The sequence below is a fragment of the Sulfitobacter sp. M39 genome, from assembly GCF_021735935.1.
GTDB lineage: Bacteria > Pseudomonadota > Alphaproteobacteria > Rhodobacterales > Rhodobacteraceae > Sulfitobacter.
In genome coordinates, this window is sequence record NZ_WMDZ01000001.1 from 1 (window position 1) to 114,171 (window position 114,171).

Here is a 114,171-nt window from a genome sequence, read left to right on the forward strand (position 1 = left end):
CGATCTCGCTTGATCAATCCGCTGTGGTCGTGGTGCTGATGGGGATGATCACCGGCTGCATGGGCGGCTTGATGCGCGATGTTGTCGTGGGGGAGGTGCCGCTTGTTCTGCAACAGGGTGAACTTTATGTGACCGCCGCTTTCGCCGGTGCCGCAACCGCCGTCATCATCCGTAGCATTCTGGGCGATGATGCGCTGGCGCTGTTTGCCGGTGCCTGTATGACGTGGATTTTGCGTGCCGGATCGCTGTATTTCGGGTGGCACCTACCCGTGTACAAAAGCCGCCCGCCGCGGGTGTAACGTTACTTTCTACGCCAGTGAAACGGCACGATGATCAGCGCCCCGATAGAGGACGCGATGGCGTTCATGCCGGCCGAATTAAACCCGAAGCCGAACATCAACCGCACGAAATAAAACAGGAAAGCGCCGCCCACGCAGATGATGATCGAGGCAAGATAGCCGTTGCGGGTAAAGCCTGACTTTTCGGCGAAAAAGCCGACAAGCCCCGCGATCACAACCGTGCCAATAAGCGTCGGAAGCATGATTTACCCTTTGCTTAGAACTGTGCCCGCAGCAATCTGCGCACCACGCTGGAACATCTGCGCATCTTGCGCCGCTTTCCCCGCACGTTGCAAGCGGATCAGCTGAACCGCACCCTCCCCGCAACCGACGCGCAGAGTGTCATCCAGAACCTCGCCCGCTGCACCCTCGCCCTCGGCAAGCTTCGATGCCAGCACCTTCACCCGCGTGCCGTCCAGATCGAACCATGCACCAGGAAACGGCGACAGCCCCCTGATTTGCCGGTCCACCTCTGTTGCGGGGCGCGACCAATCGATGCGCGCCTCGGCCTTGTCAATTTTACTGGCATAGGTCACGCCTTCTTCGGGCTGCGGTTCCGGTTGCAGGTCAGGCAGTTGCCGAAGTGCGTCGACAATCAACTCTGCGCCCATGGCGCTTAGTCGGTCATGCAGTTCGATCGTCGTCTCGGTGGTGCGGATCGGCGTCGCGGCGCGCAACAGCACGGGCCCCGTGTCCAGCCCCGCCTCCATCTGCATGATGCACACACCCGTTTCAACGTCGCCCGCCATAATCGCCCGATGGATCGGCGCGGCACCCCGCCATCGGGACAACAAACTAGCGTGGATATTCAGGCACCCGGATTTCGGCGCATCCAGAACGGCTTGGGGCAAAATCAGACCATAGGCCACAACAACGGCCACATCCGCGCCGAGCGCTGCAAACTCCGCCTGCGCCTCGGCGGTTTTCAACGAAACGGGGTGACGTACCAGCAACCCCAAAGCCTCTGCCCGTTGCTGAACCGGGCTGGGGCGGTCCTTTTTGCCTCGCCCTGCAGGGCGCGGCGGCTGGCAATAGACGGCGGCGATTTCGTGGCCGGCCAAGACCAACGCATCCAACACTGGCACTGAAAAATCAGGTGTTCCCATAAAGATAACACGCATCGAACACTTCCCTTCAAACCGTAGAGGCAATCAGCCCTTGTACTTGCGCGCCTTGCGCAGCAGCATATCACGGCGCGTTTTACTCAGATTGTCGACAAACATTTTTCCAGCAAGATGGTCGATCTGATGCTGCACGCTGGTCGCCTCCAACCCGACGAAATCGCGCGTCACTGTCGCGCCCTGCTCGTCAAGATACTGCACTTTCACACCGCGTGGACGCCGGATCTTGGCCGATATTCCGGGCAAATTCGGGCTCGCCTCTTCGTATTCATTCATGATCGCCGAAGCGTCAACGACGACAGGGTTTGCCAATCGAATCCGCTTGTCGCGCGCTTGCGAGGCATCGACAACGGCGACCTGCAGCGACACCCCGATCTGTGGTGCGGCCAGCCCGACCCCCGGCATCGCGTCCATCGTGTCGATCATGTCGTCCCAGAGTGCACGAATTTCATCATTGATTTCTGCCACTTGGCCGGCGGGCGTCCGCAAACAGGCATGCGGCCACGGAATAATGCGACGAACGGTCATTGGCTTTGCTCCTGCGCGACACGGTCATAAATGACGATGCCATCAAGGTGGTCATATTCATGCTGCAAGATCACGGCCTCTGCGCCGGTGAACTTTCGTTCGTGGGCGCCATCAGCATCCGTCCACCGCAAGGTTACCTCTGTTGCGCGGGCGATATCCATTGGCACGCCGGGGATCGACAAACATCCCTCTTCGCCAATCGCGCGGGTGTCAGACAGGCTGACGATCTGCGGATTGATACAGGCGACAGGCGTCGGAGTGCCTTCCTTCCAGCCCGCATCGAAAACGAAAATACGCTCCGTCCGGCCAACCTGCGGGGCCGCCAACCCGCGACCGGGCGCGGCATACATCGTCTCGAACATATCAGCGATCAGCTGGTCGATTTCGGGCGTGCGCGTGGCGACAGGCGCGCACACAGCTGTCAGCCGCGCGTCAGGCCAGGTTACGATGTCCAACACGCTCATCCGCGCGCCAGCTCGCGTTTCAGCTTGGTCATTTTGCGCGTGATCATCTGGCGTTTCATCGGTTTTAGATAATCAATAAAAAGCTTTCCATCCAAATGGTCGATCTCGTGCTGCACGCAGGTCGCCCACAGTTTGGTAAACGTCTCGGTCTGCTCGTTCCCGTCGATATCGATCCAGCGCACGTCCACTTCTGCGGGGCGTGTCACATCGGCAAACTGCTCGGGGATCGACAAACACCCTTCTTCATAGGTGCTCAGCGCGTCCGAGGCGGCGATAACTTCGGGGTTGAACATCACCAGCGGTCGCGGCGTCTCCCCCTCTTCCTTTACGCAATCCATGACGATCAAGCGGTTCATCATCCCGATCTGGGGGGCCGCAAGACCGATCCCCGGCGCGTCATACATCGTGGCGAGCATATCATTAGCCAAGCCGCGCAACTCGTCCGTCATATCGGTCACGGGGGCGCATGGCTTTTTCAGCCGCGGGTCAGGGTGTAGTAAAATATTGCGTATCATTTGGTTGATTTAGGCCAACACCTGCGCCGCTGCAACCTCGGGGCTTGCGGTCCGGTCGATTAGGTTTAGCGTGTCGGCCAAATCTGACAGGAGAACCCCATGAGCTTTGACGAAATCATCGACCGGCGTGGCACCCATTGCGCGAAATGGGACAAGATGGAGCCGATCTACGGCGTCCCCGCGGATACGGGCATTGCCATGTGGGTTGCGGATATGGATTTCCGCCCGCCTCAGGTGGTTCAAACCGCGCTGCAAGATATGTTGGACCATGGCGTCTATGGCTACTTCGGCGATGACAGCAAATATCTGGGTGCCATCCAATGGTGGATGGCGCATCGACACGGTTGGAAAGTCGCGCCCGAGTGGATTTTCACCACGCACGGCCTGGTTAACGGAACCGCGATGTGTGTCGACGCCTTCACCAAGCCCGGGGACGGCGTTGTCCTGTTCACACCGGTTTACCACGCCTTTGCACGGGTGATCTCTGCTGCAGGGCGGCAGGTGGTCGAATGTGAAATGGCGATAGAGGGCGGCCAGTATACGCTCGATTTCGATGCCTATGACGCGCAAATGACTGGCAACGAGACGATGCTGGTGTTCTGTTCCCCCCATAACCCGGGCGGGCGTGTCTGGTCAAAGTCAGAGCTGGAACAGGTCGCAGCCTTTGCCAAACGCCATGATCTGGTGCTGGTCTCGGACGAGATCCACCATGATTTGGTAATGCCTGGTCATACACACACCCCCATGGCGTTAATTGATGGGGTCGCCGACCGGTTGGTCATGATGACGGCAACCACTAAAACCTTTAACATCGCCGGCAGCCATTCTGGCAATGTAATCATTCCCGACCCCAAACTACGCGCAATCTTTGGTCAACGCATGGCCGCCATGGGGCTGTCACCGAACTCTTTCGGATTATTTATGGCGACCGCGGCCTATTCCCCAGAAGGTGCGGCTTGGGTCGATGATCTGGTCGCCTATCTTGATGGCAATAGAAAGATCTTCGACACTGCGATCGATGATATTCCCGGTTTGAAATCCATGCCGCTACAGTCCACCTACCTTGCTTGGGTTGACTGTAGCGGGACCGGTATGGACAGATCCGAATTCACTCAACGGGTTGAGAAATCTGCAGGAATCGCTGCAAACCATGGCCCCACCTTTGGCAAGGGCGGCGAAAGCTTTCTGCGCTTTAACATCGCCACCCCGCGCGCCCGAGTAGAGGAAGCCTGCACCCGTTTGCGCAAAGCGTTCAAAGACCTGCAGTAACTTCAGTGAGGCGCGTCAACGGTGATCAATCCCGCCGGCGCGTCCGCTGCGCGTTCAAAATCAAGAGCTGGCGTCTTCGCCACGCGGGTTGCTCTCTTGAAGTCAAACAGCATCTCGCCGCCCTCTTGCTCCACAGCTACGACAAGGCACTGGAACAAATGTACGGCACCGTCAAACAAGTCTACCCGGCCACGCAATTGCGGTGCCGATGAAGCATCTAGCGAAAACCCCGCATCCCAATATCGCAAGACTTTATACCGCTCCCCATCGGCGTGAACACGCAACCGCGACGATTTTCGCAGGCTATCTATCCGCGCTTCATCCAGTCCTGCCTGGATATCTTTAGGCAACATCGCTTCCACAGCATCCTCCCTGCTATCACTCCCGTCATCAAGCGTGACGTATGACGAATTAAAATCAAGAGATTCCTTCGGTTCTATACACGGTGCATCTTTGCAGCCCTCCTGTGCACGTAGTGCTATGGCCATCAGGCCCCGTGACATTACCTTGACCACAAAGAAGTAAAGGAGCGGTTTATGGGTTTGCTGGTAGACGGAAAATGGCGCGACGAATGGTACGATACGAAGGCCACGGGCGGGAAATTCGAACGTTCTGCAGCCAAATTCCGCAACTGGATTACAGCGGATGGCAGTGCGGGACCGTCAGGAAAACCAGGGTTTTCCGCGCGCTCTGACAGGTATCATCTATATGTTAGCTATGCATGCCCCTGGGCGCACCGCGCGTTAATTTTTCGCGCCCTGAAAGGGCTTACAGATCACATAGGCATTTCCGTTGTGCACCCGGATATGCTGGGGGACGGCTGGACATTCGACACGGACTACGCCGGCACCACCGGTGACAGGCTCTTTGGCAAAGACTTCCTACGTGACATTTATATCAAAGCCGACCCAAATTTCTCAGGCCGTGTTACGGTGCCTGTGCTCTGGGACAAAGAGCAAGACACCATTGTATCAAACGAATCGTCAGAAATCATACGCATGTTCAACAGCGCCTTTGATGACGTGACGGGTAATTCAGATGATTACTGGCCAGCGGCACTACGCTCAGAAATCGAAAAGGTTAACGATCGCGTTTACGAAACGGTCAACAACGGTGTCTACAAAGCAGGTTTCGCAACGACACAGGAAGCTTATGACAATGCCGTACATCCTCTGTTCGAGAGCCTGACCTGGCTTGAGGCTATCCTAGAGCGTAACCGGTACCTTGTTGGAGACACGCTTACAGAAGCGGATTGGCGTCTGTTTACAACCTTAGTGCGTTTCGATCTCGTCTATCACACCCATTTCAAATGCAATCACAAACGCCTAACCGATTACCCGAACCTATGGGGCTATACGCGCGAGCTGTTCCAGCAGTCAGGCGTCGCGGACACAGTGAACTTTGATCACATCGTAAGACATTATCACTACAGTCAGACCACGGTAAATCCACATCAAATTATACCGATCAATCCCGAAATTGATTTCACCGCGCCGCACGATCGCGGATGATCTTCGCGGAAACCTTTATGGGTCTCAAGCCACAAGCGTTTCTGCTTTTTTAAGGTCGACAGAAACCAACTGGCTGACGCCCTGCTCCGCCATAGTGACGCCGAACAAGCGGTCCATGCGCGCCATCGTGACAGCGTGGTGCGTGATAATCAGAAAACGCGTATTGGTCTGCCGGCACATCTCATCTAGCAGGTCGCAAAAGCGCGTGACATTTGCATCATCAAGAGGCGCGTCAACCTCATCAAGAACACAGATCGGCGCGGGGTTCGCGAGGAATACCGCGAAGATCAGCGCCATTGCTGTCAGTGTTTGCTCCCCCCCCGACAGCAGGCTGAGCGTGCTGAGCTTTTTACCTGGTGGTTGGCACATAATCTCTAGCCCAGCTTCCAACGGGTCGTCTGATTCGACCATCACCAGATTGGCCTCTCCACCGTTAAAAAGGTGTTTAAACAGCATGGAGAAGTTGTCGTTGACCTGCTCAAATGCGGTTCGCAGCCGTTCTCGCCCCTCTTTATTCAGACTTGCAATACCACTGCGCAACGTCCGGATCGCTTCGGTCAAATCAACTTTCTCACCGACGAGCGTGTCATGCTCTGCCTGGACTTCCTTGGCATCATCCTCGGCGCGCAAGTTAACAGCCCCCAAGGCTTCTCGTTGACCTTTCGATTTCGTCAACTGGGCCTCAAGAACCTCGATAGCGGGTAAGTTTTCCGCACCCAATTCCAGCGACGCCAATAGCGCGTCCGGCGTCATGTCACGCTCTTCCAAAATACGCTCCGCGGCAAAGCTCACAGCCTCCTTCGCAGCATCCGTACGTGCTTGCGTTCCGGCCCGCGATTCGCGTGCATCAGATGCAGACCGCTCTGCATCGCGCTCAGCCAAGCTTGTATCGCGCAATCCGGTTTCGGCGGACGAAAGCCGGCGGCTCGCTGCCGTTTTACGCGCCTCAGCATCGGCGATGGCAACAGTCAATTCCTCACGCTTCGCCGCGATTTCTGCCGGTGCTGAGCTGGCTGCTTCAAGCTCTTGTACAGACGCATCTCTTCGCTCGATAAGCTCAGCGCTTCGCTTGCCAGCCGTGTCCAAACGGTTCCGCCAACCCTCCAATTCTTTGGCAACCTCTTGTGCCCGTTTCAGCCGCGCGACACCCTCACGACGCAGTTCATCCAGCAATGAACGGCGTGACATCATCGCAATACGTGCACCCTCAACCGTCTGCCGCAGCGTCTCTACATCCGCCCGTGCGCTCGACACATCCTCCAAAGCACCAAGCGCATTCGCTGCTTCAGTGACCAACCGCCGTCCGTTGATCGCCTCGTCTTCGTGGCGCTCGACCGCCAGTCCTAAGCTTTCCAACCGGCTTTCGGCCAGGTTACGATCCGCCTCGGCTCGACTTAAGGCACGGCCTGCTTCAGCAACCGCACGATCCGCATCACGACGCACCGCTCGAGCGTTTTTATCGGCTTCGGCCTGAACGAGCAGTAGCTTTTGAAGCGTTTCATGTGCATCCCGCGCGCCGTCAGCACGTTGACTCGCTTGCTCTAGCCCCTGTTTGAGTACCTCGAGCCGGTTAATTTGTTGTAAACGGAGGGCCGCAGCCGACGGCGCATCCTCTGCCCAAGCGCGAAAACCGTCCCAACGCCACAGATCTCCCTCCAACGACACAAGACGCTGGCCCGGTAAAAGAGATGATTGCAGCCGCGTGCCGTCATCCGCATCCACTAGACCGATCTGACTCATGCGACGGTCGAGAACATCTGGTACGGACACATGCGCAGTCAGGGACGTAATCCCTTGCGGCAGGGCTTGGGTCGATGAATAGGCTGGCAAATGTGCCCAGCCGGACGGGCCGTCACCCTCTACGCCTGGTGCTCGCAAATCATCAGCCAAGGCCGCACCAAGCGCCTTTTCGAAGCCGTGTTCGACCTGCAGACGGTCTAATATCTGGCCGCCCTCGGCCGTGTCGCGTTCAACTAGCTTTGCCAATGCGCCCGCTTCAGCTCGGATCGCGTTCAGCTCACCCTCAGCTTCAGAACGCTCGGCACGCGCATCGGCCTCAAGGCTTTGCGTTTTGGCCCGGTCTTCTTCGGCCCTCAGCAAAGCGTCTTCGGCATTGGCTGACGCTACTCGCGCGCTCGCTTCAGCCTCTTGCGCGGTGCGGACATCATCATTAGCTTTTTCAAGTGCAGCTCCGCTTTGCTCTACAGCGGTGCGCGCTTTAGCAGCTTCGGCTTCCGACTTTGCCAGTGTTTTCCGATGGTCGCCTAACAACCGTTCGGCGGAGCTGTGGCGCGCCACCAATCGGGCGACGTCTTCGGTTAGCTTGGCAAGCCCCGCTTCCTGCGTTTCTAATACGCCAGCCGCATCTTGTGCGGCATTGCTCGCCGCTTCGACCGCCACGTCATGGCCATCTCCCGCCTTTGCCAATTCACTGGCTTCCCAATCAAGCCGCTCAATGGTTTCCTCGGCGTCGCGATTTAACTCCCCTTCTCGATCGAGATCTCGGGTGAGCTGCGCAATGCGCTTAGTCAACGCATCGATCGCGGCGCGGGCGGAATTTTCTTGATCGCTCAGGGTGTCGCGCTGAACGCCAAGGCGCTGGACGATCGCCGCTGCGATCGCTTCTTCTTCGCGCAGCGGCGGTAGAGCGTCCTCGGCCTTTTGACGTGCTACCGTCGCAAGGCGAACGTTTTTCTCGGTCTCAGCTGCGATCGCCATTTGCGCCCGTAATGCTTCCGCTGCGGTTTGCCGCGCATCTTCCGCGGTACGCCACCGACGATACAGCAACACACCTTCGGTCCGGCGAATCGCAGCGCCGATATCGCGATACCGTGCCGCCTGACGCGCTTGACGGCTCAGTTGCGAAAGCTGCGCGGCAAGCTGTTCAACGACATCATCCACACGCGCAAGGTTTGCCTCGGTGCCATTTAGCTTCAGCTCGGCCTCGTGCCTACGCGCATATAGGCCGGAAATTCCTGCAGCCTCTTCCAAAATCCGACGTCGGCTTTTGGGTTTGGCGTTGATAAGTTCCGAAATCTGGCCTTGCCGTACCAGCGCTGGCGAATGCGCACCCGTTGAAGCATCGGCAAACAGCATTTGCACATCACGCGCGCGCACATCCTTTCCGGCCGCTTTATAGGCGCTACCGACATCACGGGTGATCCGCCGGATGATTTCGATGCTATCACCGTCGTTAAACCCAGCCGGCGCGAGACGTTCGGAGTTATCGATATGCAACGCGACTTCGGCGAAGTTCTTGGCCGGACGAGAGGACGCACCGGCGAATATCACATCTTCCATACCGCCGCCGCGCATAGCAGTCGGACGGTTTTCGCCCATCACCCAACGAAGCGCTTCAAGCAGGTTGGACTTGCCGCAACCATTCGGGCCAACAACGCCGGTTAGACCATCCGAGATGATCAGATCAGTGGGATCTACAAAGCTTTTAAAGCCTGTCAGCCTGAGTTTGGAAAACCGCAATGTTCGTGCCCGCCCGATTCTTATGGACAGCCAGAATTGCGGATCATTGGGTTTAGAGTCAACGCGACCCCGCTAGGTAGAGCGGGAAGCAGCCGCCTTATCCACAAGATATTGTTACTCTATGTCTGTCGTCGCATTTCCCTTTCGCTAAGGTTGTTTGACGGTTCTACCCCTCATCCGCAGTCCAGCTTTCCGACGGCCAGCGCTTGATCCCCGGCGACATGCGTGACCTCGCAGCCGCTGACTTGCGCCATCGCCCGCGCCGCACGGTCGCGGATTGGGCCGAAACGGGGCGCGTATTCCATGTTGGTGCGTATCGCTTCCGCCTGATTGCCGTTAACGCGCACGTCAAAGTCAGAACCGTCCACCGGAATGGCAGTTGCAGGTAAGCCGCTGAAATTCGTGCTCGGCATGTTGCAGCCCGTGACAAACACCATCACCAAGGCGCACAGAAAGACGGTAAGGAATCGCGTATCTATCATCATGAGCCCATCTAAGGCGCGGCACCCTAAGGGAGTGTTAATGCGGTCCAACATTTAGCAGGAAACAATGGCGTTGCCGCCCCGCCCCTCCGGTCATATAATTTGACCAATCCAAGGAAACGCCGATGCCCTTTCAGCCTATCGCCTCCGAAAAATTGTCAGCCGCTGTCGTAAAGCAGGTAGAACAATTAATCCTGCGTGGAATTCTGCGGCCCGGCGAACGGTTACCCGCAGAGCGGGAGCTGGCAGAGCGGCTTGCCGTTTCGCGCCCCTCGCTTCGGGATGCTATTGCCCAGCTTCAGGCCAGCGGATTGCTGACCGCAAAGCCCGGCGCGGGGGTCTATGTCGCCGATGTGCTCGGCAGCGCGTTCTCCCCTGCCCTGACAGAGCTTTTTGCACGTCATGACGAAGCCGTGTTTGACTATCTTTCGTTCCGCCGCGACATGGAAGGGCTGGCAGCCAAACGGGCCGCGCGGCTTGGTTCTGACACTGACCTTGGGGTCATTCAGGCGGTTTTCGACAAGATGGAAGCCGCACATCAGAAGCGTAACGCGGATGACGAAGCGCAACTGGACGCGCAGTTTCATATGGCGATCACAGAAGCGAGCCATAACGTCGTCATGCTGCATATGATGCGGTCGATGTATGATCTGCTGCGTGGCGGCGTGTTCTACAATCGTGAAGTCATGTTCAAACAGCGTACAACGCGCACCGCCCTGCTGGATCAGCACCGCGCCATCAATGACGCGTTACAGGCACGCGATCCCGCCGCGGCACAGGCCGCCGTAGAGGCGCATCTGACCTATGTCGAGAACGCCCTGCGCGACCATCAAAAGGCCGAGCGCAATGAAGATGTCGCGCGCCAACGTCTTCAACACGAGACAAACACCTAGCCCAACGTAAAAAGGCCCCGGTCAATACCGAGGCCTTTTAAAGTCAGTTCGTTAAAACTCAGTGTAGCTTCGCGTCAACTTCTGCAATTGCACTGTCGATCAATGCATTGCCTTCCGCGGCTGTCATCTTTTTGGCGATAACATCCTTGGCAGCGGCAATGGCCACAACGACAGCTTGATCGCGGACTTCTTTAACGGCAGCAGCCTGAGCGGAGTCGATCTGCTCTTCGGCGGCGGCCATACGGCGCGCGATGGATTTCTCCAGGTCGGCACGTGCCTGATCCGCGGCTTCGTTCGCTTCGGCCTTTGCCGATGTCACGATACGGTCCGCTTGCTCTTTCACTTCCTGCTGCTTGCGTTCGTAGCTGGCAAGAAGCGTCTGCGCTTCTTCACGCAGCGCCCGGGCTTCGTCCAGTTCGGACTTGATGCCTTCGGCGCGGTTGTCGAGCATGCTGCCCATCATCTTTGGCACTTTGAAATAGATCAAAACACCGACGAAAAGCAGGAAAGCCAGCAGGACGATAAAGTCCGTATTGCGCAGCGAAAAGAACACGTCACCAGCTGCAAAAGCAGGGGAGGCAACCAGACCGGCGATGAGGGCTGAGAAGGTCAAACGCATGGCTTATCCTTTCATCCGGGCATCGACGGCCGCGGAAATTGTTTTCGCGTCAGCAGAGCCACCGACGGCGGCGATGATGGCCTCGGCTGTGTCTTTGGCGACAGCTTCAACGTTCTCCATCGCGGAGGCGCGGATTTCGCTGATCGCTTTCTCGGACTCGGCAGATTTGGCGGCGATCTCAGCGTCTGCCTTGCCAATCGCTTTGTCCAGATCGGCCTGAATGTCAGCTTTCGCGGCGGCGATGATCTGCTGTGCTTCTGCACGAGCGTCGATCAAGGCTTTGTCGTAAGCGGCCTCTGCTTCCGTCGCTTTGACCTTCAGGTCTTCGGCGGCGGCGATGTCATTGGTGATGGTGCCCTGGCGCTCCGCCAGAACAGCGCCGATGCGTGGCAGGGCAACGCGCGACAGAATAAAGTAAATTGCGACCAGAGCGACGATAAGCCAGAAAATCTGGTTGCCGAACCAATCAATGCAAAGCTGTGGCATACCAATGGCGCTGCCAAATTCGTTGACGCATGCGCCAGCGATTTCCCTAGTAATCGGTTCCGTCGCCATAGCGGGCTCCTGTCAAAGCGTGGAAGTCTTTCGGGCAGCGCGCCATAGCGCACTGCCCGAAGCGTAAGGACGTAGGTGTCTTAAGCTTAGACAGCGAACATCAGCAGCAGAGCGACGAGGAACGAGAAGATCCCCAGGGCTTCTGCAAAGGCGATGCCGATGAACAGAGTTGCTGTTTGACCAGCAGCAGCAGATGGGTTGCGCAGTGCGCCAGCCAGGTAGTTGCCTGCAACGTTGCCCACACCGATGGCTGCGCCACCCATGCCGAATGCTGTCAGACCTGCGCCAATGAATTGGCCCATTTGTGCGAGTTCGCCTTCCATGTCATTTCTCCTTACAATGGAATTTTGGTGATTGGTCAGGCGGGAATATCCCGCCTTGGTGTTAGTGGTGCGGGTGCAATGCGTCTTTCAGATAAACGCATGTGAGGATCGCGAAAACATATGCCTGGATGAAGGAAACCAACACCTCGAGGCCATACATTGCCGTGATCGCAAGAACCGAGAAGGGGGCGATGGCAGCAAGTGCCGCGAAGCCCGCGAAAACCTTGATCACGGCGTGACCCGCCATCATGTTACCCGCAAGACGGATAGAGTGGCTGACCGGACGTACAAAGTACGAGATCAGCTCGATCAGGGCCAGAACCGGACGCAGAGCCAAGGGCGCGCTGCTGACCCAAAACAGGCTCAGGAACGATGCGCCGTTCTTGACGAAACCCAGAATGGTCACACCGAAGAACACGGCAAAGGCCATCACGGCGGTGACCGAGATATGCGATGTCGGGGTAAACGCCATCGGCAGCAGGCCCAGGAAGTTCGAGAAGACGATAAACATGAACAGGGTCATGATGTAGGGGAAGTATTTCACCCCTTCTTTACCGCAGATATCCTCGACCATCTTGTAGATGAAGCCATAGGCCAGTTCAGCGACCGACTGCATGCGCGACGGGATAACCGACCGTTTCGAGGTGCCCAGAACCAGCAGCGCAAAGATCGCCAGAACGGCTACAGCCATCCAGACTGTTGCGTTGGTGATCGTGTACCAGGATACAGCGCCGTCGCCAAAGAATGGCTTGACGATGAACTGATCCATCGGGTGAAAAGCCAAACCGCCTGTTTCTTCGCCGTGTGCTTCTGCCGCCATGTCAGGGCCCTTTTTCTTCATCGGCCACATCGGCCATCTTCTTTTCCTGGATTTCCTGCGCGGAGCGGAGCATCGTCTTCACCCCTGCCGCAAGGCCCAGCATTACAAACAGCACCATGAATAACGGGAGCGTTCCAAAGAACCAATCCAACGAGTATCCGATGCCAAAACCGATCCCTAAACCGGCGCAAAGTTCGATCACCATCCGCCAGGCCAGCGATGCCTGAGAATAATGTTCATCCGCCCGGGGTTTTGGAGCCTGCGCCCGTTTGGCTGCTTCGATCTTTGCCTCAAGCTGCTTTAGCCGCTGCTGTTGGTCCGGATCGGTCACGCCAAAATCCCTGTTGGATGTGTTGCGCAGTAGCTACTTTCACACCGCTTCAGAGTCAACTCTGTTAGCCGACCGCTCAAGCCACTGTAATCAAACAGTTTTGCAGTTACCTATCGTTCATAATTTGGAGCAAACGGCCCCCACCCCTTGCAAATTCGCGCGACACTCATATTCAACCTTTTGGTTAAGCGTGGTTTCCGCTACCTCATAAGAACCCGCACACCAAGGACATCCAGACAACCGTGCCCCAACCGCCCGCCACACAGCTCGACGCGATTTTTGCAGCACTCGCCGATCCGACGCGACGCGCTATTCTGGCGATGCTGCTTGAGGATGATATGGCCGTCACAGATGTCGCCGACCCGTTTGGCATTTCGCTCGCGGCGATATCTAAACATCTGTCGGTGCTGGAACGTGCAGGTCTGATCGTGCAGGAAAAGCGCGGGCGGCTCAAATGGTGCAAGCTTGAGCCAGCCGCACTCAAGGCCCCGTCCGTGTGGATGCAGGGCTTCGGTCAATATGACCCGATCAATCTTGATGATTTTGAAAGGTTTCTGGCCGCCGAAATACGCGAAACGTCAAGGGATGCGGCGCAGAATGATCCGGGGACGTCGGAAGACTAGATAAATATTGGCCCTCCTGCGACGAGGTTTTACACAGAAGGGCCAAACTTGATGTTATTAAATGACGCCGAACGCAAAGCGCAGGATCGCCAGAACAACAACAATCAAACCGATCAGATAAATAATGCTACGCATTAGAATAGTCCCTTTATAAACTTTATGTGATCTTAACGCTGGATATGTCGGATCGGTTCCCGCCCTTTTGATCAAACCGCTTTGGTATCGTCCCGCAACAGCAGATACAGCGCCACAATCGTCAGACCCACGCCCCCGAAAACAAGCGGGCCCGGTGCACCATTGCCCAATGCGACTTCCCACAGAATAACCCAGCTGGGCGTCAGATAGGTATAGGCCATCACCTTGGCCGACGGCAGCCGCAGGGACGCAAACTGCAGCAACACAAAGGTCGCGGCAGAGGCGGCGATGGCAACATAGAGGATGGTGATCCAGACAATTGCGGGCAGCGCGATCCAATCCGTCCCCAGCACATCGCGCCAGCCATAGATAAACAGCAACGCACCACCGGCAATCAGCGTGCCCAAGGTGAACACCACCGTCGGCTCTCCGCGGTTCAGCTTGCGCACCATCGGCGTATACAGCGCATGGCTCACGCAGCCGACGAAATACACGGCTTCGCCATACCCGAGCTCGAACCGCCGCAGCGCGGCCAGATCAGCGCGAAAAATCACCCAAAGCGCGCCGACCGCACCAATGGCCAGCGCCAGCGCCATCCGCCCGGTCGTCACCTGCCGTAGCAAGAGCCACCCAAACCCCGCAGCGATCACGGGCGTCAACGTAAACACCGCCGCCGCGCTGACGGGACGCGCGGTCTTCAACCCCTCGAACATCAGCACGAAGTAGACAGCGAAAAGCCCCCCAAGCACCAGATAACGCCAAGGCGCGCGCGTAGCCCCCTTTGGCACACCCGTCGTCGCTGCGACCGCCACGGCAATCACCATGCCCGCGATCACGAATCGCGCCGCATTCAACGCCGTGGGCGAGATCAGATTGGCCGACAGCGACCCAAGCGAAAACGACCCCGCCACCAGCGCCGAAAACGCCAGCATCGCCAGATGCCCCTGCAGATCAGATCGCTTCACAGCCCTGTCTTTACGGCTTTTTTCAGGTACGACAGCAAGGCCTGCACCTTTGGTGTGCGGTGCAGATCAACATGGGTGACCAGCCACAGCATCGAATCCCATTCCGGCAGATGCGGATGCACCTCGACCAGATCGGGGTTGGCGCGCCCCTCGATCAGATCGACAAACCCGATCCCCGCCGCCTCCAGCACCGCAACGCGGAGCGCTTCTGAATGCAGCCCGCGGAAGGAGATCGCATGCGCGGGCACCACCTCGCGCATCCATTTGAAGAAGGGCGCACGCATCTGCGCGTCGTCATGGCCGACAAACCGGTGGTTGCCATAATCCTCGACCCCCGACGGCATACCGAAGGCCGCGATATAGTCCTTATGCGCGAACAGCCCCATCTGGAATTGATAGAAAGGCTGCACTACATTATCCGGCTGCTCGGGCACCTGTCCTGCGCGGATCGCGATATGCGCCTCGCCATATTCCAGCCGAAACAACCGCTCCCCGGTCAGAAAGCGCAGGGTTACATCCGGATTTTCCCGCTGGAACGCGACCAACAAAGGGGTCATCCAGCTCGAAAGCTCCATCAGGGAGGTCACGACGAGCTCGCCCGACACCGCTTCGCCGCGCCCCTTGATGCGACTGGCAAGCTGGCTGAACTGGTCGTCCGTGGCAGAGGCCACACGCAGCAGATCCTCGCCCGCCTCCGTCGTCTTGTAGCCGCGCGCGTGCCGTTGGAACAGCTTCACCGACAACCGTCGTTCCAGTGCATCCACATGGCGGATCACCGTCGCATGATGGACACCCAGAACCTCGGCTGCGCCACTGACGGTGCCCATGCGCGCCACCTGATAGGCCGTCTTGATTTCTTCCCAATTGTCCATTCTCGGCCCCTCGTCTGCCCGGCTGTGCATTATTGAACACATCACCTGCAGTTTCACCAGTTGCGTTCGCAGGAGCAAGGATCATGTAGAGCGAAGAAAGTTAACACGAAAGGATATCCTCCCATGTCTATCTTGCGTATCGATTCCTCTGCAAACACCACCAGCTCTGTGACCCGCGGCCTCACCGACCGTATCATCGCGCAACTGGGCGACAGTGATGTAACCGTCCGCGATCTGGCTCTCGAGCCCCTGCCCCAGATCACCGAAACATGGGCCATCGCCCGCGCCATCCCCGAGACAGACCGCTCTCCCGAGCAAAGCGAAGCGCTGATTGAATCAGATAAGCTTGTCGCCGAACTGATGGCCGCCGACACCATCGTCATCGGCGCGCCCATTTATAACTTCAGCGTGCCCGCGTCGCTGAAGGCGTGGATCGATCTGGTCGCCCGTGTCGGCGTTACCTTCCGCTATACCGAAAACGGCCCCGAAGGTCTGGTCAAAGGCAAGCGCGTGATCGTGGCGATGGCCTCCGGTGGCGTGCCCGCCGGGTCCGAGGCGGATTTCAACACCGGCTACCTCAAGGCCGTTCTGGGCTTCATGGGCATGACCGACGTGACCATCGTGGCCGCCGACGCGCTGGCAACAGATGCCGAAGGCACCATCGCCCGCGCGAACGAAGCTGTGGATGCGCTCAAGGCAGCATAATCCTCGGGCGGTGCGGCGGGTTGACTCAGACCCGCCGCTCGCCTAAACGATCCGCAATCTCCGGAAGCACCATGTCTTCCGGTCTCTGGCGCGGCCAGAGATCGCCCCCCACCAGCGTGTTACGCCCGTGGGGGCATTTGCGTATTCAACGCGGGCATCCTATCTGAGGGGCACCGCAACCGATCGAAGGGGGCCATGGCCCATGTTTGAGAATCTTTCCGAACGCCTCTCCGGCGTCTTTGACCGCCTCACCAAACAGGGTGCCCTCTCGGAAGAGGATGTGAAAACCGCCCTGCGCGAAGTCCGCGTCGCCCTGCTCGAGGCGGACGTTTCCCTGCCCGTCGCACGTGATTTCGTCAAAGCGGTTCAAGACAAGGCCACCGGTCAGGCCGTCACCAAATCGATCACCCCGGGCCAGCAGGTCGTCAAGATTGTCCACGACGCGCTGATCGACACGCTAAAAGGCGAAGGCGAACCCGGCGCGCTGAAAATCGACAGCCCCCCCGCCCCGATCCTGATGGTCGGTCTGCAAGGCTCCGGTAAAACCACGACCACGGCCAAGCTCGCCAAACGTCTGAAAGACCGCGATGGCAAGCGCGTGCTGATGGCCTCGCTTGATGTGAACCGACCTGCGGCGATGGAACAGCTGGCGATTCTCGGCGTTCAGATCGGCGTCGATACACTGCCCATCGTCAAAGGCGAAAACCCGGTCCAGATCGCCAAACGCGCAAAGACGCAGGCATCGATGGGCGGCTACGACGTCTATATGCTCGACACCGCGGGCCGCCTGTCGATCGACGAAGAACTGATGAGCCAAGTCGAAGCGGTGCGCGATGTCGCCAACCCGCGTGAAACCCTGCTGGTCGTCGATGGTCTCACCGGCCAGGACGCCGTGCAAACCGCAGAAAACTTTAACGACCGCATTGGCATCTCCGGCGTCGTGCTGACCCGTATGGACGGCGACGGCCGCGGCGGTGCTGCGCTGTCGATGCGCGCCGTCACCGGCAAACCCATCAAATTCGTCGGCCTGGGCGAAAAGATGGACGCGCTGGAAACCTTCGAACCCGAACGCATCGCGGGCCGTATCCTTGGCATGGGCGATATCGTCGCCCTGGTCGAGAAAGCGCAAGAAACCATCGAGGCTGAACAAGCCGAAAAGATGATGAAGCGCATGGCCAAAGGTCAGTTCAACATGAACGACCTGAAAATGCAGCTTGAACAGATGCTCAAGATGGGCGGCATGCAAGGCATGATGGGCATGATGCCCGGCATGGGCAAAATGGCGAAACAGGTCGAAGACGCGGGCTTTGATGACAAGATCCTCAAACGCCAGATCGCCCTGATCCAATCCATGACCAAGAAAGAGCGCGCCAACCCCGCGCTGCTGCAAGCCAGCCGCAAAAAGCGCATCGCCAAAGGCGCGGGCATGGAAGTGTCCGAACTCAACAAGCTCATGAAAATGCACCGCCAGATGGGCGATATGATGAAAAAGATGGGCAAAATGGGCAAGGGCGGCATGCTCAAGCAAGCAATGAAAGGCATGATGGGCAAAGGCGGCATGCCCGGTGGCATGGACCCGTCCCAGATGGATCCCAAAGCGCTGGAAGCCGCGGCCAAACAGATGGGCGGCAAACTGCCTGGTGGTCTGGGCGGAATAGGCGGCGGTGCCGGCCTGCCCGGCGGCCTCTCCGGTTTCGGGAAAAAGAAATGATCCGCGCTTCATTTTGCCAGATAAACTCCCGCCGGAGGCACCTGCTCGGGCAACGCGCCCTACCCTTCGCCGTGAAAGGAGCCGCCGCATGACCGATTCCGTCACCCGCGCCGCCGAGGTTCTGAAAGAACACCGCGCCTCCATCGACCGTCTGGACGCGATCCTGGTCTATACCCTGGGCGAGCGGTTCAAACACACGCAGGCTGTGGGGAAACTCAAAGCCGAACACGACCTTCCCCCCTCTGATCCGGACCGCGAAGCGAACCAGATCAAGCGGCTCGAAGATTTGGCGAAAGAGGCTGACCTCGATCCCGAATTCGCCAAGAAGTTTCTGAACTTCATCATCGCTGAAGTCATTCAGCACCACAAACAACACCAATCATAGGTCCGGGCGCGTCCCTGACCTCAGTCTCAACTAAAGGAAATTACCTATGTCCATGAAAATTCGTCTCGCCCGTGGCGGTTCCAAAAAGCGCCCCTTCTACCGCATCGTTGCAGCGGACAGCCGCATGCCACGTGACGGCCGCTTCATTGAAAAGCTGGGCACCTACAACCCGCTGCTGGCGAAAGACAGCGAAGAGCGCGTGAAAATGGACGTCGAGCGCGTTCAATACTGGATCAGCCAGGGCGCGCAGCCAACCGACCGTGTTGCACGCATGCTGGAAGCCGCTGGCGTGAAAGAGAAAACCGAGCGGAACAACCCCAAGAAGGGTACCCCCGGCAAGAAAGCGCAAGAGCGCGTTGAAGAGAAAGCAGCCAAGGCCGCCGCTGCTGCCGAAGCCGCTGCTGCACCTGCAGAAGACGCCGCCGAAGAATAATCGGCACATCCCCCGGCGCGGTTCCTGCCGCGCCGGGGATTTCAGGTATATCCGACAGCCCGCATCTTTGCGCGTGCAGCCTGTCCGATGTACGTGGTACACGAAATGACACGTCCCGCCGCAGCGGCCCGCTCTCATCGGTCCTTTGCGCCCCGCCCCTGGACCAGATTGGAAGCTGACAATGTTTCGTCTTTTGCGCCTTCTTCTCATCCTCGGCATCGGTGCCGCCATCGGCATCTGGTTCGAACGCACCCTGATGAAATCGGAATGCCGCGCGGGCGAGGGTCAGTGGACCGGTACAATTTGCTTAAACTCGGAGCTTTTGCAGTGAGCGATAAAATTTCGGTGGGCGCGATCTCAGGCGCATATGGTGTCCGTGGGGAACTGCGGATCAAAAGCTACTGCGCGGTGCCCGAAGATATCGAAAGCTACAGCCCGCTCTCGAGCGAGGATGGCACGCGCAGTTTCAACCTCGCGCTGGTGCGTCCGGTCAAGAACGGCTTTGTCGCGCGCATCACCGATGTCACCTCCAAGGAAGAAGCCGACGCCTTGCGCGGCACCGTGCTGTTTGCGCAGCGCGACCAGCTGCCGTCGCTGCCCGACGATGAATTCTACCACACCGACCTTATCGGGCTAGAGGTCTATGACACCGGCGGCACGCTGATCGGCAAGGTCAAGACCGTGCAGAACCACGGCGCTGACGATCTTTTGGAAACGCAGCTTGCGGGCAGCGCGCAAACCGTGTTCCTGCCCTTTACCAAAGCGGCGGTGCCCACGGTCGATCTTGCCACGGGCCGGATCATCGCCGACCCGCCCGAGGGCATCCTGCCCGATGCAAAAGACGTCTAAGCCCGTACGAAAGGCCCGCATGACACAGGCCGCGATCACATGAGCACCCCTTCACGCTCCTACGGGCGGCAATCTGTCCGTCCGACGTTCAAGCCGCGCGAGCTGATGCAGGACACGCCCGATTACGCCGGCGTCTGGCGGGCCGAGATTGTGACCCTCTTCCCCGAATTATTCCCCGGTGTGCTGGGGGCCAGCCTGACGGGCCGCGCCCTGCAAGAAGGCACGTGGCAGCTGCGCACCCATGATCTGCGCGGCTACGGCGTAGGCAAGCACCGCAACGTAGATGACACCCCCGCGGGCGGCGGCGCAGGTATGGTCATGCGCGCCGATGTCGTCGGCCCCGCGATCGAAGATGCGATGGCCGGTGCCGCCGGACGCTGGCCGATCCTCTATATGTCTCCGCGCGGACGGCGGTTTGATCAGGCGATGGCGCAGGATCTGGCGACCTGCTCCGGCGTGACCATCCTGTGTGGCCGTTTCGAAGGCGTCGACGAGCGGGTGATCGACCATTACGGCATCACCGAAGTCTCCCTTGGTGATTTTGTCATGACCGGCGGAGAGTTGGCCGCGCAAGCCATGATCGACGCCACCGTGCGGCTCTTGCCCGGTGTCTTGGGCAACGCCGACAGCGTAGTCGAGGAAAGCCATTCCTCTGGCCTGCTGGAACATCCGCAATACACCCGCCCCGCCGAATGGAAAGACCGCCCCATTCCGCCGGTTCTCATGTCCGGCAACCATGGCGAAATTGCCAAATGGCGGCAGGCCCAGTCAGAAACCCTGACAGAACAACGACGCCCCGACATGTGGGCGAAATATACGTCCAAGAAGTGACCCCCACGGAAGGCAGACCATGACAGACCTGACCCGCACCCTTGATCACGCCCGCATTGATGAGCTGCCGACCCCCTATTTCGGCAAGGTGCGTGACTGCTACGACCTGCCCGACGACCGGCGCATCCTGATTTCCTCTGACCGTATTTCAGCCTTTGACCGTATCCTCACCTCCATCCCGTTCAAGGGTCAGGTATTGACCCAGACCGCGCGGTTCTGGTTCGACAACACCTCCGACATCTGCCCCAATCACGTGCTCGACTACCCCGACCCCAACGTGGTGATCGGCAAGCATCTGACCATCCTGCCCGTAGAAATCGTCGTGCGCGGCTATCTCGCCGGCTCCACAGGGACATCGGTGCTGACGCTATACAAGAAAGGTGAACGGGAGATGTACGGCCACCGCTTCCCCGATGGCCTGCGCGACAATCAGGCGCTGCCCGCGCCGATCATCACCCCCACCTCCAAGGAATTCGACGGCGGCCACGATGCCCCGCTTACCGCCCAAGAGATCGTGGACCAAGGGCTGCTGACCCAGGCGCAATGGGACCAGATCAGCGACATCGCCCTGAAGCTCTTTGCCCGCGGTCAGGAAATGGCGGCGAAAAACGGGCTGATCCTCGTGGACACAAAATATGAATTCGGCACCGATGCGCAGGGCAATATCCTGCTGGCCGATGAAATCCACACTCCCGACAGCTCGCGGTTCTGGCTCGCCGAAGGCTATGACGCCGCGCTGGAAAACGGCACACGCCCGCCGTCCTTCGACAAGGATGTGATCCGGTCTTGGGTCGATGCCCGCTGCGACCCCTATCACGATGACATCCCCGAAATTCCCGCTGACCTGATCGCCGCCACCTCGCAAGTCTATATCGAGGCGTACGAGGCGATTACCGGCCAACGTTTCGTCCCCGATCTGGAGGGCGACACCGTGCTGGACCGCGTGCGGCACAATCTGCGCCCCTATTTCACCGGCTGAAAACATGCGCGAGTACGGGTGATACGCTCTTGATCTGAAGGGGCATCCCGCCTATACGACGCGCAAGTCTGGAATCGCGCACGTGCGGCTCCAGTCTTTTCTGCATCCGCAGATGACAAGCAAAGTTGACCCTACCTTCGATGGGACGCCACGGCGGGCCCGCCAGACAGACCGAAGCTATTGGATCGCACAAAACTTCGTGGACTAACCACGAGCATTCATAGGAGACGATCAGATGAACCTGATTGCACAGATCGAGGCGGAACAAATCGCCGAACTGGGGAAAGAAATCCCTGACTTCCGCGCCGGTGACACCATCCGCGTGGGCTTTAAAGTTACCGAAGGTACACGTACCCGTGTTCAGAACTACGAAGGCGTCTGCATTGCACGCAACAACGGCCACGGCATTGCCGGCTCGTTCACCGTGCGCAAGATTTCCTTTGGTGAAGGCGTAGAGCGCGTATTCCCGCTGCACTCCACCAACATCGAAAGCATCACCGTTGTCCGTCGTGGCCGTGTGCGTCGTGCAAAACTGTACTACCTGCGCTCGCGTCGTGGTAAGTCGGCACGTATCGTTGAAAACGTACACTACAAGCCAAAATCTGGCGCGAACGCGTAAGGAGAGCTGTCATGAAAGCCGATACACACCCCGAATACCACACGATCAACGTCAAAATGACAGACGGCACCGTTGTGGAAATGAAATCGACCTACGGCAAAGAAGGCGACCAACTGGCGCTGGATATCGACCCCTCCGTGCACCCTGCATGGAACGGCGGCACATCCCGCTTGATGGATACCGGTGGCCGCGTGTCCAAGTTCAAAAACAAATACGCAGGTCTGGGCTTCTAAACCCTTTCCATTGCGGAATTCAGAAATGGCGTGCCCTCGCGGGTGCGCCATTTTTCGTTTCGTGACTGTGGCTTAGCCCGAGGTGCGACATCGCGTCCTTGCCCAAGGGTCAGGTCACATTTTACGGAACAAAGCGGCGGCTGTTTAGGTTTTAGAAAGCAATGACGGCCCATAGTCTTCGCAGCCCTCCACGAAAGGTTCGCTGATGCCCGCTTTCCCGCACTCCACCCCACCCCGACCGCCTCGCGGTGCCAACAGCAGCAAGGCCCCGCTCCCGCAGGCTGATCCCGCCCCCCTCCCGGCGGAGGATTTGACCGCCGCCCGCGATCTGGTCGCCCGTGGCAGCTATGCGCAGGCGCTGGTGCTTGCTGGCGCGCTGGAACGTCTGCACGGGCCCCATGATGCGCTGACCCAGATCGCCGCTGATTGCCGCGCCCATCTGGATGTGACCCAGGATACTGCCGTCGCGATCGACACCGGCGGCATGGGCGCGCACACCCCGCCGCTGCGCCGATCGGGCTAGCAGGCACTGCCCCTGCGCGGCGCGTTCCAGCGGGTGAATTTCGCAACAATAACCACAATCTAGAGCCACAAACGCTTTCAAAAGCGCCATCGCTGCCATATGGTTTTTCCCAATGTGACCCCGATAAAAACGGGGAGTGAAAGGGACAAAAGGCAATGGCGCATATCATCGTCGTCGGGAATGAAAAAGGCGGGGCGGGGAAATCCACCGTTTCGATGCATGTGGCGACAGCCCTTGCACGGATGGGGCATAAGACCAGCGTGCTGGATCTGGACCTGCGCCAGCGCACCTTCGGGCGCTATGTCGACAACCGTAAATCCTTCCTCGCCAGTGCCGAGCTCGACCTCCCTTCGCCCGAGATGCACGAATTGCCCGAGATCGAGGCAAGCAGCCTGCAGCCCGGCGAAAATATCTACGACCATCGCCTCAGCGCCGCCGTGGCAGAGCTTGAACCGACGTCCGATTTTATCCTGATCGACTGCCCGGGCTCCCACACCCGTCTCAGCCAGGTGGCCCATTCGCTGGCCGACACGCTGATCACGCCGCTGAACGACAGCTTTATCGATTTCGATCTGCTGGCGCGCACCGACGCTATGGGTGACAAGATCACCGGCCCCTCCGTCTATTCCGAAATGGTCTGGAACGCGCGGCAGTTGCGGGCACAGGCGGGCCTTGCCCCGATTGACTGGATCGTTGTGCGCAACCGCATGGGCGCGCAGCGCATGGTGAACAAGGACAAGATGGAACGCGCCATCGCCAACCTAAGCAAGCGCATCGGGTTCCGCATTGCCCCCGGCTTTAACGAACGCGTCATTTTCCGCGAACTTTTCCCCCGTGGCCTGACCCTGCTCGACCTCAAGGACATCGGCGTCAAGCAGCTGAACATCTCGAATGTCGCGGCACGGCAAGAGCTGCGCGACCTGATGAAAGCGCTAGACCTACCCGGCGTCGACATCAACTTTTGAACCCGCGCGCGGGGGCATGTGCCCCCAGTCGCCCTCCCCTTCGCCCTCTGGCTCCCCGACAGCCCGCTGTCAGCCCGCGCTGCCCTGTCCCGCCGCCAGCTTGACCAGCAACCGCTTCAGCGTCTCCCGCTCCGCCGCCGATAAATCCGCCGTTAGACGCGCGTCATAGGCCTTTGCCACTTCGTAAAGATGCTCATAGGCCGCGCGCCCCTGTGTCGTCAGGGACAGCATCTCGGTCCGGCGGTCGTGATCCCCGCGCAGCCGCGTCACAAAGCGTCGCTCTGTCAGTTTTTGCACCGCACGGCTGATCTTGGTCTTATGCATATTCGCCCGCTGCCCGATATCGCTGGCCGTCATCTCGCCATAAAGCCCCAGATGAAACAGCACCCGCCACTCGGTCCGCAGCATCCCGTAGCGATCTTTATAGGTGCGCTGAAACGCCAGACTGCTTACCTCAGCCGCCTGATTTAGAAGGTAGGGCAGGAAATGGGTCAATTCGAAATTCTGGTCTGGCATCAGGGCAATCGCTTGTTAGTTACACAAAGGACTATTACCAACGAAGCAGATTTTGCAAGGTAGCTTTCACGCGCCCGCAGCGACACGCAAGGAACACCGATGACATTGCTCACCTCTTGGGTTGAAAGCGCGAACAGCGCCGACACCGACTTCCCGCTCAACAATCTTCCGTACGGAGTGTTTTCCACCGATACGCTCGAACCGCGCTGTGGCGTGGCGATCGGGGATATGGTGCTCGACATGGCCGCGGTAGAGGCCGAAGATCTGATCCTGCTCCACTTCGATCCTGTCTTCGATGTGCCCTATTGGAATGACGTCATGGATCTGGGCCCCGACGCATGGGCCACCCTGCGCGACCGCCTGACCGACCTGCTGGCAACCGGCAGCCCCGACCAGGCCAAGGTCGCCCCGCATCTTGTCCCAATGGCTGACATCCGCCTGCACATGCCGATTGTCGTCTCGGAATACACCGATTTCTACGCGGGCCGGCACCATGCGACCAACGTCGGCACGATGTTTCGGGGCGCGGAAAACGCGCTGCCCCCGAACTGGCTGCATATGCCCATCGGCTACAACGGTCGCGCCTCGACCGTTGTTGTCTCCGGCACCGACATCCGTCGGCCCAACGGGCAGATCAAACCGGCGGACGCCGAGACCCCGCATTTCGGCCCCAGCCAACGCCTTGATATCGAGCTCGAGATGGGGGCCATCGTCGGCACCTCCACCGATATGGGCGACACCCCCAGCGTGGCCGAAGCGGACGAGATGATCTTTGGCTATGTGCTGCTGAATGATTGGTCCGCACGCGACATTCAGGCGTGGGAGTATCAACCGCTCGGCCCGTTTCAGGCCAAGGCCTTCGCCACCAGCATCTCTCCGTGGATCGTGACGAAAGCGGCGCTTGAACCCTTCCGCGCCTCCACGCCCGAGCGCGAGCTTGATCTGCTGCCCTATCTGGCAGAGCCGAAACCGATGCTCTACGACATCGACCTCTCCGTGATCATCCAGCCCGACGGCGGCGAACAGCAGGTGATCGCGCGCACCAATTACAACACGATGTATTATTCCGCCCCGCAACAACTGGCGCATCACGCGTCGTCTGGCTGTGCGATGAACGCGGGCGATCTGCTCGGCTCCGGCACCATCTCCGGCCCCGACAAAGATGCCCGCGGCAGCCTGCTCGAACTCAGCTGGGGCGGCGCGGAACCGATCGCGCTGAACGATGGCACCACCCGCAGCTTTGTGCAGGACGGGGATACGATGATCCTGACCGGCCACGCCGCAGGCGACGGGTATCGCATCGGCTTCGGGGCCTGTGCCGGTACGATCCTCCCCGCGAAACCCACGCCATAACCGCGCTTCATTTTGCCAAATAAACTCCCGCCGGAGGCGCCCAACAGCGCGCCCCGGGTCGCGCGTCTGATCCTGAACCGGATCGGGCGCGCAGTGCGTTTTGCGCAAACCCCAGTGACCGCCGCTGCTGTGGGTTGACGCACCGCCGCGCAATGCTTGAAACTCTGTGATACATGCTAGTTACATTCCTAGCCAATAAACGCAGCAAAGCTGCATCACCGCAAAGCATCCAGCGCCTGTGCTTGTGCTTCGTATCCGCCGCCCGAACCATAGGGGCAGCACCCGACCAGAGAGGAAGATCATGACGTTCTTAACCCGTACCGGCACCCCCTTACCCGCTGCCATCCACGCCTCTGCCGAAGCTGCCAAACGCGATCCGGTCAACCGACGCGAGTTTCTGGCCCTCGCCAGCGCCTTTGGAGCCACGGCGACAACCGCTTATGCGATGATCGGCATGGCAGCGCCCGCACATGCGGCCGCGCACAAATCCGGCGGCACCGTACGGATGCAGATGGAGGTCCGCGCGCTGAAAGACCCGCGCACCTACGACTGGTCGCAGATCGCCAACATCACCCGTGGCTGGCTTGAATATCTCGCGATTTGGGAGAATGACGGCACCTTCACCCCCGCATTGCTCGAAAGCTGGGAGATCAACGAAGACGCCACCGAATATGTGCTGAATGTGCGCAAAGGGGTCACGTGGAACGATGGCACGCCCTTCACTGCCAACGATGTGGCGCGCAACATCACAGGCTGGTGCGATAAATCGGTCGAGGGCAACTCGATGGCCGGGCGCTTTGCCACGCTGATCGACGAAGACTCCGGTCAGGCGATCGAAGGCGCGATCACCGTGGTGGATGACCATACGGTCAAGCTGTCGCTGCCCCGCCCCGACATCACCCTGATCCCCGGCATGGCCGATTACCCCGCTGCCATCGTCCCCGAAGGGTTTGATCCGGAAACCATGCTCGACAACCCTGTCGGCACCGGTGCCTACCTGCCTGAATCCGTCGAAGTCGGGATCAAGGCCGTGTTGGTCAAGAACCCCGATCACATATGGTGGGGCACCGAAGTCTACGGCGGGCCCTATATCGACCGGCTGGAATACATCGACTACGGCACTGACCCTTCGGCCTTTGTCGCCGCCGCCGAAGCAGAAGAGATCGACGCCACCTATTCCATAGAGGGTGAATTCATCGACGTGTTCAGTACGCTGGACGGCTGGAACCAGAACGAAATCGCCACGGGTGCGACCATCGTGATCCGCCCCAACCAACTGGCCGAGGTGGATGGCAAGACACCCTACGCCGATGCGCGTGTCCGCCGGGCGCTGGCCATGGCGGTCGATAACGCCGTGCTGCTTGAACTGGGCTATGCCGGTCGCGGGCTGGTCGCCGAAAACCACCACGTCGGCCCGATGCACCCCGAATATGCCGAGCTTCCCCCGCGCGAGGCGGACCCCGAAGGTGCCCGCGCCCTGATGGAAGAAGCCGGCATGGCCGACTACGAGCACGAGCTGTTTTCCATCGACGATGCATGGCGCAAGGACACTACAGATGCGGTCGCCGCCCAGTTGCGCGACGCTGGCATCAAGGTGAAACGCACGATCCTGCCGGGGTCGACCTTCTGGAACGACTGGACGAAATACCCCTTCTCCTCGACCAATTGGAACGCGCGTCCGCTGGGTGTGCAGATCTGGGCGCTGGCCTATCGCTCGGGCGAGGCATGGAACGAATTTGGCTGGTCCAACCCCGAATTCGACGCGCTTCTGACCGAGGCCCTCTCGGTCGCCGATGTCGAAAAACGTCGCGCCCTAATGGCCAAAGGCGAAGAGCTGATCCAGAACGAAGGCGTCACGATCCAGCCTTACTGGCGCTCGCTTTATAACCACACCCGCGAAGGGCTGGTCGGGGCCGGACACCACATCGGCTTTGAATACCACCCTGCGCGCATGGCCTGGACGTCGTAAACACCAGTTTGCCATTCCCAAAACAAAAGGTCCGCGTCAGACGCGGCCCTTTTTTCATCTCACAGCGCCTTGCCCCGTCAGGGCAGCAGGAACAGCGTGATCGCGGGGAACATCACCAGAATGATCACCCGCACAATGTCGGAACCGACAAAATACATCACGGCCTTATAGGTCTCTGTCATCGGGGTTTCACGGTCCATCGAGTTGATGATGAACAGGTTCATCCCCACCGGCGGCGTGATCAGACCGACCTCGACCACGATCAGCACAAGGATGCCGAACCAGATCGCCAGATGCTCTGTGCTCATCCCGAAATCCATCGCCGAGATGACAGGGAAGAAGATCGGCACCGTCAGCAGGATCATCGACAGGCTGTCCATCAGGCAGCCGAAAATGAGGTAGAAGACAAGGATCACGACCAGCACGAACCACGGGCTATAGCCCTGCCCCACGACCCAGTCAGCCATGAATTGCGGCACGCCGGACAGGGCCAGAAAGCCGTTATAGAACCCGGCCCCCAGCACGATGAAAAAGATCATCCCCGTGGTTTTGGCCGTGCCCATCAGACTGTCCCGCAAGACCGCCCAGTTCAGACTACCCGCCAGCAAAGCCGCCAGACCAGTGCCCGCGGCACCCACAGCCGCGCCTTCGGTCGGGGTGAACCAGCCCAGATAGATGCCGCCCACGACGACGAAAAAGATCACCAGCACCGGCCATGTATTCGCCAGCGCCTTGAACCGTTCCCCCATAGGCACCGCAGGGCGCACGCCCGCAGATTTGGGGTTCAGACGCACGTAGATCGAGATCGTGATGACATAGCCGATGGCCGCCAGCACACCGGGCAGGAAGGCCGCCAGAAACAGCTTGGCGATATTCTGCTCTGTCAGGATCGCATAGATCACCAGAATGACCGACGGCGGGATCAGGATGCCCAATGTACCCCCTGCGGCCAGTGTCGCGGTGGAAAACCCGCCGGAATAGCCATAGCGCCGCAGCTCGGGCAGCGCGACCTTCGACATGGTTGCCGCTGTCGCCAGCGAGCTGCCGCAAATCGCGCCGAACCCCGCGCAGGCCCCCACGGCCGCCATCGCCACACCACCGCGACGATGCCCCAGAAAGCTCTCTGCCGCTTTGAACAGGGCTTGGCTCATCCCCGATAGGGTCGCGAATTGGCCCATCAGCAGGAACATGGGAATGATGCTCAGCGAATAGCTGGAAAACGTCGTGTAGGTCTCGGACTTGAGCTTTGACAGCAGCGGCGTGGGGTTGCCCCCCATCGCCAGATACCAGCCGCCAAACCCGCACAGCAGCATCGCCAGCCCGATGGGGGCGCGCAAAAAGATCATCAACAGCAGCACAGGAAAGGACCAGAAGCCCAGTTCTAGGTTGGTCATCTTAGTGCGCCCCTTGTTCGCTGGGAAGAATATCGGTGCCGCGGATCGCCTCTATCACGCGGATCACGGCGCAATAGGCCGCCACAACGCAGGCAATCACGCCGGACGAAAAGCTGGCGGCATAGGCCCACCACACAGGGAACTGCAGGAACAACGTCGTCTCGCCGTTGCCCAGATAGCGTTGCATCCCCTCGTAGAGACGCCAGATGATCAGCACGATCACCGCGGCCAGAACGACCTCCCAAAAGGCGATAATCCAGCGGTTCGCAGCGCGCGGCAAAAACGAGGTAAACACATCAACGGACGCATGCGCGCCGTAATACTGGCAAATCGGCAGGAACGAGAAGATGGCGAAAGCGACCCCCGCCTCCAGCAATTCGTAATTGCCGTTGATCTCGCCGATGCCCATGTCAATCAGCCCCTGCGACAGGCCGGCCAGCTTCTCCTGAAAGAAGGGGCTATGCAGCATCTTGTTGACCGTGCGCCCGATGATAGAGGCCGTGGTCATCAGCACCAGCGCCATCAGCACCAGCCCTCCGATCACGGCGGTAAAGCGGGCAAGAAAATATATCAGCCGACGCATGGTTCTCTCAATCTTGTCTAGGTATTTTGGGGTGTATCAAGCAATCAGGCCCGCGGCGCAGGGATGCACCGCGGGCCTGCTATCGTCGTCAGGGATTATTTGCCGTAGGCATCCATCAATTCGCGCGCTTCGTCGATCAGCGCCTGACCGTCGATGCCCTTGCTGTCCATATCGGCAATCCAGCTGTCATAGATCGGCTGCGACGCATCGCGCCAGACTTGGGTCTCTTCTTCGTTCAGCTCGACGATGTTGTTGCCCAGATCAACCGCGACTTGACGCGCAGGGCCATCGGCATCGGCCTGCGTGCCCCCCGCAAAGACCGAAAATTCCAGACCGGAGTTTTCATCCAGAACCTTTTTCAGCTCATCCGACAGCCCGTCATAGCGGTCCTTGTTCATCGCCAGCACGAAGGTCAGCGTATAAAGTGCAGCACCGTCAAATTCGGTGTGGTTCTTCACCAGTTCCGGCACTTTCAACGATGGCGTCACTTCCCACGGGATCGTTGTGCCGTCGATCACCCCCTTGGACAGACCTTCGGGAATCGCCGGAACCGGCATGCCCACTGGCGTCGCGCCGGTAATCTCGAGCAGCTGGTTCACCAGACGCGACCCGCCGCGAATCTTCAGGCCCTGCATATCGTCAGGCGACCGCACTTCGGTGTCGGTGTGTAGCATGCCGGGGCCGTGCACCCATGTGCCCAGAATATGTACGTCCTTGAACTCGGTGTCTTTCATGTGCTTTTCGAACATCTGCCAATAGGCAGAGCTCGCCGCGCGGGCGTCGGTGACCATAAAGGGCAGCTCGAACACTTCGGTCGTGGGATAGCGGCCGGGGGTATAGCCCACCACGGTCCAGACGATATCGGCCACACCGTCAATCGCTTGGTCCATCAGCTCCGGTGGCTTCCCGCCAAGCTGCATGGAGGGGTAGCGTTCAATCTTGATCTTGTTGTCGCTGGCGGCTTCGACCTTATCGGCCCAGACATCCAGAATAAGTTTGGGCACATTGGCCTGTGGCGGCAGGAACTGGTGCATGCGCAGGGTGACCTCTTGCGCCATCGCGCCGGTCGCGCTCATGCCAACGGCAAGGGCCGCACCCGCGATCCCCATCAGGGTTCTTCTCATCATCATTCTAATCTCCCGTGTTCAGTCAAAACGGACCGCTCTGTTGCCGAGCAGTTCCGAGCCTTTAGCTAAGCAACACTCTGACACCAGCGACACGGGTTTATCAATCGCTGATGCAAGCCAGCAAAAAACACACAGCAGGCGCAAACGAACGCGCAAGGCCACAGGATGCGCCTAAAACTTAAAACTGTAAGGGGGGGGGAGATGGTGGCGTTACCTGGATTTGAACCAGGGACCTAACGATTATGAGTCGTTCGCTCTAACCAACTGAGCTATAACGCCATCGGCGCTCCGAGTATGACAGGCTTCGGCCCCCGTCAAGAGCCAAAGCCAATCTTATTTGATTATTCGCCTTCGCGCACCGTGTCGATCATGCGCTGCACGTTGTCAGGGTCGGCATCCGGCGTGATCCCGTGACCAAGGTTAAAGATATGCGGCCCCTTGGAAAAGGCTTTGACGATCTGGCGCGTATCGTCCACCAACGCCTGCCCGCCGGTGACCATATGGGTCGATGCAAGGTTGCCCTGCACGCAACCATCCACCTGCACATGTTTGGCCGCCCAATCCGCCGAGACGGAGTTATCCAGCGCTACACAATCCACCCCCGTCGCCTTGGCGAAGCCGATGTATTTATCGCCGGCCTCGCGCGGGAAACCGATGATCGGAATACCGGGATGGCGCTTCTTCAGCTCTTGCGTGATCTCGCGTGCAGGGGCCAGCGCGTATTTCTCGAAAGCATCGCCCGGCAGCGATCCTGCCCAGCTGTCAAAGATCTTCATCACCTCGGCACCTGCGTCAATTTGCGCAGACATATATTCGATGGTCGCCTTGGTAATCAGGTCCAACAGCTTCTCGAACAGGGCGTTATCCTGGGTGCGCAGCAAATGCGCAGGCCCCTGATCCTTGGTCCCCTGCCCCGCGACCATATAGGTCGCCACAGTCCAAGGCGCGCCGGCAAAGCCGATCAACGTCGTCTCGCGCGGCAGTTCACCGGCAAGGTTGCGCACCGTCTGATAGATCGGGTTCAACGTCTCGTGGATATCGCTCACGGGCCGCAGCTGGTCAAAATCCGCCTGCGTGGTGATCGTGGACAGGCGCGGCCCTTCGCCGGTGACAAACCACAGATCAGCGCCAAGTGCCTGCGGTACAAGCAAAATATCCGCAAAGAGGATCGCCGCATCAAACCCGTAACGACGGATCGGCTGCAAGGTGACCTCGGTCGCCAGATCGGGGTTGTAGCACAAAGACAGGAAATCCCCCGCCTGCGCCCGCGTCGCCTTATACTCGGGCAGATAGCGTCCGGCCTGCCGCATCATCCAGATCGGCGGCACCGGCAGCGTCTCTCCGGCCAATGAACGCAGAATGGTTTTGCTTTGCGTGTCGGTCTGCGGCATCGGGAATTCCTACTCTTCAATGGTTTTGTCTTAGGTCAAGATGTAGCGCCGCGATGTCAAGGCAATGGCACCGCTTGTCAGATCAAATCCACACCCCTAAAGAAGAGCCATGACTGTGAACCTGCCCACCCCCGAAAACCCCATGCGCATCGGCACCCGCGGCTCGCCTCTGGCGATGGCCCAGGCCTATGAAACCCGCGCCCGTCTGGCCGCTGCGTTTGAAATTCCACAGGCGGCGTTTGAAATCGTCGTGATCAAAGTCACCGGCGATGTCATTCAGGATCGCCCGCTCAAGGATATCGGCGGCAAGGGTCTGTTCACCCGCGAAATCGAAGAAGACCTGCTGGCGGGCAAAATCGACATCGCCGTGCATTCGATGAAAGACATGCCCACGATCCAGCCGGGGGGCCTGCTGCTCGATACCTACCTGCCGCGCGAAGACCCGCGCGACGCCTTTGTCGCGCCCACCCTCTCGGCGCTGGACCAACTGGCCGAAGGCGCGGTCGTCGGCACCTCCAGCCTGCGCCGTCGTGCGCAGCTGCTACACCAGCGTCCCGACCTGCAGGTCGTCGAATTCCGCGGCAATGTGCAGACGCGGCTGAAAAAGCTCGCCGATGGTGTGGCCGAATGTACCTTCCTCGCCGTGGCCGGTCTGAACCGTTTGGGCATGCAACACGTCCCCGCCACGCCGATCGACGATACGCTGATGCTGCCCGCGGTGGCGCAAGGGGCCATCGGCATTGAACGCCGCGCCGGTGACCTTGATACCGAAGCCATGCTCGCCGCGATCCACGACACCCCCACGGGCCAACGTCTGGCAGCCGAACGCGCCTTTCTGCTCACGCTTGACGGATCGTGCGAGACTCCGATCGCCGGGCTGGCCACGCTGGACGGCGACACGCTCCACCTGCGCGGCCAGGTCCTGCGCCCCGACGGGTCAGAGGCGATTGCCGGTGACCGCAGTGGCCCTATCTCAGACGGCGGCCTGATGGGGGTCGATCTGGCGCAAGACCTATTGTCGCAAGCAGGCCCCGGCTTCTTCGACTGGCACGTCAAAGGATAACATCGAAAATAAATTCGCGCTCTGTTTGAAACTAAGCGCAGCATGGCCCCGTTGCTTCGGCATGATCAACAAATGATCACGATATAAACCGAGGAGACCACCATGACTTTCGCTAAAAAGATGATGACCGCAACCGCAGCTCTGGCCCTGACTGCCGGTGCGGCTTTCGCCGACGAGATGAAGAACCCCATGGTCGGTGGTGCTGAAATGTTCGCCGACAAGAACATCGTTGAAAACGCCGTGAACTCTGCCGACCACACCACATTGGTTGCTGCTGTGAAAGCTGCCGGTCTGGTTGATACCCTCGCAGGCGAAGGCCCCTTCACCGTGTTCGCCCCCACCAACGCTGGCTTCGACCGTCTTGAGCCAGGCACCGTCGAAATGCTGGTCAAGCCCGAGAACAAAGAGCGTCTAACCGAAATCCTGACCTGCCACGTGGTCGGCAAGGCTGTGATGGCCGACGCGCTGCAGGGCATGATCAAGGACGACGGCGGCGAGCACCCCGTGCCGACACTGGGCGGCTGCACGCTGCAAGCCTCCTACGCCGATGATGGCCGCATGAAGCTGGTGGATGAAAACGGCAACGCCGCCTTCGTAGAGATCGCGGACGTCAAACAGTCCAACGGTGTGATCCACGTCATCGACGGCGTGATGCTGCCAAAGCAGTAAGCTGACACCCCACTAAACGAAAAGGCCCCCGACCTGCACGGACGGGGGCCTTTTTCATTCCAAATGGCAGCTATCCCGGGGGAGCCCGCAGGGCGGGGGCTGGCCCCCTAGATCCACTTTGCCAAAGGCGGCAGGCTCATGAGAACCGCATTGGCGTCATGGCCGGTTTCCAGCCCGAATTTCGTGCCGCGGTCATAGACAAGGTTATATTCGGCATAAAGCCCGCGATGCACCAACTGCGCTTCCTTGTCTGCCTCTGACCAGTCTTGCGTGATCCGCTTTTGCACCAGCGGCAGATAGGCGGGCAGGAAGGCGCGGCCGATATCCTGTGTCAGGGCAAAATCCGCCTCCCAATCGCCTGTCGCGTGATCATCCATAAAGATACCGCCGACCCCGCGCGCGCGGTGACGGTGCGGGATATAGAAATACTCGTCCGCCCAGGCCTTCAGCCGCGGGTAGAGATCGCTGCCATGAGGGTCCAGATGCGCCTTTTGCACGGCGTGGAAATGCGCTGTGTCTTCGTCATACTCGATGCAGGGATTCAGATCGGACCCGCCGCCGAACCAGCTGGCATGGGGGGTCCAGAACATGCGGGTGTTCATATGGACCGCCGGGGCATGCGGGTTCTGCATATGCGCGACCAGACTGATGCCCGACGCCCAGAACCGCGGGTCTTCGGCCATACCGGGGATGCCCTTGCGCGCCGCCATCGCGGTCTGCGCGCGCTCTCCCAATGTGCCGAACACCGTAGAGACGTTGACGCCGACCTTTTCGAACACGCGCCCGCCACGCATCACGCTCATCAGACCGCCGCCCGCGTCACTGCCATCCTCGCTGCTGCGTTTGGTCGGGGTCACCTCGAATGTGCCGGGCGCGGCATCAGACAGCGGGCCCTTGGCGTGGTCACGCTCCAGCGTCTCGAATGCCTCCACGATCTGGTCGCGCAGGCTGCGGAACCACTCAGCGGCGCGGGTCTTCTCCGCCTCGAAATCAATGGTCATGCGCAAAGCCTTTCGTTACTGCGTACTCTAGTGTGCCGGCGCGTCCACGGCGTCCAGCAAGGACCGCCCCCCGTCCACAACGATCACTTCGCCTGTCAGGAAACTTGAGCTGTCGGCGGCAAGATATTGGATCGTGTCGGCCAGCTCTGACGGCGATGCGATGCGCCCCAGCGGCGTGTGGTTGCGGATATCGTCGCGCCACTCGCGGTTCTCGGCGCAGGAGGCTTTCAGCGACCCGCTCATCACCGACCCGAAGGCCACGGCGTTCACCCGGATGCGATGCGGTGCCAGCGTCAGCGCCATCGACCGCGTCATCTGCTCAAGCGCTGCCGCCGCCATGGAATAGGCCATCAACTCGGGCCGTGTGTGCCGCGAGGTGGTCGAGCTGAGGTTGACGATGCTGCCTACGCTGCCCTCTTCCTTGCCCTCGGACTGTTTGATCATGCGTTTGGCGACCTGCTGCGTCAGCTGCATCGCGGTCATCACATTTTCCTGCCACAGAGTTTCGACGCTGGTGTCGTCATTGTTCAGCGCATCCGTCGGCAGGAACTGCCGCGAGGCGTTAACCAACACGTCGACCTCGTCAAAGGCGTCGATGGTGGCAGAGACAAGGTTCGCAATCGTCAGCCGTTGCCGCAGGTCGCCCGCGAAAAAGCGGATGTTGCCTTCGTCCTTGGCATCGCCCAGCTGTTCGACCAGCGCTTTCTCGTCGATATCGGCACACATCACATTTGCGCCCTTGTCGGCGAATTGCCGGGCAATCGCCAAACCGATACCGTTCGCGGCCCCGGTGACGATGACGCTTTTGCCAGAGATTGAGAATGACATAAATCGTTCCTTAATCAGGCGCGGCCCGCCTATCGGCGTTTGCGCAAAGGCCGTGCCGCGTGAAACAGTTTGAACCGCGCATCGCCGCCGATTTCCTCGACATGGGCGAAACGGGTTTTCAGCTCTGCCTCATAGGGCAGATGACGGTTCGCGACCATCCACAGCTTGCCTTGCGGCGACAGGATGCGTGCTGCCGTGGCAACAAACGCCTGCCCGATCTGCGGTTCAGCCGCGCGACCGATGTGGAAGGGCGGGTTCATGATCACGCTGTCCATGCGGTGGGGCGGCTCCCAGCTTGTGGCATCCTCCCATGCAAAGGACGCGCGATCATCGGTGACATTGCGGCGCGCACATTCCAGCGCCATATGCCCCGCTTCAACAAGGTAAAGGGTCTTGATGTCAGGCCGTGTCAGCGCATGGGCCGACAAAAAGCCCCAACCGGCCCCCAGATCGGCAACCTCGGACCCGAGCTTCTCGGGCAAGGCATCCACCAGCAGCGCCGAGGCCAGATCGACACCATCGGCGGAAAAGACCCCCGGCGCGGTCCAGAACCCGCCTTCGGTCAGCTCCGGCCCCTGACGCCAGTCGGAAAAGAACTCCGCCGCCGGTTCCGAGATCCAGAACATCTTGCCGTGGGCTTTTGAAATCGGGCCCTGCACGGTCACACGGTCGCGCATCTCGCGCAGGACACTATCGGCACCGTCGGTCTTTTGCCCATCGATCACAACGATCCCGTCGCATACCTCGCAGGCGGCGGCGATCACGGCGCGGGCTTCGGCCTTGGCGCGTGGCAGGCAGACGATACAGGCCGCATAGCGGTCCTTGATGGTGCGCACGACATCATAGCCGCGCGCGGCCCATGCGTCATAATCCGGTTTGAAATCATGGATAATCTGTACGCGGTCTTTGTCCAGACCGGGCAAATCACTGTCACGGGGGGGCTGAAAGACGGCAATCGTCCCTTCAGCTGGCAACTCAAGACCACCGCCGTCAAGCGCCAGTTGCAGACGTGCATCAATCACGTGTTATTCTTCTTTTTCCATGGTGCATTGCAGCGGGTGCTGGTGACGCCGGGCGAAATCCATCACCTGCGCGACTTTGGTTTCCGCGATCTCGTGGCTGAACACGCCCACGACCGCCAGCCCTTTTTTATGCACGGTCAACATGATCTCGAAGGCTTGGGCATGGTTCAGCCCGAAGAAGCGTTCAAGCACGATCACCACAAATTCCATCGGGGTGAAATCGTCGTTCAACAGCATCACCTTGTACAAAGGCGGCCGCTTGGTCTTTGGTTTGGTCTTGGTCAACAGATCGGTTTCGTCATCGTCCCGATCTTTGCCCGCCATCATAAGATCATCAAGGCGCATTGCTGCTCCTGCCTGAGAAGTCGTTTCAAGTGAGTCGTGTAGGCGTCTATATAACCCTAAAGCAGAATTAGAAAAGAGGGCGCGCCAAAGATGGGCAATCCGCTAACGACCATCGGTTTTGATGCCGATGACACTTTATGGCACAATGAACGCTTCTTTGCTTTGACACAGGTCAAATTCGCGGAACTTCTTGCCGATTGCACCGACCGCGACAGCCTGATGGACCGGCTGCTGGAGGCAGAGCGGCGCAACATCCCCCACTACGGCTTTGGCATCAAAGGGTTCACCCTCTCGATGATCGAAACCGCGATAGAGGTAACCGAGGGCCGCGTGCCTGCCGATGTTATCTCCGAACTGCTGGCGGCGGGGCGGGATATGCTGGCCCATCCGGTCGAACTGCTGCCCGATGTGCGCGAAACCCTCGACGCCTTGCAAGACGACTATCGGCTGGTGCTGGTGACCAAGGGCGATCTGCTGGATCAGGAACGCAAGCTCGCTGAATCCGGCCTGCGCGATATGTTCACCGCGATTGAAATCGTGTCGGACAAGACCCCGCAAACCTACCAACGCATCTTTCATACCCACGGCGACGGCCCGGGCCGTGGCATGATGATCGGGAACTCCATGAAATCAGACGTGGTGCCGATGATCCACGCGGGCGGGCATGGCGTCTATATCCCCCACGGCAAGACTTGGGCGCTGGAGCATGCCCCCGCCCCGAGTGATTCGCCTCGCTTTCACCAGATCAAGCGCCTGTCCGAAGTGGCAGACCTGCTGCCCTGATCGCCGCTGTATTCTCGCCTTACCTTCGCTGCGTTCCCGCCCAACTCTTGCCACATTCCCGCCACAATCGCCCCTATAGTGGCGGAGTTTTAAGCACACGCTATATGTGCTGCGCGGAAATCGCCGCTTTTCCGGGCTGCACCACATCGAACGCCTTTATCGAAAACACGTCCTATGGTAACCTTACCTTAATAATAATGGTCAGTTGAAAAATCGACGGCCGAGGCAGAGCAAAGGCAGTTATGATGAGAGTGCGGCGTGTGCAGCCAGCCCGGTATGGGCTATTTATTCTTGCGGCTATATGGATCTTGCTGATCCTGCCGCTCAGCGCAATGGCGGCCCCCTACGCCGCCTATGTGATCGACGCCCGAACCGGCGAAGTGTTGCACTCCCGAAACGCGGATACCCGTCTGCACCCGGCCTCCCTCACCAAAATGATGACACTTTATATCGCATTCGAGGCGATTAAACGCGGTGAGATCTCGCTCGACAGCAAGGTCAAGATCACCAGCCACGCGGCGTCCGAACCGCCCAGCAAATTGGGGCTGAAATCGGGCCAAACCATTTCTTTGCGCTACCTGATCCGCGCCGCGGCCGTCAAATCTGCCAATGACGCCGCCACCGCCATCGGGGAAGCCATCGAAGGGTCCGAGGCCAAATTCGCCCGCCGCATGAACCGCACCGCCAAGGCGCTTGGCATGACCAACACCACCTTCAAGAACGCCCACGGCCTGACCGAATCCGGTCACATGTCGACCGCACATGACATGACCATCATGGGCCGCCACCTGCTCTATGATCACCCCGAATACTACAACCTGTTCTCGCGCATCACTGCCGATGCGGGCGTGCGCAAGGTCAGCCACACCAACCGCCGTTTTCTGGGCTCCTACAAGGGCGCCGATGGCATCAAAACAGGCTACACCCGCGCGGCGGGCTTCAACCTGACCGCGTCGGCGGAACGCGGCAACGAACGCGTTATCGTGACCGTTTTCGGCGGCACCTCTACCAGCGCGCGCAACGCCAAAGTCACCGAACTGATGGATCTGGGCTTCCGCCGCGCCCCTTCTCGCGCGCCGCTGAACAAACCGTCCAAGCCGGTCTACGCCGATGTCGAGGATACGCCTGGCGCATCCGGCGGCGCGGGCAAGGTCATCCGGCTTGTGGGGGCCGTCACCACCTCCAAACGTCCCACATTGCGCCCCGGTCACCAGCCGCAGGTCGTGGTTGCCACCGCCGAGGTGCCCCAAGCGACCTCTCCGATCCTGAACTCAGACATCACCGCCGCGCTGAAAGAGGCACAGCAAACCGCGCCGCCCGTCGTCGCAGAGGCCCCTGCCCCGACACCGGAACCCGCGGCAGAAGCGGAAACCCTGCTCGCCTCGGTCTCGGTCCGGCCCACGCTGCGCCCATCCTCCGCCGCATCGCTGGTTGAAACCGCCGCGGTCAAACAGGTCACGCCCAAAGCCCCCCCTGCCCCCGAAGTCATCACTCGCGTGTCGACATCAGGCGGGCGTCACTGGGGCGTGAATGTGGGCCGCTATCCCAGCCGCTATGCCGCCGAGAAAGTCTTGCTGAAAACCGCATTGTCCGAAATCTCGACCCTCGACGGCAGCCTGCGCAAAGTCGTGCGTCGCCCGCAAGGGTTCGACGCCAACTTCCTCGGCATGACCCGCGAGACAGCCGATCTGGCCTGTCGCCGTCTGGTCGCCCGCAATGTGAACTGCTTTATGATCGGGCCAAGCTCTTAAGCTTGGCCTGCTCAGGTCGTCGCCTGTAGCAAGGTGCGCGTATAGTCGGACTGCGGATTGTCATACAGCGTATCGACATCGCCATATTCGACCACATCCCCCCGCTTCATCACCATCACCTTATGCGACATCGCGCGCACGACCTTCAGGTCGTGGCTGATGAACAGATAGGCCAGCCCGTATTTGCGCTGCAGGTTGCGCAGCAGGTCCACGATTTGCACCTGCACGGTCATATCCAGCGCCGAGGTCGGCTCGTCCAGCACCAGCAGCTTGGGTCGCAGTACCATCGCCCGCGCAATCGCAATCCGCTGACGTTGCCCGCCGGAAAACTCGTGCGGATAGCGGTCCATCGTGGCCGGGTCCAACCCCACCTCGATCATCACATCACGCACCAGTTCGCGCGGGTTGCGGTCCGGGTCCACCTTATGCACGCTCAGCCCTTCGGCGATGATCTGCATACAGGTCATCCGCGGCGACAGGCTGCCGAACGGATCCTGAAACACGATCTGCATATCCTTGCGCAACCGCCGCAACTGCCGCGTGGACCAACTGCGCACGTCCTGGCCCATAAAGCTGATCCCCCCTTCAGAGGAGATCAACCGCATGATCGCCAGCGCCAGCGTCGTCTTTCCCGACCCGGATTCACCCACGATACCAAGGGTTTCCCCCGCGCGGACGGACAGCGACGCGTCATTGACGGCCTTCACGTGATCCACCGTCTTGCGCATGAACCCCTTCTGGATCGGGAACCAGACCTTCAGATGATCGGTGCTGGCAATCACCTCGGCATCGGGGGCGACCGGGTCCGGTCGGCCCGACGGCTCCGCCCCCAAAAGCTTGATCGTGTAGGGGTGCTGCGGGTTGTCAAAAATCTCGTGCGTGGGGCCGTGTTCGACAATCTCGCCCTGTTTCATCACGCAGACGCGGTCGGCAATGCGGCGCACGATGCCCAGATCATGGGTGATGAACAGCAGGCCCATGCCCTCGCTGTCTTTCAGCTCTTTCAGCAGGTCCAGTATCTGCGCCTGAATGGTCACGTCCAAAGCCGTGGTCGGCTCATCCGCGATCAGCACATCGGGCTTGTTGGCCAGCGCCATCGCGATCATCACCCGTTGCCGTTGCCCGCCCGACAGCTGGTGCGGGTAGGCACCCAACCGGCTCTCCGCATCCACGATCCCGACCTTGTCCAGCAGTTCAAGGATACGCGCCCGCGCCTCGGCCCCCGCCACGCCCTGATGCAGCGCCAGCGATTCCGCCAGCTGCTTTTCGATCGTATGCAGCGGGTTAAGCGAGGTCATTGGCTCTTGAAAGATAAAGCTGATGTCATTGCCGCGCACCTTGCGCAGCAGCTTGTCGCTCGCCCCGACCATCTGCTGCCCGTCATAAAGCACCGATCCCGACACCTCGGCACTGTCGCCCAACAGCGATACGGTGCTCAGCGCCGATACCGATTTACCCGAGCCGGACTCCCCCACCAACGCCACGGTTTCTCCGCGCTGCACGGCAAAGCTCACGCCCTTGACCGCATGGGTCAACGCACCTTCCTGACGGAAGGACACGCGCAGGTCCTCAACTTGCAGCACCGCAGTGGACGGGGTCGAAGGCGTCATGAGAACGTCTTTCTCGGGTCAAAGGCGTCGCGGATCCCTTCAAAGATAAAGATCAGCAGCGACAGCATGATGGCAAAGGTGAAGAACGCGGTGAACGCCAGCCAGGGCGCTTGCAGGTTCTGCTTGGCTTGCAAGGTCAGCTCGCCCAAAGACGGTGCCGACGACGGCAGGCCGAAGCCCAGAAAATCAAGGATCGCAAGCGTGCTGATCGTGCCGGTAATGATAAACGGCAGCATCGTCAGCATCGCGACCATCGCATTGGGCAGCATGTGGCGGAACATGATCGTCATATTCCCCACCCCAAGTGCACGCGCCGCACGCACATATTCAAGGTTCCGCGCCCGCAAGAATTCCGCCCGTACAACACCCACAAGCGATGTCCAACTGAACAGCACCAGCAAGAATACCAGCAGCCAGAAACTACGCCCCAGAATGGCGAACATGATGATGATCACATACAGCGACGGGGTCGAGGTCCAGATCTCGATCACGCGCTGGAAAATCAGATCGGTCCAGCCGCCAAAGAACCCCTGCACCGCCCCTGCGATGATCCCGATCAGCGATGCGGCCCCCGTCACAATCAGGGTAAAGATGATCGACAACCGGAAGCCATGAATAACCCGCGCCAACACGTCACGTTTGGTACCATCGGTGCCCAGCAGGTTCTGCCCGTTCGGCGGCAGCGGGGCCGCACCGGGCCGGTCCACGGCGGTATTAAAGCTATAGGGGATAGGCGGCCAGATCGACCAGCCCGCCGCAATCGCCTCGCCCGCGACGTCACCATCCTGCGCGTCTTCGATGATCCCCTCGGGGTCGTCCAGACAGTCGATCACCCCGCCCGAGGCGATCAGACATTGAACCTCGGGGTCGCGGTAGACCGCTTCGGTCAGGAAATCACCGCCGAATTCGGTCTCGGGATAGAACTTGAAAATCGGCATGTAGTAATCGCCGCGATAGTTCACCAGGATCGGCTTGTCGTTGGCCACAAATTCAGCGAACAGCGAGATGCCAAACAGGATCGCGAAAATCCAAAGGCTCCAATAGGCGCGGCGGTTACGGGTAAAGTTACGCCAGCGGCGTTGGTTCAGCGGGGATAGCGCCATCGGGTTCAGCCCTCGCGTTTTTCAAAGTCGATGCGCGGGTCGACGACCACATACATCAGGTCAGACAGGATACCGACCAGCAGACCGATAAGGCCAAAGATGAACAGCGTGCCGAAGACGATCGGATAGTCCCGCGCAACCGCCGCCTCGAACCCCAGACGGCCCAGACCATCAAGGCTAAAGATCGTCTCGATGATCAGCGAGCCGCCAAAGAACACACCGATAAACACCGCCGGAAAGCCCGCGATCACGATCAGCATCGCGTTGCGGAATACGTGGCCGTACAACACCTTACGCTCTGACAGACCCTTGGCCCGCGCAGTGACGACATATTGCTTCTTGATCTCGTCGAGAAAGCTGTTCTTGGTCAGCAAGGTCAGCGTCGCAAAGGCCGAGATGGTCGAGGCCAGCACCGGCAGCGTGATGTGCCAGAAGTAATCAGCGACCTTGCCCAATGGGCTTAACTGGTCAAAATTATCCGAGGTCAGCCCCCGCAGCGGGAATATCTGCCAATAGGACCCGCCCGCGAACAGCACCAGCAGCAGGATCGCGAACAGAAAGCCCGGGATCGCATAGGCCGCGATAATCGCGCCCGATGTCCATGTATCAAAGGCCGTGCCATCCTTGACCGCCTTGCGGATGCCAAGGGGGATCGACACCAGATAGGCGATCAACGTCGACCAAAGCCCCAGCGTGATCGAAACGGGAAGCTTCTCCTTGATCAACTCGATCACGCTGATCGACCGGAAGTAGCTGTCGCCGAAATCGAACCGCATGTAGTTCCACAGCATGTTCACGAACCGCTCTACCGGCGGCTTGTCAAAGCCGAACTCTTTCTCAAGCTCTGCGATGAATTCGGGCGGCAGGCCCCGTGCGCCAACGTAATTCTCGTTGCCGCCGGTATCTGCGGCATTCCCCGCATCCGATCCCCCGCCAGAGAACCCTTCGAACACGTCACCACCGCCCTGAATACGCGCGATCGCCTGCTCAACAGGCCCACCCGGCACAAACTGCACCAGTGCAAAGTTGATCAGCATGATCCCAAGCAAAGTCGGTATGATCAGCAACAGCCGTCGAAGAATATATGCGCCCATGGCCGGCGTTTACCTCAGTGCGCCTGCAGCGCGCAAGGCGTCTGCTTTATCGGCATTGTACCACCAGAAATCGAGGTAGCCCAAAGCGTAAGGCGGCTGCGTTTCAGGGTGTTCGTACTGGTCGTAATAGGCTGTCCAAAAACTGTCGTTATACCAGGTCGGGATCATGAAAAATTCATAGCGCAACGCCCGATCCAGCGCCATCAGGCTGGCGTCCTCTTCCTCTTTCGTGTCGGCTGCCAGCGACGCGGTCACAATCGCATCCACCAACGGGCTGGCAAGCCCCGCAGGGTTGAACAGCGAATAGGCCGCCGCCTCTGACCCATAGCGTTGTTCTAGCCCGGTGCCCGTGCCCAGAAACGCCCCATAGCTGTCATAGACCATGTCGTAATCGCGGTCCCGTTCGCGGGCCGTGTATTGGGAACTGTCGACTTTCTCGAGCACGGCATCAATGCCCATGTTCTGCAAATTCGACATAAAGTTTTCGATCACCGCCGACAGAGTCGCCGACCCGGACGAGTTCAGCAAGAACCGCAACTGCAAGGGTTTGCCCTGTGCATTATAGCGTTTGCCGTCATCGCCCACGGCCCAACCGGCCTCGTCCAGCAGCTTCATCGCGCGGCGCAGGTTGCGACGGTCCGACAGGCGGCTCGCATCCGACGTATGCGGCACCACCGCGTCTTGCGTCAGCAGTTCGGGCGGCACGACATCGCCAAGGCTTTCCAGCAGCGCCAGTTCCGCCCCTTGGGGGGCACCCGTGGCCATTAGCGGCGTGTCCTGCGTAAACGACGCCCGCTGTTTGAACAGCCCGTATTGCAGCGATTCATTGGTCCATTCAAAGTTGAACCCCAGGGCCACGGCCTCGCGCACGCGCTTGTCCTGCAAGACCTCCCGGCCAAGGTTGAACACGATGCCCGAAGGCGTGGGAGGCGACCCGTCGGGGATATCCTCTTTGACCACCTGCCCCGCGGTCACCTTGGGGAAGTCATAGGACGACGCCCATTGTTTCGAACTGCCCTCGGTACGGAAGGTATATTCACCCGCCTTGAAGGCCTCGAACGCGGAATTCTCGTCGCCAAAATATTCAACCCGGATTTTATCAAAATTGTTGCGGCCCACGTTGAACGGCAGGTCCTTGCCCCAGTAATCGGGGTTGCGTTCATAGACGATGCGACGGTTCACATCGATGCTGTCGATCATATAGGGGCCGGACCCGGGCGAGGTTTCCAGCCGCGATTCGTCCAGCCGCGCGCCGGTTTCCTCGTACCATTTTTTCGACCATGCCGGCACGCCGCCGACCTGTTCGATCAGGCTGCGCCGGGACACGCCGGGGCTGAAATAGAATTTAATAGTGTAATCATCGATCACCTCGACCTTGGGGATCAGCTTGCGCACTGCATCGGCATAGGATTTCAGCCCCTGATCCAGCAGCAGGTTGTGGCTGAAGGCGATGTCATGGGCCGTCACCGGATCACCGGTCGAGAATTTGGCGTCCTTGCGCATGTGGAACACCACCCAATCCTTGCTCTCGGGGTATTCAAGGCTCTCGCACAGCAGGCAATAGGCTTCGCCGTAAACATCCGCGGGCACGATCTCTCCGCCGACGCCCTCGCCGAGCAGGCTTTCATACATCACCGTGCTCAACGCGCCGCCACGGCCCTTGCGCGAATAGGGGTTCATCGAATCAAACGTCCCAAGGGTAGAGATTGAAATCTCGCCGCCTTTGGGTGCGTCGGGGTTCACATAGTCGAAATGGGTATAATCGGCGGGGTATTTCAGATCGCCGTAAAAGGAATAGCCATGCGCGGTGATGATCTTGTCACTGCCCTGCGCGGCGTCTTCTTGCCCCCAAGCTGCCCCGCCCAGCATCGCGGCCCCGAAGACAAGCAAGGCCGCACCAGCGACGCGCAGCATGGGGGTTTGCGATTTTGTGTCAGTATGGGCATGGGTCCGGGGCATCGGGCGTATCCTTTATAACAACAGGCGATAGACGAGGGTCGTCGCGGCAGAGCACTGCCGGATACACGCTAACGGCCCGACCGCCCAAGTTACAAGTTGCGAATATGTTACCTGACTGAAAACAGGGCACTTCACAGCAAAAGGCCGCCCACGAGGGGGCGGCCTTGCAATCGGAATATGGGGTGGATCAGTTGTCCAGGCTGTCGAGATAGGCGATCACATTCGCCCGGTCTTCGATCTTGGGCAGACCCGCGAAACCCATCGTGGTGCCTGGTGCGAAACCGGCAGGCTTGGTCAGGAAGGCGTTCAGGTTCTCGGGGGTCCATGTCTCAGCGGCTTTCTCAAGCGCGCCGGAATAGGATGCATACCCGTCAGCGGAATCAACCGGACGCCCGACAACACCGTAAAGGTAGGGACCAACCGCATTCGCACCGTCTTCGGCCTTGTGACAAGCGGAACATTTACGGAAAACCTTTTCGCCCTTGGACGGATCGGCGGCCGCCATGATCTCGGCAAAATCGACTTCTTCTGCGGGCTCCCCACCAGCGGAGGCATCAGCCACTTCAATCACATAGCCCTGTTCGCCATGCGACCCCGCATGATAAAGCTCTTCGCCCGCGAATTTGCCAAGCAGAAGGACAAGCCAAGCGCCAAACAGGCCGGCAGCGATTTTGGTAACGGTCATTGTATCGAACATGCGTGAAGGTCCATCGTTGGTATTCGGGCATCGTATTGCAGGCGTATCTATTGCTTTCCCTTCGTCGGGGCAAGGTGTAGTTACCGCGACCAAACGCCATAGTTGGCAACGGCTTGAAGAAGGATGCCCCTGATGACCAGTAAAACCGCGCCGCGCATCGCTTTTCAAGGTGCTTTGGGGGCCTATAGCCACGAAGCCTGCCTGCAAGCCCGCCCCGACATGATCCCCGTGCCCTGCATGACCTTCGAAGGGGTGATCCGCGCCGTGCGCGAAGGCCGCGCCGATCTGGCGATGCTGCCGGTCGAAAACTCGACCTACGGGCGGGTCGCGGACATCCACCGGCTGTTGCCGCAAAGCGGGCTGCGCATCATCGCAGAGGCCTTCGTGCGCGTGCGCATCAGCCTGATGGCCCATGACGGTGTGAAGCTCGAAGATATCAAACACGTGCGCGCGCATATGGTGCTGATCCCGCAGGCGCGCAGCTGGCTGGACGCCCATGGCATCACCTCAGAGGCCGCGGCCGATAGTGCGGGCGCTGCGGCGGATCTTGCGGTGTCGGAAGAACGCGATGTCGGTGTGCTGGCAAGCGAGGTCGCGGCGGATATTCACGGGCTCAAGGTGCTGGCCCGCGACATCGAGGATCTGGACCATAACACCACCCGCTTCTTGCTGATGTCGCCCGATCTGGACCAGACCCGCCGAGCGGAAAACATGCTGACCACCTTTGTCTTTCAGGTGCGCAACATCCCTGCTGCGCTTTACAAAGCTATGGGCGGTTTCGCGACCAATGGCGTCAACATGACCAAGCTGGAAAGCTACATGGCGGGCGGGTCGTTCACGGCGACACAGTTCTATGCCGATATCGAAGGCCACCCCGAAGACCCCGCCGTTGCCCGCGCGCTGGAGGAACTGGCGCATTTCACCAACTTCATCGATATTCTGGGCGTCTACCCCGCGCATCCCGACCGTCACGGCCAGTAAGCCGGCCACCGCCGCAAACCCCCTAGCGGGGTTTGTGGTAGCGGTCTTCCATGTCCTTGGCGTAGTCGCCGACACGTTTCTTGAACTTCTTGGTCAGCGAATTCTTGGCCAGTTTCAACGACTGCACCAGCAGACGGGCCGACAGGTTTTGCGGCTTGAGCTCTAGCGCGACCATGATGCGGGTGCGGCTGCGCGACAGGGCGACGAGATCAAAGCTCATGTCGCCAGTCAGACCCTGCGAACGGGTGTTCAGCTTCATTTCGGTCGGGCGGTCAAAACGGTCCATCTCGACCTGAAGCTCGCGCCGTTTGCCGCGCATGTCAAAGGCAGCTTCCCACTGCATCCCCGGTCCCGCTTCTGCCAGCCGGTCCACGCGCTGCACCTCTGCGCCGCGGCGCATGGCGGCGCGTTCGAACTGGTCAAATTCGCACAGCATGTCGAATACCGCATCAATCGGCGCGTCGATGTCTTCTTTGGTGGAAAATTTCATGTTCTGCCTTGTCCGTCGTCTTTCCCGAAGGTTGCCTTAATCCAGCGTATCCGCAAGCCAGTTTTCCAGCAGGAAATGCGCAATCGCCCCCTTTCGGGCCGGTTTGATCTTGGGGTGTTGCCCGGCAAAGACATCCATCATGTCCTCTTTGGACACCCAGAAGGCCTCTTCGATCTCTTTGGGGTCGATGGTGATCTCGTGGCTTGTCGCCTCTCCGGCGCAGCCGAACATGAGCGACGCGGGAAACGGCCAAGGCTGACTGGCAAGATAGCTGACCTGACCGACCTGCACGCCCGCCTCTTCAAACACCTCGCGGCGCACGGCGGCTTCGAGCGTTTCACCCGGTTCGACAAACCCCGCCAAAAGCGAGAACATCCCCTCGGGCCAGCCCGGCGACCGCCCCATCAGGACAGAGTTGCCGTGGGTGATCAGCATGATCACAACCGGATCAGTCCGCGGGAAATGCGAGGCGCGGCAAGCGGGGCAGTTGCGTTGCCAGCCTGCGTCATTCACCACGGTTTCAAAGCCGCAGCGGGCGCAGTAGCCGTGATTTTCGTGCCACGCCAGAATGGCCTTGCCGGTCGCGGCCAGTTCGGCGTCACGCGGGCTGAGCCACGTCATCACGCGGCGCATTTCGACGAAAGCATAGTCGGGCGGCAACATCGGGTGGCGCTGTTCGCTTTGATCCACGAAAGACCCCAGCTGGCGCGGGTCGAAGTCATCGGGCATCCACGGCGACAGGTCATAGGCAAAACACGCGGCCCCCTCTTCGCGCCCCAGCAAGATCGGGGCAGAGCCGGCATCCGCCAGAACGGGGTGATCCAGCGGCAAACGCACAACAGACGCGGGGCGCGCGGGGTCGATCAAGACCTTGCCCCGCCAAAACAGAATGGCGCGGGCGGCATCATCGGCGCGCAATGCGGCCACGGCCTCCTTGTCGGCGCGAACCTCTCCGGCGCGGTCAAGCGCTGACCCTCCGAAAGTGACCGTCTCGGCGTGCTTCATGCGTATCCTCCCGTTTGCGTGCACCATGCCTATTGGCCAAACCGCGCGATGCCAAGGCTGCATGGCCCCCTGCCCGATAAAAACGCCCGAGGGAAAAACGCCTTTGGGTCCGTCTTGCATCCCACCGGACCCTATACTATATGGGCGGTGAGAGGTTGGTGCGGGCAGGTGCCTCGCCAACCCGGTCAGATCCGGAAGGAAGCAGCCGTAACGAGACCCACTTGGGTCGTTATCAGCCTCTCACCCCAGCGTATTTTGCCCCGCAAAATACGCGTCGCCCCGCAGGGTCATCCAAAGGATGGCCCGAGAGGGGCAGCCCCCGCTCCCTGATTTTTCCGCAGTGCCTCAATGCCCCGCAGCGCCTCCATGCGTTTGGCTATAGGCATTTTGGCACGGCCGAAAGCAACAGGTCAGGTTACCCACGGGTAACTTAACCTGCTGTTTATACTCATTATTTTTCCGTTACGGCACCGAGCGCTGTTACAGCTGCTCTGCCGCGAAAGTGTCGCATTGGCCGACCTGACCGCTGTCGAACCCGCGCTGGAACCAGCTGGAGCGCTGCTCGGACGTGCCGTGGGTAAAGGTGTGCGGCTGCGGGACGCGACCGGCCTGACGTTGCAGGTGGTCATCGCCGATCTTGCGCGCGGCGTTCAATGCCTCGTCCAGATCGCCCCGCTCCATCAGACCTTTGACGTTCTTGGCCCAGATGCCCGAAAAACAATCAGCCATCAGCTCGAGCCGCACGGTCAGGGCATTCGCCTCGGCCGTAGAGGATTGGCGGCGCAGTGCGTCGACCTTGGGTAGGATGCCCAGTTCGTTCTGGACGTGGTGGGCGACCTCGTGGGCAATCACATAGGCGGCGGCGAAATCCCCGCCTGCCCCCATGCGCTGCGCCAGAAGATCAAAGAATTGCGTGTCGATATAGGCCTTTTCATCCGCCGGGCAGTAGAACGGCCCCGTCGCGCCAGAGGCACCGCCACAGGCACTTTGCGTGACGTTGGAAAAGACAACGAGCTTGGGCGGCACGTATTCGCGACCCAACTGCTGTGGGAAAATCTCGCCCCAGACATCTTCGGTGGTGGCCAGCACCTGCGCGGTGAACTGCGTGGCCTGCGCGTCAGACTCAGACACCGGCGCGCCCTGCTGGGTTTGCGGCGCGCCGCCCCCGTTCAGCAAGGGCGATACGTCGATGCCGGTGAAATAGCCGATCGCCAGCACCGCCAAAACGCCGACGATCCCCAGACCGCCCGCACGCCCGGCACCGCCCCCGCGCCCGCCGCGGCGGACCTCTACGTTTTTGCTTCTTCTGATGCCGCGCAACCGCATAAATCTGTCCCCGTTATGTCAAATATTATTGTCAGCGTAACGCGCGACGCGCAGAATAGTTCAATGAATAAAAGCAATGATCTGGCCGAGAACCGCACCGACTGGGCCGAAGACCGCACGATTTTGGCGAACGAGCGCACCTTTGCAGGGTGGATGCGCACGGGGATGGCGTCGCTTGCGGTCGCAATCGGGCTTAAGGCGGTGTTCGGTGATTTTGACCCGACCTGGGCTGCGAAGGGCGTGGCGACGATCTTTGTCGTCGCGGCGGTCTATATCTTCTGGGCGGCCCATGATGCGGCGACCAAGACGCTGGACCGGCTGAACGACCACCACGCCAATGCGCAACCCAATGCGCGGATGAAGACGCTGGCGGTGATTTTCAGCTTTGCCTCGGTTGCGGTTGGCGGCATCCTTTGGATGCTCTAGGTTCAGGGCTTCAATCGAATCTTGCAGGATCGTCATGACAGCACCCTCTGCCTATCGCGTATTGGCCCGCAAATACCGGCCTGAAACCTTTGCCGATCTGGTCGGGCAGGATGCGATGGTGCGCACGCTGAAAAACGCGTTCGAGGCGGACCGCATTGCGCAGGCGTTCATCATGACCGGCATCCGCGGGACCGGTAAAACGACCACTGCGCGGATCATCGCCAAGGGGATGAACTGCATCGGGCCGGACGGCAATGGCGGGCCCACGACAGAGCCCTGCGGGGTCTGCGAACATTGCGTCGCCATCATGGAAGGCCGCCACGTCGACGTGATGGAGATGGACGCCGCATCGAACACCGGCGTCGGCAATATCCGCGAGATCATCGACAGCGTGCATTACCGCGCGGCCTCGGCCCGGTACAAAGTCTATATCATCGATGAGGTGCACATGCTGTCGACCGGCGCGTTCAACGCGCTGCTGAAGACGCTTGAGGAACCGCCAGAGCACGTCAAATTCATCTTCGCTACGACCGAGATCCGCAAGGTGCCCGTGACCGTGCTGTCGCGTTGCCAACGCTTTGATTTGCGCCGGATCGAACCCGAGGTGATGATCGCGCTGATGCGCAAGATCGCCACGGCCGAGAATGCACAGATTGCCGATGATGCGCTGGCGCTGATCACCCGTGCCGCCGAAGGGTCCGCGCGCGATGCCACGTCCTTGCTGGATCAGGCGATCAGCCACGGGGCGGGCGAGACAACAGCCGTGCAGGTGCGCGCCATGCTGGGGCTGGCGGATCGCGGGCGGGTGCTGGACCTGTTCGATATGATCCTGCGCGGCGATGCGGCCGGCGCGCTGGACGAGCTGGGCAACCAGTATTCCGACGGGGCCGACCCGATGGCCGTGCTGCGCGATCTGGCCGAGATCACCCATTGGGTATCCGTGGTCAAGATCACCCCCGATGCCGCCGAAGACCCCACCGTCTCGCCCGAGGAACGCAGCCGTGGCGTCACCATGGCGGAAACGCTGCCGATGCGCGTGCTGACCCGTCTGTGGCAGATGCTGCTGAAGGCGCTGGACGAGGTGGCAAGCGCGCCCAATGCGATGATGGCCGCCGAGATGGCCGTGATCCGCCTGACCCATGTCGCCGACCTGCCCAGCCCTGAAGAGCTTGCCCGCAAGCTGGCCAATACCACGCCTCCTCCCGCCCCGCCGCAGGGTCCGGGGGGCGGCGCGGCCGTGCCCGCCGGGGGCGGATCGACCAGCGCTATGGGCAGCCAGCAGATGTCGGGCGGGCCTGCGGGCGGCGCGACGATGGCGGCACTTGCCCCGGCGGTGGCGCAGGCTTTGGCGCACTACCCGACGTTTGAACATGTGGTCGAGCTGATCCGCAGCAACCGCGACGTGAAGCTGCTGGTGGAGGTCGAAACCTCGGTCCGACTGGCGGCCTATCAACCGGGGCGGATCGAATTCACCCCCACCGACAGTGCCCCCCGCGATCTGGCGCAGCGTCTTGGCACGCGGCTGCAACTGTGGACCGGCAACCGCTGGGCCGTGACCATCGTGGGTGACAGCAGCGCGAAAACCATCGCCGAGATCCGCGACGCCAAGGAAAACGCACTGAAATCGCAGGCGGAAAACCACCCGCTGATGCAGGCCGTCATGGCGAGCTTTCCCGGGGCCAAGATCCTGTCGATCCGCACGCCCGAGGAAATCGCCGCCGCCGCCGTGTCCGAAGCGCTGCCGGAGGTCGAGGATGAATGGGACCCTTTCGAGGACGACTGACCGCGCCCTGCCCTGCTCTGTCCGCGACCTGTCCACGCTGGGGCACCCCTTGTCGGGGGGCGGCAAAGACCGCATATACATAAGCAAATAAAGCTACAGGAGACGACCACATGCTTAAAGGTTTGGGTGCCATGGGTGACATGGCCAAGATGATGAAGAGCGCGCAGGAAATGCAGGGCAAGATGGCGCAGCTGCAAGAAGACATGCACAATATCATCGTCGAAGGGGAATCCGGTGCCGGTCTGGTCAAGGCGACCTGCACTGCCAAGGGCGAGCTGAAGTCGCTGGATATCGATCCGTCGATCTTCAACGGCGACGAGAAAGAAGTCGTCGAAGACCTGATCCTCGCCGCGATCAAGGACGCGCAGACCAAAGCCACCGATCGCGCCCAGTCCGAGATGAGCAAGCTGACCGAAGGCATGGGTCTGCCCGCGGATATGAAGCTGCCGTTCTGATCCTTCCAAATGGGGTTAAATCCTCGCCGAAGGCATTAAAACTCTTTCACACCAACGCTATGGGGGTCCACAGATGAGCAGCACACGCGACATTGATGCGCTCATCGACCTGATGGCGCGGCTGCCCGGATTGGGGCCACGCTCGGCCCGCCGGGCGGTGCTGCATCTGATCCGCAAACGCGCGCTGCTGCTGACGCCTTTGGCCGATATGATGCAGACCGTGGCGGCGACGGCGCGCGAATGCATCAACTGCGGCAATGTGGGCACCGCCGATATCTGCGACATCTGCACGTCGGAGAAACGCGCCAATGGCGAGATTTGCGTGGTCGAGGATGTTGCCGATCTATGGGCGATGGAGCGGTCGGGCGTGTTCAAGGGGCGTTATCATGTGCTGGGTGGCACGCTGTCCGCGCTCGATGCCATCGGCCCGCAGGAATTGCGCATCCCCCGGCTGATGGACCGCGTGCGCGACGAGGCTGTGTCTGAGGTTATTCTGGCGCTGAACGCCACCATCGACGGGCAGACCACGGCGCATTATATCGCGGACCAGCTTGAGGGTCAGGTGCGGTTGACCTCTCTGGCCCAGGGTGTGCCGATCGGCGGGGAGCTTGATTACCTTGACGATGGGACGATCACCGCAGCGATGCGCGCGCGTAAATCGATCTAGGGCCACGTGGCCTTAGGTTTTCCGATCCGCCAGCCGTTTGCGCATCTGTGCAAGTTCGATCAGGGCGGCGTCGCGTTCGGCCTCTAGCTGGGCGATGCTGCGGCCTGCGGCCTCAATGTTCACCCCGTCGACCAGACGCGCGCAGGTATCGGCGTCGAGCCTTGGCGCGCCGAGATTGTCCCAACGTTTCTGCTGGCTTGGCCCGAGATGGGCCAGATAGCCCGCCATGCCCCCGGCGCCCCCGCCAAGGTGATAGGCCATATGCGCCCCCAGCACCGACCAGCGCAGCCCCGGCCCGTTGACCAGCGCCTGATCCACCGCTTCGACATCGGCGATGCCCTCGGCGACGATATGCACCGCCTCGCGCCAGAGCGCCGAGGACAGCCGGTTGGCGATATGCCCCACCGCATCTTTTTTCAGCCGCACGGGCGCAGAGCCGAGACTGCGGTAGAACCCTTCGGCCCAGTCGAGCACCTGAGGATCGGGGCCGTAGACTTCGACCAGCGGCACTAGATGGGGCGGATTGAAGGGGTGTGCAGTGATCAGCCGGTCGGGGTGCTGCATCCCCGGCACAAGATCCGACCACGGGTGCGCCGAGGTGCTGGAGGCGACAATCACATCCGGCGTGACGATGCCTTCGATCTGCGCGTAAAGCTGGTGTTTCAGCGGCACGTTCTCGGGCGCGTTTTCCTGGATCAACACCACGTCTTGTAGGGCGTCTTGCAAACTCTCGTGGGTTGAAAGCGCGCCTTGGGGGGCCGCCCCTGCCGAGATTTCCTGCAGTTGCGCCAAGGGGCCCGCCACGCGGGCGGCGAAACCGTCGCGGGCACCTGTGTCAGGGTCCCACGCGCGGACGGTGTGGCCTGCGTGCTGGAACAGCGCGGCCCAGCTTGCGCCGATCAACCCGCAGCCGATGACGGCCACGGTGCAGGGGGGCATCATCGAGGTCGTGTCAGTCACACGACAGCACCGTTTCCTGCCCGTTTTCAAGGACATAGACGCAGCCCTGCCGGTTTGACAACTGGCCTAGATCTGCCCGGCTTAACCCGCAGAGCGCGCCGCGCAAAAGCTGGCCGCTGAGCCCGTGAGCGACCACGACGGTGGGTTCGGTCAGCGTGTCGACAAAGGCATTCACCCGCGCCTGAAACACGTCAAAGCCTTCGCCACCGGGAGCGGCGCAATAGAATTCCATATGGGGGCTTTGCGCCGTGATGCCTTCGGGCAGGTTCTTGAAGATATCGGCGCGCAGGTGGCCTTCCCAATCGCCGGCGAAAATCTCTTTCAGACGATCGTCGGTCTGGTAGTCCCGCCCGCCAAGGGCGATATCCGCGGTCTGGCGCGTGCGTTTAAGCGGCGACACGATGCAGGGCGGGTTATCCGCAAGGATAGGCGCCATCAGCTTGGCCTGCTGCTGCGCATGGACCTTGCCCCGTTCAGAGAGCACGGATTCGGTCTGGCCCTGCACCCTCCCTTCTGCGTTCCATTCGGTTTCACCGTGCCGCAGGAACCAGACTTTGGGATAGGATTTCATGACGTGGGGCCTTTTATCGCGTTGAGTTGCCTAGCACTTTGGCTCAAGCGCGCGCAGAACGCCACCCACACAAAAATCAAGCAAGAGCGGGCGGTACACCATAGGGCTTTCGCGCCGATCACTTTGCGACAGGCCCGCGATGCGGATGCCGCTTGCGACGATGGACACCATCGAGGACACGGTCAGCGACAGCACCGCGGCAAGCTGTTCACGGTCGGAATCAGGACGCAGACGCGCCATTTCGTCAAGGTAGATAGAGGCGACGCGATCATAAAGCGGCCCTGCCTCGCGGTAATAGCGTTCGTCAGACATGATCCGCGCCACCAACTGCGCATAGGCCCGCCATTGCGGATCCCCGCGCGAGGCGATTTCGAGGTACGGGGTGACATAGGCGTCGATCAGCGTCTCCAGCGTGAGCCGCTCTGTCGATTTAAGCGCATCAAGCCGCGCCATGCGCATGGCGTTGAGCGTTTCGACCCGCCGTTTCAGCACGGTCACGAAAAGCTCTTGTTTGGTGCCCCCGTGAAAGCCGACCACACCCAGCGTGACCTCGGCCTCGCGCGCGATCTGGCGGATGCTGACCGCATCAAAGCCAAGCTCGGCAAAGCAACGCTCTGCCGCGTCGAGCACGCGTTCGCGGGTGATCTCGCCGCGGGCGACGCGACCATCCTTGCTTGTGCCGTCTTCCTTTCGGTCCGTCATGACACCACGGTCCCTCTGATCAGGCCATCAAGGTGCATGACCTGCGCGTTGCGCGGTCCGGCAGTGGTCACACATGCCCCGCAATTGTTATTATTGCGGCGCTTCAGCATTTTTTACAAACTTTATCAAAAATCAAAGTAAACCAGTTCGTTGCCTCGGGATTTGGGTGCGCTTAGCGACATCGGCTTTGGTTTGCGACCCAGAATTACACCGAATCACCTGTTACCAGAGGGCACACCCCCCTTGATGGTTGAACAATTGGGCAGAGCGACACGGTATGGGTATATTGTCTCACTTACCGCGTGTGTGAGCGTTAACGGTATCAACCCCGCTCTGCCCGCGGACAGGCGAGTGATTCGTTTTGCAATGCTGCGGGGGGCGCTATGTGGTGTCCGGGGCAATGCCCTGCGCGTTTCGCCGCCGCTGGCTGCAGTTTCGCGGCCTTCCCGACGCGGGGGAGGTGGATATTTCAAACTAAGTGTACTATCGCATACCAAACTTCAGGAAAGGCTGGATACCATGGCTGATACACAGACACCCGACATCATTTACACGCAGGTCGATGAGGCCCCCGAACTGGCAAGCTATTCGCTGCTGCCGATCATCCGCAGCTTTGCCGATGCGGCAGGGGTTTCTGTGGGCACCCGTGATATCTCTTTGTCGGGGCGTATTCTGGCGGCCTTCCCCGACGCGCTGACCGAGGCGCAAAAACAATCCGACGATCTGGCGATTCTGGGCGATCTGGTGAAAACGCCCGACGCCAATGTGATCAAGCTGCCGAATATCTCTGCCTCGGTGCCGCAGCTGGTGGCCGCGATCAAGGAATTGCAGGGTCAGGGCTATGCGCTGCCCGACTATCCCGAAGCGCCAAGCACCGACGCGGAAAAGAAAGCCCGCGCGGCCTATGACGCGATCAAGGGCTCTGCGGTGAACCCCGTTCTGCGCGAAGGCAACTCTGACCGTCGCGCGGCCAATGCGGTCAAGAAATACGCGATGGCGAACCCCCATTCGATGGGCACATGGTCCAAGGACAGCAAAACCAAAGTATCGTCGATGTCGGGCGGTGATTTCTTCTCGAACGAGAAATCCTTGACACTGACCGACGCGCAGGCCGGTGCGGCCAAGATCGTGCATGTTGCTGCCGACGGGACCGAGACCGTGTTGAAGGAGGGCGTATCCTTCCCCGCGGGCACTGTGGTCGACACCACCTTCATGTCTGCCAAGGCGCTGGACACATTCCTGGCCGAGCAGATCGAAGAGACCAAGAAAGACGGCACGCTGTTCTCGTTGCACATGAAAGCGACGATGATGAAAGTGTCGGACCCGATCATCTTTGGCCACGCTGTGCGGGAATACCTGAAGCCCGTCTTCGACAAATACGGTGACGCGCTGAAAGCGGCGGGTGTGAACCCGAACGCAGGCATCGGCGACATGATGGAGCGGATCAAGGACAACGCCGAGATCACCCAAGCCGTCAAAGACGCGATGGATGCACGCCCGCCGATGTATATGGTGAATTCCGACAAAGGGATCACCAACCTGCACGTACCATCCGACGTGATCATCGACGCGTCCATGCCCGCGCTGATCCGCGCTGGCGGCAAAGGCTGGGGCCCCGACAACAAGGAACACGACACCAACTGCGTGATCCCCGACAACTCATATGCTCCGGTCTATGAAGAAAGCATTAATTACTTCAAGGAAACCGGCGCGCTGGACCCGACCACCTCGGGCACAGTGCAGAACATCGGTTTGATGGCGCAAAAAGCCGAGGAATACGGGTCGCACCCCACCACGTTCGAGATCCCCGCTGACGGCACCGTGAAAATGATCGCCGCCAATGGCGACGTGATTTCCGAGCACAGCGTCGAGGCAAACGACATCTGGCGCGCGGCCTCGGCCCGCAAGGCCCCGATCGAGGATTGGGTGCAGCTGGCCATCGACCGTCAGAAAGCCGAGGGCTGCGAGGCGATCTTCTGGTTGGACGAGAACCGCGCCCATGACGCAGAGCTGATCGCCTATGTGAAGCCGATCCTTGAAGCCAAGGGCGTGGCCGACAAGTTCCAGATCATGTCTCCCGCCAAGGCCACGCGGCAAACGCTTGAGACAATCCGCAAGGGCGAGAATTCGATCGCGATCACCGGCAACGTGCTGCGCGACTATCTGACCGACCTGTTCCCCATTCTGGAACTGGGCACCTCGGCCAAGATGCTGTCGATCGTCAAGCTGATGCAGGGCGGTGGCTTGTTTGAAACCGGTGCGGGCGGGTCTGCCCCCAAGCACGTGCAGCAGCTGGTTGAAGAAAACCACCTGCGGTGGGACAGCCTGGGCGAGTTCTGTGCGCTTGGGGAAAGCCTCAAGTTCCTCGCGGACCAGAAGGACAATGCCAAGGCCGCCGTCCTGGGCAAAGCCGTAGATGCCGCGACCCAGGGCATTCTGGACAACAACAAATCCCCATCGCGCAAAGTGGGCGAGCCGGACAACCGCGCCAGCCACTATTACTTTGCCCTCTATTGGGCACAGGCGCTGGCCAGCCAGAGCGACGACGCCGCATTGGCCGAGCATTTTGCCCCCATCGCCGAAAAACTGGCGGTGAATGAGGACAAGATCATGGCCGAGCTGGCAGAGGTTCAGGGCAAGCCTGTCGATCTGGGCGGGTATTTCCATTCGGACCCCGCCAAGACCGAAGCGGTGATGCGCCCGTCGGCCACGTTGAACGCCATCATCGGCTAAGGCACCTCAGCATCGCGACCTATCCGCCCCGTCCTTTTGCAAAAGGGCGGGGCGTTTTCTTTGGGAACCATTCGCAGGCACTGCCGGTTGTTTGACCGGCACCTTGCCGCCCCGTCGGCAACAAACCGTCCCGCGCCCTTGCTGTCAGTTGATCCCTGTACGCATTCCTTCTATCGAAGAGGGCAGTATTTTAACGCTGATAGATCAGGATATTTCATGACCAAGCCGTTGCCCAAAGTCACGCCGAACACATGGGAATTTCTGCGCGACCCCATGATCGCCCCCACCGGTTTTCGCGAATATGACGCGCGCTGGCAGTACCCCGAAGCGATCAACCTGCCGGGCATCACCGCGCTTGGCCTTGGTCTGGGCACGCAGATGCAACAGCGCGGGATCGAGCCCGTTATCGCTGTCGGCAATGATTACCGCGACTATTCCCTATCGATTAAAAATGCGCTGATTTTGGGCCTGATGCAGGCGGGTATTCACGTTAAGGATATCGGCCCCTGCCTGTCGCCCATGGCCTATTTCGCGCAATTCCATCTGGATGCGCCTGCGGTGGCGATGGTCACCGCCTCGCATAACCCCAATGGCTGGACCGGCGTGAAGATGGGCTTTGAACGCCCGTTGACCCACGGCCCCGACGAGATGGCAGAGCTGCGCGATATCGTGCTGGAAGGGCGTGGCGAACAGCGCGAAGGCGGCAAATATGAATTCGTCGATGGCGTGCGCGAAGCCTATCTGGATGATCTGGTGGGTGACTTCAAAATGACCCGTAAGCTCAAGGTCGTCTGCGCCACGGGGAACGGCACCGCCGCCGCTTTTGCGCCCGAACTGTTCCGCCGTCTGGGGGTCGAGGTGGTCGATAGCCACAACACGCTGGATTACACGTTCCCGCATTACAACCCGAACCCCGAAGCGATGGAAATGCTGCATGATATGTCCGACAGCGTGAAAGCCTCGGGCGCGGATTTCGCGCTTGGGTTTGACGGCGACGGCGACCGCTGCGGCGTGGTGGATGACGAGGGCGAAGAGATTTTCGCCGATAAGATGGGCGTCATCATGGCGCGCGATCTGTCCGCGATTTACCCCAACAGCACGTTTGTCGCCGATGTCAAATCGACCGGGCTTTATGCCTCTGACCCTGTTTTGCAGGCCAATGGCGTTACGGCGGACTATTGGAAAACCGGCCACAGCCACATGAAACGGCGGGTCAAACAGTTGGGCGCGCTGGCGGGGTTCGAGAAATCCGGCCACTACTTCCTGGCTGAACCCATCGGGCGCGGCTATGACTGCGGCATGCGCGTCGCGGTCGAAGTCTGCAAACTGATGGACCGCAACCCCGACATGAAGATGTCGGACCTGCGCCGCGCCCTGCCCCACACATATTCCACCCCCACCATGTCGCCCTATGCGTCGGACGAGGACAAATACGATATCCTCGACCGGATCGTCGCCAAGTTGAAAGACGTGACCGAGTTGGGCGGCCGCCCCGTTAAAGAGGTCGTGGCCGTGAATGGCGCGCGGGTGATCCTGGACAACGGCAGCTGGGGACTGGTGCGCGCCTCTTCGAACACGCCGAACCTTGTGGTGGTCTGCGAAAGCTCTGAATCCGAAGACGAATTGCGCGCGATCTTTGCCGATCTGGACGCGGTGATCCGGACAGAGCCGGACGTTGGCGATTACGATCAAACCTTCTGATTGCATCAAGACTCGCCAGAATCCTCTAAGTTGAGTAAATGTTGATGTGTCTGCCCCCTCGGGCAGGCACATTTTTTGTTTAGGGGCCCTGATGGTAAAACGCGCGCTGATCACCGGCATCACCGGTCAAGACGGGTCCTATCTGGCGGAGTTGCTGCTGGACAAAGGATATGAGGTGCACGGGATCAAGCGGCGGTCGTCATCTCTTAATACGCAGCGGATTGATCATATTTATCAAGACCCTCACGAGGATGACCCCGATCTGATCCTGCATTATGGCGACCTCACCGACAGTTCAAACCTAACGCGGATCATGCGCGAGGTGCAGCCGGACGAGGTCTATAACCTTGGCGCGCAAAGCCATGTCGCGGTCAGTTTCGAGACGCCCGAATATACGACAGAGGTGAACGCCAACGGGGCCCTGCGGCTGTTAGAGGCGATCCGGTTTCTGGGGTTCGAAAAAAAGACCCGTTTTTACCAAGCATCAACTTCTGAGCTGTATGGCTTGGTCCAGGAGACACCACAGACGGAGGAAACACCCTTTCACCCGCGCAGCCCCTATGCGGTTGCCAAGATGTACGCCTATTGGATCACGGTTAATTATCGCGAGGCCTATGGGATCTATGCCTGCAACGGCATCCTTTTTAACCATGAGAGCGCCCGCCGGGGCGAAACCTTTGTCACGCGCAAGATCACGCGCGGCTTGGCCAATATCGCGCAGGGGTTGGAGGGGTGTCTTTATATGGGCAACCTCGACGCGCTGCGCGATTGGGGCCACGCCAAGGATTATGTGCGCATGCAGTGGATGATGCTGCAGCAGGACGTCGCAGAGGATTTCGTGATCGCCACGGGCGTGCAGTACTCTGTGCGCCAGTTCATCACCTGGTCGGCGGCAGAGCTGGGGATCATCCTGCGGTTTGAAGGGACGGGCGTGGATGAATGTGCGGTTGTCGATAGCGTCATTGGGGAGGATGCCCCCGCGGTCAGCCGCGGCGATGTAGTAATGCGCATTGATCCGCAGTATTTCCGCCCCGCCGAGGTGGAGACGCTGCTGGGGTCACCCGCGAAGGCGAAGAAAAAACTCGGGTGGGAACCGCAGATCACGGCGCAAGAGATGTGTGCAGAGATGGTGGCGAATGACCTGAAGGTCGCACGACGGCATGCACTTTTGAAAGAGCACGGTCTGGATCTGCCGATCCCGCTTGAGAACGGGTAGGCCCATGCGGAAGATCTATATCGCAGGGCATCGCGGCATGGTCGGGGGAGCGATCTTGCGGCAGTTGCAGGCGCGCAAGGATGCTGGGGAGGCGTTGGAGCTGGTGACGCGCACCCGTGCGGAACTGGACCTGACCGATCAGGCAGCGGTGCGTGAGCTTATGCGGGCTGAGGCACCGGATGTGTTGATCCTCGCCGCCGCCAAGGTTGGCGGGATCATGGCGAACAACACATATCCCGCTGAGTTTATTTACGAAAACCTGATGATCGAATGTAATGTGATCCATCAGGCGTTCGCCGCTGGTGTTCAACGACTGCTGCAACTGGGCAGCTCTTGCATCTATCCGCGCGACGCGGCGCAGCCGATGGCGGAAGAGGCCCTGCTGACCGGCCCGCTAGAGCCCACGAACGAGCCCTACGCCATCGCCAAGATCGCGGGCATTAAACTTTGCGAAAGTTATAATCGGCAATATGGCGTGGATTATCGCAGTGTGATGCCGACGAACCTTTATGGGCCGGGGGATAATTTTCATCCGGAGAACAGCCATGTTTTGCCCGCCCTGATCCGCCGCTTCCACGAGGCCACGCGCGACGGGGCGGCGGAGGTCGTGATTTGGGGCAGCGGCAAACCGATGCGGGAATTCCTGCATGTGGACGATATGGCGGAAGCGTCGCTGTTTGTGCTGGGCCTGCCGCGTGATGCCTACGCTGCGCAGACGCACCCGATGCAAAGCCATATAAACGTCGGTACGGGCCGCGACATCAGCATCGCGGCGCTGGCGCAGATGGTGGCGGAGGTGACGGGGTTCAAAGGGCGGCTGGTGTTCGATACGTCAAAGCCCGACGGGACCATGCGCAAGCTGATGGATGTCTCGCGCCTGGCGGACATGGGGTGGCGCGCGCGGGTCGATCTGAAAGACGGGCTGCGGGAGACGTATGATTGGTTTTTGCGACAGGATCGCCTGCGCAGCTAAATCTCTCGCATTTGATTAATCTCTCGTTAGAATTTTTCAGATTAACTGCCTCTCATGATGCACGCTATTCTCCTTTGCGGCGGGTCGGGTACACGTCTTTGGCCCCTGTCGCGCAAATGCTACCCCAAACAGTTTGCCAAGCTGATGGGGGATGAAAGCCTGTTCCAGATTTCGGCAAAGCGTCTGACCGGCCCCGGATTCGCCCCTCCGATTGTGGTGACTGGCGACCCGTTCCGGTTCATCGTGACCGAACAACTGGCGCAGGTGGAACGGGCGGCGCAGGCGATCCTGATCGAACCCGAGGGGCGCAATACCGCCCCTGCGATCCTTGCCGCGGCGCTGTATATTGCGCGCAGTGACGCGCAAGCGCTGATGCTGGTCGCGCCGTCAGATCATGTGATCCCCGACTGCGATGCTTTTGCCCAGACCGTACAAGCCGCGGTGCCGCGCGCGCAGGCCGGTAATCTGGTGACCTTTGGCATCACGCCTACGCGGGCCGAAACCGGCTATGGCTATCTTGAGCTGGCCGAGGGGGCGGACGCGCGCGCCAGAACCCCGCAACCCCTTGCGCGCTTTGTCGAAAAGCCGGATCGCGCACAGGCGCAGGGGATGCTGCAGGCGGGGAATTTCCTGTGGAACGCCGGGATCTTCCTGTTCACGGCGCAGACGATAATTGCGGCCTATCAGACCCACGCGCCCGAGATGGTGCGCGCGGTGCGCGCATCGCTTGACGGGGCGACTTCTGATCTGGGGCTGACCCGTCTCGCGCCCGAGGCTTGGGGGCAAGCCGATGATATCTCTATCGATTATGCAATCATGGAGAAGGCGGACAACCTCGCGGTGATGCCGTTCGCCGCCGGATGGTCCGACCTGGGCGGTTGGGATGCCGTCTGGCTGGAAAGCGGGCCGGACGCGGCGGGAAATGTCTGTTCTGACAATGCCACGGCGATTGATTGTGCGGGCACGCTGCTGCGGTCTGAAACCGACGGATTGCAGCTGGTCGGCATCGGTTTGGACAATATCATCGCCGTCGCCATGGGCGATGCGGTGCTGGTGGCGGATAAATCGCAGGCGCAGCGGGTGAAGGAAGCGGTTGATGCGCTCAAGCAACGGGATGCCAGCCAAGCAGTGCAGCTGCCGCGCGACTATCGGCCTTGGGGGTGGTACGAAAGCCTTGTGATCGGCGGGCGGTTTCAGGTGAAGCGCATCGTGGTCAACCCCGGTGCAGCCCTGAGCCTGCAAAGCCATCACCACCGGTCGGAACATTGGATCGTGGTCGAAGGCACCGCGAAAGTGACCGTGGATGACACCGTGAAACTGATCAGCGAGAACCAGTCGATCTACATCCCGCTAGGGTCCGTGCACCGGATGGAGAACCCCGGCAAACTGCCCATGGTTTTGATCGAGGTACAGACCGGCAGCTATTTTGGCGAGGATGATATTATCCGCTACGAGGATGTCTATGCGCGGGCGTAAGGCTTCGTCTGTCCTGGCAACGAAAAAAGCGCCCCCTCTAGGGGCGCTTTCGCTGTTCCAGGCTTTGCGTCGGATCAGCTGCGCGACAGGACGCTGGCGGGGCGCGCTTTGGCCAGACCGCTGGTGATAAAGCCTGCAAGCACCGCTTTGATGATGTCACCGGGGATGAACACGGTCACCAGCGCGGCGGATTCAAGCAGTGATTTATCCAGCGCGATCGACAGGCCGATGATCCCGAAGATATAGAGCACGACGATCCCGCCGATGACCGAGGCAACCGCCGCAACGATGGTCAGCGAGGGCCCGTACCATTTTTCGACGATCAGGCCGGTGACAAAGGCCGCCACGGGGAAGCCGATCAGGAAGCCGGAGGACGGCAGCATGAAGGCACCCAGCCCACCGTTGCCACCGGCCAGAAGCGGCAGACCCAAAGCGACCAGCAGCAAGAAAAGCAGCACGGCCAGCGCGCCGCGTTTGGCCCCCAGCACGGTCCCGCAAAGCATGATGCCCAAGCTTTGCGCCGTGATTGGTACGCCAAAGCCAAGCGAGAATTTCGGAATCAACGCAAGTGCTGCAATCAGGGCAGCGAACAGCGCAACGAGGGTCAGGTTACGTTCCATAACAAAGGGTCCTTTGCGTAAATTTGACGGCATGTATCCCCGCGATCACAAAATTAAGCAAGCGTCGTGATCGTGACCAAAGGTCAGCGCTGGCGTTATGCAACCGGTGCGGCACAGGCCAGCAGGGCGGACACGTCCAGATGGGTTTCCATATGGTCAGCCAGCGCGTCGAGCGTATCTTCTACGGTCTGACTGTAGGAGCTCGGCCCTGCCCTCAGCCCCAGTTGCGCCAACCAGGCACTGCGGAAACTATCGTTGGTAAAGAGCCCGTGCAGATAGGTGCCGGTGATCTTGCCATCGCGCGACCCTGCCCCGTCGGGGATGCCGTTGATATGCGCAAAGGGCATGGCGCAATCGGCCCCCACCGTCTGCCCGATGTGGATTTCATAGCCGTCGATCTGCGTGCCCGTGGCGGCATGGTCGGCGGTGACGCGGGTCAGGGTCTTGTCCGGGGCCATGCGGGTTTCGACATCCAGCAAGCCCAGCCCCTCTTCGCGCCCTGCAGGCCCCTCGAAGCCCTGCGGATCCTCGATAAACCGGCCCAGCATCTGGTAGCCGCCGCAAATTCCCAGCACCGCGCCGCCGCGCCGCACATGAGCATAAAGGTCGATGTCCCAGCCTTGGGCGCGCAGAAAAGCCAGATCGCCGCGGGTGGATTTCGTGCCCGGCAGGATCACAAGATCGGCGTCCGCGGGCAGCGGCGTGCCGGGGGGGACCATGGTCAGCCGCACCGAAGCCTCCGCCGCCAGCGGGTCGAGGTCGTCGAAGTTCGAGATGCGCGAGAGCATGGGGCAGACGATGTGGAACCCGCCGTCGGAGGGGGCGCGCGACAGGTCCACCGCGTCTTCGGCAGGCAGCAAATGCGCATTGGCAAACCACGGCAATGTGCCGAACCCCGTCCAGCCGGTGCGGCGTTCAATCTCGCGGTAGCCTTCGTCAAAAAGGCTCACATCGCCGCGGAACTTGTTGACTAGAAAGCCGGTGATCATCGCCGCGTCCTGCGGGTCCATCACCACTTGGGTGCCGACGATCTGGGCGATGACGCCGCCACGGTTGATGTCTCCGGCCAATACAACGGGTACACCTGCGGCGCGGGCAAAGCCCATATTGGCAAGGTCGTTCTGGCGCAGGTTCACCTCTGCCGGGCTGCCGGCGCCTTCGACGATGATCAGGTCGGCGCTTTGCCCGAGGATACCGAAGCTTTCGAGCACGGGGGCCATCAACCCTGCCCGGGCCTTGCTGAAGTCACGCGCTTGCAGGGTGCTGTGGCGCTGCCCTTGCACGATCACCTGCGACCCGCTGTCGGTTTCGGGTTTCAGCAGGATGGGGTTCATATGCACCGACAGGGACCGCCCGCAGGCAATCGCTTGCAGGGCCTGTGCGCGGCCGATCTCTCCGCCGTCCTCGGTGACGGCGGCGTTGTTCGACATGTTCTGCGGTTTGAACGGCGCGACCGAAAGCCCCCGACGCGTGGCCGCGCGGCACAGGCCCGCCACCAGCATGGATTTCCCCACATTCGATCCGGTGCCCTGGATCATGATGGCGCGGGTGGGCATGGCGGGACCTCGTGTTTTTTGTGCAGCCCTTGGTGTCAGCCTGCGGTGATCCCGTCAAGCATCCGCGGGTGACGCTGCGCATTGGCCGCCAACGGGAAAATCCGCGCAAAGCGGGTTTGGCCCCTGCGTTATGACAGGCGTCGCTTGACAGGGGCGGGCAAATGACCAATGCAGGGCGTATGTTGGTTCCTGTCCCAGACAGGCGAAGAGGGAACGCGATACGCATTGATCCAGCCTTGGGTCAGCGCCAAGCGCAGCCGCCCCCGCGACCGTGACCGGAGAGAACTTTCAACCACTGGCCCAAAGGCTGGGAAGGTGAAGGTTCGCAAGGCAAGCTGCCTTAGATCCGCAAGCCGGGAGACCTGCCAGCATAGTTTGTAACGGGCGAACGGGGTGTTTCGCGACTGGCCTAGAACGCTGTTCGCATGTCGTTCGCTGCTGGCGATCCCCCTTGGCCCATCGACGTATGAGGCAAGATATGACCACCACGGATCAACCGGTCACCGTCACCATCTGCACCACCTGTCGCGCAGGTCAGATCACCGCCGAGGACGCGCCGCGCCCCGGGCAACAGCTGTTTGACGCGCTGTCGGGGCATCTGCCCGACGGTGTGCAGCTGCGCGGTGCCGAATGTCTGTCGGCCTGTTCTCGGGGCTGTTCGATGGTCCTGTCGGGTGGCCCGTCGCGCTGGACCTATGTGTACGGCGATCTCGACACTGACGCGCATTTGTCCGATATCGTGAATGGCGTCTCTGCCTATGCCCAGACATCTGATGGCGTGGTGCCCTGGCGCGAACGCCCCGTGGTCTTCCGCAAACAATCCATCGCCCGCATTCCCCCACAGGAGCCTACCGAATGACCAACCTTACCAAAATCCCCGTTACCGTGATCACCGGCTTTCTGGGCGCTGGCAAAACCACCTTTATCCGTCACCTGATGGAGAACGCGGGCTCCAAGCGTCTGGCCGTGCTGGTCAATGAATTCGGCACCGCCGGTGTGGATGGCGACATCCTGAAATCCTGCGCGATTGATAATTGCCCCGCCGAGAACATCGTCGAACTGGCAAACGGCTGTATCTGCTGCACCGTGGCCGATGACTTTATCCCCACGATCGAAGCGCTGATGGCCCTGCCTGAAACGCCTGATCACATCCTGATCGAGACGTCGGGGCTGGCGCTGCCAAAGCCCTTGCTCAAGGCGTTTGACTGGCCCGCGATCCGGTCGCGTATCACCGTGGATGGCGTGATCACCCTGGCCGATGCCGAAGCCGTGGTCAGCGGGCAGTTCGCCCCCGATCTAGAGGCCGTGGCCGCACAGCGCGATGCCGATGACAGTCTGGACCACGAAACGCCGCTGTCCGAAGTCTTTGAGGACCAGATCGCCTGCGCCGACATCGTGCTGCTGTCCAAGGCCGATCTGGCGGGCCCCGAGGGCGTCGAGGCCGCGCGCAAGGTGATCGAGGCGCATGCGCCGCGCAAGCTGCCGATCATTCCGATGACCGAAGGCGTGATCGACCCCCGCGTTGTGCTGGGTCTGGAAGCTGCCGCCGAAGATGACATCGACGCGCGCCCCAGCCACCACGACGGGCATGACGATCACGAACATGACGACTTTGAAAGCGTGGTGATCGACATGGGCGAAGTCGCCGATGTCGCCACGCTTGAGGCCGCCATTCTGCGCTTGGCGCGCGAGCAGAAAATCCTGCGCGTCAAAGGCTATATCGCCGTTCAGGACAAACCGATGCGTCTGCTTGTGCAGGCCGTGGGCGAGCGCGTGCGCAGCCAGTTCGACCGCCCTTGGGGGGACATGCCGCGCCGCAGCCAACTGGTTGTGATCGCAGAGCATGATCACGTGAACGAAGCCGCGATCCGCGCGGTGCTGGAGGGCTAAGCCGCCATGCATGTCGTCTTTCGCGAAAGCCACGGACTGGACCAAAGCGATCTGCCCCAAGACCTGGGGCAGACGCCGGCGGATCTGGTGGTGCTGTCCTTTTCGGACAGTGATCTGGGGGCTTTCGCGGCGGGCTGGCATCGGGCCGAGGGGGGCTTGCCGTCGTTGCGGCTGGCCAATCTGGTCGCGCTGAAACATCCGTTGTCGGTCGATACCTATGCCGAACAGACCCTTGCGGGGGCCAAGGCGGTATTGGTGCGGCTGATCGGGGGGGAAAGCTATTGGCCCTATGGGCTGGCGACCTTGCAGGATATGGCGCGCAAACAGCAGATCGCGCTGGCGGTGCTGCCTGCGGACGGGCAACCCGACCCGCGGCTCGACGCGTTGTCGACGCTCCCCCATTCGACGTTAAGACGCTTGCAACATCTGTGCGATACGGGCGGCGCGGTGGCTGCGCAGGCGGCACTGGCGCAGCTGTCGCTGGCCGCGGGGCTTTATGCGGGGCCGGCCAAAGGGGCCAAGACCGTGCCCGAGGCGGGGTTCTACCGCCCCCATACCGGTGTGATCCCTGCGCCGGAACCATCCGATAAGCCGTGCGCGATTGTGACCTTCTACCGGTCCTATTTGACGGCTGCCGATACCGATCCTGTGGATGCGCTGATCACCGCACTCGACGCCCGTGGCTTTGACGCCGTGGGGCTCTTCGCGCCCAGCCTCAAGGGGGACACCGCGCCGTGGATCGCGCAGCAGATCGCCCGGCTTGATCCGGCGGTGATCGTGAACGCCACCGCTTTCTCCGCCCAGCGCGGGCCGGATGAACCCTCGGTCCTGGGCGCATCGGATTGCCCCGTGGTGCAGGTCGCCTTATCGACCGCGCGTCGGCGCGATTGGGCCGGATCAGAGCGCGGGCTGTCGCCCACCGATCTGGCGATGCATGTCGTCTTGCCCGAGGTCGATGGCCGTCTGTTCGGAGGAGTCGTAAGCTTCAAGCAGCCCGGCAAACGGGACGAGGCGCTGCAATACAGCCGTTTCGCCCATCGCGCCGACGCGAACCGCGTGGATTTCATCGCCGATCGCGTGCAGCGCTTGCACCAGCTACGGGTGCAGGACAACGCGGCAAAGTCGGTGGGGGTGGTGCTGTCCACCTACCCCGGCAAAGACTGGAACATGGCCCATGCGCTGGGGCTGGATGCGCTGGCCTCCCTGCGGGAGATGACGGCGCAGCTGGCGGCACAGGGCTATGACGTGGATGCGCAGGACTTTACCGATACGCAAACGGTTGCCAGCCGTCTGGGCACCGAAACGCTCCGCTGGCCGCTGGCAGAGTATGAGGCCGCGCTTGCAAAGCTGCCACAGGCGTTGCGCGAGGATCTGATCGAAAGCTGGGGCGCGCCGCATGATGATCCTCTGTTTCACGACGGGGCGTTCTGTTTTCCGGCGCTGCGCAGTGGCAAGCTGCTGGTCGCCTTGCAACCCGAACGCGGGGCGCTGGCCGAACGTGATGATGACTATCACGATCTAAGCCGCACGCCGCGCCCGGGCTATGTCGCCTTCTATCTGTGGCTGCAACAGCAGGCGGATGCGATGGTGCATGTCGGAGCCCATGGCACACTGGAATGGCTGCCAGGCAAATCCGTCGCCCTGTCTGACGCCTGTTGGCCCGAGGCGCTGATTGGCCCGATGCCGGTGATCTATCCCTTTATCGTCAATGACCCCGGTGAGGCCGCGCAGGCCAAACGCCGTATCGGGGCCGTGACCGTGGGCCATATGCCTCCCCCTTTGGTGACATCGAAACTGCCCGATGCATTCGGACGGTTGGAACGGCTGCTGGATGAATACTCGACCGCGGACGGGCTGGACCCTGCGCGGCGCGACCGGCTGATCGCCGATATCCGAGCCGAGGCGCAGGGCCGCGGGGTTGAACAGGACCTCGGCCTTGATGCCAGCGCCAGCGCGGCAGAGGCGCTGACCCGCATTGACCGCTTCGTCTGCGACATCAAGGAAACACAATATGGCGACGGGCTGCATGTCTTTGGCGCAGGCGATCATGGGACGGGCGAGATCGACGGGCTGATCGCGGCGCTTTCGGCGCGGTTTGTGCCCCCTGGCCCGTCGGGATCACCCTATCGCGGGCGCAGCGATGTGTGGCCCACGGGGCGTAACCTGTTTACCACCGATCCACGGGCTGTGCCCTCGCGTGCGGCCTATACCCAAGGGGTGAAGCTGGCCGAGGAATTGTTGCGCAAGCATTTGCAGGATCACGGCGACTGGCCCAAAGGGTTGGTCATGGACATGTGGGGCTCTGCCACCATCCGCACGGCGGGCGAGGAGTTTGCCATGGCGCTGCATCTGGCGGGTCTGTCCCCCCGCTGGGATGACGGCAGCGACCGTGTGAGCGGGTTCGACATTCTGCCGCTTGCGCTGTTGAACCGTCCGCGCATTGACGTGACCCTGCGGGTGTCGGGCCTCTTCCGCGATATGTTCCCCGGTCTGGCGCAGTTGTTCGAGACGGCAATTGCCAAGCTGGCCGAGCGTCCCGAAACGGCTGCTGATAACCCCTATCTGGTGCAAACCCCGCGTGTCTTTGGCCCGCGCCCGGGATCCTATGGCTTGGGGATCGGCACCGCGATGGACGACTATTCCGACGAGGCGCGCACGGCGGCGGGCGAGGCATGGCTGGCTGCGTCGTCCTACGCGATCGACGCGCGCGGAGAGATCACCTATGCCCGCGACGCGCTTGAGACGCAGCTGACGCGGGCCGATAGTTTCGTGCACCTGCAAGACCTGCCCGAGACCGATCTGCTGATGGCAGAGGATTACGCCGCCCATGAAGCCGGCTTTGCCGCAGCGATGCAGCGTTTGGGCAAGGGCGGGGCCGCCGCGCTATATCATCTGGACGCCACCCGCCCCGACCAGCCCCGTGCCCGCACCCTGACCGAAGAGCTCGCCCGTGTGGTGCGCGCCCGTGCCGCCAACCCCGATTGGGCCACTGGCATGATGGCGCATGGTTTCCGCGGTGCCGCCGAGATTGCCGCGACACTGGATCACCTTGCCGCCTTTGCGCATCTGGCGGGCGTCGTGCCGGACCATCTGTTCGACGCCATGTTCGATGCCACGCTGGGGCGCGATGATCTGGTCGACTTTATGCAGGACGCCAACCCCGAGGCACTTGCTGCATTGCGCGCGCGGTTTGATGCCTTGCACCGGGCGGGGCTTTGGACCTCGCGCCGCAACTCTGTCCTTGCCGAATTGGGAAGCCCCGCATGAGCGCGCCGCAGGTCTTTGGCTGGTGCCCCGGTGCGCTGCGGCCGATGATGTCGGGCGACGGGCTGGTGGTGCGGCTGCGTGTGCCGATGGGGCGGCTGAGCCCTGAGCAGATCCGCCGCGTGGCCACGCTGGCGCGCACCCATGGCAACGGGATGATCGACCTGTCGGCCCGCGCGAACCTGCAACTGCGCGGGGTGACAACGGATAGCCATGCCGCACTGGTTGACGGGCTGCGCGAGATTGGCCTTGTCGATGCCGATCTGGCGGCAGAGGCGCGGCGCAATATCACCGTGACGCCGTTCTGGCAGGATGGGGACGACAGCCACCGCGTGGCACAAGCGCTGGCCCATGCGCTTTCCAACGATGGCGCACCCGACCTGCCCAGCAAGTTCGGCTTTGCTATCGATTGCGGGGCGCGGCCTGTGCTGACGCGCACCTCCGCCGATATCCGGATCGAACGTAGTGCTGCTGGCCTGATCTGCCGGGCGGACGGGGCAGAGGTGGGGCAGTCGGTGTCCGTCGAGACTGCCGCAGATGCCGCACTGACGCTGGCCCGCTGGTTTCTGGACACCGGTGGCGTGACCGACGGGCGGGGGCGCATGGCCGCGCATATCGCGACGAAGGGGGCTCCTGTGGGCGCTGATACCGCCCCCCTGCCCGCTGCGCCCGTCCTTGAGCCGGGTGTGACCCCGCAAGGCACGCTTCTCGGGTTTGCCTTTGGCCAGACCACGGCGGAAAGCTTTGTGCAGCTGGCGGAGCTTGGCGCCCTGCGGCTGACCCCTTGGCGCATGGTGTTGATGGAAGGGGTCACCCCCTCGGCTCCTCTGCCCGATTTCATCACCGACGCCCGCGATCCGCGCCGCCGTGTGCAGGTCTGCACCGGTGCCCCCGGCTGTCGTCAGGCCCTGTCAGACACACGCCATGCGGCCCGCGCCATCGCCGCGCATCTGTCGCCCGACAGCGACGACACGATCCATATCTCGGGCTGCGCCAAAGGCTGCGCCCATCCCGCCCCTGCCCCCGTTACGCTGACCGCCAGCCATGACGGGCATTTCACCCTTATCCGCCACGGGCGCGCAGGCGATCCGCCGCAAAGCGCGCCGCTGACAGTGACCCAAATTCAAGACAGGAGGCTTTGAGTGCCCCACACCTACGAGACCAACGGTGCCGCGATCTATCTAGAGAGCTTTGCCACCATCCGCGCCGAGGCCGATCTGGCGCGGTTCACCCCCGATGAAGAACGTGTCGCCGTGCGGATGATCCACGCCGCCGGTCTGGTCGGGCTGGAAAAGCACGTACAGTTTTCTGAAAACATGGCGCAGATTGCACGGGCGGCGCTGGCGGACGGTGCGCCGATCTTATGTGATGCGCATATGGTGTCCGAAGGGATCACCCGCACGCGCCTGCCCGCTGACAACCAGATCATCTGCACCCTGCGCGACGCCAAGGTGCCAGAGCTGGCGAAGCAGATGGGCAACACGCGCTCTGCCGCGGCGCTGGAACTGTGGCGGCCGCATCTGTCGGGGGCCTTGGTAGCCATCGGCAACGCGCCCACGGCGCTGTTTCACCTGCTCAATATGCTCGAAGATCCCGACTGCCCACGCCCTGCGGCCATCATCGGTTGCCCCGTCGGCTTTGTCGGCGCGGCGGAATCGAAAGAGGCGCTGATGCAGGATTTGCCCGTGCCGTCGATGATTGTGCAGGGGCGTTTGGGCGGTTCGGCAATTACAGTCGCCGCGGTGAACGCGCTGGCCACGTGGAAGGAATAACGATGGGCAAGGTCATTTGCATCGGGCTTGGCCCCGGCGATCCCGAACTGATGAGCGTCAAGGCACATCGCCTGCTGACCGGCGCGCAGCACGTCGCGTTTTTTCGCAAACCCGGACGGCGCGGGCAGGCCCGCACCATCGTGGACGGCATCATGGCCGAGACGGCGGTGGAACATGCGATGGAATACCCCGTCACGACAGAGATCCACTTCAGCGATCCAGAATACAACCGTCTGCTGTCGGCCTTCTACGACGATTGGGCTGACCGTTTGACCGACCTTTCGCAGACCGAAGATGTGATCGTGCTATGTGAAGGGGACCCGTTCTTTTACGGGTCGTTCATGCATCTGCACAGCCGCCTTCAGGGCCGCGCCGAGGTCGAGATCGTGCCCGGCATCACCGGCATGTCGGGCTGTTGGACCGCGACGGGGCATCCGATCACTTGGGGCGATGATGTGCTGACGGTGCTCATGGCCACGCTGGACGAAGAAGAACTGACCACAAGGGCCGCCAATACCGATGCGCTGGTGGTGATGAAGATCGGGCGCAACCTTGATAAGTTGACGCGCGCTTTGACCAAGGCGGGCCGCTTGCAGGACGCATGGCTGGTCGAAAAAGGCACGATGGCGGGGCAGACGGTGCAAAAGCTGACGGAAGTCCCGGCCGAAGTGCCCTATTTCTCGATCGCGATCGTGCATGGTCAGGGGCGGCGCCCATGACCGGCTGGGTGCGCGTTGTCGGCCTTGGCCCCGGAGACGAGGCGCTGGTAACGCCAGAGGTGCGCGCCACCGTGGACGAGGCGACCGATATTGTCGGCTACATCCCCTATGTGCGCCGGATTGCCCCGCGCGACGGGCTGACCCTGCATGAAAGCGACAATCGGGTAGAGCTGGACCGCGCCGCACATGCGCTTGAGATGGCGGCCGAGGGGCGACGTGTGGTGGTGGTATCCTCGGGCGATCCGGGGGTCTTTGCCATGGCCTCTGCCCTGTTCGAGGCGTTGGAGAAAGGCCCGAAAGACTGGCTGGCGACCGATATTCGCGTCCTGCCCGGCATCACCGCGATGCTCGCGGCGGCGGCGCGGTTGGGGGCACCGCTGGGGCATGATTTCTGCGCGATCAACCTGTCGGACAATCTGAAACCCTGGTCGCTGATCGAAAAGCGGTTGCGGCTGGCGGGGGAAGCGGGCTTTGCCATGGCGTTTTATAACCCACGCTCGGCCTCGCGGCCGCATCAGTTCGCCACCGTGCTTGATATTCTGCGCGAGGCCTGCGGGCCGGAGACCTTGATCTCTTTCGCGCGCAACGTCAGCCATCCGGACGAGACATTGCGCACCGTCACGCTGGCCGAAGCGACGCCAGAGATGGCCGATATGCGCACGGTCGTGATCGTCGGCAACGCCGACACCCGCCGCGTCGGGACACATATCTACACGCCACGGTCCGTCGTATGATCAAGCCACGCCAGGATATCGTCGAGCCGCGCAAATGTGGTGCGAGGGGGCACCGCGGGGCGCTGGATCATCAGCACCCGCAGCCCCAGTTCGCGCGCGGCGATAAGCTTGGCCTCGGCCCCCGTGCCGCCGGCGTTCTTGGCGATGATCAGCGCGGTCCCATGGTCGCGCAGCAACGCGATATCTCCGGCCACGTCGAACGGTCCGCGGGCGAGGGTCACGGTCGTATGCGGCAAGGGCAGCGGCGCGGCGGGCTGGTCCACCAGCCGCAGCAGATAATGGTGCTGCGGATGGTCGGCAAAGACGGACAGCGCCTGCTTGCCGATGGCCAGAAAAACGCGCGTCGACACCTGCGGCAGCGCAGCGGCGGCGGCTTCGATATTTGGCAGATGGGTCCAATTGTCGGCGGCAGTCTCGGACCACGGGGCACGTTCAAACGCGGCCAGCGGGATGCCTGCCTGCGTGCTGGCGGCATGGGCGTTACGGCTCATCTGTGCGGCGAAGGGATGGGTCGCGTCGATCACACGGGTGATGTGGTTCTGCGCAATAAACGCCAACAATCCGGCCACGCCGCCAAAGCCACCCACGCGGGTGGGCAGCGGCTGCGCCACGGGGGCCGCCGTGCGTCCGGCATAGCTGAACAGCGCATCATCACCACGGTCGGCCAGCGCGCGCGCGAGGTTCGACGCCTCTGTCGTGCCGCCAAGAATGAGGGTGCGCGTCATGGCTGATCCTGTTGCTGCTTGGGTGACCCTGATTGGTCTGGGCGAAGATGGCCTTGCTGGGCTGACCAATGCAAGCCGAAAGGCGCTGGCAGAGGCCGACGTGATCTTTGGCGGGGCGCGGCATTTGGCGCTTTGTGACGCGGGGGCGCGGGGGCGCGAATGGCCGCTGCCGTTCAGTGTAGAGCCGGTGTTGGAACATCGCGGGCGTGCGGTTGTGGTGCTCGCCTCGGGTGATCCGTTCTGGCACGGCGTGGGCGGTTCGCTGGCGCAGGTGCTGGACCCGTCGGAATGGCGCTGCTTTCCCGCGCCGTCCTGCATGACGCTCGCCGCCGCGCGGCTTGGCTGGCGGTTGGAGGAGGTCACGACCCTTGGCCTGCATGCTGCCCCGTTCGAGGTGTTGCTGCCCCATCTGGCGGCAGGGGCGCGGCTGATCTGCACTTTGCGCGATGGTGCGGCCCCTGCGGCGCTGGCAGACTATCTGACCGCGCAGGGTTTCGGCGCGTCCCGCCTGACGGTGATGGAGGCGCTTGGCGGTCCGCGTGAAATCGCGCGCGCGGCCGATGCTGCGACGTTTGAACTGGACGGCATCGCCGCCCCTGTGGTGGTGGCGATTGCGGTGTCGGGGGGGGCTGGGATCAGCCACGCGCCCGGACGGCCCGAGGCGCTTTTTGCCCATGACAGCCAGATCACCAAATCCCCGATGCGCGCGTTGACGCTGGCCGCGCTGGCCCCCCGCGCGGGGGAGCTGCTGTGGGATGTGGGGGGCGGGTCGGGCTCTGTCTCTGTTGAATGGTGTCTGGCCGCGCCGCACGCGCAGTCCATCGCAATCGAGCCGCGCGAAAGCCGCTGCGAAAATATCACCGAGAACGCCCGCCGTTTTGGTCTCGCGGGCCGGATGCGCTGCGTTCAGGGGACGGCCCCCGATGCGCTGGCCGATCTGCCCCTGCCCGCTGCGGTCTTTCTGGGTGGTGGCGCGTCAGAGGATGTCTTGCAGGCGATCTGGCACAGGATCACGCCGGGCACGCGGCTGGTGGCGAATGCGGTTGCGCTTGAAACCCAAGCCTTGCTGATCCGCTGGCATGGGATGCACGGCGGGCAGCTGCTGCGGATTGACTTGGCGCAGGCGGTGCCCTTGGGCACCATGCAGGGCTGGCACCCCAGCCGCCCGCAACTGCAATGGAGCATCACCCGATGATCGTCGCGGGCATAGGATTGCGCGCGGATGCGACCGAGGCGGATTTACACGCGGCCCTTGCGCTGACGCGGCGCAGGCCGGACACGCTCGCGACCCTCGCGATCAAGGTGACACCGGCGCTGCGGCGCTTTGCTGACAGTCTGGGGTTGCCGCTGATCGAACTGTCGGAAGCCGATATCGCAGACATCCCGACGCGTACCGTGTCGCCGCGTGTGCAAGCGCGCTTCGGGACCGGATCACTTGCCGAGGCCGCCGCATTGCGCGTCGCCGGTCGCGGTGCCAAATTGACGACCTTGCGTGTGACCAGCCCCAATGGCATGGCCACCGTAGCTATCGCGGAAGGAATTGCCCCATGACTGTTCACTTTATCGGCGCGGGCCCCGGAGCCCCTGATCTGCTGACCCTGCGAGGGCGCGACCTGATCGCGGCCTGCCCTGTGTGTCTTTATGCCGGATCGCTGGTCCCGTCTGAGCTGCTGTCCTACTGCCCTGAGGATGCGAAGATCGTGAATACCGCGTCGCTGTCGCTGGACGAGATCATGGCAGAGATCAAAGCCGCCGATGATGCGGGGCAGGATGTGGCGCGGCTTCATTCGGGTGATCTGTCGGTCTGGTCCGCCATGGGCGAGCAGCTGCGCCGCTTGCGCGAGCTGGACATCGAGTATGACATCACCCCCGGCGTGCCCGCCTTTGCCGCTGCCGCCGCCGCTTTGGGGAATGAGCTGACGCTGCCCGGTGTGGCGCAGTCGCTTGTTCTCACGCGCACCTCGGGGCGGGCGTCGGCCATGCCCGAGGGTGAAACGCTCGAGAATTTCGCCGCCACGGGTGCCACTTTGGCGATCCACCTGTCGGTGCATGTGCTGGATGATGTGGTCGCGCGGCTCACCCCTCATTACGGAGAGGACTGCCCCGTCGCCATCGTCTGGCGCGCAAGCTGGCCGGATCAACGGGTGGTGCGGGCGACCTTGGGCAGCGTGATTGACGCCACCGACGGCGAACGCGGACGCACGGCGCTGATCCTTGTGGGCCGCGCGCTGACGGCAGAGGAGTTCCGCGAAAGCTGTCTGTACGCTGGCGATTACGACCGCCGCTTCCGCCCCGTCGGCACAGAGCCGCGCTTTCCCGAGGGCACAGAATGATCGAGACAACGCAACTGCCCAAGGGCCTGATGATCTCGGCCCCGGCGTCGGGCACGGGCAAGACCACGTTGATGCTGGGCCTGCTTAACGCGCTCAGCCGTCGCGGCGTCGACGTGCGCCCGTTCAAGAGCGGGCCGGATTACATCGACCCCGGCTTCCACCGCGCGGCCTGCGGGCGGTCGTCCTATAATATCGATAGCTGGGCTATGGGCTCGGGCGTGTTGTGCAATCTGATCGGCACCGCGAATGGCGGTGATTTGGCCCTGATCGAAGGGTCGATGGGGCTGTTCGACGGCGTGGCGCAACCGGGGGAAACCTCGAACGGGGCGAGCGCGGATATCTCTGCCATGACGGGCTGGCCGGTGGTGTTGCTGCTGGATGTGTCGGGTCAGGCGCAATCGGCTGCGGCCACCGCACTTGGGTTCAAGACGATGCGCCCGGATGTGCATGTCGCGGGTGTGGTGCTGAACAAGGTCGCCAGCCCCCGGCATGAGGCGCTGCTGCGTCTGGGGATGGAGCAAGTCGGCATCCCCGTTCTGGGCGCGCTGCCACGTCAGGGGTCGGTCACGCTGCCGGAACGCCACTTGGGTCTGGTGCAAGCCGAGGAACAGCCCGAACTGATGAAGCTGCTGGATGCGGCAGGTGATTTCATCACACAGCATATCGATCTTGATCTGATCGTCTCTGCCGCTCAAGGGCGCAGTATTCCTGACGGGCCAGATGTCTTACCCCCGCCCCCCGGTCAACGGATCGCTTTGGCCAAGGATGCCGCGTTTTCGTTCATCTATCCGCATTTGCTGGACCACTGGATCGCTGCGGGTGCGCAGGTGTTACCCTTCTCGCCGCTGGCGGATGAGGCACCGGACGACAGCGCCGACATCTGCTGGCTGCCCGGCGGCTATCCCGAGCTGCATGCCGGACGCCTTGCCGCTGCCGCGCAGTTCCGCGACGGCCTGCAACAGTTCGCCACAACGCGCCCGGTGCATGGGGAATGCGGGGGTTATATGGCGATGGGAGCCGGTTTGGTCGACAAGGAAGGCGTGCGTCACCAGATGGCGGGGCTGCTGGGGCTGGAAACCAGCTATGAGAAGCGCAAGATGCATCTGGGCTACCGGCTTGCCACGTTGAACGAACCCGGCCCCGGCTATGACGCGGGCGCGCGGTTGCGCGGGCATGAATTCCACTATTCTACGATCCTGTCGCAACCAGACACGCCGCTGGCGCGGGTGGTCGATGCCAATGGGGCCGAAGTGCCCGAGACAGGCTCGCGGCGCGGCCATGCCACCGGCACCTTCTTTCACCTGATTGCGGGGGCGTCATGAGCGGTTTTGTCTCTTTCGTCTCGTCCGGTCCGGGTGATCCCGAGCTGCTGACCGTGAAGGCGGTAAAGCGGTTGCAAGAGGCCGAAGTCGTGCTGTTCGACGATCTGTCGGCGGGTCCGATCCTTGAACACGTCTCGCCCGAGGCCGATCTGATCGGGGTAGGCAAACGCGCGGGACGGCTGTCTCCGAAGCAGGATCACGTGAGCCGCCTGCTGGTCGAACACGCCTTGACCGGCGCGCGGGTGGTGCGGCTCAAAAGCGGGGACGCGGGCGTGTTTGGCCGGCTTGAAGAAGAGCTGACCGCGCTGAAAGCGGCAGGCGTCGCTTTCGAGATCATCCCCGGTGTGACGGCGGCGTCTTCGGCGGCGGCGGCGGCGATGATCCCGCTGACACGGCGGCTGACCGCGCGGCGGGTGCAGTTTATCACCGGTCATGGCGAATCGGGGGCTTTGCCCGAAGATCTGAACATGGCGGCGCTGGCCGACCCAACGGCGACCACGGTCGTCTATATGGGGCGGCGCACCTTCGCCAGTTTCGCCGCGCGGCTGATCGAGGCGGGCTTGCCCCCTTCGACCCCTGCCCTGCTGGCAGAGGCGGTATCGACCCCCGATCAAAAGCTGAGCCGCCACACCGTGGAAAGCCTTGCCCATCTGCCGCTGGATCCCGCAACGTCAGCGCCAGCGCTGATCCTTTACGGGCCGTTGACCGAATAGATGACTTGACAAAACCAGCCCGAAAATGACCACCTATTCCGGACGGTTCCCCGTGCGCCTTCAGGCAATCGGGGTGAAAAGGGAATACGGTGCGGTGCCAAAGCAAAGGTGCCTAATCCGGAACTGCCCCCGCACCTGTAAGTGAAGAGCAACCCGCATTGCCACTGGGCCACATCGCCTGGGAAGGCGCGGCACGCATGGACGCACAAAGTCAGGAGACCTGCCGTCATGGGGATGATCCCCGATCCAATTGGCGGCCCCCCGGGGCGGCTTTCACATCATGCCGTCGGGGAAGACGGCAAGGAGACCTGAACATGCATATCGAACCCGAAGTCGTGACCGGCGCGAAGCTGGTCCTGTCCTATGGCACCGCCGCCGGTGCTGCGGCCTACACCGCGAAAACCGCGATGGACTCTGTCCGTGAAAAAGGCGTCGTGCCTTTTGCGGGCGGGGCTGTGGTGGCCACCGCGCTGACCTTTGTCTTTTTTCAGGTCTTCCCGCATTTCCCCGTGGGCGTGAGCGAAGTGCACCTGATCCTCGGCTCGACCCTGTTCCTGCTGTTCGGCGTGGCCCCTGCGGCTGCCGGTCTGGCGCTTGGTCTGCTGGCGCAGGGCATGTTCTTTGCCCCCATCGACCTGCCGCAATACACGATGAACGTCACCACGCTGCTGGTGCCCTTGTTCATGGTCTCGGCGCTGGCCAAACGCATCATCGCGCCCAACACCGCCTATGTTGATCTGACCTATGTTCAAGCGCTCAAGCTGTCGACCGCGTTTCAGGCGGGCGTTGTGGGCTGGGTGGCGTTCTGGGCCATCTACGGTCAGGGCTTTGCCGCCAGCAACATCGCCGCTGTGGCCAGCTTTGGCGGGGCCTATATGATGGTCATCCTGATCGAGCCGCTGGTGGATCTGGCCGTGCTCGCCGCCGCGAAAACCCTGCGCGATTTCGCGGGCAGCGCGCTGTTCACCAAGCGTCTGACACAGACTGCCGCTGAATAATCCAAGACCCGACGCGGCCCCCTACTCTACGGGCCGCGTTACCCCCTGCCGGAGCCTCAAGATGTTTACGCTTTCACTGATCGGCATCGGGTCCGGCAATCCCAAACACCTGACATTACAAGCCATCGACGCGCTGAATGCCTGCGATGTGATCCTGATTCCGTCCAAGGGCGCGGGCAAGGATGATCTGGCTGGCCTGCGGCACGAGATTTGCACCCAAGTGCTGCGGTCGGACGGGCCTGATATTCACGAATTCACCCTGCCCAAACGCGACGCCGCCAACCCTGATTATCACGCGGGCGTCCACGATTGGCACGATGCCATTGCGCAGGTCTGGCTGGCCGAGATGCAGCGCACCCTGCCCCAAGGCGGCCGTGTCGGTTTCCTCGTCTGGGGGGATCCGTCGCTGTATGACAGCACCCTGCGCATTGCGGAGCGGTTGCAAAAGGTCGTCACACTCACCGTCGATGTCGTGCCGGGGATTACCTCTCTTCAGGTACTGACGGCGGGCCATGCGATCCCGCTGAACACCATCGGCAATCCCGTCACGATCACCACCGGACGGCAGCTGCGCGATCATGGCTGGCCGCAGGGTGTGGATACGATTGCCGTCATGCTGGACGGCACCTGCGCCTTCGAGGTGTTGCGGCAGCACGGCGACGTGCACATCTGGTGGACCGCCTACGCCGGCATGCCGAACGAGCGTCGCATCGCGGGCCCGCTGGATCAGGTCTGCGACCGCATCATCGCAACGCGGGCAGAGGCCCGCGCCGCCCATGGCTGGATCATGGATATCTACCTGCTGCGCCGGTAGACGCGCGCTACAGCTTTTCGAGCCGTTGCAAGATCGGGCAATCGGGGCGGTCATCGCCAGCGCATTCGTGCACCAGATGGGTCAAGGTCTGACGAATATCTTGCAGGTCCGCGATCTTGCTTTCGATCTGCGCCAAATGTTGCTGGGCGATGGCACGCACGTCAGCGCTGGCGCGGTCCTGATCATCCCAAAGCGCCAGCAGGTCGCGGCAATTCTCGATCGTGAAGCCTAAGGCCCGCGCACGGCCCAGAAACGTCAGCTTGTGCACGTCGCTGTCGCAAAAGCTGCGGTACCCGTTGGTGTCACGCGCGGGCGTGATCAGTCCGATGTCTTCGTAGTAGCGGATGGTCTTGGCAGGCAGACCTGCGCTTTTCGACACGTCACCGATGTTCATAGACGTCTCCTTTCGTTGAATTAGGCGGGTGCTGCGGCGGCGATCCACCGCAGGCGCAGGGCGTTGAACAGGACAAAGACGCTCGACAACGCCATGGCGGCGGCGGCAAGCACGGGCGAAAGCAGCAGGCCGAACAGCGGATAAAGCACACCTGCTGCAACGGGGATCAGCAGCGCGTTATAGCCGAAGGCCCAGAAGAGGTTCTGGCGGATATTGCGCATGGTGTGCTGGCTGATGTGCAGGGCGTTCACCACCCCTTGCAAATCTCCCGACATCAACACCACGTCAGCCGCTTCGATGGCGACATCCGTTCCGGTACCGATGGCGATACCCACGTCGACCCCCGCCAGCGCGGGCGCATCATTGATCCCGTCCCCGACAAAGGCGACCTTGTGGCCCGCCTGTTGCAGGTCCTCCAGCGCGGCGACCTTGCCGTCGGGCAGCACTTCGGCGACCACGGTATCGATCCCCAAGCGGTTGGCAATCGCCTGTGCCGTCGCCTTGTTGTCACCGGTGATCATGGCGATTTTCAGCCCCGCTTCGTGCAGTGCCTCCAGCGCTTGGGGCGTCGTTTCCTTGATCGGGTCGGCGACGCCGATCATCGCGACAAGCTCCTCATCGACGGCGGCGAAAAGCGGTGTCTTGCCCTCGCTCCCCCATGCTGCCGACCGCCCCTCTGCCGCGGCGAGAGAGACCCCTTCGGCCTCCATGAAACGGTCCGCCCCGACAAGCACGCGACGCCCCTCGACCTCGGCGTGTACACCGTGGCCGGTTTGCGAGGCAAAAGAGGTCACCGCTGCCAGCGACAGCCCCTGTGTTTCGGCATGGCGCAGGATGGCGCTGGCAATCGGGTGCTCTGACTGCGCCTCGACCGACGCAACGAGCCGCAACGCATCAGCCTGCGACCAGCCGTTGAAGACATCCAGATCCGTCACCTCGGGTCGACCGGCGGTCAGCGTGCCGGTTTTATCAAGCGCGATGGTATCGACCTCGGCCAAGACCTGCAGTGCGTCCCCCTTGCGGAACAGCACGCCCATCTCGGCGCCTCGCCCCGTGCCCACCATGATAGAGGTCGGCGTAGCCAGCCCCATCGCACAGGGGCAGGCGATGATCAGCACCGCGACGCTTGCCACCAGCGCGTGCCCCAAGGACGGCTGCGGCCCGAACGCCAGCCAAACAAGGAAGGTGGCCGCGGCGATCGCCATGACGGCGGGCACGAACCACATGGTAATGCGGTTGACCATATCCTGCACCGGCAGCTTTGCGCCTTGAGCGTCCTCGACCATGCGCACGATCTGCGACAGGGTCGTATCCGCGCCTACATGTGTCGCGCGGTAAACCAGCGCGCCGGTGCCATTCACCGTCCCCCCGACCACACGCGTGTCGGGCAGCTTTTCGACGGGCACGGGTTCGCCGGTGATCATGCTTTCATCGACATAGGAACTGCCACGTGTCACGGTCCCGTCGACCGCGATCTTTTCACCGGGCCGCGCATGGATCAGATCGCCGACGGTGATCGCGTCAATCGCGATCTCCGACACGTCGCCGTCCCTCTCTACCCGCGCGGTTTTGGCGCGCAGCCCGACCAGCTTGCGGATCGCTTGACCCGTCTGGCCCTTGGCCCGCGCCTCTAGCGTGCGCCCCAGCAGGATCAGCGTGACGATCATCGCGGCGGCTTCGAAATAGACCGCTTGCGCACCGGCGGGCAGCAACTGCGGCAAGAACAGCGCCACGGTGGAAAAGCACCATGCCGCCGTGGCCCCCAGAAACACCAGAGAGTTCATGTCGGGCGTGCGTTTCAACAGCGCTGGCACGCCGGTGACAAAAAAGCGCCGCCCGGGCCATGCCAGAACGATGGTGGTCAACACGAACTGGATCGACCAGCTAAGCTGCTGCCCCAGCGTCGACATCACCCAATGGTGGAACGCGGGGATCATATGGCCGCCCATCTCGAGCACAAACACCGGCAGGGTCAGCGCCGCGGCCAGTAGCGTCATACGTTTAAGATGCGCGGCTTCTTCAACCTTGCGGTCCGGCGCGGGGGAAGATGCGGTGTCCGTCACAGGGGTGGCGGGGTAGCCCGCGGCTTGCGCAGCCTGCACAATGGCGGCATCCGGCTCTGCGGTAAGCGCCTGCACCACAGCCTCTTCCCGGGCGAGGTTGACGGTGACATCGACCACACCCGGCACGGCCGCCAAGGCGCGTTCGACCCGCCCGACGCAGGATGCACAGGACATGTTTTCAATGGCATAGCGCCGCGTTTGCACGGTGGCGGGGTAGCCTGCGGTCGCAAGCGCGGCGACGGCATCCTTGGGGTCGAAACCCGATGCCACCTGCAGCGACGCCGTTTCCGAGGCGAGGTTCACGCGGGCGTCCTGCACACCCTCCACGCGCCCAAGCGCGGTCTCGACCCGCCCCACGCAAGAGGCGCAATTCATACCACCAATGCCAAAATTTATCGCAACTACATCGCCCATCAGCCGTCTCCTTGGGGTGTCTTGCCCCTCAGATAGGGCTTCCAGTTAATGGAAGGTCAAGCGGTGATATGGATTTTATTCGATTTCGCTGCAGATTCCGGTGTCTTCCCTAGACCGGTTAAGACTTTGGAAAGACATCTGCGCGATGGTGAGCGTCAAACGACAAGCAGAAGGTGTGTTTCGACGGATGCAGTCAAAAACACTGGTGATCAAGGGAAAAGGCGGATTGGGCAACCGCATCCTGTCGGCGATCTCGGGTCTGGTTTACGCCGATCTATCCGGCCGCAAACCAGTGATCGACTGGCGCGACGGCAGCTATGCGCCGCTTGGCGAAAACGCTTATCCTCTGCTGTTCCAGTCGCCGATCGGGGACGAAGCGATTGGGGGTGCCACGATGGATGACGGGGCCGATATCTGCCCCGCGATCTGGGCTGGCAATCTGCACCGCCAACCCCAAGACATGATCGACACCTATATGCCGCAGTCACATTCAAACCCGTGGGGCTATCGGCGCCTTTGCGTGGACCTCAAGCGGTTGGACCAGCCTCAGGCGGTGGCGGTCTATTGGTCTTACCTGCCAAAGCTGGGCCGCATGCGGCAGCATATGCGCCGGGATACACGCTTTGCCAAACGGGGGGAGCGCGAGATTTTCGCCGATTATCTTGGGCGTTATTTTACCCCCAACGCACGGGTACGCCATGCGCTATCGCAAATGCGCCCCACGGCAAAACTGCCAAGCATCGGGGTTCATATCAGGTTCACCGATCGAAAAATCCCGCTTGGCCCGGTGCTAAAGACCCTGGAGCAGCTAAAGGCCCGCCATCCGACCGCGACCATCTTTCTTGCGACGGACAATGCCGAGATCGAGGATCGTTTGAAGCGTGCGTTCGACAGGGTCATAACCCATCCCAAACGGCTAGCCCCTGCCGGCGCGCGTTTGCATGGGCCGGATACAACATGCAACCCGCTGCAAGAGGCTGAAAATGCCCTGATCGACATGTGGCAATTGTCGCGTTGTGATCACCTGATCTATTCCCGCCGCTCGACCTTCTCTGTCACCTCTGGCTACTTGGGGCGCTTTGCCCCTGCGCGGATCCACGATGTCGAACGGTATTCTCCGACGCTTTGGGCGAAGGAAATGTTGCAACGCTATGCATGATCATACCCCCGTAGCCATGTCTTGCGGGCGGCCCAGACCGCCGCCCAATGTGCCGCCCGCGCCCGTCTTTGGGTATTTAGCGAAGCCACGAACGGCCGCGTGGCCAAATACCGAAGCGCCGACCAAAGCCACATCAGAAAAACCCCAGCACCCTGTTGCCACGCCGGCCAGTGATCGCGGACCAATGACGCACGCGACGTCATCACCGCGATCGCCTTTGCCTCTGTCACCGTGGTAGAGGCCCCGACATGATGCACGATCTGCGCCTTCGGCGTGATCAACGGCTGATGTCCCAAGTGAATCGCGCGCAGGCAAAGATCGGCATCCTCGCCATACATGAAATATTTCTCCGAAAACCCGCCCAGTTGATGCCACAAGGACCGGTCGATCAACAGAAAACACCCCACAACGATATCGACCTGGCGCTCAGAATCCCGCGGCCAGCGCCCGTAGGCTTCGGGGTTAAACACCGCGCTACGCGGAAATGCAGTGCTGAGCCCGGTCGCTTTGAACAACAGGCTGGCCACGGTGGGCCGCGCCCAACAAGACGCGATGTTAAGCGACCCGTCAGCAAAAATGGTACGCCCTCCCCAAATCCCGGCCTGCGGTTTTTCCCGCGCAAAGGCGATGAGCTGATCGACCGCATCGGTATGAAGTTCGGTATCAGGGTTCAGCAACAGTAAATAGTCCGAGCAACACTGCTGCGCGGCAAGGTTATTCGCGCGCGCAAAGCCCAGATTCTGTGCCGAGCGGACCAACCGGACCTGCGGAAACGCCGCAGCTATCGCGTCTGCCGAACCGTCAGAGGAGGCGTTATCCCAAACAATACACTCAAATTGAGTCAACTGCGTATGTTCATACAGCGTTTCTATCGCCCTAAGCGTCAATTCCCGCGTATTGTAGCTGACGATCACGACACTAAGGGCAGGTGCGCTGAGGCTTAACTGTGGCACGCCCCCCACCTGCAACTTCAGCACCCCGTTGCGCGCAGAACGACGCCCACCGTTGCCTTTAAAATCCGTAAATCCTCAGCCAGTGACAGCGCCCCGAAATATCGATTATCAAAATCTGCCCGCTCGGAAAATTTCGCCCTATTTCGTGAAGAAATTTGCCAGTTTCCGCTGATCCCCGGCCGCAGGCTCTCGTATTTTTCGCCCTTATAAAGCGCTTTCTGGACCACCAACATTGGACGCGGGCCAACCAGGCTCATCTCTCCACTCAGGACGTTCACGAACTGCGGCAACTCATCCAGCGATGTACACCGCAAGAACCGCCCCACCTTAGTAACCCGCGGGTCATGCCGCAGTTTCTGGCTACGCCGCCATTCAGCCTGAGCTTGGGGGTTCCGTGCTAAGTAGTCTTGCAAATCGTTCTGACCATGGGGTCGCATGGTTCGAATTTTCCACATTTTAAATACCCGGCCCCCTTTCCCGATCCGCTCTTGAGTAAAAAACGGTGGCTGCCCAGTTGCCGCAACAACACACGCAACAACGCCGATTAATAAAAATACCATCGGTGCGAACAAAAAGCAGAAGCCGACATCAAAGCAGCGTTTACCATACAGGCGGTAAAACGACCGATTAAGATCACTGCCCTGCCTCACATGTGAACTGGGATAAACGTGCTGCTTTAGGGCATTACTTTGATACACCGGAAACTCCTTCTTCGGCTAAGGCCTGGGGAAAGGTCGATGAATCAATGGTTAGGGTGATAGCCTTACTACGGAGTTAAGAAAAAAGATCCAATTTGAATGAGTGTGTAGAAGAGCCGTTCATCATGACGTGCTCCAACCGGCAGGACGGCGATCAACCCGCGACACTGCATCATGTAATTTAAGGTAAACTATGGTTTGCGCCGGCTGCTCAGCACATGCGCTTGTCGCAAAGCCGCGTATATGCCGCCAAGAGATGCGGCTCAGACGAAGACCATGCCAGCGCATTCACGACCCTCGCGCGCCCGGCCTTCCCCATCGCCGCTCTTAAAGACGGGTTGTCGATGAGCTGTTTAATACACTCGGCAAATCGAACTGGATCATTCGAAGCAGCGTAGAGAGACGCATTTTCCGCGGTACGCCTGCCTTCAGTCAGATCGAATTGAACAACCGGTTTGCCCAGCGCCATGTATTCAACCACTTTGTTCATTGATGATATGTCGTTCATCGCATTGCACGGGTCCGGCGCAAGACCAATGTCCATCGAGTTCAATGCATCTACCAAAGCGCGCCCATAAAGCGCGCCAGTAAAAGTGAAATAGGACCCTAGCCCAAGGTCATCCACCTGTCGTTTCATATCGGGCAATGCGGGACCGAAACCGATGATCAAGAAATGGATGTTCCGAATACCTAAGAATGTCACGAGGTGATCCGCTGCGCAGAGCAATAGGTCCATTCCCTCTTGCTGCCCGATCACACCGACATAGCCAAGCAGAACCACGCCCTCGCGTCGGTATGCTTGCACACCTGCCCCCGGGATAAAATCTGTCAGCTTCGGCGCGGATCGGACAATAAAAATATCGTTGGCACGTTTGCCGCCCCTAGCCATAGCAATATCGCGAAAACTTTGATTCGGTGATATCACCACCGATGCGGTACCGTAGCTGAGCAGTTCACACTTTCGCATGATGCCGTAACCTACGCCTTGCCTGTTAAATTTGGCCACAAAAAGTTCTGGGCAGACATCGTGCTGGTCATACACATAAGAAACGCCCTTACGTCGGTACCACATGGCAAGAAGGCAGATCAGATCAGGTGGATTGCACCCGTGTATCGCCTGAAAAGGGTTTTGCCGCCAAATACGCCGCGCGAGCCTAAACCAATGCCAGATCGCGCTGGCATATTCCCTTGCATATGAAACCGCGCCGCCCCCGGTTTCAGGAGCAGCCGGGTATCGGTAAATATCCACGCCTTCGCGCCGTTCAAACGGTGCAACCCATCCCTGACCCGTGGGCGAAATGATAGAGACTTGGTAGCCCGCGCGGACCAAAGTCGTCGCTTCCAACCAGACCCGGCGATCAAGCGGCACAGGCAGGTTTTCAACCACGATCAAGATATGGCGCAGGGGCGGTTCGGGCATAGGTCCTTCAACATCAGAATCAGCTTGGCTTTCGTTCTGCCAGCCACGGATGAACATGAAGTTAATTCCGAAGCGCCCTCTCCCTAAGTTGTCTCCAATAGGAAACATCACCTGGTGGTTCAGCTAATTAGCCAGCATTTGCATCAATCTTGCTTGATTTGGGGGCTTGCCGCGCCCATTGCCGCCGCGTATTCCAGCACGTGGGACACCCTTCCCCAACGAAGGGCGCTTATCTGAAAGGGTAGCTACATGGCTATTACGACACCGACCGCGCGGCCCACGAATCCGCGCTTTTCCTCTGGCCCGTGCGCCAAACCCCCCGTTTATGACCTGACAAAGCTTGCAAGCGCGCCTTTGGGGCGTAGCCACCGGGCGGCACCGGGCAAAGCGAAATTGCTTGAAGCAATTGAAACCACCCGCGAAATTCTGGGCGTGCCTGACGATTATAAGATCGGCATCGTTCCGGCGTCTGACACTGGTGCCTATGAAATGGCGATGTGGTCCTTGCTGGGCGAACGCCCTGCGGAAATGGTCGCATGGGAATCGTTCGGCGCAGGCTGGGTGACCGACGCCGTGAAACAGCTCAAGATCGAGCATACGGTACATACCGCGGATTACGGTCAAATTGTCGACATGTCGGCGTTGAACTACGACAACGACGTGTGCTTCACTTGGAACGGGACAACCTCTGGCGTGCGCGTCCCAACGGGCGATGTTATCCCCGCCGACCGCAAGGGGCTGACACTATGCGATGCGACATCGGCTGCCTTCGCGATGGATCTGCCGTGGGACAAACTGGATGTGACGACATTCAGCTGGCAGAAAGTTCTGGGCGGTGAAGCAGCACACGGCATGCTGATCCTCAGCCCTCGTGCCGTCGAGCGGCTTGAAAACTATACGCCTGCTTGGCCCCTGCCCAAGATTTTCCGCCTGACTAAAGGTGGCAAGCTGATCGACGGGATTTTCAAGGGCGAGACGATCAACACGCCGTCTATGCTGTGCGTAGAAGATTACCTGCTGGCGCTTGATTGGGCGAAATCCGTCGGCGGCCTGCAAGGTCTGATCGCGCGCGCCGATGCGAATACGGCAGCGATCACCGATTTTGTGGACACGCATGACTGGATCGAATTCCTTGCGGTTGATCCGGCGACACGGTCGAACACATCGGTCTGCCTGAAATTCAATGACGACCGTATCGCAGACGGCGCAGCCTTCGCAAAAGCTGTCGCGAAACGTCTCGCGGACGAGGATGCCGCTTTGGACATCGGCGCCTACCGCGATGCCCCTGCCGGTCTGCGGATCTGGTGCGGCGGCACCGTCGAAACCTCTGACATCCAGGCCATGCTGCCTTGGTTGGAATGGGCTTTCGAAGCCGAGATCAACGCTTAATTTCGGGTTCCCCGCTCGGCGATCGCGCCAGGCGGGTGGCTAACCCACGCCCCCCTTCTATCCAAAAAAGGAGCGCCAATCATGGCCCCCAAAGTGCTTATTTCCGACAAACTCTCGGACGCCGCCGTTCAAATCTTCAAAGACCGCGGCATTGACGTCGACTTCCAACCCGATCTTGGCAAAGACAAGGACAAGCTTGCCGCTGTGATCGGCGATTACGACGGGCTCGCCATCCGGTCCGCGACGAAAGTGACCGAAAAGATCCTCGCCAATGCGACCAACCTCAAGGTGATCGCCCGCGCCGGTATCGGCACCGATAACATCGACAAGGATGCGGCCTCGAAAAAGGGTGTCATCGTCATGAACACCCCTTTCGGCAACATGATCACCACTGCAGAACACGCGATTGCGATGATGTTCGCCGTTGCCCGCCAAATCCCCGAGGCATCGGCCTCCACCCATGCCGGCAAATGGGAAAAGTCCAAATTCATGGGGGTCGAGCTTACGGGCAAGACCCTTGGCGTAATCGGCGCCGGCAACATCGGCGGCATCGTCTGCGATCGCGCCCGCGGGCTGAAGATGAAAGTCGCGGCCTATGACCCCTTCCTGAGCGAGGAAAAAGCCAAGAAGATGGGTGTCGAGAAAGTCGAGCTGGACGATCTGCTGGCGCGCGCGGACTTCATCACGTTGCACGTGCCTTACACGGATCAAACCGCAAATATCCTGTCCAAGGAAGCCTTGGCGAAAACCAAAAAAGGTGTGCGGATCATCAACTGTGCCCGCGGCGGTCTGGTCGACGAAGAAGCATTGGCCGAAGCGCTGAAATCCGGCCATGTCGCTGGCGCAGCCTTCGACGTTTTCAAAGAAGAGCCCGCGACCGAAAACCCGCTGTTCGGCCTCCCCAACGTCGTCTGCACCCCCCACCTTGGGGCCGCCACAACCGAAGCGCAGGAAAACGTGGCACTTCAGGTCGCTGAACAAATGTCCGACTACCTGCTGACCGGTGCCGTCACAAACGCCCTGAACATGCCTTCCGTCACCGCCGAAGAGGCAAAGGTCATGGGCCCGTGGATCACTTTGGCGGGGCACCTTGGGGCGTTCATTGGCCAGATGACGGATGAAGCCGTTAAGGCGATCAACATCCTTTACGACGGTCAGGTGTCCGAGATGAACCTGAACGCGCTGAACTGCGCGGTCGTGGCGGGCATCATGAAACGTGCCAACCCCGACGTGAACATGGTCAGCGCCCCCGTTGTTGCGCGCGAAAAAGGCATCCAGATCAGCACCACCAATCAGGACAAATCCGGTGTCTTCGACGGCTATGTGAAAGTGACCGTTGTCACCGAGAAACGGGAACGGTCGATCGCGGGCACCGTGTTCTCGGATGGCAAACCACGCTTCATCCAGATCAAAGGCATCAATATCGAAGCCGAAGTTGGAGCGCATATGCTCTACACCACCAACAACGACGTGCCCGGCATCATCGGGACGCTGGGTCAGACCCTGGGTGCGAACGACGTGAACATCGCGAACTTCACCCTCGGCCGGTCCACCGCCAAAGGGGAGGCGATTGCCTTGCTCTATATTGACGGCCCGCTGCCCGAGAAAGCGCTGAAAGACCTGCGTGATACAGGTCTGTTCAAACAGGTCAAAGAGCTCGAATTCGAAGTCGCCTAAGACCCTCAGCGCATCAAAGAAACGCAAAGCGCCCCCATCACCGGGGGCGCTTTTTTTTGCCTGCTTCCAATTGGCCTAAATCCCGGGGGAGCAGCCAAAGGCTGCGGGGGCAGCGCCCCTACAGGCTCACCCCTACCGCTGACCCCGACGCATCACGCGCCGGTCCAGTTCAGCACCACTTTGCCAGAGGCCCCCGATTTCATCGTCGCAAACCCCGTCTGGAAGTCGTCGACGTCAAAACGATGGGTGATGATCTCACGCACGTCCAAGCCGTTTTCAAGCATGGCAATCATCTTGTACCACGTCTCGAAAATCTCGCGGCCATAGACCCCTTTGACGGTGATCGCCTTGAACACGATGCGCGACCAATCGACGGGCGATTTACCCGGCGGGATGCCCAGCATCGCGATCCGCCCGCCCATGGTCATCGCCTCTACCATCTGGTCCAGCGCGACCTGATTGCCCGACATCTCCATCCCGACGTCGAAGCCCTGTTTCATCTTCAGCCGCGCGATGACATCGGCAAGATCCTCGTGACGCACATCCACGGGCACGACATCGGCGACCTTAGCGGCGAGCTCTAGCCGGGCGGGGTTCACATCCGTGATCACCACATGACGCGCGCCGACGTGCCGCGCGACCGCTGCGGCCATGATACCGATGGGGCCTGCACCAGTGATCAGCACATCTTCCCCCACAAGATCAAAGCTCAGCGCGGTGTGTACCGCATTGCCAAGCGGGTCGAGGATCGCTCCGATATCGTCCGAGATCGTGTCGGGCAGCGGGACGACATTGAACGCGGGCAGCCGCAGATATTGCGCGAAGGCACCTTGTTCATTCACGCCGATACCACGCGTGGCGGGATCAAGGTGGAACTTGCCGGACCGCGACTGGCGCGAGGTTTTTCCGATCAGATGCCCCTCGCCCGAGCAGCGCTGCCCGATGGTCAGATCCGTGACATTGCGGCCCAGTTCCACAATCTCTCCGGCGAATTCATGGCCGGTGATCAGCGGGACAGGCACGGTGTTTTGCGCCCATTCATCCCAGTTCCAGATGTGAATATCCGTGCCGCAAATGCCGGTTTTGTTGATCTTGATCAGCACGTCATCAGGCCCGATTTCCGGCACCGGCGCGCGGGTCATCCACAGCCCCTCGCGGGGCTCGGATTTACACAATGCCTTCATTTCGTTGCTCATGACAGAACCCCACAGGCTTTGCCCGCCACCTTGAAGGCTTCGAGCGCGCGATCGAGCTCATCGCGGGTCAGCGCGGCATTCATCTGGGTGCGGATGCGGGCCTGACCGCGGGGCACAACGGGAAAGAAAAAGCCGCTGACATAGACGCCTTCCTCGAACAGGCGCGCAGCCATATCCTGCGCCAACTGCGCCTCGCCCAGCATCACGGGGATGATCGGATGTTCACCGGGCAGCAGGTCAAAGCCGAGGGTGGTCAGCCCTTCGCGCCAGTATTTCGCGTTCTCGAACAGTTGCTTGCGACGATCGTCGCCTTGTTCGACCAGTTCAAGCGCCTTGATCCCCGCCATGACAATCGACGGCGGCAGTGAATTCGAGAAGAGATAGGGCCGCGCGCGTTGGCGCAGTAGGTCGATCACCGGCTGCGGCCCTGCGATATAGCCGCCGATGGCCCCGCCAAGCGCCTTGCCCAAGGTGCCCGTTAGGATATCCACATCGACCCCGAAGTGCGCTGGAGTGCCCTCCCCCTTCGGGCCCATAAAGCCTGTCGCGTGGCAGTCGTCGACCATCACCAGCGCTTCGTACTTTTCGGCCAGTTTGGTGATTTCGGGCAGTTTCGCCAGATAGCCGTCCATGCTGAACACGCCGTCGGTCGCGATCATGATGAACCGCGCGCCTTCCTCGCGGGCGAGCTTGAGCTGCCCTTCAAGGTCGTCCATGTCCGAGTTAGCATAGCGGTAGCGTTTGGCCTTGCACAGGCGGATGCCGTCGATGATTGAGGCGTGGTTCAGACTGTCCGAGACGATGGCGTCCTCTGGCCCGAACAGGGGCTCGAACAGCCCGCCGTTGGCGTCAAAGCACGCCGCGAAGAGGATAGAATCGTCTTTCCCGAGGAAGGCCGCCAGCTTTTGTTCCAGCTCGCGGTGGATGTCCTGTGTGCCACAGATAAAGCGGACAGAAGCCATCCCGAACCCCTTAGGGTCCATCGCATCGCGGGCAGAGGCGATCAGATCGGGGTGATCTGCCAGCCCCAAGTAGTTGTTTGCGCAAAGGTTAATCACCTGACGCCCGCCCACCGTGATCTCACCGGATTGGGGCGAGGTGATCATGCGCTCTTGCTTCATCATACCGTCTGCCGCGATGCCGGACAGGGTGGCGTTGACGTGATCTAGGTAGGCTTGGGTCATGATAGAACTCCTTTTCTGCAGGCATTCTATCATAGTGGACGAAATTCCGAAATAGAGGATATCCCCTATAGCGGATTTTTTCCTATATCGTGGATTTCTCCATCATAGCCCAAACGGTCAGGCGTCTTGCACCACCAGAAACGCCCGCACAGGACCATCCGTTGCAGCGATCCGGTGTGGGACATCAGCAGGATAACGCGCCGTGTCGCCTGCGTGGACAGTGCCGACGGCGTCGCCGCTGCGCAGCTCTACCGTGCCTTGCGACACAGTCAGATGCTCGCGCGCGCCGCGGGTATGAGGCTGGCTGTCCAGCATCCCGCCTGCGTCGATCAACAGTTCGTAAACCTCGTGTTTGCCTGCCTCTTCGGGGGGCGACAGGATGCGGATGCGGCAGCCGGAGCCGAGATTGTTGATCGTCGGCACCTCAGCCGCGCGCAAAACCTCGATCTGCGCGGGCGTTGGCGCGCTGTCCAGAAGGCCCGCGAAATCCACCTGTAGCGCACGGGTCAGGTTCCACAGGGTGGCGATGGTGGGGCTGCTTTCACCGCGTTCGATCTGACTGACCATGGACCGCGACACGCCCGAAAGCTTGGCCACCGCATCAAGGCTCAGGCCCTGAGCGGTGCGCGCGGCCTTTAGGCGAGCGGGAAGTTGCGTCAGTATAGCGTCTGGATTATCCGTCATGTCGGATAGATGGGCCGCAGTATGCCCCGCTGTCAATGGCAGGCGCTAGCTGAGCGCCTGTAAAATCGCGATAATCCCCGTCGCTGTCCCCGCCCCGACAATCGCGGAAAGGATGATCCACCGGCGGAATGCGGGACGCTCTGGCGGCGTTTCGTCTTGCTGCCGGATCAATGCATTTTCGACCAACGCAGGCAGGCGCGGGCCAAAACGAGCGAGGACCATAGCGGTCTTGCTCAGATCCTTAATCACGGCACGGGGGCCGATGGACTTGGAGATGTAGTCCGTCACGATCGGGTTCGACACTTCCCAGATGTTGATATGCGGGTTGAGCGACCGGGCGACGCCTTCGACGACGACCATGGTGCGCTGTAGCAAGATCAGCTCTGTCCGTGTTTCCATGCCAAAGCGTTCCGTGACCTCGAACAGGTAGGTCAGCAGCCGCGCCATCGAAATGCGGGTCGCGTCCATGCCAAAGATAGGCTCCCCTACGGCGCGCAGGGCGCGGGCGAATTCGTCGACATCCTTATCGGCAGGCACGTAGCCCGCTTCGAAATGCACCTCTGCCACCCGTTTGTAATCCTTGCGGATAAAGCCGAACAGGATCTCGGCATATACGCGGCGGGTGTATTCATCGATGTGGCCCATAATGCCAAAATCATAGGCGATGATATCGCCATTCGGCGCGACCTTGAGGTTGCCCTGATGCATATCCGCGTGGAAATACCCGTCGCGCAGTGCGTGGTTCAGGAACAGCTGCAACACGCGGTCGCCAAGCGCCACACGGTCATGGCCCGCGGCATCAATCGCGGCGTTGTCGCCCATCGGGACACCATCGGCCCAGCCCAGGGTCATCACGCGGCGGGCAGAATATTCCCATTTGATCGCAGGCAGTTGGAAGCCTGCATCGCCTTTGGTGTTCGCTGCAAATTCCGACGCGGCAGAGGATTCGAGCCGCAGATCCAGCTCGCCCCGCACCACACCATCGAAATGTTCGATCACCTCCATCGGGCGTAGGCGGCGCGATCCGGGTGAGAAAAGTTCAACCATTCGCGCGGCAAGATAGAAGGCATCGACATCCTTGCGAAAGGCTTTCTCGATCCCCGGACGCAGCACTTTGACAGCGACGTCTTCCTGCGTTTCGGCGATGGTGGCGCGGTGCACCTGCGCGATAGAGGCAGCGGCGACGGGCTCGCTAAAGTCAGAGAATATCGCATCGACCGGCAGGCCGAGCTCTTTTTCGACTTCTGCCTTGGCCTGTTCGATGGAAAACGGCGGCAGCTTGTCTTGCAGCACGCGCAGTTGCACGGCCAGCTCGTCGCCCACAACATCGGGGCGGGTAGAGAGCACCTGACCGAACTTGATGTAGGCAGGGCCAAGCGCGGTTAGTGCACGGGTCGCGGGCGGCATGGACGGATCACCGGCATAGCCCAGAAACTTGAACGGTTTGCCAAGCGCCTTGGCGACAAAGCGTAATGCGGTCGTTGCATCAAAGGCGTCCAGCACGACATTCATCGCGCCGGTCCGCTCCAAAGTTGCACCGGTGCGGATCAACCGCCAGATATTATGAGGTCCGCGCATGGGTTAAATCTTCCAACCAGAATGAAGCGCCGCGATCCCCAGCGACAGGTTCCGGTACTTCGCCTGCCCGAAGCCCGCGGTGCGCAGCATGCCCAGGAAGGTTTCCTGATCAGGGAAGTTGCGGATCGATTCCACGAGGTACTGATAGCTGTCGCGGTCGTTGGCGATCATCTGCCCCATGCGGGGGATGACGTTAAAGCTATAAAGATCGTAGGCTTTCTGCATCATCGGATTGGGCAGCTGGCTGAATTCAAGCACCATGAGACGCCCGCCGGGACGCAGCACGCGGTAGGCTTCATTCAGCGCTTCTTGTGGGCGGGTGACGTTCCGGATGCCAAAGCTGATGGTATAGACGTCAAAGGTATTATCCTCGAACGGCAGCGCCATGGCGTCGCCGACGACCCAATCAAGGCTATCGGCCATCGCTGCGGCCTCTGCCCGTTTGCGCCCTGCGACCAGCATCGGTTCGGTCAAATCCAGCACAGTGGCGTGGCCCGATCCCGCGCGGCCCAGAAATTTGAACGACACATCGCCCGTGCCGCCAGCGACATCCAGCAGCTTTTGTCCTGCACGCGGGGCCAGCCAATCCATCATCGCTTCTTTCCAGACGCGGTGGATGCCGACGCTCATCACATCGTTCATAATGTCATACTTGCTTGCGACAGAGTTAAAGACACCCTGCACGCGTCCGGCCTTGTCGCCTTCGGCCACGGTTTCAAATCCGAAATGAGTGGTTTTGTCGCTGTCGTTTGTCATGGGGTCTTGTAGTCCTTTGATCTGCACCTTTGTTATAGGGCGCGAGGGGTCAGGTACAATGCGCCCTTTTGTCAGAAGGGGAACAACCATGCCTGAGTTGCCAGAGGTCGAAACAGTACGTCGCGGTCTATCCCCCGTGATGGAGGGTGAGGTGATCGCCCGCGCCGAGGTAAATCGCCCCGATCTGCGCTGGCCTTTCCCCCCAGATATGGCGGCACGGCTGACAGGACAACGGGTGACCCAACTGCGGCGGCGGTCAAAATATATCCTCGCTGATCTGTCGTCAGGAGAATCGCTGCTGGTGCATCTGGGGATGTCGGGGAGGATGCTGATCTCGGGCGATCCATTGGGGCAGTTCGTGCATGACCACCCCGCCCCCGAAAAACACGACCATGTGGTGTTTCATATGGGCAACGGTGCGCGGGTGACCTTTAACGACCCGCGCCGCTTTGGCGCGATGGACTTGTTGGACACTGCCAGCGCTGACAGCCACAAGCTGCTGTCGTCGATCGGGCCGGAGCCTTTGGGCAATGACTTCCACGAAGACCATCTCATCGCCGCGCTGAAAGGCAAGAACACCCCCATCAAGACCGCGTTGCTGGACCAGCGGATCGTGGCGGGGCTGGGAAATATCTATGTCTGCGAAACACTTTACCGTGCGGGCATCCACCCCGCGCGCAAAGCGGGACGGATCGCGGCAAAACGTGTGGGCGCATTGGTCCCGATCATCCGCGATGTCTTGAACGAGGCGATTACCGCTGGTGGATCCACCTTACGCGATTTCAAACGCGCGGACGGTGAATTGGGCTATTTCCAGCACAGCTTTGACGTGTACGGCCGCGAGGCAGAGCCCTGCCGCAGTGAAGGCTGCACCCATCAGATTGCACGAATCGTCCAGTCGGGGCGGTCTTCCTTCTACTGCCCGCAATGCCAAAGATAACTTGAAACACCCCACCCCCGTGGTATGCACATCTTTCAAAGCGTAACAAACGAGAGCATTCTTGATGGCTTATGAAACGATCACGGTCGACGTCGACAACCACATCGCGCTTGTCACGCTGAACCGTCCCGATGCGATGAACGCACTGAATGACCAGCTGATGACCGAGCTCGCCGATGCGTTGAAATCGGCTCAGGAAAACGAAAAAGTCCGCTGCATCGTGATCACCGGTTCGGAAAAGGCTTTTGCCGCCGGTGCCGATATCGCCATGATGCGCGACAAAAGCTTCGTCGATGTCTTTGCCGGTGACCTCTTCACCCCCGAGACAGACCAGATCATGCGCGTGCGCAAACCCATCATTGCTGCTGTGTCGGGCTATGCCCTTGGCGGCGGCTGCGAACTGGCGATGATGTGTGACTTTATCATCTGTTCCGAAAGCGCCAAATTCGGGCAGCCTGAAATTAACCTTGGTGTTGTCGCAGGTATTGGCGGCACGCAGCGCCTGACCCGCGCCATCGGCAAATCCAAAGCGATGGACATGAACCTGACCGGCCGCTTCATGGATGCTGCCGAGGCAGAGCGTGCGGGCCTTGTATCGCGCGTCGTCCCCGTCAAGAAACTGATGGAAGAAGCCATGGCCGCCGCCGCCAAGATCGCTGAGAAATCGATGATCTCGACCATGGTGGTAAAAGAAGCCGTAAACCGGTCGTTCGAAGTGCCCCTGCGCGAAGGCCTGCTGTTTGAGCGTCGTGTTTTCCATTCGCTGTTCGCGACGGAAGACCAGAAAGAAGGCATGTCCGCCTTCCTTGAAAAGCGCGAAGCGCAGTTCCGGGACAAGTAAATAGCTTTGCGGGTTTGCATTGCGTGTCGGGTTGGACTATAGGCAGCCCTAATACATGCGCGTGCAGCCCGCTCTGGCTAGAATCACCTTATCGGATATCGGTTCCGGTCGTTGGGTTTGTGTCGCGTATTTGCAATTTGAACATACCCAAGATGAAGGCTGATCCTCATGGCAAACACACCTCAGGCTAAAAAACGCGCCCGCCAGAACGAAGCACGTTTCCAAATCAACAAAGCACGTCGTTCGCGCATCCGTACCTTCCTGCGCAAAGTCGAAGAAGCCATCGCATCCGGCGACAAAGAAGCAGCAACTGCCGCTCTGCGCGCCGCTCAGCCCGAGCTGATGCGCGGTGTGACAAAAGGCGTTTTCCACAAGAACACAGCGTCGCGCAAAATGTCGCGTCTGGCGTCGCGGGTCAAAGCACTGGGCTAAGCCTAGCTGACCTAACGTCAATGATTTACGACCTAAAGGCACCGCTTATGCGGTGCCTTTTTTGTTTCTGTAGCACTCGCATCACGGGAATGAGATTCTTTTGCACCAATCTCTGAGTCAAGTTTGAAGATGTGTTGTATCAGTCCGACCGAGATTGCTAACACTATCAAACGCGATTCACTTCGCTTGGGGGGACAGGCCCGAACGGTTCGAGATATTTGCTAGAATATCGAACATCCGCCGGGGAAATTTGGATGGTCTTGCTAGGGGCCACCTGACGTCTGCAGATGCTGCTGCCAGCACATTTGCCCTGTCTTTTTGAAAACGACGAACGGTGTGTTCGGCAGCGACGTTTGGCGATTTGCTTCGCCAGCGCACGCGTCAGGCATGCCTTATGTAAAAATGTCCGAAGGACGGCGGGCCGGTTCTCTGTGTGGGACCGGGTAAACGGTCTGTTGCCTTTTGACTGAGTAAAATAGCGTTTCAGTATGTGCTGAAGCGATCAAAGAATGGGACGGCAGGGCGCATGATGCAGGCAGAATGGACGACAATTCGGGACCGGCTTTTAAAGACGGTTGGACAGAACAACTTTACCACCTGGATTGACCCGCTGACTGTTGGCCCCATCGAAGACGGCATTTGCACGTTGTTCGTGCCGACCAATTTCTTTGGCAACTATGTCAGCCAGAACTTCGCCGATCTGCTGCTGCACGAAATGCAGTCCGAAGACATCAGCATCAGCCGTCTGAAATTCGCGGTCGCCCCACAGGACAAGCCCGCCGCCATTGATCCTGCCCCAGCCCGCCCCAAGCCCGCCGCTGCAGCCCAGCCTGCGAACAGCCAGATCAACGCCGCCCCGCTTGACGCCCGCTTTAGCTTTGACAACTTTGTTGTCGGCAAACCCAACGAACTGGCCCACGCCGCCGCACGTCGCGTGGCCGAAGGTGGCCCAGTCACCTTCAATCCGCTGTTTCTTTATGGTGGTGTCGGCTTGGGCAAAACCCACTTGATGCACGCCATTGCGCAAGAGCTTCAGGTCCGCAAACCCGAACTGAACGTGCTGTATCTGTCGGCTGAACAATTCATGTATCGCTTCGTGCAGGCGCTGCGTGATCGCAAGATGATGGACTTCAAGGAAATCTTCCGCTCGGTCGACGTGCTGATGGTGGACGATGTTCAATTCATCGCGGGCAAGGACAGCACGCAGGAAGAATTCTTTCACACGTTCAACGCCCTCGTGGATCAGAACAAACAGATCATCATTTCCGCAGACCGCGCCCCGGGCGAGATCAAGGATCTTGAGGACCGCGTAAAATCGCGTCTGCAATGCGGTCTGGTCGTTGACCTGCATCCGACCGACTACGAACTGCGTCTTGGCATTCTGCAAAACAAGGTGGAAGCGCAGCGCAAGAACTACCCCGGTCTTGAGGTCGAAGCTGGCGTGCTCGAATTTCTGGCGCATCGCATCACCACCAACGTCCGTGTGCTGGAAGGCGCGTTGACCCGTCTGTTCGCCTTTGCATCGCTTGTCGGCCGCGAGATCAATATGGACCTGACGCAGGATTGTCTGGCCGACGTACTGCGTGCCTCTGAACGCAAAGTCAGCGTCGAAGAGATCCAGCGCAAAGTGTCCGAGCATTACAACATCCGCCTCAGCGATATGGTCGGCCCCAAGCGTCTGCGCAGCTATGCCCGCCCGCGTCAGGTCGCCATGTATCTGTGCAAGAAAATGACCAGCCGATCGTTGCCCGAAATTGGCCGCCGTTTTGGCGGGCGCGACCACACGACCGTTATGCACGGCGTGAAACGTATCGAAGAGCTCAAGCAGAACGACGGTCAGATCGCCGAAGATCTGGAACTGCTGCGCCGCTCTCTCGAGGCTTAAGAGCACCAGCTTGCACAGAAGACACGCGAAGGCCTTGACGGGCCTTCGTTTCGTGCTGAAAAGTCAACAAAACTCTTGTGAATACATTGGTATCGGGTAGTTTGCCCTCCCGGACTGCCGGAATGGAGATGGCATATGAAATTCAGCATTGAACGCGCCGCGCTGCTTAAGGCCGTATCACAGGCCCAATCCGTGGTAGAGCGCCGCAATACCATCCCAATCCTCGCCAACGTGCTGATCGAGGCCGAAGGCTCTGACGCGTCGTTCCGCGCGACCGATCTGGACATCGAAGTGGTCGACAAGGCCGCGGCGCAGGTCGAACGCGCCGGTGCGACCACCGTGTCCGCAACCACATTGCATGAAATCGTGCGCAAGCTGCCTGATGGCGCGTTGATCAGCCTGACCGCCGACAGCGCCGCGGGGCGTCTGACCGTCGAAGCAGGCCGGTCCAACTTCTCGCTCGCGACATTGCCGCGCGAAGATTTCCCCGTCATGGCGACTTCTGAATACCAGTCGAACTTCAAGGCCCCTGCCCCCGTGCTGCGCCGCCTGTTCGACAAATCCAAATTCGCCATCTCGACCGAAGAAACACGATACTATCTGAACGGCGTTTACATGCATATTTCGGACAGCGAAGGCAGCAAGGTGCTGCGCTGCGTTGCCACTGATGGCCATCGTCTGGCCCGCATCGACGCACCCATGCCTGAGGGTGCCGCTGAAATGCCCGGCGTGATCGTGCCCCGCAAAACCGTGGGCGAGCTGCGCAAGCTGCTGGACGACGACGACATGCAAATCGCCGTTTCCGTGTCCGAGACCAAAATCCGCTTTGCCACACCTGACATCACGCTGACCTCCAAGGTCATCGACGGGACGTTCCCCGACTACACCCGCGTGATCCCGCAGGGCAACACCCGCAAGATGGAAGTCGACGCCAGCGATTTCGCCCGCGCCGTGGACCGTGTTGCGACCGTAAGCTCCGAACGGTCCCGCGCCGTCAAGCTGCAACTGGACGAAGACCGCCTCGTGTTGTCCGTCAACGCGCCTGACAGCGGTGCGGCCGAGGAAGAACTGGTCGTCGCTTATGCCGACGAACGCCTAGAGATCGGGTTTAACGCGAAATACCTGCTTGAGATCGCAAGCCAGGTGGATCGTGAAAACGCCGTGTTCCTGTTCAACTCCTCCGGTGATCCGACGTTGATGCGCGAAGGCAATGATATGTCTGCGGTCTATGTCGTTATGCCGATGCGCGTGTGACGCTGACAAGCTACGTCGAACATCTTAACGCATTCATACCAATCGTATGAGCGGCCTTTACCTCTCCCAGCTGACGCTGTCGCATTTTCGATCGCATAAACGTGCGGTGGTAGATTGCGATGCGCGGCCTGTGTCTATTTTCGGGCCCAATGGCGCGGGAAAGACCAATATTCTGGAAGCCGTGTCTTTGTTGTCCCCCGGCCGCGGCCTGCGACGGTCAAGCGCGTCGGATATGACGCGCCGGCCAGAGGCGCTTGGCTGGAAGATCACCGCACATCTGCACAGTCTGGGCCAGTTCCACGAGGTCGAGATCTGGTCAGAGGCGGGTGCCGCGCGGCAGGTGCGGATTGACGGCAAGGCGACAGCGCAGACCGGATTAGGGCGCATTGCGCGGGTGCTGTGGCTGATCCCGTCGATGGACCGTCTGTGGATCGAGGGAGCCGAAGGTCGCCGCCGTTTCCTTGACCGCATGACGCTTAGTTTTCTGCCTGACCATGCAGATCAGTCGCTTGCCTATGAAAAGGCCATGCGGGAACGCAACCGCCTGCTCAAAGACATGGTGCGCGAACCGTCGTGGTATGTAGCACTGGAACAGCAAATGGCCGAAGCCGGAAGCGCGATCCATGCCAACCGTGTTGCTGCCTTGCAAGCCATCACCGAGGCGCAGGCGCAGGCCGAGACCGCCTTTCCCACCGCGACGCTTGATCTGATCTGCGACATGCCCCCCACCGCCGAGGGGTTGCGTCAGGCGCTCGGCGATAACCGGATGCGGGATCTTTCAGCAGGGCGGACCCTAATCGGGCCGCATCGCGCCGATCTTGAAGGGGTCTATGCCGCCAAGGACGTGCCCGCGCGTGATTGTTCAACCGGAGAGCAGAAGGCCCTGCTGGTGTCGCTGATCCTTGCGAACGCCCGTGCACTGGCCGCTGATTTCGGCGCACCGCCTCTGCTGCTGCTGGACGAAGTCGCCGCCCATTTAGACGCCAACCGCCGCGCCGCGCTGTATGACGAACTCAGCGCCCTTGGTGCCCAAGCCTGGATGACCGGCACCGGAGAAGAGCTGTTCGACACGCTCGGCCCCCGCGCCCAACGGCTTGAGGTGACAGAGGCCGTCGGCCTATCAACTGCAAGGATGCTTCCATGACCATCGCCCTGCCCGATCTGCTGCTGTACTGCGGCGCGTTGGTGATCCTGTTTCTGACCCCGGGCCCTGTCTGGCTGGCCATCATGGCACGCGCGCTGTCGGGCGGGTTTGGCGCGGCTTGGCCGCTCGCCCTTGGGGTGGCGATCGGTGATATGCTTTGGCCGCTGGTGGCGGTGCTTGGCATCAGCTGGATCCTGTCGGTGTTTGATATGTTCATGCTTGGCATGCGCTGGATCGCCTGTGCTGTGTTCCTGATCATGGGCGTGTTGCTGATCCGCCATGCCGACGCCAAGATCGACCGCGACAACCGTCTGACCCGCCCCGGCGCGTGGGCCGGTTTCGGTGCCGGGTTGCTGGCTATTCTAGGCAACCCGAAGGCCGTTCTGTTCTATATCGGTGTGCTGCCGGGCTTCTTTGACCTGCGCCATGTCACCGCCTTGGACGTGGGCGCGATTATCGCCGCATCCGTCGCGATCCCGCTGTTCGGCAACCTTGCGATCGCCGCTTTGGTGGGCAAATTGCGCGGCCTGATGACCAACCCGACGACCCTGAAACGCATCAACATTGTGGCCGGTGCGCTGCTGATCTGCGTAGGTTTGCTCATCCCCTTCGTCTAACGCAAAATCTTGTGTCAGGCGCGTGACAATCGTGGCGGAAAACACTATAAATTGGGTAACAAAAGAAGGTTTCCCAAAATGTCCGACACCGATCAGCTCCCCGAGGAATATGGCGCAGATTCCATCAAGGTTCTTAAAGGCTTAGAAGCGGTTCGCAAACGTCCGGGCATGTATATCGGGGACACCGATGACGGGTCGGGTCTGCACCACATGGTCTATGAGGTCGTGGACAACGGCATTGACGAGGCGCTGGCCGGTCATGCGGATGCAGTGAACGTCACAATTCACGACGACAGCTCTATCTCGGTCAGTGACAACGGGCGCGGTATTCCCGTCGGTATCCACCAAGAAGAAGGCGTTTCCGCGGCCGAGGTCATCATGACCCAGTTGCACGCGGGCGGTAAGTTCGACAGCAACTCCTATAAAGTGTCGGGCGGTCTGCACGGCGTGGGCGTATCGGTTGTGAACGCGCTGTCCGACTGGCTGGAACTGCGCATCTGGCGCGAAGGCAAGGAACACGTCGCGCGCTTTGAAGGCGGTTTCACCACCAAACACCTAGAGGTCGTGGGCCCCACCGAACGCACCGGCACCGAAGTCCGGTTCATGGCCTCGACCGAGACGTTTTCGAACCTCGACTATAGCTTCGAGACACTGGAAAAACGTCTGCGCGAACTGGCTTTCCTGAACTCCGGCGTGCGCATCATCCTGACCGATGAACGCCCCGCAGAACCTCTGCGGACCGAGCTTTTCTATGAAGGCGGCGTGAAGGAATTCGTGAAATACCTCGACCGATCGAAAACCTCTGTCATGCCCGAACCGATTTTCATCACGGGCGAGAAAGACGATATCGGCGTCGAAGTCGCGATGTGGTGGAACGACAGCTACCATGAAAACGTGCTGCCCTTTACCAACAACATCCCGCAACGTGACGGCGGCACCCACACCGCGGGCTTCCGCGGGGCGCTGACGCGGACGATCAACAACTATGCGCAATCTTCAGGTATCGCGAAGAAGGAAAAAGTGTCCTTCACCGGGGATGACGCCCGCGAAGGCCTGACCTGCGTGCTGTCGGTCAAGGTGCCCGACCCCAAGTTCAGTTCGCAGACCAAGGACAAGCTTGTCAGCTCGGAAGTGCGCCCCGCCGTCGAAGGCTTGGTGAACGAAAAGCTGTCCGAATGGTTCGAGGAAAACCCGCAGATCGCCAAGATCGTCGTCGGCAAGATCATCGAAGCAGCCCACGCCCGCGAAGCAGCGCGCAAGGCCCGCGACCTGACCCGCCGCAAGACCGCGATGGATGTGAACTTCCTTGCGGGCAAGCTCAAGGATTGCTCCGAAAAAGACCCGTCCAAAACCGAAGTCTTTCTGGTGGAGGGTGACTCCGCCGGTGGCTCTGCGCAAACGGGACGCGACCGCCAGACACAGGCGATCTTGCCGCTGAAAGGGAAGATCCTGAACGTCGAACGCGCCCGGTTTGACCGGATGCTGGGCAGTCAGGAAATTGGTAACCTTGTTATGGCGCTCGGCACCGGAATTGGCCGCGATGAATTCAACATCGATAAACTGCGCTACCACAAGATCGTCATCATGACCGATGCGGACGTTGACGGCGCGCACATCCGGACGCTGTTGCTCACGTTCTTCTACCGTCAGATGCCGCAGCTGATCGAGAACGGCCACCTCTATATCGCGCAGCCGCCCTTGTACAAAGTGTCGCGTGGCAAGTCCGAGGTCTACCTCAAGGATCAGGCCGCGATGGAGGACTACCTGATCCAGCAGGGCATTGAAGGCGCTATGCTAAAACAGGGCAATGGCGAGGAAATCACCGGCCAGGATCTGGCGCGCGTCGTTGATCTGGCCCGCCAGATGCGCCGTGTTCTCGAAGCTTTCCCGACCCATTATCCCCGCCATATTCTGGAACAGGCCGCCATCGCCGGTGCCTTTGTGCCGGGCGCGGTTGATGCCGATCTGCAAGGCGTGGCCGACAAGGTCGCAGAGCGACTGAACCTGATCGCATTGGAATGGGAACGTGGCTGGCAAGGCCGCATCACCCAAGACCACGGCGTCCGCCTCGCCCGCATCCTGCGCGGTGTAGAAGAGGTGCGCACCCTCGACGGTCGCATGCTGCGCTCGGGCGAGGCCAAACGCTCGGGCGGGTTCACAGAGCACCTGCAAGACGTCTACGGCACGCCCGCCAAACTGGTCCGCAAAGACCGTAGCCAGCTGATCCACGGCCCTATGGACCTGCTGGAAGCGATCCTTGCCGAAGGTGAAAAAGGCCTGTCCCTGCAACGCTACAAAGGTCTGGGCGAAATGAACCCCGATCAGCTGTGGGAAACCACGCTCGACCCCGACGCCCGCACCCTGTTGCAGGTTAAGGTCGCGGATATGGCCGAAGCAGACGACCTGTTCACCAAGCTCATGGGCGACGTCGTAGAACCTCGCCGCGAGTTCATCCAGCAAAACGCGCTGAGCGTCGAGAACCTGGACTTTTAAGAGATTTGTAGGTGCGCTCAATAGCGCGCCTACGCCGCTCATAGGTCGCTCTGCTCAGAGCCCAACTAGTGGAAATCTCTGCTTGGGAACAAGCGTTTGGCCTGATCACGGGGGTGTATGGCACGGGGTTGGGTGCGGGATCTTGGTGCGTCGTCGGCTTGGGGTTGCGTGATGCCTACCGCATCATCCATCGGGTGGCCGAGATGGCTGAGATAGTGCGAGACGTCTTCGATGGTATGCGCAATCACATGCACCACGATACCTTCGCGTTGTACATGGCCGGTGATGCGCAGCAAGCGCCCGGTCATCACCGCCCGGCGGAATTGTTCGTAAATCTTTTTCCAGACCACCACATTTGACACACCTGTTTCATCCTCAAGCGTCAGAAAAACGACACCCGACGCCGTACCGGGCCGTTGCCGCGTGATCACTAGGCCGCAGACAGAAATGGGCCTTTGTGCCATAGGCCCCAAAGGCACCTCGGGCAGCGCGTCATGAGCTGTCAGCCCCGTCATTGCCGGGCGCAACAGTTCCATCGGGTGGGCTTTCAGCGACAGGCGCATGGCCACGTAATCCTCGACCACTTCCTGCCCTAAATGCATGGCGGGCAAGGTAACGGCCTGTTCGGCAATGCCCTCGCCCTCGATCGTATCATTGAACAACGGCAAGGGCGCGTTGCCTTTGATCGCTTTTACCGCCCACAACGCGTCACGTCGCCCCAAGCCAAGCCCTGCATAGGCGTCGGCTTCGGCCAAACGTTCCAGAACCGCTGGCGAAAGCCCTGCCCTTAACCACAAAGCTTCGGGATCGGGGTAGCCATTGCCACGCGCGGCAACGATCCACCCGGCATCCTCTTCACGAAAGCCTTTGATCTGGCGAAACCCCAATCGCAAAGCCAGCGCCCCGTCGCTGCGCTTTTCAAGCGTGTTGTCCCATTCGCTTGTGTTGACGCAGACGGGGCGCACTTCGATGTGATGCTCGCGGGCATCGCGCACGATCTGGGCGGGCGCATAAAACCCCATAGGCTGCGCATTCAGCAAGCCGCAGGCAAAGGCTGCCGGATGGTGACATTTCAGCCAGGCCGATACATAGGCAAGCATTGCAAAAGCGGCGGCATGGCTTTCAGGGAAACCATATTCGCCAAAGCCCTCGATCTGGGAAAAGCAATTCTCGGCGAAAGCTTGTTCATAGCCCCGCGCCAACATGCCATTGATGAATTTATCGCGAAGCTGGCCAATCGTCCCCATCCGCCTGAAGGTCGCCATAGACCGGCGCAGCTGGTCTGCCTCGCTTGGCAGGAACCCGGCTGCGACGACAGCGATCTGCATGGCTTGCTCCTGGAACAATGGCACGCCAAGCGTTTTGCCCAGCACGTCTTCCAGCTCTTTCGAGGGGAAAACCACGGCTTCGTTCCCCTGTCTGCGATTGATATAGGGGTGCACCATGCCGCCCTGAATGGGGCCGGGGCGCACAATCGCCACCTCGATCACCAAATCATATAATGCGCGCGGCTTCATCCGCGGCAGAAAGTTCATCTGCGCGCGGCTTTCCACCTGAAACACACCAATGGCGTCCGCAACGCACAGCATATCATAGGTTTGCGCATCATCTTGGGGTATGCTGGCGATGCTGTATTTTTTGCCCTCATGTTGCGCAATCAGATCAAAGCTTTTGCGGATACAGGTCAGCATCCCAAGTGACAGGATATCGACCTTCAGAATATTCAAAGCGTCGATATCATCCTTGTCCCATTCGATGATCGTGCGGTCATCCATCGCGGCGTTTTCGATAGGGCAAAGCTCATCCAATCGCCCCTTGGTGATGACAAACCCGCCGACATGCTGGCTCAGGTGGCGCGGAAACCCGATGATTTCACCAATCAGCTTGATGGTCAGCGCCAGACGCGGGTCCGATAGATCAAGCCCCAGTTGTTTAACGCGCTCGGGGTCCGCCCCGCCATTACTGGTGCCCCAGATTTGCCCGGAGAGATTGGCCGTGACATCCTTGGACAAGCCCATGACTTTGCCCACCTCGGAGATCGCCGCGCGCGAGCGGAAATGGATCACCGTGGCGCAAAGCCCGGCGCGGTGCCGGCCGTATTTGGCGTAGATATGCTGGATGACCTCTTCGCGGCGTTCATGTTCGAAATCGACGTCGATATCCGGCGGCTCTCCGCGATGTTCTGACACGAAGCGTTCCACCACCATTGTAATCGTCTCGGGGCTGACGTCGGTGATACCCAACAGATAGCACAAGATCGAATTGGCCGCGGACCCCCGCCCTTGGCACAAGATCCCCTTGGAGCGCGCGAATTGAACGATGTCATGCACCGTGAGGAAATAGGTCGGAAAATCGAGCGTCTTGACCAACGCCAGTTCTTTTTCCATTTGCGCAATGGCCCGCGCGGGTGCCCCCTTGGGATAGCGGACCTTCAGCCCCTCGGACGCCAACCGCGCCAAACGGTCTTGGGGCGTTTCATTGTCTGCGATCTCGTCCGGGTAATCATAGCTGAGTTCGGACAGGCAAAAGCTGGACCTGGCCGCGATCTGTGTCGTGCGGCGCAAGGCCGCCGGGTGACGGGCGAACAGGCGCTTCATATCGGCTTCGGGCTTGAGGCGTTTTTCAGCGTTGGGTAAGGCGCGCGTGCCGATTTGATCGATGGTAATATTATGGCGCAGGCAGGTCAGAACATCCGCCAACTGCCGTCGCGCACCGTGGTGCATCAACACATCCCCCACGGCCACCATCGGCGCTGCGGTGCGATGCGCGAGGGTGGCGCAGGCATCAAAATAGCGCTGGTCACTGCCATCATAACGCGGCGCGACACCGATAAAGACATCCGCAGGAAAGTGTTTTTTCAGCGTTACAATATCGGGCTGACTGGCTTTAAGGGACGCTTGCGGCACGGCAATCAAGCTCATGCCTGCACAGCCTTGAACCAGGTCAGGCAGGTCCAGATAGCAGGCACCTTTGGGGGCACGTCGTTTGCCAAGGGTCAATAACCGCGTCAACCGCGCATAGGCTTCACGGTCGTGGGGCAATGCGACCCAATGGGTATCGCTATCGCGCAAGATCAGCCGCGCCCCAATGACAAGTCTTGGCAAGGGCGCATCAGCCCCCAACTCGCGACGAAGCTCTTTCAGAGCGGAATAGGCCCGAACGACCCCGGCCAGGGAATTATGGTCTGTGATGGCCAAGGCGTTCAGCCCCAACTCGGCCGCCCGAGAGACCAATTCCTCTGGGTGGGATGCCCCGCGCAGGAACGTAAAGTTAGACGTGCAACACAGTTCCGCATAGCCGGGATCCAGGGACGGGTTTCGCGCCTTCATGGAAATTCACCCTGCACAAACCAGTTCGGGTTTTGCGGCGTATAAAACAACCACAATCGCCGGCCCTGCGTTGTGTCCACTTTCCAATAATCCCGCACACCTGACCGCCAGTTGTCATCTGGCAACCACCATTCAGGGGCGATACGTTCAGGCCCCGTCGCCCGCCCCGTGGTCAGCGACATCCGGCGCCAGCGAAACTGTGCAGGCGGGCGTGCCCCACTGGCTGCGATAGGTTCCGGCGGAAAAAGGCACAAAGGGCGCGGCCGCAGAGTGGACCATGATCCCGTGGCGGTACTGTAGGCCGCTGGTACAATTTGAAAGCTCCGCTCGGGGATATGGCTGTCTGCCGGTAGAAACCGTTGAATGTTTTCAAGCCCGATCCGGTTACCAAGACGGGTGATCAGATCCTCCAGCCCGTCAGGGCGCGCCGCCGTGGCCGCGGTGATTTGCGCGTCGGCAAGGTTTTCAACCTGCGTCGCTTCAAGCCGTAACTGGTCGATACCAAAGCCAGCATCCACAGTCCGGATCCCCCGGTCAAAAAGGGGCAAAATACGCATTGCATCGCGCATTGGTGCCGCGAGACGCAGTTCGATTTGCTGCGCGCCCTGATCCACCCGCCGCATCGTTAACTGCAATCGCCGTGCCCCCATGGCCTGACGTTTCAACTTGTCGCAAAGCTGATCCAGCAACCTTTTCGTGCCCGCCATCACATCAGCGCTCAGCCCGATCGGCTCGGGCAATGTCATGCGCACAGCATAGTGCGGTGCCTCGCCAATCGGTGCGATCGTCTCGTCTTGGGTGCCCATTGCCTGATCCAGCCGCAACATGACATTCGGCCCGAAACGACGCGCGATTGTCATGCGCGGCAAAGCCAACAGGTCCGAGATTTTCCGCAGGCCAAGCCGCTGCAACGCCGTGTCAGTTTTCTCGTCAAGACGCAGCGCAGCAACGGGCAATGCAGTGATATCCGCATCAGGCTTGCGGGCATAATGCGTGAGCGCCCAAGCCGCCCCGCGGGTATTGGCCGCCGCGATACGTCCGGTCAGCCCCGCCCGCGCAAGCCGGTGACGCATGTCATCCAGCATTTCCGCTTCACCGCCAAACAGATGCACGGACCCGGTAATGTTCAGGACCAAACCATCCGTGCCATCCAACCCCACCCAAGGGCAGTATCGCTTGCTCCACCGGGCGAGTGATTGCAAAAACCGCGCGTCCTCTTGGGGATTGGCTGCTGCGCTGTAAAGCTCGGGGCAATAGGCACGGGCATCTGACAACCCCATGCCACGATGCAACCCCTGCGTCTCTGCCGCGTGGTTCAAACAGTAGATGCGGTCGGTATTTTTCTCGTGTTGGACCAGCGCAAAAGGGCGATTGTCATTGGCAATCTCAAGCGTCCGCGCACGTAGCACCCTATCGCTGGGCAGCCGGGGAAACCACACTGATGCGACGCGTTTGCGCATTCCACTTCACAGTCCAAGCCGATAATGTTCCTGATTTGTTCTTTATAAGTTTCCAATTTTGCAGAGTCGAGTCCTCGGCTGTGTTGCCCTCATCAAAAACCGGGGTGCAGTGCCATCTGGTCTGCGCGGCATTGTTCCCCATGCCCTCGGGCAAAATGCAAAGACCTGTAGCGTTCCCTTCTTGCGCAGCCAGTTGCAAACGCCGCCCTTCCGTCAAACCGATGGGCTGCGTGATCTCTGCGATCACCACTGCTACATGCCCCGACCGCAACGCCTCCTCGGTCGAGGCAAGCACGTCAATATGGCTCGGAGCCTGCGCGATCAGCAGTTGCGATGGATCAAGATAAGCCGCGCCCCCCACCGGATTGATCTGCGTGCCGTGCCATGCCTCACGCACCCAAAGCGCGGCCCCTCCATTCGCGCCACAGACTTGACCGGCCAGTGCATATGCAAAAGCGTAGGCAGACGCCCCGCAAACCTCATGAGTGCGGGTATTCTTGAGCGGAAATTGAGATTCGAACTGGTACATGACACGGATTATATAGAATAGAACAAAAGATGCACATCCGAGATAGCCGGTGCTGCCGCGTCCTTGATCGCGATCAGAACGAAGATGCTGGAAGCCTCGCGCGTGCCAAGTCGGGGACCGCTGGACAGGCTACGCGTCAGAGCTCATCCATCAGCTCGCTTCTGCCGCCGCCGCTTGGGGGAAATAATCGACTCCCTCTTTCTCGGCGAGCTTGTGGATCTCTGCCATGATGCCTTCCCGCGCGTCGCAGGCAGCCTCCCACGAGGTGTTGGGATCAGCACAGGGCACGAGGAACCAGACGTCTTTGCCCAGCACACCCTGTCCTGCCACCCGCACGCAGACATCATCCCGATTGCCCACGTATTTCTCGTCCAGCTCATCGATCACCTTGTCGAAGGCGTCGCGCAACGCGTCCACATCTGCGGTGTGAGACAGTTTGATCTTAACGATGCGCAACATTTCCGGCTCCTGCATGGTCCAGTTCTTGAACGGGGTAGAGACGAATTCGGTCACCGGCACGACCAGCCGCGTGCCATCCCAGTCGCGCAGCTGCACATAGGTGAAATGGATCCGCTCCACATGGCACAGCGCGTCGTTGAACACGATGCGGTCGCCGATCTTGGCGGACCCGTTCAAGGCGATCTGCAACGACGACATGATATTGCTTAAAATGCTGCGCGCGGCGAAGCCCAAGACCAGAGTGACCGCCCCAGCCGTCCCCAACAATGTCAGCCCGAGGTTCTGGAACACATTAGTCTGCGACAGGAATATACCGCCGCCGACCAGCACGACCGCCACAACAAAGACCCGACGCGCCGCCGAGATGCGCGTTGCAGTGGTGCGCTTGTGCACCTCTTCCTTAAGCGTCAGATCGGTTTCTTCGACCTGTGTCAGGTGATCCAAGATCACCTCGACGCAATTGACGACGAACCACAGCCCTGCCCCGATCAGCCCCAGCCACGCGGCTGGAACCAGCACCGTCGTCAGCTCTGCCGAGAACGAGAAAATCTTGGCCTCGACCACCATCACAAACAGGGTCGACACGACAACACAGGCAGGCCCGCGCACCGATCGGAATATCTGCCGCGCCAGTTGCGACGGCACGCGTTCCGCGACCCAGCCGGTCAGCAACCAGACCAGTCGCGCCACGTAAACCGCCAGTACGATCAGCACCGGCAGGCCGATCAGTTCCCACAGCGCAAGGTCAACTACCGTGTTTTCCGTCAGTACTTCGGGCAGCATCGTCTCAAGCCGGCCAGGCCCGTAGCGATTATAAAGACGCGGAATATTCTGCACCGTGTGACGCGAGAACACCCAAACAGGGTCGCCCCCTTCGGGCTTGATCCGGTTCAGACGGATGGACGCGGGGTAGTCGTCCATATCAAGCGTCCACAACAACAGTGATTTGCGCGGCGTGCCCGCCATCGCCTTGTCAGAGGTGGATGTCGCATCCAGCGCGTCCGGCCGGTCCAGCAGGTTGTCCCAGTTGATCACAGTTTTCCGGCTGATCACAGTTTCAAGCTGCCGGATCAGCGATGCCCCCACATCCTGCTGGCGGTCCTGCTGGAGGTCCGACAGATCAAGCAGATGCGCGGCTCCGACCCAATCATCGCGGCGCACGGCCCGCACGAGGCTTTCCATCGTGGCGCGGGGTGTTTCACGGTCGATTTCGGGCGTGACGGGGGGCAGACCGCTGTTCAATGCCTCGACGCAATACCAACGGGCAGTATCGCACGCCTCCTCTTCTTCCTGCGCCCAAAGCGGTGTCGCAAAAATCAAAAGCGCGGCCATCAGACCCGCGAGGTATCGTAGTTTGCTCAAATCACTCTCCATTCCGGCGTCACGAAGTCACGTGACATGTCGGTGTTGTGACTGAGCTAGCGCAGCTATCTCATTCTACCAGTCTATCCGACCACAATGACAATCGGCGCGAACAAACAGGGGCCAATCTTGGGGCAAAGATGGCGCACAGGTCCAGCTTCGCGTCTTAAACCGGAATCAGGAGCGTTACACGGTCCGGGTTCATTTCTGCAATGACGATGGTGCCATCGCCCTGCACAGCCAAACCGTGACCAAAGGTTGAAAAGGTACGACAGCGCCCGACCAGCACGCCATTGGTATCATAGGCAGACAGCCGCGGAGTCTGGTCGGTGACCAGCAAAAGCCCGTCAGCCGTTAACGCCAGTGCCATCGGTTTATGCACCCCGTCGATCTGCCCCAGCCAAGCGCCTTCGGCGTCAAACAGTTGCACGCGGTTGTTTTCCCGGTCTGCGACGCACAACCTGCCCTCGGTATCAAACAACAGGCTGTGGGGCGTCGAAAACGCGCCGGGGTCGGTGCCGGGCTGCCCAAAGGTTTTCAGGTGCTGCAGATCCGCGTCAAAGATATGGACTGCGCTGTTGCCGTATCCGTCAGCGACGTA

Annotated in this window: 111 protein-coding genes, 1 tRNA gene, 1 other RNA gene and 2 riboswitches (1 of these 115 only partly in view); of the genes, 59 read left to right on the forward strand and 54 right to left on the reverse strand. The window is 60.6% G+C overall.

The window, feature by feature from the left end; genetic code table 11:
- Positions 1-299, forward strand: a 299-nt coding sequence (locus tag GLP43_RS00005; protein WP_237277697.1) for a trimeric intracellular cation channel family protein, incomplete at its 5' end; no start/stop codon positions are given.
- Between the two features lie 2 nt (positions 300-301).
- Here the strand turns inward: GLP43_RS00005 and GLP43_RS00010 are convergent.
- From GLP43_RS00010 to def (GLP43_RS00030), 5 genes are read right to left on the reverse strand one after another with little or no spacing between them, the layout of a single operon-like run.
- Entirely contained in the window at positions 302-541 is a 240-nt protein-coding gene (locus tag GLP43_RS00010) for a hypothetical protein (protein WP_005849950.1), read from the reverse strand.
- Positions 542-544: 3 nt separating this feature from the next.
- Positions 545-1,459 (reverse strand): methionyl-tRNA formyltransferase, encoded by a 915-nt coding sequence (fmt, locus tag GLP43_RS00015; protein WP_237277698.1) that lies wholly within the window; start codon positions 1,457-1,459, stop codon positions 545-547.
- A 30-nt stretch (positions 1,460-1,489) separates the two neighbouring features.
- Entirely contained in the window at positions 1,490-1,987 is a 498-nt protein-coding gene (def, locus tag GLP43_RS00020; protein ID WP_237277699.1) for a peptide deformylase, read from the reverse strand.
- Complete coding sequence (def, locus tag GLP43_RS00025) at positions 1,984-2,451, reverse strand: peptide deformylase (RefSeq protein WP_237277700.1); 468 nt, start codon at positions 2,449-2,451, stop codon at positions 1,984-1,986. Before def (GLP43_RS00025) ends, def (GLP43_RS00020) begins: the two co-directional genes overlap by 4 nt.
- Entirely contained in the window at positions 2,448-2,966 is a 519-nt protein-coding gene (def, locus tag GLP43_RS00030) for a peptide deformylase (protein ID WP_237277701.1), read from the reverse strand. Before def (GLP43_RS00030) ends, def (GLP43_RS00025) begins: the two co-directional genes overlap by 4 nt.
- Before the next feature lie 99 nt (positions 2,967-3,065).
- On the opposite strand from def (GLP43_RS00030), the gene GLP43_RS00035 reads away from it, so the two are divergent.
- On the forward strand, positions 3,066-4,235 hold the full coding sequence (locus GLP43_RS00035) for a MalY/PatB family protein (RefSeq protein WP_237277702.1): 1,170 nt from the start codon (positions 3,066-3,068) through the stop codon (positions 4,233-4,235).
- Positions 4,236-4,237: 2 nt separating this feature from the next.
- Here GLP43_RS00035 and GLP43_RS00040 read toward each other — a convergent pair whose 3' ends face one another.
- Positions 4,238-4,597 (reverse strand): hypothetical protein, encoded by a 360-nt coding sequence (locus tag GLP43_RS00040; protein WP_237277703.1) that lies wholly within the window; start codon positions 4,595-4,597, stop codon positions 4,238-4,240.
- A 174-nt stretch (positions 4,598-4,771) separates the two neighbouring features.
- On the opposite strand from GLP43_RS00040, the gene GLP43_RS00045 reads away from it, so the two are divergent.
- Positions 4,772-5,746, forward strand: coding sequence for a glutathione S-transferase family protein (locus GLP43_RS00045; RefSeq protein WP_237277704.1), 975 nt, complete (start codon positions 4,772-4,774; stop codon positions 5,744-5,746).
- A gap of 24 nt (positions 5,747-5,770) precedes the next feature.
- Here the strand turns inward: GLP43_RS00045 and smc are convergent, their stop codons facing one another.
- Together smc and GLP43_RS00055 are read right to left on the reverse strand one after the other, a co-directional pair.
- A complete protein-coding gene (gene smc / locus GLP43_RS00050) occupies positions 5,771-9,226 on the reverse strand; it encodes a chromosome segregation protein SMC (RefSeq protein WP_237277705.1) in 3,456 nt (1,151 codons plus the stop codon).
- 173 nt (positions 9,227-9,399) lie between these two features.
- The gene (locus tag GLP43_RS00055; protein WP_237277706.1) at positions 9,400-9,708 is read right to left on the reverse strand and encodes a hypothetical protein; all 309 of its coding nucleotides are present in this window, start codon (positions 9,706-9,708) and stop codon (positions 9,400-9,402) included.
- A 125-nt stretch (positions 9,709-9,833) separates the two neighbouring features.
- Between GLP43_RS00055 and GLP43_RS00060 the strand changes: the two genes are divergently transcribed.
- On the forward strand, positions 9,834-10,601 hold the full coding sequence (locus GLP43_RS00060) for an FCD domain-containing protein (protein ID WP_237277707.1): 768 nt from the start codon (positions 9,834-9,836) through the stop codon (positions 10,599-10,601).
- Positions 10,602-10,659: 58 nt separating this feature from the next.
- On the opposite strand, the gene GLP43_RS00065 is transcribed toward GLP43_RS00060, so the two are convergent.
- The 5 genes from GLP43_RS00065 to GLP43_RS00085 form a co-directional block, all read right to left on the reverse strand.
- The gene (locus GLP43_RS00065) at positions 10,660-11,220 is read right to left on the reverse strand and encodes a F0F1 ATP synthase subunit B (RefSeq protein WP_237277708.1); all 561 of its coding nucleotides are present in this window, start codon (positions 11,218-11,220) and stop codon (positions 10,660-10,662) included.
- Positions 11,221-11,223: 3 nt separating this feature from the next.
- Positions 11,224-11,775 carry a F0F1 ATP synthase subunit B' gene (locus tag GLP43_RS00070; RefSeq protein WP_237277709.1) on the reverse strand — a complete coding sequence of 184 codons (552 nt, stop codon included), beginning with the start codon at positions 11,773-11,775 and terminating at the stop codon, positions 11,224-11,226.
- An 86-nt stretch (positions 11,776-11,861) separates the two neighbouring features.
- Positions 11,862-12,098, reverse strand: a complete 237-nt coding sequence (locus GLP43_RS00075; protein WP_005849971.1) for a F0F1 ATP synthase subunit C — start codon at positions 12,096-12,098, stop codon at positions 11,862-11,864.
- A 61-nt stretch (positions 12,099-12,159) separates the two neighbouring features.
- Positions 12,160-12,918 carry a F0F1 ATP synthase subunit A gene (locus GLP43_RS00080; RefSeq protein ID WP_237277710.1) on the reverse strand — a complete coding sequence of 253 codons (759 nt, stop codon included), beginning with the start codon at positions 12,916-12,918 and terminating at the stop codon, positions 12,160-12,162.
- A 1-nt stretch (position 12,919) separates the two neighbouring features.
- On the reverse strand, positions 12,920-13,249 hold the full coding sequence (locus GLP43_RS00085) for an AtpZ/AtpI family protein (protein ID WP_237277711.1): 330 nt from the start codon (positions 13,247-13,249) through the stop codon (positions 12,920-12,922).
- A 242-nt stretch (positions 13,250-13,491) separates the two neighbouring features.
- Between GLP43_RS00085 and GLP43_RS00090 the strand changes: the two genes are divergently transcribed.
- Positions 13,492-13,872 (forward strand): ArsR/SmtB family transcription factor, encoded by a 381-nt coding sequence (locus tag GLP43_RS00090; protein WP_237277712.1) that lies wholly within the window; start codon positions 13,492-13,494, stop codon positions 13,870-13,872.
- A 206-nt stretch (positions 13,873-14,078) separates the two neighbouring features.
- On the opposite strand, the gene GLP43_RS00095 is transcribed toward GLP43_RS00090, so the two are convergent.
- Both GLP43_RS00095 and GLP43_RS00100 read right to left on the reverse strand, forming a co-directional pair.
- A complete protein-coding gene (locus GLP43_RS00095) occupies positions 14,079-14,939 on the reverse strand; it encodes a DMT family transporter (protein WP_237279896.1) in 861 nt (286 codons plus the stop codon).
- Between the two features lie 29 nt (positions 14,940-14,968).
- Positions 14,969-15,844 carry a LysR family transcriptional regulator gene (locus GLP43_RS00100; RefSeq protein WP_237277713.1) on the reverse strand — a complete coding sequence of 292 codons (876 nt, stop codon included), beginning with the start codon at positions 15,842-15,844 and terminating at the stop codon, positions 14,969-14,971.
- Positions 15,845-15,967: 123 nt separating this feature from the next.
- On the opposite strand from GLP43_RS00100, the gene GLP43_RS00105 reads away from it, so the two are divergent.
- The 12 genes from GLP43_RS00105 (at position 15,968) to GLP43_RS00160 (ending at position 24,077) form a co-directional block, all read left to right on the forward strand.
- On the forward strand, positions 15,968-16,549 hold the full coding sequence (locus GLP43_RS00105) for an FMN-dependent NADH-azoreductase (RefSeq protein WP_237277714.1): 582 nt from the start codon (positions 15,968-15,970) through the stop codon (positions 16,547-16,549).
- Between the two features lie 202 nt (positions 16,550-16,751).
- Positions 16,752-18,260 carry a signal recognition particle protein gene (ffh, locus tag GLP43_RS00110; protein ID WP_237277715.1) on the forward strand — a complete coding sequence of 503 codons (1,509 nt, stop codon included), beginning with the start codon at positions 16,752-16,754 and terminating at the stop codon, positions 18,258-18,260.
- Between the two features lie 88 nt (positions 18,261-18,348).
- Positions 18,349-18,645: a chorismate mutase gene (locus GLP43_RS00115; RefSeq protein WP_237277716.1), complete on the forward strand. Its 297-nt coding sequence runs from the start codon at positions 18,349-18,351 to the stop codon at positions 18,643-18,645.
- Positions 18,646-18,691: 46 nt separating this feature from the next.
- Positions 18,692-19,078 (forward strand): 30S ribosomal protein S16, encoded by a 387-nt coding sequence (rpsP, locus tag GLP43_RS00120; RefSeq protein WP_005849986.1) that lies wholly within the window; start codon positions 18,692-18,694, stop codon positions 19,076-19,078.
- 181 nt (positions 19,079-19,259) lie between these two features.
- Entirely contained in the window at positions 19,260-19,409 is a 150-nt protein-coding gene (locus tag GLP43_RS00125; RefSeq protein ID WP_237277717.1) for a hypothetical protein, read from the forward strand.
- Positions 19,406-19,927 carry a ribosome maturation factor RimM gene (gene rimM / locus GLP43_RS00130; protein ID WP_005849988.1) on the forward strand — a complete coding sequence of 174 codons (522 nt, stop codon included), beginning with the start codon at positions 19,406-19,408 and terminating at the stop codon, positions 19,925-19,927. The genes GLP43_RS00125 and rimM overlap by 4 nt, the downstream gene beginning before the upstream one ends.
- Before the next feature lie 39 nt (positions 19,928-19,966).
- Positions 19,967-20,758: a tRNA (guanosine(37)-N1)-methyltransferase TrmD gene (trmD, locus tag GLP43_RS00135; RefSeq protein ID WP_237277718.1), complete on the forward strand. Its 792-nt coding sequence runs from the start codon at positions 19,967-19,969 to the stop codon at positions 20,756-20,758.
- A 19-nt stretch (positions 20,759-20,777) separates the two neighbouring features.
- Positions 20,778-21,737 (forward strand): phosphoribosylaminoimidazolesuccinocarboxamide synthase, encoded by a 960-nt coding sequence (locus GLP43_RS00140; RefSeq protein ID WP_237277719.1) that lies wholly within the window; start codon positions 20,778-20,780, stop codon positions 21,735-21,737.
- A 235-nt stretch (positions 21,738-21,972) separates the two neighbouring features.
- The gene (gene rplS, locus GLP43_RS00145) at positions 21,973-22,356 is read left to right on the forward strand and encodes a 50S ribosomal protein L19 (protein ID WP_005849991.1); all 384 of its coding nucleotides are present in this window, start codon (positions 21,973-21,975) and stop codon (positions 22,354-22,356) included.
- Between the two features lie 11 nt (positions 22,357-22,367).
- On the forward strand, positions 22,368-22,589 hold the full coding sequence (rpmE, locus tag GLP43_RS00150) for a 50S ribosomal protein L31 (protein WP_093917552.1): 222 nt from the start codon (positions 22,368-22,370) through the stop codon (positions 22,587-22,589).
- Between the two features lie 205 nt (positions 22,590-22,794).
- Positions 22,795-23,112: a hypothetical protein gene (locus tag GLP43_RS00155; RefSeq protein WP_237277720.1), complete on the forward strand. Its 318-nt coding sequence runs from the start codon at positions 22,795-22,797 to the stop codon at positions 23,110-23,112.
- A gap of 155 nt (positions 23,113-23,267) precedes the next feature.
- Positions 23,268-24,077, forward strand: coding sequence for a division plane positioning ATPase MipZ (locus tag GLP43_RS00160; RefSeq protein WP_005849997.1), 810 nt, complete (start codon positions 23,268-23,270; stop codon positions 24,075-24,077).
- 69 nt (positions 24,078-24,146) lie between these two features.
- On the opposite strand, the gene GLP43_RS00165 is transcribed toward GLP43_RS00160, so the two are convergent.
- Complete coding sequence (locus tag GLP43_RS00165; protein ID WP_237277721.1) at positions 24,147-24,593, reverse strand: MarR family winged helix-turn-helix transcriptional regulator; 447 nt, start codon at positions 24,591-24,593, stop codon at positions 24,147-24,149.
- 99 nt (positions 24,594-24,692) lie between these two features.
- Here GLP43_RS00165 and fahA point away from each other — a divergent pair, with 99 nt between their 5' ends.
- Positions 24,693-25,946: a fumarylacetoacetase gene (gene fahA / locus GLP43_RS00170; protein WP_237277722.1), complete on the forward strand. Its 1,254-nt coding sequence runs from the start codon at positions 24,693-24,695 to the stop codon at positions 25,944-25,946.
- A gap of 301 nt (positions 25,947-26,247) precedes the next feature.
- Positions 26,248-27,915 (forward strand): ABC transporter substrate-binding protein, encoded by a 1,668-nt coding sequence (locus GLP43_RS00175; protein ID WP_237277723.1) that lies wholly within the window; start codon positions 26,248-26,250, stop codon positions 27,913-27,915.
- A gap of 77 nt (positions 27,916-27,992) precedes the next feature.
- On the opposite strand, the gene GLP43_RS00180 is transcribed toward GLP43_RS00175, so the two are convergent.
- The 5 genes from GLP43_RS00180 to hemE form a co-directional block, all read right to left on the reverse strand.
- Complete coding sequence (locus GLP43_RS00180; protein WP_237277724.1) at positions 27,993-29,309, reverse strand: TRAP transporter large permease; 1,317 nt, start codon at positions 29,307-29,309, stop codon at positions 27,993-27,995.
- A gap of 1 nt (position 29,310) precedes the next feature.
- Positions 29,311-29,892: a TRAP transporter small permease gene (locus GLP43_RS00185; RefSeq protein ID WP_237277725.1), complete on the reverse strand. Its 582-nt coding sequence runs from the start codon at positions 29,890-29,892 to the stop codon at positions 29,311-29,313.
- A 95-nt stretch (positions 29,893-29,987) separates the two neighbouring features.
- Entirely contained in the window at positions 29,988-31,022 is a 1,035-nt protein-coding gene (locus tag GLP43_RS00190) for a TRAP transporter substrate-binding protein (protein ID WP_237277726.1), read from the reverse strand.
- A 199-nt stretch (positions 31,023-31,221) separates the two neighbouring features.
- Positions 31,222-31,298 (reverse strand) — tRNA-Met (locus GLP43_RS00195).
- A 62-nt stretch (positions 31,299-31,360) separates the two neighbouring features.
- Positions 31,361-32,410: a uroporphyrinogen decarboxylase gene (gene hemE, locus GLP43_RS00200; protein ID WP_237277727.1), complete on the reverse strand. Its 1,050-nt coding sequence runs from the start codon at positions 32,408-32,410 to the stop codon at positions 31,361-31,363.
- A gap of 109 nt (positions 32,411-32,519) precedes the next feature.
- Between hemE and hemC the strand changes: the two genes are divergently transcribed.
- Together hemC and GLP43_RS00210 are read left to right on the forward strand one after the other, a co-directional pair.
- Positions 32,520-33,473, forward strand: a complete 954-nt coding sequence (hemC, locus tag GLP43_RS00205) for a hydroxymethylbilane synthase (RefSeq protein ID WP_237277728.1) — start codon at positions 32,520-32,522, stop codon at positions 33,471-33,473.
- Between the two features lie 102 nt (positions 33,474-33,575).
- Positions 33,576-34,142, forward strand: coding sequence for a fasciclin domain-containing protein (locus GLP43_RS00210; protein ID WP_237277729.1), 567 nt, complete (start codon positions 33,576-33,578; stop codon positions 34,140-34,142).
- Positions 34,143-34,249: 107 nt separating this feature from the next.
- Here the strand turns inward: GLP43_RS00210 and hemF are convergent, their stop codons facing one another.
- From hemF to clpS, 4 genes are read right to left on the reverse strand one after another with little or no spacing between them, the layout of a single operon-like run.
- Positions 34,250-35,143, reverse strand: a complete 894-nt coding sequence (gene hemF / locus GLP43_RS00215) for an oxygen-dependent coproporphyrinogen oxidase (RefSeq protein ID WP_237277730.1) — start codon at positions 35,141-35,143, stop codon at positions 34,250-34,252.
- A gap of 27 nt (positions 35,144-35,170) precedes the next feature.
- Positions 35,171-35,971 (reverse strand): SDR family NAD(P)-dependent oxidoreductase, encoded by an 801-nt coding sequence (locus GLP43_RS00220; protein WP_237277731.1) that lies wholly within the window; start codon positions 35,969-35,971, stop codon positions 35,171-35,173.
- Positions 35,972-36,000: 29 nt separating this feature from the next.
- Positions 36,001-36,993: a class I SAM-dependent methyltransferase gene (locus GLP43_RS00225; RefSeq protein WP_237277732.1), complete on the reverse strand. Its 993-nt coding sequence runs from the start codon at positions 36,991-36,993 to the stop codon at positions 36,001-36,003.
- Positions 36,994-36,996: 3 nt separating this feature from the next.
- Positions 36,997-37,338 carry an ATP-dependent Clp protease adapter ClpS gene (gene clpS / locus GLP43_RS00230; RefSeq protein ID WP_005850026.1) on the reverse strand — a complete coding sequence of 114 codons (342 nt, stop codon included), beginning with the start codon at positions 37,336-37,338 and terminating at the stop codon, positions 36,997-36,999.
- Between the two features lie 90 nt (positions 37,339-37,428).
- Between clpS and GLP43_RS00235 the strand changes: the two genes are divergently transcribed.
- Both GLP43_RS00235 and GLP43_RS00240 read left to right on the forward strand, forming a co-directional pair.
- The gene (locus tag GLP43_RS00235; RefSeq protein WP_237277733.1) at positions 37,429-38,121 is read left to right on the forward strand and encodes an HAD family hydrolase; all 693 of its coding nucleotides are present in this window, start codon (positions 37,429-37,431) and stop codon (positions 38,119-38,121) included.
- Positions 38,122-38,366: 245 nt separating this feature from the next.
- Positions 38,367-39,872 carry a D-alanyl-D-alanine carboxypeptidase family protein gene (locus tag GLP43_RS00240; protein WP_237277734.1) on the forward strand — a complete coding sequence of 502 codons (1,506 nt, stop codon included), beginning with the start codon at positions 38,367-38,369 and terminating at the stop codon, positions 39,870-39,872.
- 11 nt (positions 39,873-39,883) lie between these two features.
- Here the strand turns inward: GLP43_RS00240 and GLP43_RS00245 are convergent, their stop codons facing one another.
- The 5 genes from GLP43_RS00245 to GLP43_RS00265 form a co-directional block, all read right to left on the reverse strand.
- Positions 39,884-41,482 (reverse strand): ABC transporter ATP-binding protein, encoded by a 1,599-nt coding sequence (locus GLP43_RS00245; RefSeq protein ID WP_237277735.1) that lies wholly within the window; start codon positions 41,480-41,482, stop codon positions 39,884-39,886.
- Entirely contained in the window at positions 41,479-42,585 is a 1,107-nt protein-coding gene (locus GLP43_RS00250; protein WP_237277736.1) for an ABC transporter permease, read from the reverse strand. Before GLP43_RS00250 ends, GLP43_RS00245 begins: the two co-directional genes overlap by 4 nt.
- Before the next feature lie 5 nt (positions 42,586-42,590).
- Positions 42,591-43,679 carry a microcin C ABC transporter permease YejB gene (locus GLP43_RS00255; RefSeq protein WP_005850034.1) on the reverse strand — a complete coding sequence of 363 codons (1,089 nt, stop codon included), beginning with the start codon at positions 43,677-43,679 and terminating at the stop codon, positions 42,591-42,593.
- Positions 43,680-43,688: 9 nt separating this feature from the next.
- Complete coding sequence (locus tag GLP43_RS00260; RefSeq protein ID WP_237277737.1) at positions 43,689-45,638, reverse strand: extracellular solute-binding protein; 1,950 nt, start codon at positions 45,636-45,638, stop codon at positions 43,689-43,691.
- A 187-nt stretch (positions 45,639-45,825) separates the two neighbouring features.
- Positions 45,826-46,335, reverse strand: a complete 510-nt coding sequence (locus GLP43_RS00265) for a c-type cytochrome (RefSeq protein ID WP_237277738.1) — start codon at positions 46,333-46,335, stop codon at positions 45,826-45,828.
- Between the two features lie 132 nt (positions 46,336-46,467).
- Here GLP43_RS00265 and GLP43_RS00270 point away from each other — a divergent pair, with 132 nt between their 5' ends.
- Positions 46,468-47,316: a prephenate dehydratase gene (locus GLP43_RS00270; RefSeq protein ID WP_037953939.1), complete on the forward strand. Its 849-nt coding sequence runs from the start codon at positions 46,468-46,470 to the stop codon at positions 47,314-47,316.
- Between the two features lie 22 nt (positions 47,317-47,338).
- On the opposite strand, the gene GLP43_RS00275 is transcribed toward GLP43_RS00270, so the two are convergent.
- Together GLP43_RS00275 and nudC are read right to left on the reverse strand one after the other, a co-directional pair.
- On the reverse strand, positions 47,339-47,806 hold the full coding sequence (locus GLP43_RS00275; RefSeq protein WP_005850040.1) for an SRPBCC family protein: 468 nt from the start codon (positions 47,804-47,806) through the stop codon (positions 47,339-47,341).
- A 36-nt stretch (positions 47,807-47,842) separates the two neighbouring features.
- Positions 47,843-48,811: an NAD(+) diphosphatase gene (gene nudC, locus GLP43_RS00280; RefSeq protein WP_237277739.1), complete on the reverse strand. Its 969-nt coding sequence runs from the start codon at positions 48,809-48,811 to the stop codon at positions 47,843-47,845.
- A gap of 148 nt (positions 48,812-48,959) precedes the next feature.
- Here nudC and ffs point away from each other — a divergent pair.
- An RNA gene (gene ffs, locus GLP43_RS00285) (signal recognition particle sRNA small type) lies at positions 48,960-49,057 on the forward strand.
- A 234-nt stretch (positions 49,058-49,291) separates the two neighbouring features.
- Here the strand turns inward: ffs and ypfJ are convergent.
- Complete coding sequence (ypfJ, locus tag GLP43_RS00290) at positions 49,292-50,137, reverse strand: KPN_02809 family neutral zinc metallopeptidase (RefSeq protein ID WP_237277740.1); 846 nt, start codon at positions 50,135-50,137, stop codon at positions 49,292-49,294.
- Positions 50,138-50,200: 63 nt separating this feature from the next.
- Between ypfJ and GLP43_RS00295 the strand changes: the two genes are divergently transcribed.
- The 4 genes from GLP43_RS00295 to recR all read left to right on the forward strand — a co-directional run bounded on the left by GLP43_RS00295 (position 50,201) and on the right by recR (position 53,468).
- The gene (locus GLP43_RS00295; protein WP_237277741.1) at positions 50,201-50,563 is read left to right on the forward strand and encodes a DUF202 domain-containing protein; all 363 of its coding nucleotides are present in this window, start codon (positions 50,201-50,203) and stop codon (positions 50,561-50,563) included.
- 34 nt (positions 50,564-50,597) lie between these two features.
- Positions 50,598-52,346, forward strand: coding sequence for a DNA polymerase III subunit gamma/tau (locus tag GLP43_RS00300; protein ID WP_237277742.1), 1,749 nt, complete (start codon positions 50,598-50,600; stop codon positions 52,344-52,346).
- A gap of 110 nt (positions 52,347-52,456) precedes the next feature.
- On the forward strand, positions 52,457-52,801 hold the full coding sequence (locus GLP43_RS00305; protein WP_237277743.1) for a YbaB/EbfC family nucleoid-associated protein: 345 nt from the start codon (positions 52,457-52,459) through the stop codon (positions 52,799-52,801).
- 73 nt (positions 52,802-52,874) lie between these two features.
- On the forward strand, positions 52,875-53,468 hold the full coding sequence (recR, locus tag GLP43_RS00310; protein ID WP_005850052.1) for a recombination mediator RecR: 594 nt from the start codon (positions 52,875-52,877) through the stop codon (positions 53,466-53,468).
- Between the two features lie 12 nt (positions 53,469-53,480).
- Here the strand turns inward: recR and GLP43_RS00315 are convergent, their stop codons facing one another.
- Genes GLP43_RS00315 through GLP43_RS00325 form a run of 3 tightly spaced genes read right to left on the reverse strand, consistent with a single transcriptional unit; the run spans position 53,481 to position 55,701 of the window.
- Positions 53,481-54,428, reverse strand: coding sequence for a 3-hydroxyacyl-CoA dehydrogenase NAD-binding domain-containing protein (locus GLP43_RS00315; RefSeq protein ID WP_237277744.1), 948 nt, complete (start codon positions 54,426-54,428; stop codon positions 53,481-53,483).
- Positions 54,421-54,999, reverse strand: coding sequence for a histidine phosphatase family protein (locus GLP43_RS00320; RefSeq protein WP_237277745.1), 579 nt, complete (start codon positions 54,997-54,999; stop codon positions 54,421-54,423). The genes GLP43_RS00315 and GLP43_RS00320 overlap by 8 nt, the downstream gene beginning before the upstream one ends.
- A gap of 30 nt (positions 55,000-55,029) precedes the next feature.
- Positions 55,030-55,701, reverse strand: a complete 672-nt coding sequence (locus GLP43_RS00325) for a TetR/AcrR family transcriptional regulator (RefSeq protein ID WP_237277746.1) — start codon at positions 55,699-55,701, stop codon at positions 55,030-55,032.
- Between the two features lie 519 nt (positions 55,702-56,220).
- Here GLP43_RS00325 and GLP43_RS00330 point away from each other — a divergent pair.
- The 5 genes from GLP43_RS00330 to GLP43_RS00350 all read left to right on the forward strand — a co-directional run bounded on the left by GLP43_RS00330 (position 56,221) and on the right by GLP43_RS00350 (position 63,800).
- The gene (locus GLP43_RS00330) at positions 56,221-58,434 is read left to right on the forward strand and encodes an NADP-dependent isocitrate dehydrogenase (RefSeq protein ID WP_237277747.1); all 2,214 of its coding nucleotides are present in this window, start codon (positions 56,221-56,223) and stop codon (positions 58,432-58,434) included.
- A 216-nt stretch (positions 58,435-58,650) separates the two neighbouring features.
- A complete protein-coding gene (locus GLP43_RS00335; RefSeq protein ID WP_237277748.1) occupies positions 58,651-60,135 on the forward strand; it encodes a phosphomannomutase/phosphoglucomutase in 1,485 nt (494 codons plus the stop codon).
- Positions 60,136-60,226: 91 nt separating this feature from the next.
- Entirely contained in the window at positions 60,227-61,351 is a 1,125-nt protein-coding gene (gmd, locus tag GLP43_RS00340; protein WP_237277749.1) for a GDP-mannose 4,6-dehydratase, read from the forward strand.
- 4 nt (positions 61,352-61,355) lie between these two features.
- A complete protein-coding gene (gene fcl, locus GLP43_RS00345; RefSeq protein WP_237277750.1) occupies positions 61,356-62,324 on the forward strand; it encodes a GDP-L-fucose synthase in 969 nt (322 codons plus the stop codon).
- A gap of 54 nt (positions 62,325-62,378) precedes the next feature.
- The gene (locus GLP43_RS00350) at positions 62,379-63,800 is read left to right on the forward strand and encodes a mannose-1-phosphate guanylyltransferase/mannose-6-phosphate isomerase (RefSeq protein ID WP_237277751.1); all 1,422 of its coding nucleotides are present in this window, start codon (positions 62,379-62,381) and stop codon (positions 63,798-63,800) included.
- A 74-nt stretch (positions 63,801-63,874) separates the two neighbouring features.
- Here GLP43_RS00350 and GLP43_RS00355 read toward each other — a convergent pair whose 3' ends face one another.
- Together GLP43_RS00355 and GLP43_RS00360 are read right to left on the reverse strand one after the other, a co-directional pair.
- Positions 63,875-64,420, reverse strand: a complete 546-nt coding sequence (locus GLP43_RS00355; RefSeq protein ID WP_005850072.1) for a biotin transporter BioY — start codon at positions 64,418-64,420, stop codon at positions 63,875-63,877.
- A gap of 95 nt (positions 64,421-64,515) precedes the next feature.
- A complete protein-coding gene (locus GLP43_RS00360) occupies positions 64,516-65,976 on the reverse strand; it encodes a cobyric acid synthase (protein WP_237277752.1) in 1,461 nt (486 codons plus the stop codon).
- Between the two features lie 166 nt (positions 65,977-66,142).
- A riboswitch (cobalamin riboswitch) is annotated at positions 66,143-66,360 on the forward strand.
- Between the two features lie 94 nt (positions 66,361-66,454).
- Here GLP43_RS00360 and GLP43_RS00365 point away from each other — a divergent pair.
- From GLP43_RS00365 to cobJ, 7 genes are read left to right on the forward strand one after another with little or no spacing between them, the layout of a single operon-like run.
- Positions 66,455-66,835 carry a DUF1636 family protein gene (locus tag GLP43_RS00365; RefSeq protein ID WP_074637282.1) on the forward strand — a complete coding sequence of 127 codons (381 nt, stop codon included), beginning with the start codon at positions 66,455-66,457 and terminating at the stop codon, positions 66,833-66,835.
- Positions 66,832-67,866, forward strand: coding sequence for a cobalamin biosynthesis protein CobW (gene cobW, locus GLP43_RS00370; RefSeq protein ID WP_237277753.1), 1,035 nt, complete (start codon positions 66,832-66,834; stop codon positions 67,864-67,866). Before GLP43_RS00365 ends, cobW begins: the two co-directional genes overlap by 4 nt.
- Before the next feature lie 6 nt (positions 67,867-67,872).
- Positions 67,873-71,133 carry a cobaltochelatase subunit CobN gene (gene cobN / locus GLP43_RS00375; protein WP_237277754.1) on the forward strand — a complete coding sequence of 1,087 codons (3,261 nt, stop codon included), beginning with the start codon at positions 67,873-67,875 and terminating at the stop codon, positions 71,131-71,133.
- A complete protein-coding gene (cobG, locus tag GLP43_RS00380; protein ID WP_237277755.1) occupies positions 71,130-72,272 on the forward strand; it encodes a precorrin-3B synthase in 1,143 nt (380 codons plus the stop codon). Before cobN ends, cobG begins: the two co-directional genes overlap by 4 nt.
- Complete coding sequence (locus GLP43_RS00385) at positions 72,273-72,902, forward strand: precorrin-8X methylmutase (protein ID WP_237277756.1); 630 nt, start codon at positions 72,273-72,275, stop codon at positions 72,900-72,902. It abuts the gene before it with no gap.
- 2 nt (positions 72,903-72,904) lie between these two features.
- Positions 72,905-73,621: a precorrin-2 C(20)-methyltransferase gene (locus GLP43_RS00390; RefSeq protein WP_237277757.1), complete on the forward strand. Its 717-nt coding sequence runs from the start codon at positions 72,905-72,907 to the stop codon at positions 73,619-73,621.
- Positions 73,618-74,355, forward strand: a complete 738-nt coding sequence (cobJ, locus tag GLP43_RS00395; protein ID WP_237277758.1) for a precorrin-3B C(17)-methyltransferase — start codon at positions 73,618-73,620, stop codon at positions 74,353-74,355. Before GLP43_RS00390 ends, cobJ begins: the two co-directional genes overlap by 4 nt.
- On the opposite strand, the gene GLP43_RS00400 is transcribed toward cobJ, so the two are convergent.
- Entirely contained in the window at positions 74,331-75,080 is a 750-nt protein-coding gene (locus GLP43_RS00400; protein ID WP_237277759.1) for a cobalt-precorrin-6A reductase, read from the reverse strand. The two genes, cobJ and GLP43_RS00400, sit on opposite strands and share 25 nt — an antisense overlap.
- Here GLP43_RS00400 and cbiE point away from each other — a divergent pair.
- From cbiE to cobF, 7 genes are all read left to right on the forward strand, one after another.
- Positions 75,079-76,275, forward strand: a complete 1,197-nt coding sequence (gene cbiE, locus GLP43_RS00405) for a precorrin-6y C5,15-methyltransferase (decarboxylating) subunit CbiE (RefSeq protein ID WP_237277760.1) — start codon at positions 75,079-75,081, stop codon at positions 76,273-76,275. The genes GLP43_RS00400 and cbiE overlap by 2 nt on opposite strands.
- Positions 76,272-76,631, forward strand: coding sequence for a cobalamin biosynthesis protein (locus GLP43_RS00410; protein WP_005850087.1), 360 nt, complete (start codon positions 76,272-76,274; stop codon positions 76,629-76,631). Before cbiE ends, GLP43_RS00410 begins: the two co-directional genes overlap by 4 nt.
- Entirely contained in the window at positions 76,628-77,413 is a 786-nt protein-coding gene (gene cobM / locus GLP43_RS00415; protein WP_237277762.1) for a precorrin-4 C(11)-methyltransferase, read from the forward strand. Before GLP43_RS00410 ends, cobM begins: the two co-directional genes overlap by 4 nt.
- Positions 77,410-78,735, forward strand: a complete 1,326-nt coding sequence (locus GLP43_RS00420; RefSeq protein WP_237277763.1) for a cobyrinate a,c-diamide synthase — start codon at positions 77,410-77,412, stop codon at positions 78,733-78,735. Before cobM ends, GLP43_RS00420 begins: the two co-directional genes overlap by 4 nt.
- On the forward strand, positions 78,732-79,448 hold the full coding sequence (gene cobA / locus GLP43_RS00425) for a uroporphyrinogen-III C-methyltransferase (RefSeq protein WP_237277764.1): 717 nt from the start codon (positions 78,732-78,734) through the stop codon (positions 79,446-79,448). The genes GLP43_RS00420 and cobA overlap by 4 nt, the downstream gene beginning before the upstream one ends.
- A 28-nt stretch (positions 79,449-79,476) precedes the next feature.
- Positions 79,477-79,690, forward strand: a riboswitch (cobalamin riboswitch).
- A 72-nt stretch (positions 79,691-79,762) separates the two neighbouring features.
- Complete coding sequence (locus tag GLP43_RS00430) at positions 79,763-80,446, forward strand: energy-coupling factor ABC transporter permease (RefSeq protein ID WP_237277765.1); 684 nt, start codon at positions 79,763-79,765, stop codon at positions 80,444-80,446.
- Positions 80,447-80,507: 61 nt separating this feature from the next.
- On the forward strand, positions 80,508-81,260 hold the full coding sequence (gene cobF, locus GLP43_RS00435) for a precorrin-6A synthase (deacetylating) (protein WP_237277766.1): 753 nt from the start codon (positions 80,508-80,510) through the stop codon (positions 81,258-81,260).
- 7 nt (positions 81,261-81,267) lie between these two features.
- Here the strand turns inward: cobF and cueR are convergent, their stop codons facing one another.
- A complete protein-coding gene (cueR, locus tag GLP43_RS00440) occupies positions 81,268-81,654 on the reverse strand; it encodes a Cu(I)-responsive transcriptional regulator (RefSeq protein ID WP_005850098.1) in 387 nt (128 codons plus the stop codon).
- Between the two features lie 20 nt (positions 81,655-81,674).
- Complete coding sequence (locus GLP43_RS00445) at positions 81,675-84,131, reverse strand: heavy metal translocating P-type ATPase (protein WP_237277767.1); 2,457 nt, start codon at positions 84,129-84,131, stop codon at positions 81,675-81,677.
- 187 nt (positions 84,132-84,318) lie between these two features.
- Between GLP43_RS00445 and GLP43_RS00450 the strand changes: the two genes are divergently transcribed.
- On the forward strand, positions 84,319-85,290 hold the full coding sequence (locus GLP43_RS00450; RefSeq protein ID WP_237277768.1) for a NodZ family protein: 972 nt from the start codon (positions 84,319-84,321) through the stop codon (positions 85,288-85,290).
- Here the strand turns inward: GLP43_RS00450 and GLP43_RS00455 are convergent.
- The 3 genes from GLP43_RS00455 to GLP43_RS00465 form a co-directional block, all read right to left on the reverse strand.
- Positions 85,281-86,243, reverse strand: coding sequence for a glycosyltransferase family 2 protein (locus tag GLP43_RS00455; RefSeq protein ID WP_237277769.1), 963 nt, complete (start codon positions 86,241-86,243; stop codon positions 85,281-85,283). The genes GLP43_RS00450 and GLP43_RS00455 overlap by 10 nt on opposite strands.
- 17 nt (positions 86,244-86,260) lie before the next feature.
- A complete protein-coding gene (locus tag GLP43_RS00460) occupies positions 86,261-86,941 on the reverse strand; it encodes a sugar transferase (RefSeq protein ID WP_237277770.1) in 681 nt (226 codons plus the stop codon).
- 211 nt (positions 86,942-87,152) lie between these two features.
- A complete protein-coding gene (locus GLP43_RS00465; RefSeq protein WP_237277771.1) occupies positions 87,153-88,418 on the reverse strand; it encodes a glycosyltransferase family 4 protein in 1,266 nt (421 codons plus the stop codon).
- A gap of 192 nt (positions 88,419-88,610) precedes the next feature.
- On the opposite strand from GLP43_RS00465, the gene GLP43_RS00470 reads away from it, so the two are divergent.
- Both GLP43_RS00470 and serA read left to right on the forward strand, forming a co-directional pair.
- Positions 88,611-89,750 carry a phosphoserine transaminase gene (locus GLP43_RS00470; protein WP_237277772.1) on the forward strand — a complete coding sequence of 380 codons (1,140 nt, stop codon included), beginning with the start codon at positions 88,611-88,613 and terminating at the stop codon, positions 89,748-89,750.
- Between the two features lie 81 nt (positions 89,751-89,831).
- A complete protein-coding gene (gene serA / locus GLP43_RS00475; protein WP_009825417.1) occupies positions 89,832-91,427 on the forward strand; it encodes a phosphoglycerate dehydrogenase in 1,596 nt (531 codons plus the stop codon).
- Between the two features lie 152 nt (positions 91,428-91,579).
- Here the strand turns inward: serA and tdh are convergent, their stop codons facing one another.
- From tdh to ubiE, 5 genes are all read right to left on the reverse strand, one after another.
- On the reverse strand, positions 91,580-92,623 hold the full coding sequence (gene tdh / locus GLP43_RS00480) for an L-threonine 3-dehydrogenase (RefSeq protein ID WP_237277773.1): 1,044 nt from the start codon (positions 92,621-92,623) through the stop codon (positions 91,580-91,582).
- On the reverse strand, positions 92,620-93,807 hold the full coding sequence (locus GLP43_RS00485; RefSeq protein ID WP_237277774.1) for a glycine C-acetyltransferase: 1,188 nt from the start codon (positions 93,805-93,807) through the stop codon (positions 92,620-92,622). The genes tdh and GLP43_RS00485 overlap by 4 nt, the downstream gene beginning before the upstream one ends.
- 117 nt (positions 93,808-93,924) lie before the next feature.
- Positions 93,925-94,491, reverse strand: a complete 567-nt coding sequence (locus GLP43_RS00490; protein WP_009825419.1) for a helix-turn-helix domain-containing protein — start codon at positions 94,489-94,491, stop codon at positions 93,925-93,927.
- A 45-nt stretch (positions 94,492-94,536) separates the two neighbouring features.
- Positions 94,537-96,069: a 2-polyprenylphenol 6-hydroxylase gene (ubiB, locus tag GLP43_RS00495; RefSeq protein WP_237277775.1), complete on the reverse strand. Its 1,533-nt coding sequence runs from the start codon at positions 96,067-96,069 to the stop codon at positions 94,537-94,539.
- Positions 96,070-96,072: 3 nt separating this feature from the next.
- The gene (gene ubiE / locus GLP43_RS00500) at positions 96,073-96,825 is read right to left on the reverse strand and encodes a bifunctional demethylmenaquinone methyltransferase/2-methoxy-6-polyprenyl-1,4-benzoquinol methylase UbiE (protein ID WP_237277776.1); all 753 of its coding nucleotides are present in this window, start codon (positions 96,823-96,825) and stop codon (positions 96,073-96,075) included.
- A gap of 88 nt (positions 96,826-96,913) precedes the next feature.
- On the opposite strand from ubiE, the gene mutM reads away from it, so the two are divergent.
- From mutM to gyrB, 8 genes are all read left to right on the forward strand, one after another.
- Complete coding sequence (gene mutM / locus GLP43_RS00505) at positions 96,914-97,765, forward strand: bifunctional DNA-formamidopyrimidine glycosylase/DNA-(apurinic or apyrimidinic site) lyase (RefSeq protein WP_237277777.1); 852 nt, start codon at positions 96,914-96,916, stop codon at positions 97,763-97,765.
- 64 nt (positions 97,766-97,829) lie between these two features.
- Entirely contained in the window at positions 97,830-98,606 is a 777-nt protein-coding gene (locus tag GLP43_RS00510) for an enoyl-CoA hydratase (RefSeq protein WP_237277778.1), read from the forward strand.
- 168 nt (positions 98,607-98,774) lie between these two features.
- Entirely contained in the window at positions 98,775-99,038 is a 264-nt protein-coding gene (gene rpsT, locus GLP43_RS00515; protein WP_005850127.1) for a 30S ribosomal protein S20, read from the forward strand.
- 526 nt (positions 99,039-99,564) lie between these two features.
- The gene (dnaA, locus tag GLP43_RS00520) at positions 99,565-100,923 is read left to right on the forward strand and encodes a chromosomal replication initiator protein DnaA (protein ID WP_005850129.1); all 1,359 of its coding nucleotides are present in this window, start codon (positions 99,565-99,567) and stop codon (positions 100,921-100,923) included.
- Positions 100,924-101,058: 135 nt separating this feature from the next.
- Entirely contained in the window at positions 101,059-102,177 is a 1,119-nt protein-coding gene (gene dnaN / locus GLP43_RS00525; protein WP_237277779.1) for a DNA polymerase III subunit beta, read from the forward strand.
- Between the two features lie 46 nt (positions 102,178-102,223).
- The gene (gene recF / locus GLP43_RS00530; protein ID WP_237277780.1) at positions 102,224-103,321 is read left to right on the forward strand and encodes a DNA replication/repair protein RecF; all 1,098 of its coding nucleotides are present in this window, start codon (positions 102,224-102,226) and stop codon (positions 103,319-103,321) included.
- Positions 103,318-103,938: a LysE family translocator gene (locus GLP43_RS00535; protein ID WP_237277781.1), complete on the forward strand. Its 621-nt coding sequence runs from the start codon at positions 103,318-103,320 to the stop codon at positions 103,936-103,938. The genes recF and GLP43_RS00535 overlap by 4 nt, the downstream gene beginning before the upstream one ends.
- 78 nt (positions 103,939-104,016) lie before the next feature.
- On the forward strand, positions 104,017-106,431 hold the full coding sequence (gyrB, locus tag GLP43_RS00540) for a DNA topoisomerase (ATP-hydrolyzing) subunit B (protein ID WP_237277782.1): 2,415 nt from the start codon (positions 104,017-104,019) through the stop codon (positions 106,429-106,431).
- A gap of 65 nt (positions 106,432-106,496) precedes the next feature.
- On the opposite strand, the gene GLP43_RS00545 is transcribed toward gyrB, so the two are convergent.
- The 5 genes from GLP43_RS00545 to GLP43_RS16360 form a co-directional block, all read right to left on the reverse strand.
- Entirely contained in the window at positions 106,497-109,760 is a 3,264-nt protein-coding gene (locus GLP43_RS00545; RefSeq protein ID WP_237277783.1) for an error-prone DNA polymerase, read from the reverse strand.
- Entirely contained in the window at positions 109,757-111,220 is a 1,464-nt protein-coding gene (locus GLP43_RS00550) for a Y-family DNA polymerase (protein WP_272903161.1), read from the reverse strand. The genes GLP43_RS00545 and GLP43_RS00550 overlap by 4 nt, the downstream gene beginning before the upstream one ends.
- The gene (locus GLP43_RS00555; protein ID WP_237277785.1) at positions 111,171-111,749 is read right to left on the reverse strand and encodes an ImuA family protein; all 579 of its coding nucleotides are present in this window, start codon (positions 111,747-111,749) and stop codon (positions 111,171-111,173) included. The genes GLP43_RS00550 and GLP43_RS00555 overlap by 50 nt, the downstream gene beginning before the upstream one ends.
- A 150-nt stretch (positions 111,750-111,899) precedes the next feature.
- Complete coding sequence (locus GLP43_RS00560; protein ID WP_237277786.1) at positions 111,900-113,570, reverse strand: mechanosensitive ion channel family protein; 1,671 nt, start codon at positions 113,568-113,570, stop codon at positions 111,900-111,902.
- A gap of 166 nt (positions 113,571-113,736) precedes the next feature.
- Positions 113,737-114,171, reverse strand: the 3' portion of a protein-coding gene (locus GLP43_RS16360) for a hypothetical protein (RefSeq protein WP_237277787.1). The gene runs 399 nt beyond the window's last position; the window shows 435 of its 834 coding nt (coding positions 400-834); its start codon lies beyond the right edge, outside the window; it ends in the stop codon at positions 113,737-113,739.

Bases quoted from the DNA above. Each gene is read 5' to 3' on its own strand.
- GLP43_RS00060 (WP_237277707.1), top strand. From the start codon at position 9,834: ATGCCCTTTCAGCCTATCGCCTCCGAAAAATTGTCAGCCGCTGTCGTA.
- GLP43_RS00470 (WP_237277772.1), top strand. From the start codon at position 88,611: ATGGCTATTACGACACCGACCGCGCGGCCCACGAATCCGCGCTTTTCC.
- GLP43_RS00185 (WP_237277725.1), bottom strand. From the start codon at position 29,892: ATGCGTCGGCTGATATATTTTCTTGCCCGCTTTACCGCCGTGATCGGA.
- GLP43_RS00490 (WP_009825419.1), bottom strand. From the start codon at position 94,491: ATGACGGATAATCCAGACGCTATACTGACGCAACTTCCCGCTCGCCTA.
- GLP43_RS00250 (WP_237277736.1), bottom strand. From the start codon at position 42,585: ATGGCGCTATCCCCGCTGAACCAACGCCGCTGGCGTAACTTTACCCGT.
- GLP43_RS00545 (WP_237277783.1), bottom strand. From the start codon at position 109,760: ATGAAGGCGCGAAACCCGTCCCTGGATCCCGGCTATGCGGAACTGTGT.
- hemE (WP_237277727.1), bottom strand. From the start codon at position 32,410: ATGCCGCAGACCGACACGCAAAGCAAAACCATTCTGCGTTCATTGGCC.
- gmd (WP_237277749.1), top strand. From the start codon at position 60,227: ATGGTAAAACGCGCGCTGATCACCGGCATCACCGGTCAAGACGGGTCC.
- GLP43_RS00445 (WP_237277767.1), bottom strand. From the start codon at position 84,131: ATGGGCGATGTAGTTGCGATAAATTTTGGCATTGGTGGTATGAATTGC.
- dnaN (WP_237277779.1), top strand. From the start codon at position 101,059: ATGAAATTCAGCATTGAACGCGCCGCGCTGCTTAAGGCCGTATCACAG.
- serA (WP_009825417.1), top strand. From the start codon at position 89,832: ATGGCCCCCAAAGTGCTTATTTCCGACAAACTCTCGGACGCCGCCGTT.
- cobA (WP_237277764.1), top strand. From the start codon at position 78,732: ATGAGCGGTTTTGTCTCTTTCGTCTCGTCCGGTCCGGGTGATCCCGAG.
- GLP43_RS00430 (WP_237277765.1), top strand. From the start codon at position 79,763: ATGCATATCGAACCCGAAGTCGTGACCGGCGCGAAGCTGGTCCTGTCC.
- GLP43_RS00450 (WP_237277768.1), top strand. From the start codon at position 84,319: ATGCAGTCAAAAACACTGGTGATCAAGGGAAAAGGCGGATTGGGCAAC.
- GLP43_RS00100 (WP_237277713.1), bottom strand. From the start codon at position 15,844: ATGGACAATTGGGAAGAAATCAAGACGGCCTATCAGGTGGCGCGCATG.
- GLP43_RS00155 (WP_237277720.1), top strand. From the start codon at position 22,795: ATGCCCGCTTTCCCGCACTCCACCCCACCCCGACCGCCTCGCGGTGCC.
- GLP43_RS00300 (WP_237277742.1), top strand. From the start codon at position 50,598: ATGACAGCACCCTCTGCCTATCGCGTATTGGCCCGCAAATACCGGCCT.
- rpmE (WP_093917552.1), top strand. From the start codon at position 22,368: ATGAAAGCCGATACACACCCCGAATACCACACGATCAACGTCAAAATG.
- GLP43_RS00465 (WP_237277771.1), bottom strand. From the start codon at position 88,418: ATGTTCATCCGTGGCTGGCAGAACGAAAGCCAAGCTGATTCTGATGTT.
- hemC (WP_237277728.1), top strand. From the start codon at position 32,520: ATGACTGTGAACCTGCCCACCCCCGAAAACCCCATGCGCATCGGCACC.
- clpS (WP_005850026.1), bottom strand. From the start codon at position 37,338: ATGCGCCTTGATGATCTTATGATGGCGGGCAAAGATCGGGACGATGAC.
- cueR (WP_005850098.1), bottom strand. From the start codon at position 81,654: ATGAACATCGGTGACGTGTCGAAAAGCGCAGGTCTGCCTGCCAAGACC.
- fcl (WP_237277750.1), top strand. From the start codon at position 61,356: ATGCGGAAGATCTATATCGCAGGGCATCGCGGCATGGTCGGGGGAGCG.
- GLP43_RS00555 (WP_237277785.1), bottom strand. From the start codon at position 111,749: ATGTACCAGTTCGAATCTCAATTTCCGCTCAAGAATACCCGCACTCAT.
- GLP43_RS00550 (WP_272903161.1), bottom strand. From the start codon at position 111,220: ATGCGCAAACGCGTCGCATCAGTGTGGTTTCCCCGGCTGCCCAGCGAT.
- GLP43_RS00410 (WP_005850087.1), top strand. From the start codon at position 76,272: ATGATCGTCGCGGGCATAGGATTGCGCGCGGATGCGACCGAGGCGGAT.
- GLP43_RS00125 (WP_237277717.1), top strand. From the start codon at position 19,260: ATGTTTCGTCTTTTGCGCCTTCTTCTCATCCTCGGCATCGGTGCCGCC.
- gyrB (WP_237277782.1), top strand. From the start codon at position 104,017: ATGTCCGACACCGATCAGCTCCCCGAGGAATATGGCGCAGATTCCATC.
- GLP43_RS00390 (WP_237277757.1), top strand. From the start codon at position 72,905: ATGGGCAAGGTCATTTGCATCGGGCTTGGCCCCGGCGATCCCGAACTG.
- GLP43_RS00210 (WP_237277729.1), top strand. From the start codon at position 33,576: ATGACTTTCGCTAAAAAGATGATGACCGCAACCGCAGCTCTGGCCCTG.
- GLP43_RS00115 (WP_237277716.1), top strand. From the start codon at position 18,349: ATGACCGATTCCGTCACCCGCGCCGCCGAGGTTCTGAAAGAACACCGC.
- rpsT (WP_005850127.1), top strand. From the start codon at position 98,775: ATGGCAAACACACCTCAGGCTAAAAAACGCGCCCGCCAGAACGAAGCA.
- fahA (WP_237277722.1), top strand. From the start codon at position 24,693: ATGACATTGCTCACCTCTTGGGTTGAAAGCGCGAACAGCGCCGACACC.
- cobG (WP_237277755.1), top strand. From the start codon at position 71,130: ATGAGCGCGCCGCAGGTCTTTGGCTGGTGCCCCGGTGCGCTGCGGCCG.
- GLP43_RS00160 (WP_005849997.1), top strand. From the start codon at position 23,268: ATGGCGCATATCATCGTCGTCGGGAATGAAAAAGGCGGGGCGGGGAAA.
- hemF (WP_237277730.1), bottom strand. From the start codon at position 35,143: ATGACCATTGATTTCGAGGCGGAGAAGACCCGCGCCGCTGAGTGGTTC.
- GLP43_RS00065 (WP_237277708.1), bottom strand. From the start codon at position 11,220: ATGCGTTTGACCTTCTCAGCCCTCATCGCCGGTCTGGTTGCCTCCCCT.
- def (WP_237277699.1), bottom strand. From the start codon at position 1,987: ATGACCGTTCGTCGCATTATTCCGTGGCCGCATGCCTGTTTGCGGACG.
- GLP43_RS00045 (WP_237277704.1), top strand. From the start codon at position 4,772: ATGGGTTTGCTGGTAGACGGAAAATGGCGCGACGAATGGTACGATACG.
- fmt (WP_237277698.1), bottom strand. From the start codon at position 1,459: ATGCGTGTTATCTTTATGGGAACACCTGATTTTTCAGTGCCAGTGTTG.
- def (WP_237277700.1), bottom strand. From the start codon at position 2,451: ATGAGCGTGTTGGACATCGTAACCTGGCCTGACGCGCGGCTGACAGCT.
- GLP43_RS00295 (WP_237277741.1), top strand. From the start codon at position 50,201: ATGAATAAAAGCAATGATCTGGCCGAGAACCGCACCGACTGGGCCGAA.
- cobW (WP_237277753.1), top strand. From the start codon at position 66,832: ATGACCAACCTTACCAAAATCCCCGTTACCGTGATCACCGGCTTTCTG.
- GLP43_RS00105 (WP_237277714.1), top strand. From the start codon at position 15,968: ATGTCTATCTTGCGTATCGATTCCTCTGCAAACACCACCAGCTCTGTG.
- cobN (WP_237277754.1), top strand. From the start codon at position 67,873: ATGCATGTCGTCTTTCGCGAAAGCCACGGACTGGACCAAAGCGATCTG.
- def (WP_237277701.1), bottom strand. From the start codon at position 2,966: ATGATACGCAATATTTTACTACACCCTGACCCGCGGCTGAAAAAGCCA.
- GLP43_RS00535 (WP_237277781.1), top strand. From the start codon at position 103,318: ATGACCATCGCCCTGCCCGATCTGCTGCTGTACTGCGGCGCGTTGGTG.
- GLP43_RS00235 (WP_237277733.1), top strand. From the start codon at position 37,429: ATGGGCAATCCGCTAACGACCATCGGTTTTGATGCCGATGACACTTTA.
- cobF (WP_237277766.1), top strand. From the start codon at position 80,508: ATGTTTACGCTTTCACTGATCGGCATCGGGTCCGGCAATCCCAAACAC.
- ffh (WP_237277715.1), top strand. From the start codon at position 16,752: ATGTTTGAGAATCTTTCCGAACGCCTCTCCGGCGTCTTTGACCGCCTC.
- ubiB (WP_237277775.1), bottom strand. From the start codon at position 96,069: ATGCGCGGACCTCATAATATCTGGCGGTTGATCCGCACCGGTGCAACT.
- GLP43_RS00245 (WP_237277735.1), bottom strand. From the start codon at position 41,482: ATGACGCCTTCGACCCCGTCCACTGCGGTGCTGCAAGTTGAGGACCTG.
- GLP43_RS00270 (WP_037953939.1), top strand. From the start codon at position 46,468: ATGACCAGTAAAACCGCGCCGCGCATCGCTTTTCAAGGTGCTTTGGGG.
- ypfJ (WP_237277740.1), bottom strand. From the start codon at position 50,137: ATGCGGTTGCGCGGCATCAGAAGAAGCAAAAACGTAGAGGTCCGCCGC.
- GLP43_RS00320 (WP_237277745.1), bottom strand. From the start codon at position 54,999: ATGAAATCCTATCCCAAAGTCTGGTTCCTGCGGCACGGTGAAACCGAA.
- GLP43_RS00400 (WP_237277759.1), bottom strand. From the start codon at position 75,080: ATGACGCGCACCCTCATTCTTGGCGGCACGACAGAGGCGTCGAACCTC.
- GLP43_RS00275 (WP_005850040.1), bottom strand. From the start codon at position 47,806: ATGAAATTTTCCACCAAAGAAGACATCGACGCGCCGATTGATGCGGTA.
- GLP43_RS00175 (WP_237277723.1), top strand. From the start codon at position 26,248: ATGACGTTCTTAACCCGTACCGGCACCCCCTTACCCGCTGCCATCCAC.
- GLP43_RS00055 (WP_237277706.1), bottom strand. From the start codon at position 9,708: ATGATAGATACGCGATTCCTTACCGTCTTTCTGTGCGCCTTGGTGATG.
- GLP43_RS00220 (WP_237277731.1), bottom strand. From the start codon at position 35,971: ATGTCATTCTCAATCTCTGGCAAAAGCGTCATCGTCACCGGGGCCGCG.
- rpsP (WP_005849986.1), top strand. From the start codon at position 18,692: ATGTCCATGAAAATTCGTCTCGCCCGTGGCGGTTCCAAAAAGCGCCCC.
- GLP43_RS00330 (WP_237277747.1), top strand. From the start codon at position 56,221: ATGGCTGATACACAGACACCCGACATCATTTACACGCAGGTCGATGAG.
- GLP43_RS00095 (WP_237279896.1), bottom strand. From the start codon at position 14,939: ATGCTGGCGTTTTCGGCGCTGGTGGCGGGGTCGTTTTCGCTTGGGTCG.
- GLP43_RS00260 (WP_237277737.1), bottom strand. From the start codon at position 45,638: ATGCCCCGGACCCATGCCCATACTGACACAAAATCGCAAACCCCCATG.
- GLP43_RS00485 (WP_237277774.1), bottom strand. From the start codon at position 93,807: ATGACCCAAGCCTACCTAGATCACGTCAACGCCACCCTGTCCGGCATC.
- trmD (WP_237277718.1), top strand. From the start codon at position 19,967: ATGAGCACCCCTTCACGCTCCTACGGGCGGCAATCTGTCCGTCCGACG.
- GLP43_RS00335 (WP_237277748.1), top strand. From the start codon at position 58,651: ATGACCAAGCCGTTGCCCAAAGTCACGCCGAACACATGGGAATTTCTG.
- GLP43_RS00350 (WP_237277751.1), top strand. From the start codon at position 62,379: ATGATGCACGCTATTCTCCTTTGCGGCGGGTCGGGTACACGTCTTTGG.
- GLP43_RS00140 (WP_237277719.1), top strand. From the start codon at position 20,778: ATGACAGACCTGACCCGCACCCTTGATCACGCCCGCATTGATGAGCTG.
- GLP43_RS00365 (WP_074637282.1), top strand. From the start codon at position 66,455: ATGACCACCACGGATCAACCGGTCACCGTCACCATCTGCACCACCTGT.
- GLP43_RS00180 (WP_237277724.1), bottom strand. From the start codon at position 29,309: ATGACCAACCTAGAACTGGGCTTCTGGTCCTTTCCTGTGCTGCTGTTG.
- cobJ (WP_237277758.1), top strand. From the start codon at position 73,618: ATGACCGGCTGGGTGCGCGTTGTCGGCCTTGGCCCCGGAGACGAGGCG.
- GLP43_RS00075 (WP_005849971.1), bottom strand. From the start codon at position 12,098: ATGGAAGGCGAACTCGCACAAATGGGCCAATTCATTGGCGCAGGTCTG.
- mutM (WP_237277777.1), top strand. From the start codon at position 96,914: ATGCCTGAGTTGCCAGAGGTCGAAACAGTACGTCGCGGTCTATCCCCC.
- cobM (WP_237277762.1), top strand. From the start codon at position 76,628: ATGACTGTTCACTTTATCGGCGCGGGCCCCGGAGCCCCTGATCTGCTG.
- GLP43_RS00360 (WP_237277752.1), bottom strand. From the start codon at position 65,976: ATGCCCACCCGCGCCATCATGATCCAGGGCACCGGATCGAATGTGGGG.
- GLP43_RS00240 (WP_237277734.1), top strand. From the start codon at position 38,367: ATGAGAGTGCGGCGTGTGCAGCCAGCCCGGTATGGGCTATTTATTCTT.
- GLP43_RS00265 (WP_237277738.1), bottom strand. From the start codon at position 46,335: ATGTTCGATACAATGACCGTTACCAAAATCGCTGCCGGCCTGTTTGGC.
- GLP43_RS00325 (WP_237277746.1), bottom strand. From the start codon at position 55,701: ATGACGGACCGAAAGGAAGACGGCACAAGCAAGGATGGTCGCGTCGCC.
- ubiE (WP_237277776.1), bottom strand. From the start codon at position 96,825: ATGACAAACGACAGCGACAAAACCACTCATTTCGGATTTGAAACCGTG.
- tdh (WP_237277773.1), bottom strand. From the start codon at position 92,623: ATGAGCAACGAAATGAAGGCATTGTGTAAATCCGAGCCCCGCGAGGGG.
- GLP43_RS00420 (WP_237277763.1), top strand. From the start codon at position 77,410: ATGATCGAGACAACGCAACTGCCCAAGGGCCTGATGATCTCGGCCCCG.
- GLP43_RS00510 (WP_237277778.1), top strand. From the start codon at position 97,830: ATGGCTTATGAAACGATCACGGTCGACGTCGACAACCACATCGCGCTT.
- GLP43_RS00035 (WP_237277702.1), top strand. From the start codon at position 3,066: ATGAGCTTTGACGAAATCATCGACCGGCGTGGCACCCATTGCGCGAAA.
- GLP43_RS00355 (WP_005850072.1), bottom strand. From the start codon at position 64,420: ATGGAACGTAACCTGACCCTCGTTGCGCTGTTCGCTGCCCTGATTGCA.
- nudC (WP_237277739.1), bottom strand. From the start codon at position 48,811: ATGAAGCACGCCGAGACGGTCACTTTCGGAGGGTCAGCGCTTGACCGC.
- GLP43_RS00165 (WP_237277721.1), bottom strand. From the start codon at position 24,593: ATGCCAGACCAGAATTTCGAATTGACCCATTTCCTGCCCTACCTTCTA.
- GLP43_RS00070 (WP_237277709.1), bottom strand. From the start codon at position 11,775: ATGGCGACGGAACCGATTACTAGGGAAATCGCTGGCGCATGCGTCAAC.
- rplS (WP_005849991.1), top strand. From the start codon at position 21,973: ATGAACCTGATTGCACAGATCGAGGCGGAACAAATCGCCGAACTGGGG.
- dnaA (WP_005850129.1), top strand. From the start codon at position 99,565: ATGATGCAGGCAGAATGGACGACAATTCGGGACCGGCTTTTAAAGACG.
- GLP43_RS00190 (WP_237277726.1), bottom strand. From the start codon at position 31,022: ATGATGATGAGAAGAACCCTGATGGGGATCGCGGGTGCGGCCCTTGCC.
- GLP43_RS00080 (WP_237277710.1), bottom strand. From the start codon at position 12,918: ATGGCGGCAGAAGCACACGGCGAAGAAACAGGCGGTTTGGCTTTTCAC.
- GLP43_RS00305 (WP_237277743.1), top strand. From the start codon at position 52,457: ATGCTTAAAGGTTTGGGTGCCATGGGTGACATGGCCAAGATGATGAAG.
- recR (WP_005850052.1), top strand. From the start codon at position 52,875: ATGAGCAGCACACGCGACATTGATGCGCTCATCGACCTGATGGCGCGG.
- GLP43_RS00010 (WP_005849950.1), bottom strand. From the start codon at position 541: ATGCTTCCGACGCTTATTGGCACGGTTGTGATCGCGGGGCTTGTCGGC.
- GLP43_RS00255 (WP_005850034.1), bottom strand. From the start codon at position 43,679: ATGGGCGCATATATTCTTCGACGGCTGTTGCTGATCATACCGACTTTG.
- cbiE (WP_237277760.1), top strand. From the start codon at position 75,079: ATGGCTGATCCTGTTGCTGCTTGGGTGACCCTGATTGGTCTGGGCGAA.
- recF (WP_237277780.1), top strand. From the start codon at position 102,224: ATGAGCGGCCTTTACCTCTCCCAGCTGACGCTGTCGCATTTTCGATCG.